This is a genomic window from Sphingomonas ginsenosidivorax (assembly GCF_007995065.1).
GTDB classification, from domain to species: Bacteria; Pseudomonadota; Alphaproteobacteria; order Sphingomonadales; family Sphingomonadaceae; genus Sphingomonas; species Sphingomonas ginsenosidivorax.
This window is the reverse complement of record NZ_VOQR01000001.1, coordinates 2176497-2286605: the sequence shown is the minus strand read 5'-3', so window position 1 is coordinate 2286605 and position 110109 is coordinate 2176497. Positions and strand designations below refer to the sequence as shown.

Below are 110109 nucleotides of genomic sequence, written 5' to 3'. Positions count from 1 at the left end.
GACGATGAATCGGCGCAATCTGCTCGCGGCTGGTGCCGCTACCCTTGCCTGTTCCTTGGGACAGAGCCTCGGCGCCGCGACCGGCCCCAACTCGCTGGCCCGGCTGGCGAGCGCGAAGGGAATCCGGTTCGGGAGTACGATCGGTCACACGAACTTCGCGGACCCCGCCTATCGCCGGCTGAACGCCGCGCAGTGCGGGCTGATCGTTCCCGAGACCGAGATGAAATGGATCGCGCTGCGCCCGGATGCGCGCCGGTTCGATTTTCGCGCGGCGGATGCGATCGTCGCATGGGCACGGCAGGAACGCCTCGGCATACGCGGCCATACGCTGCTGTGGCATTTTGAACGATGGATGCCGGAATGGACGCGGACACACGACTACGGCGTGAAGCCGGGTACCGAAGCCGCGCGGCTGCTCGACGAGCATGTCGATACCGTCGCACGACGCTACGCCGGCAGGGTCGACAGCTTCGACGTGGTCAACGAGGGCATTGATCCCGATACTGGCCTTCTTCGGGAGACGGTGCTTTCGAAGCCCGTCGGTGCTGAAAACCTGATCGACATGGCGTTCCGCAGCGCACGGCGCGCGGCGCCGCACGCGGAACTCGTGTATAATGACTTCATGAGCTGGCGGTCGGACGACGCACGCCACCGCGATGCAGTCCTCCGGCTGCTCGATCGCCTGAAGACGCGCGGGACCCCCGTCACGGCGCTTGGCATTCAGAGCCATCTCGGCAGTAAGTACAGCGAGGCGCCAACCGGGCTGGGTGCTCTCGACGAGAAGGCGTGGCGCCAATTCCTCGACGCGGTGACGGGGATGGGACTTGATCTGCTGGTCACCGAACTTGACGTTCACGACAACCCATTGCCCGGCGCGATCGGCCCGCGCGATCACGAGGTCGCCGCACATACCCGTGCCTATCTCGATCTGATGCTGTCCTATCCGCAATGCCGAACCGTGATGTGTTGGGGCTTGAGCGACCGCTACAGCTGGTTGCAACCGTTGCGGCCGCGCCCTGACGGCCTGCCCAAGCGCCCGTTGCCCTATGGCGACGCGTTCGCGCCGAAGCCGATGCGCGATGCGATCGCAGGGGCGTTTGCTGGCGCCGTTCCGCGATCGCGAACCCCAGTATAATCATTGGCAGTGTTGGTATCTGCCGTAGGCGGATCGTACGATCCGCATTTTCTTTTACCCTGATTGTCAGGACACGTCGATCGGTAAGGGGGCAGGCGATGGCCCCCGAACGGTCGAATTGTGACCTCGTAGCCAGGAGCGGCCCAGCGCTTCCAAACCATTCCGACGTTCAGCTTGACCCAGTGCTCCCCCCGAAACCGGCCACGTCAGACGAACGTCAAGGCTGAACAAAGGGCCGGTTTCGGGAACCGACTAGAACGCCCGCACTGACCATTTGTGAGTCAGAAGTTCGCCTGCGGACAGTTGCGGACAGCTGGCTCCGCTCAGCGCCATGAAGCGCGATCGCAAATGAAGATCATTCGATCGCGTCGCCACGGGCAGCACGAGGGCTGATCAGCTGTCCTTCTCGGCGCGCTTGCGGTCAGCCTTTTTCGCGCGACGAATGGCGGCAGCATGCTGACGCGCACGTTTCTCCGAGGGCTTTTCGTAGTGTTTCCGGCGCCTCAGTTCGCGATAGATCCCTTCGCGCTGCAGCTTCTTTTTGAGGACGCGGAGTGCCTGATCCACGTTGTTGTCGCGTACGATGATCTGCATGCTGTTTTTCTCGAGATGTCGCTCAGTGCCGAAGACGCAACTCGCTCTAGGGGCCAGGGCCCCTCAAGCCAAGACCCGATGCGCCGGATCGGTGCCATTGATTAAACTGTCTGCGACACGAACAAATGTCTGAAGTTGGGGATCGCAAAAGGACCGTTCGACGTCGCTTTTTGGGTCTTTCATGCTGGGAAGTTGCTGGTCCGCTAGCGCCCACGCCAGGACGTTCATGCTGGCGACATGGGCTTCGGATAATGGGCATTCGTTTAGCTCGATCTTTCCCGTTTCTCCGTCTCCGGTCGGCCATTTCGGGAAAGAGCAATTGGGAACAGATTTTGGGAAAGGAGGTGCCCTGGACAAATCTCGGCGCAAACCTCCGGGCTACTGTCCCGCTATGGGTTCGTTTGTGGGAAGCGGAATTTACCGTGCGGCATCTAGGCGGCTTCCGGATCGCGCTGTTGCCGATCCCGCAATCGTCTGTACCCTCAGTGGATCGCCGATCACCGTCGATACGCAATGCTTAGAGTTGCTTCGGAGCCTTACTCGTCCAAACAGCTATCAGATGTCCTACTGCGAAGGCTTGCTACAGTGCTGCGCTAAGCCACACCGCTAGCTTGAGCTTGTCTCACAGCGGCAGCTGAACTGACAAACGGCTTCGGACTGGAAATCGCCAGCTGGGTTAACGGGCCATCATACGCAGCGGACTGGCTATCAAAGTGTCGGGTGTCTGCAAGTAAACATGCCTTGATCTCCGCACCGCGGAGCGGCTTTCTGAATAGGTAGCCCTGCAATTGGGTCCACCCGTCATCGACCAGCGCAGTCATCTGCTGGGCGGTCTCCACACCTTCCGCGACCACCCCCATGCCGAGCGTCGCTTCTAGGCCGACAACCGATTGTATGATCGGTGCAGACGTTTGGGAGGTAAGCATCTGCCGGACGAAGCTCTGGTCGATCTTGACCCTATCGAACCGGAACCGCTCGAAGTAGCTGAGTAACGAATAGCAGACACCGAAATCGTCCATCAGGACCTGGATGCCGAGCGTGCGCAACTGCTCCCGCTTTTGAAACGTGTGGTCGACGTCCCGCAGAAATAGATCTTCCTCGAAGAGGTCGATCCCGACGCCTCGCCGATGAAGGCGCAAGGCGTCGGCGAGCTCGGTATCTGCGGCGTCGCAGCAGCGATCGCCAATGCGATCTACAATGAGACGGGCGTTGGGGTCCGTGAGTATCCGATGACCTTAGACAAACATCTTGAGAGGCTGCCACGCGTCGCCTGAGGCTCGGGAACGAAGTGGCATGACGCACGTGAATGGAAACGCCGATACGGGGCGGGAGCACGAGAAGTCGTGCCCCCCAATTTGAGCACAATTACGTAGTCTCTCTCGGCGTTTCACTTTACCGACTTAACAGCCTGAAGGAACTCAGCGGCTGTACCTCTTCGTCAGCTACATCCACGGGCAGCCTCAAAGGGAGCGAAGGACGCGATAGCGATCCGCTAGGGCGCGCCGAGTGACGGCTGCACTCTCATCCAGCCATTCGTAGGCATGTGGCGTCCCGGGATGGACGTGGAGCTCGAGCGGGACGTCGGCTGCCGCCAGCTTCTGGGCGTAGGCAAGGCTCTCGTTCCGCAATAGATCGAGATCGCCTACCTCGATGTAGGCGGCCGCCAGGCCACGGGCGTCGTTGAGCCGTGCAGGAGAGGTCGTCTCCGAGGCTGGACCATCGGCCCGAGCGTTCCAAGCGGTCTCGTTCATGCCAGCGGTCCATGCGAGGAAGGGAGCGAGGGCCGCGCTAGAGACCGTAACCCTGTCGTCGAGCATGGGGTACACCAGAATCTGCTGTGCGATCGGAATTCCACGGTCCCTCGCTAATACGGCGGCTGTCGCCGCAAGTCCTCCGCCCCCGCTGTCGCCCATCACCGCGATGCGGGTGGTGTCCACTCCAAGGCTGTCTGCCTCGTTGATTAGCCACATCACCCCGGCGAAGACGTCCTCGCTGAGTTGCTGTCCTTTGCCCTCGGGAGCCACGCGATAGCCGACCGACAAAATGGGGACAGACGTCTCCGCCACGTAGACGCGCATCCTTCGGTCGTAGTGATCGAGGGTGCCAGCCACCTGCCCGCCTCCGTGAGAGTAGACGACAGCGGAGCCGGGGCGGGCGTCGTCCTTGGTGTACCAACGGGCTTCGAGCGTGACACCGTCGCCAACGGGGAGGGAAACGTCTTCACGACTGACGCCGTCCGGGACGGGCGGTGATAGCCGCCCCATCTCGGTATACTGATAGTTAATTCGATCGCGTAGTGCCTGCACGTCATTCGCGGGAGGATTGGGCATGTTCAGAAAGTCTGGAGGAAGTCGGCCTAGGGCCTGCGCGAGCTCATCGTCTAGACGATAATTGGTCATTGGTGTTTTCCTCAAGACGTGGGTCGCAGACGGAGCGCGCCCGATATGTTAATGTCGAAGTAAAGTCCGAATCCTGCCCAAGTCAGCGACCCGTGCATTCGATTGGCAGTTCCAGAATGCGCCGAGCGCGAACGCATCGAATTTCCTTTTTTTCAGAAGAGAGTGGATTTCATGATCGTCGAGCGAGGTTTGCCCGCAGAACCTCTTCGAGCTTCAGCTCGACCTCGCGCGTGCCAGCGCCGGACGCGAGCGCTGCCTTGGCCAGTTCTCCGGAGGCGGGGGTGAAGGTTTCGCCGAGGTAGCGGTCCTCCGCACGCAGAGCGTCCTCAAGTGGGCCGTCGGCTGCGTCGATCGCATTGGTAGCTGCGATTCGAACGCCTGCGGGTAGGTTGGCAATGGTCCGTGCGACCCAGTCGACAAAAGCGTCCAGTTCTTCGGCAGGCAGAGCTCGATTGATCCATCCCCAGCGTTCCGCAGTCGCGGCGTCGATCAGGCCGCCTGTGAGCACGATTTCGAGGGCGCGAGCGCGGCCCACGAGGCGGGGCAGGTGGGCAGTTGCGCCAGCGCCGGGGACAATGCCCGTGAGGGTCTCGAACTGGCCGAATGCGGCGGTCTCCAGCGCTGCGAAGCGGAGGTCCAGGCTGGCCATCAGCTCTGGGCCACCCCCACGGGCAAGGCCGGCGACCTTCGCGATGGTGGTCTGGGGCAGACGCCGCCAGCGCTCGTGAAGCCGCATCATCGGGCCGGTTCCGACGAGCGTCTCCTCCGCGATCGGCAGGGCGGCATACGCCTCAGGGTTCTCGACGAAGGTCAGGTCACCGTGTGCTATGAAGAACTCCGGGTTGGAGCTCTGGATGACGATGACTTGCAGGTCTGGATCGTTCTCGGCCGATGCAGCGACTGCGTCCAGATCGAGGAGAAGCTGGGCCGTCATGAGGTTGACGGGCGGGACGTCGATCGAGACCCACAGCACGCCTTCTTGGCGCTTGAGGCGAAGGGTGGTCAGCGACTGTTCGGGCATCGTCATCGGGTTATCCTTCAGTTTTCTCGGGAGCGCATTGAGAGCGCTTTCAACGCTTCGATGTATCGGGGTCAGACAGCAGCGACGCCGCCATCAACGAAGAGCTCATGACCTGCGACGAAGCTGCTTTCGCTCGATGCCAGGAACAGCACGGCGTTCGCGACATCCTCAAGGTGGCCGAGGCGGCCGAGGGGGACCCCCTTGATGACCTCTGCTTCGGCCTCTGGTGCCGCGTCAAAATAGCCCCGCATCAGCTTGGTTTCGGTAGCGCCAGGCGAAACGACGTTTACGCGGATGCCGCGATCTTTCAGATCAATGGTCCAGCTCCGTGCAAAGGAGCGGACGGCGGCCTTGCTAGCATTGTACAGGGATTGGCCTGGATATGCCTTGGATCCGGCGATCGAACCGTTAAGGACGATCACGCCCCCTTCCGTCATCAGCGGCAGCGCCTTCTGCACCGTGAAAACCAGACCTTTGACGTTGAGGTCGAACGTCGCATCAAAGTGAGCTTCTTCAAGCGCTTCTAGCGAAATGGGTTGGTGCATGCCGGCATTTGCGAAAACGACATCTACTTTGCCGTGGTCACGCGCGACGTGATCGTAGAGCTTTGTCAGGTCATCTAAATTCGTGACATCACCCTGCACGCCGACTGCACCGTGACCGATTTGGCTGACAGCTTGATCAAGCAATGCCTGTCGCCGCGCGGTGATGTACACGAGGGCTCCCTCCTCCGCGAAGAGCTGCGCGGTTGCCAACCCGATGCCGTCGCTACCGCCGGTAATCACTACGACCTTGTCTTCGAACCGCTTCGTCATCATACCGTCTTTCGAGTAAGTGGAGGAATGCTCCATTTGAAATATGGAGGAATCCTCCACTTAGCAAGTCGAGGATGAAAGATTTGATCGAGGCAGGCCTACGCGCTGATGCGGAACGGAACCGCCAAAGCATTCTCGTCGCCGCGGAGGAGCTCTTCCTGGAACGGGGGGGCGGCATCCCGCTGGAGGAGGTGGCGAAGCGAGCGAAGGTCGGGATCGGCACGCTCTATCGTCGCTTCCCGACGCGAGAATCGCTTCTGGCGGCCACCAGCAACGAGCGGTTCTTGTCGGTCGCGGAGACGAGTTGCGCGCGCGGTAGAGATCAGGATCCCGCGGACGCGATGCGCCAGTTTCTCGAAGAGCTCGCGATCAATACGAGCGTCTATCAAAGCCTCGCCGCCTCGCTGGGGACGGTCATTCAGCACGGCACGCCCGGCTGTATGGCAATCACGTCGGAAGGGCAGCGACTGCTTGGGCGCACGCAGGAGGCAGGGATCATTCGGAGCGATGCGACCTTCGACGACATCATCTGTGTGGTGAGTGCAATAGCGATCGCGGTCGAAAAGGACACCGCACCCGCGTCGCGCGTTGCGCATCTGGTGGACCTGCTCCTCAACGGCATGCTCGTGCGGTGACGCATCCGGGGCCTGCACGGGCTGACGTCCCCGGGACCATGGGTGAGAGCCATCAAGGCGCCGCGAGATGCCGGGCGATGTTGGCCATGCAGACCGCCATGTAGCCCTTCCATTGCGCCTGCACGAACAGCCACAGCGGTACTCTGGCGATCCGGTTCTTCGCTGCGAAGGTGTAGGTCCACGTCACCGCGACTTCGCCGCCCTGCTGCTCGAACCAGAATTGTCCGACCGCCCCCGACATCAGATATTTGAGCGCGAAGCTCGGCTGCCAGATGCGATAGGCGAAATAGCGCGCGCGCTGGTAGTGAGTCACCCCTTCCCGGACGGTGCTGCCGTCCGCGAGGTGAACCGTCCGCGTCGAGCCCGGCTGGTCCCACGGGCCTGACACCTGCGAGGTGGAGACGATCCCGGGCAACAGGCCGTAGCCGGTGAGGATCTTGGGCAGGACATCCTCCGCCACGAGGAAGTCGAACACGTCTTCGATCCGTCCCGGAACGCGGATCTGCTGTGTCACGGTCGCGCTGAGCGCCGATGGTATCTGGGATGCAGAATCCGGCAGCGACGGGTTGAGGGTTGCCGTGGTCATCTTGAGACTCCTTCGTCTGTAGCGGCGTGGAGGTCGAGCGTGCCATCGGCGAGCATCTCGCGGGTGCGCTTCAGCGTGGAGAGCAGCGCAGCCTTGTACCCCGTGTCGCTGTCGAACTGCGCCTGTTCGGCCTGTTCCTCGGGTCCGCCGGGGGTTTTCCCGCGCAGGCCGAGATAGCAGTAGAATTTGAGCTGAAGCTGGCCTGCCGCGTCCTCGAACACTTCGTTGACAATGGCACCCTCACGCGGCCCGGTCGCCTGGAAGAAGGTGACCTTGGCGTGTCGCTCGAGCACGATGATCTCGCGCAGGTCCTGGCCGGCGATCGTCGCCTCGCGCACGAAATGGGCGGCGCTCTCCTCGGTCACGTCGCAGCGGGTGCACAGGCCCGGCGGCAGGAACAGGCGGGCGTCGCGGGCCTTGCGCTCCAGCCCCTGCCACACCTGTTCGCGGGTCAGCGGCGTCTCGCCTTCGGGGTTCACGGCGACGGTGGCGGTCGAATAGATCATGACGATGGTCCTTGTTCGGATAGAGGGGAAAGGGGTCAGCCGACGATCTGCGCGACGTGGTCGCGGTAGGTGCGCAAGGGGCGGCCGAGCAGCGCGGTCAGCCGGTCGACGTCGCCCGCCTCGGGGATCATGCCGTCGCTCTGGAAGCGCTCGGCCATCTGGCGCATGTCGTACGCCATCCAGCTGGGCATGAAGGCGCGCAGATTCTGTTCGAAGCCGGCGGTGTCGTTGCCCGGGAAGGCGATTTCGCGGCCGAGAACGTCGGACCATATCGCGGCGGCGTCGGCGCCGGTCAGCGTGTCGGGCCCGACCAGGTTGATGTAGGTCGTCGGCAATGGCTGCGGCGCCTGCTCGCGGCGGATCAGCTCGATCGCGGCGACCTCGCCGACATCGCGCGCGTCGATCATCGCCAGGCCCTTGTCGCCGATCGGCATCGGATAGATGCCGTAGCCGGTGACCACGTCCTTCACCGTGATCTCATTGTCCATGAAATAGGCGGGGCGCAGGATGGTGGCGTGCAGGCCCATCGCCTCGATCATCCGCTCGACGCCGAACTTGCCGGCGAAATGGGGAACGTTGACGTAGACGTCGCTGTGGATCACCGACAGGTACACGATCCGCTCGATCCCGACCTCGCGGGCGACGTTGAGCGCGATCACCGCCTGGGTGAACTCCTCCGCGACGACGCCGTTCAGCAGGAACAAGGTCGACACGCCCGACATCGCGGCGCGCAGGTTATGCCGTTCAACTGCCAAGCCGGTCTGCCCGAAACTGCCCCTTCGCTGTGATGAACGAATGGCGGTAGTTGGGATGCGCGAATAGCGGCCTGAGCGACCGGGATTGGGTCGAAGCGGAAATAAGCGGGGCTACACCGGCGTCAGTAGATTGCTGCTGCGCTGCAGCTGTTCGATGTCACGACGGGGCGGTGCGCCAAACAGGCGCGCATATTCGCGGTTGAACTGCGAAGGGCTTTCGTAGCCGACGGCAAAACCCGCGCCGCTCGCAGTGGTGCCTTCCGACAGCATCAGGCGCCGTGCCTCCTGCAGGCGCAACTGTTTCTGATACTCGAGCGGCGTCATTCTCGTCACAGCTTTGAAGTGTTCGTGCAGCGACGACGCGCTCATCCCCGCGGCGGTGGCGATGTCCCCGATGCGGAGCGGCCGGTCGAACCCTGTGCGGATCGTCGCGATCGCGCGGCTGACCTGGTTGAGGTGGCTGTCGGCGACCGCCATGTAGCGAAGCGCGGGCCCGTGGGGCCCCTTCAGCAAACGATACAGGATCTCCCGCTCGATCAGCGGCGCGAGCGCGGCGATGCTGTCGGGCTGGTCCAGCAAACGGACCAGCCGGCACGCCGCGTCGACCAGATCGTCGTCGCTGCGATAGACCGCAAGCGCCGGCAGATCGGCCTTGGGTGCCCGGGCGCCTTCGGCTAGGATGAGGTTCGCCAGCACCGCTTGGTCGATGTCGATCTTGCAGCAAAGGTACGGGGCGTCCCGCTCGGCCTGAATGACGTGTCCGACGAGTGGGAGATCGACCGAGACCAGCAGGTAATGCGCGGCATCGTAGAGAAGGCTTTGTCCGCCGAGCGAGACCCGCTTGGCTCCCTGGGCTATTATGCAAAGCGACGCATCGTAGACGGCGGGCAAGGGGACGGTTGGTTCGTCGGCCCGGAAAAGCGACAGCCGAGCGATTCCCGTGCTGACCATGCCGGTTCGGGTAATGTGGCGTGCAGCCAGTGCGGCCAGATCTGCGATCGTGCTCATCGAGGGGTTGTGTCCGCTGTTACGTACATCGGCAAGCGTGGCGCCCGTCGTTCCGGAGGATCGTGCAACGATCGCGGCGGATCGGTCTCGCGCCAACCGATGGTTCGGTTCCATCTGTGCCCAGCCTTCATGGCCACAGGAAAGGACTCATCATGAACGACGTCATCGACAAGACTGTGCTGATCAGCGGCGCGTCCAGCGGTATCGGCGAGGCCACAGTGCGGGAACTGGCGGGCAGGGGCGCGCGCCTCTTCATCGGCGCGCGCAGGACCGGGCGGCTCGAGGCGCTCGCGGCGGAGTTGGGTGCGAATGTCGCGTGGCACGTGCTGGACGTGACCGACGCGGCGAGCTTCGCCGCCTTCGTCGACGCGGCGGAAGCGCGGTTCGGCCGCGTGGACGTGCTGATCAACAATGCCGGCGTGATGCCGCTCTCGCCGCTCGCCGCGCTGAAGCAGGACGAGTGGACGCGGATGATCGACGTCAATGTTCACGGCGTGCTGAACGGGATCGCGGCCGTGCTGCCCCGGTTCATCGCCCGGAAGGCGGGTCACGTCGTGAACGTGGCATCGATCGCCGCGCATTTCGTGATGCCGAGTGCCGCCGTCTACTGCGCCACCAAATATGCGGTCTGGGCAATCACCGAAGGGTTGCGTCAGGAGCATGACGACATCCGCACGACGATAATATCCCCCGGAGTCGTCGCGACCGAACTGGGCAACGACATCACGGACCCGGCGATCGCCTCTGCACTGACGACGTGGCGCCAGAAGTCGCTGACCCCCGACGCGATCGCGCGGGCGATCCGCTACGCCCTGGAACAGCCCGATGGTGTGGACATCAACGAGGTCATCGTCCGCCCGACCGCAGCCGGCATGTAGCCGCGTCACGCTACCAGTCCGGGCGGACTTTCGGTCTGCCCGGACTCGTGTCGATGTGAACGGCTGTCTGCGATCGAGACGACCCGATCATCGCAACGACGTGCGTTCAGGCGGCGGGCGCGGCGTAGGAGCGCAGTTCATCGAGGATCGAATGTCGCGACGGACGCCAACCAAGCGTGTGTTCGGCGCGTTCGCCCGACACCAGCTGGTCGCACGCGATCGCATCCGCGAACCTCCCGAGCGCCCGCCGAGCCTCTTCCAGCGGCCATTCCGCCACTCGGCCCGCGGCGCCAGCACCCTCGCTGGCGGCGCGTGCGATGTCGATCAGCGGGATAGCGGCGCCGTGCGCGCCGTTGAAGATCGAGGCCGCCGGCGCCTTTTCGAGCGCCAGCAGATACAGATCGGCGAGATCGTCGACATGCACGCACGTCCAGCGGTTCCGCCCGTTGCCGACGTACCGCGCCGCGCCATGTTCCTGCGCCGAACCGTACATCATCATCGTGGTCCAGGCGTGGTTGCCGTAGACCCAGGCGGGACGGATGATGATGCCGTGAACGCCATCAGCCGCGGCGCCTAGGATCTCCGCTTCGAGCGCCTGGCGAAAGCGCACCATTTCCAGCGGATCGAGCGGGCTGTCCTCCGTTGCGGGGGTGTCGCCGGTGGCACCGTACAGGAAACAGCCGCTCGTATAGAGAAAGCGCTTCGACGTGCCGCGTAGCGCATCGATGATCGCGCGGGTCGCCGCTTCGTCATAAGTCGCGCTGTTCTGGTCGTTCGGCGACGCGGCATGGACGACCGCGTCTACGTCCTGAACGGCGTTTGCGATACTCGCTGCATCCTCCAGGTCGCCGTAGGCCGCGTGATAGCCCATGTCCGTCAGCTTGGCCGCGCTCGCTTCCGAACGCGCGAGTCCCACCACGCCATGCCCCGCCGCCGCGAGTCGACGCGCGACCGCGCCGCCGATCAATCCTGTAGCACCCGTTACCAATACACGCATGTCAGCACCTCATTGCCCCTGTGGCGCGAGGTAGAGCGGACCTGGGGCGCTGCGGGAAATCGCAAGAGGTGATACGCCGTTATCAGCGGGGCCGATGGCGTCAGGCCGACGCGGCGATCCCGGCGATGCAGTCGCGCAGCCAGACCGTAGCGGGATGATCGTCTACCCGCCGATGCCACATCATCGCCAGCGGCCAGTCCGGCAACGCGATCGGCGGCTCATACACGACGATACCCAGATTGGCCGCGGCGAACCGCCGGGCGACGCGCGCGGCAAGCGTCGCGATCAGATCGGTGTCGGCGACGACGAACGGCGCGACCAGGAACTGCGGCAGGCTCAGCACGACACGGCGTGCCAGCCCGAGGGCCGCAAGCTTGCGGTCGACCAGCCCCGCACGATCGCCCTCGGGCGATACCAGGAGATGCGGGGCCGCCGCGAACGCCGCGACGTCGGCCGCGTTCGCAAAGGCCGGATGCCCGGGCCGGGCGATGCAGGCGAAACCTTCCCGAAGCAGCGGACGTGTCAGGATGCGTGCCGAGGCGTCGACGGGAACGCTGAGCGCGAGGCTCGCCTCGCCGCTGTCGAGTAGATCGACGACTTCGTCCTTGCCGAAAATCCCGCGGACCCGCACCTCGAGACGAGGCGCTTCGGTGGCGAGGTTCGCCAGCAGCGCGGGCAGCAGGACGAAGGCCGCATAGTCGGTCATGGCGATCGTGACGACATGATCGGCGGTCGCCGGGTCGAAGCCATCGTCTTGCAGGACGGTCCGCATCAGGCGAAGCGCAGCGGCGATCGGGCCTGCCAGGTCATCGGCGCGCGGTGTCGGTTGCATCCCCGTCGACGACCGCACGAACAATTCGTCGTCGAGCACCTCGCGCAGCCGCGTGAGCGCCCCGCTCATCGCCGGCTGACTCAGACCGATGCGCTGGCCCGCACGGGTGACGTGGCGTTCCGCGTAGAGGGCATCGAACGCCTTCAAGAGGTTCAGGTCGAAGCCAGCTATATCCATCCAACGGGCATATAGGGATGCGGTCGGCTGGGGAAGTAGGGCAGGGGTTCGGTAAAAGGTTGCTCTTTCCAGAGGATCGCCGAAATTTGGGCGGCGACCCGCACTCAGTTGCGGTTGATACGGGCATGAACAAATGTCCAAATTGGGGAAGCGAAAACCGCGCGGGAACGTCCACAACTGGGTCGCAGTTGCCGCGTCGTCGCTATGGCAGTCGTCTATCTGCGACGGTTTGGCAGATCGGAAATCCTCGCGAGGGCAGCGGTTACAGGCGGTTGACGTACCCATTTTTCCCACGCGTCCGTGAAGGGTCGGAACAGCGAGTCGGCAACCGATTGTGGCAAGGCGCTGTCCGCCAAATTCGCGAAGAATGATTGTGAACGGTGTCGACTACTCCGCTTAAGTAACAAGGTGTTGAGGTTTTCAGCTTATCTCTGGGGGGCGAAACCAGCGCCAGGAAAAACATGCGATCGGCCCCCCATATTTTTAACGAAGACGCCCGATTGGCAGCGCTAGCGGAATACGATCTGCTTAGCGAAAGCGACGATGTCGACCTAAATGAGATGGTTCAACTGGCGGCACGGCTGTTCGATGTTCCGATAGCTCTGGTCTCGCTCGTAGAGCGCGACACCCAGACGTTCAAGGCGCGCATTGGCCTTGATGTCTGCGGAACTGCGCGTGACATTTCCTTTTGCGCGCATGCGATCACCCAGACCGACATGCTGGTCATTCCCGACGCGTTGCTTGACCCTCGTTTCGCGACCAATCCGCTGGTGACCGGTAGCCCCTATATCCGCTTCTACGCTGGCGTTCCGTTGCGCTCGCCAGACGGATTTGCGATTGGCTCGCTCTGCATCATCGATCACCGGCCGAGGAACGGCTTCTCCGACAAGGACAGGACGAACCTTCAGGCGCTTGCCAGGATCGTGACAGACAGGCTCGAAATACGGCGCTTGGCGATAGCAGGAGCGATCAGCCAGTCCCGGTTCGAGAATATTGCCGCCACATCGCCCGACGGCATCATCTGTGCCGACCAAGACGGCGATATCACTTTCTGGAATACTGCCTGCGAACGTCTGTTTGGCTTCACTGCCGACGAGGCGGTGGGAAAAAGTCTGGATATCATCGTTCCCGAACGTATGCGCGGCGGCCACGGTGGTGGACTGCAGCGCGTTGCGGCTGGCGGTAAGCCGAGGCTGGTCGGCACGACTGTCGAACTCGACGCTGCGCGTCAGGACGGATCGGAATTTTCGATCGAACTTTCCTTGTCGATGTGGTGCGAGGCGGACCAGACCAGCTTCGGTGCCATCATTCGGGATATTAGCGAACGTCGCGCCAATGAAACCCGGCTCTTCAATCTGGCCCACATCGACAGTTTGACCGGTCTCCCCAACCGTGCCGTCCTGCTCGGCCGGATCGGCGAGTGTGCGAAAGCTGAACCCGTTGCGGTTTTTATGGTCGATCTCGACGGCTTCAAGAACGTCAATGATACGCTGGGCCACACCGCTGGTGACGCGGTCTTATGCCAAGTGGCAGAGCGAATCCGTGAGTGCGTTCGATCGATCGATACCGTGGCGCGGCTAGGTGGCGATGAATTTGCCGTTCTGATGCCGGACAGCCCCGACCAGGCAGCCGTCGGGGCAACTGCCGATCGTATCATTGCCGCAATCGGCGCGCCATGCGTCACCGAGGAGCAAATGGTCCATATCGGTGCCAGCATCGGCATCGCTTTCGGCCCGAAGGACGGCGAATTCGCGGAGGATCTCCTTTCCGCGGCGGACCTTGCTATGTATCAGGCGAAGGGTGAAGGACGAAACTGCCGGCGGTATTTTGCCTCGCCGCTGCGTGACGCGGCGATCAATCGCCGGGCATTCGAAAGCGAGTTGCGCCGCGCGATCGACGGGAACGAGTTCGAGCTATTCTACCAGCCGCAGGTTCGGATAGCTGACCGCGCGCTGCTTGGTGTTGAGGCACTATTACGCTGGCGTCATCCAGTGCACGGCTTGCTGTCGCCGGATGATTTCCTCCCCACGGTCGAGAGCGGCCTTCTCGCGCCGGAAATCGGGCGGTGGGTCATGGAGACCGCATGCGCTGACGCTGTAGGGATGCGCCGCAAGGTCCCTGATCTCATAGTAGGCGTCAACGTGTTCGGCGCTCAGTTCAGTACAGGGCAGCTGGCGATCGACGTCGCCGCGGTACTCGACCGGACCGGCTTGCCGCCCGAGGCGCTGGAACTGGAGATCACCGAGAATATCGTCTTGCGGCACGACGACACGATGCTCGCACCGCTACGCGCGCTGCGAAAGACGGGCGTCGGGATCGCTTTTGATGATTTCGGGACCGGCTTTGCGTCTCTCAGTTTGCTCAAGCGCTATCCCCTTAGCCGGCTGAAGATCGACCGAAGCTTCATCCGCGAAATATGCACCGATCGTGTCGACGCCGCTGTCGTCAACGCAATGGTCTATCTTGCAACCAGCTTGGGGGTCGAAGTGATTGCGGAAGGCGTCGAGACCGAAGCTCAGCGCGACCTGCTACGCGCTTGCGGATGCTCGACGGCGCAGGGCTACCTCTTCGGCAGGCCTATGCCGATCACCGATCTGAACGCGTATTTATCCCAAGACGCTCGAGCAGTTGCCTAAGCATCGCTCGCGCATTTGCATCGCGCGCAATAGGCGTAGGTCGACTTCACGGTCCGTGAAGCAGCCGACCTAGGGTCAGGACTCATTGGTCATAGCCAGAAGATGACGGTCGCCGCGAGGGCGACGGCAGAGAAGAAGAGCGCCGCTTCGTCACGCCACCGCTCCGCCACCAGCAGCCGCCCAGCTGCTGCATCGAGCACGGCAGTGTCGTAAGACAGGTTGCCGTCGCGCTGTCGCGTGACGGTCGCGAGGGCCTCCACCTCCGCGACGAAACGCGGCAGGTCGGCGGGAGGCACGGAAATGGTGCCGGTGACGATCAGCATGGGAGGACGCCTTCCTGCTTGAGGCCGCGACGGTCAGGCGACATCCAGGACGATCTTCCCCTGGATGCCGCCCTTGGCGGTGCGCGCATGGGCGGCCGCCGCGTCCGCTAGCGGGAAGCTGCTGTCCACCACGACGCGGACCGTGCCGTCGTCGAGCAAGCGAGCCGCTTCTTCGAGCTGCGCCCCGTTAGAGCGGACCTGGGTGGAGGATACGGTGATGCCGCGTTCGTAAGCCTCGCCATATCCGGCAAAGCCGAGCGGATTGACCAGGAACAGCGCGCCGCCGGGCTTCAGGATACGGAGGAACCGCTCCATGTTGGCGCCGCCCACCGCATCGACGACGAGGTCCGCGTCGTCGATCACCTCCTCCGCAGCCTCCTTGGTATAGTCGACGAAGCGGTCGACGTGGAGATCGCGCATCAGCGCCGCGTTCTTGCCCGATGCAATGGCGATGACGTGCGCGCCCTGCCATTTGGCGAGTTGGACGAGCAGGTGGCCCACCCCGCCGCCGGCGCCGTTCACCACCACCGTCTTGTCGGCGAGCGGCACGGGTTCGTGGCGGAAGGACTGGAATGGGTTAGGGGCGTCGTGGCCGAGTTCAATCAGGAACTGCCATGCCGTCAGCAGGGACATGGGGGCAGCGCCTGCGTGGGCGTGATCGATGCCCGCAGGCTTGAGCGCCAGTTCCGTGGCGGCCACCCGGACGTACTGGGCGTAGGCATCGCTGCCCTTCATCAGGTCTTCCGGAAACCGCACCATCGCGAACACCTCGTCCCCAATGGCGAAGCCCGTTACGTCATCAGCCATGGCCTCGACCACGCCCGACACGTCGGTGCCGATGACGATCGGGAATGCAGGATGAGGCTGCCATTCCGGCGGCATCGTGCGGTAGCCGTCGCGCAGGTACAGGTCGGGCGGATTGATGCCGGCCGCGTGCACGCGGACCAGCACCTCGCCCGGTCCGATCGCTGGGCGCGGCGCTTCCTCGTAGCGCAGTACATCGGGTCCGCCGAATGCATGCAACCGTACGGCCATCATCATCTCACTCACCATCATCTCCATCTTCTGATCCATGCGGGACGAGATACGATCGGCTCAAGGGGTTGATAATGGCAGCGAGTGGCGCTTCAGTGATGCCATGAAGGAACAAATGGCGCTGGAGCGGCTGACAGGCCTTTTTGCGTTCGCGCGTGCGGGAACGCTGGGCAGCTACACCGCCGCGGCGCGGTCGCTGTCGATCTCGCCCTCGGCGGTCAGCAAGAGCGTCCAGCGGCTCGAGAAGCAACTCGGCGTGCCGCTGTTCACGCGCACCACCCGATCGCTGACGCTGACCGCGGAAGGCCGCGAGCTCCACGAGCGGGCGGTTCGGCTGCTGCGCGACGCGGAGGAGATCGGGCAGGTGGCGGCTGCTACGCGTTCGGAGCCGTCGGGCAGCTTGCGGATTGCGAGTTCGCTGCCGATCGGGGTGCACGTGATCGCGCCGGCGCTCCCTGCATTCCGTCGACAATACCCCAGGTTGTCAATCGATCTGCGGCTGAGCGACCGCTTCGTGAACATCGTCGACGAGGGCATAGACATCGCCGTTCGCATCGGCGACCTCGCAGACTCGAGACTTCTGTCGCGCAAGCTGGCACCGGTGCAGCTTTGCTGCTTCGCCTCTCCGGCCTACCTTGCCGAGCGCGGCGTTCCGACGCATCCGGACGACCTGGCCGATCATGATACGGTCACGCTTCGCTACCAGAGCACGGGACAGCCGCTGCGCTGGCCGTTTCGAATCGAGGGGAGGGTGATCGAGGTCGTCCCGCCCTCTACACTGACCGCCGACGTCAGCGAGGCGCTTGTTGCCATGCTCGCGGCTGGTGCCGGCATCGGCATGGGCGCCACGTTCGTCACGGCTCCCTATGTCAAGCGGGGAGAATTGGTCCCGGTGTTGGCCGACTTCGCGGTGGAGCGGAACAAGATCACCGCGCTCTGGCCGGAGAGCCGTCGGGTAAACCCGGCGGTGCGGGCAGCGCTTGGTATGCTGGAGGAGGCTTTTGCAGGCCGCGATTAGTCGCTGGTGGCAAGCTTTGAGTGCATCAGCTCTGCCTTCAACGAGAACACGCGCTACGACAGCTTCATACAGTTGATGAAGGTTCTCATGGCGACAGGCATGTGACGTCTGCTCGGATAGTAGAGATGGAAGCCCGGGAAAGGTTTGCACCAATCGGCCAGCACGCGCTCGAGCGATCCGTTTGCAAGGTGTCTCTCCACCAGACTCTCGACCAGCAGTGCGACGCCGCACCCCCGCAAGGCGCCGTCGAGCAGAAGGTCGGTGTCGTTGGCAGTCATCACGCTGTCGACGATCACGTCCACAGGACCCTCCGGGCCATCGAAGCGCCATGGATGCAGTGCTCCGGTTTCGTACCAGCGGTACGTCAGGCAGGCATGACCGTTGAGTTCAGCAGGCGTCTGCGGCGGCGGCCGCTCCGCGAAGTAGACTGGTGACGCGACGACCGCCATGCGCAGGTCCGTAGTGAGGGGCACCGAGATCATGTCCTGCTGGACGATCGTGCCCGAGCGGATTCCGAAATCGAAGCCCTTGGCGATCACATCGGTGATGCTGTCGTCGATCACGATTTCTAGCCGTATGTCGGGGTAGGCCGCGCGAAAAGCCGCCAGTTTCGGCATCACGATCAACTGCGCCGCAGTGCGTGGCATGTTGATCCGCACGAGCCCACGCGGCTGCTGCTGGAAGGCGCCGACATCGCGCACCGCATCGTCGACTTCTGCGATCGGCGGCCCTAGCCGCTTCAGCAAGGCTTGCCCTGCCTCGGTCGGCGCGACGCTGCGGGTCGTACGGTGGAGGAGGCGGGCGCCCAGACGCTGTTCGAGCGACCGCATGCTGTGGCTTAGCGCGGAGGGCGACATGCCCAGCCGCTTCGCGGCGCCGCGAAAGCTTCGTTCCTCGGCGATCGCCATGAACGCCATCAGTTCGGCAAACTCCGCGCCGCGCATATTGGTGCATCCTGTTCAACGGCCCGTGCCGGATCGAGGGCATTATACTCGTTTGGTGGATGACCGATATCGGCTCGAGACGCGAAGAGGATCGACGATGACGGACATGATGCGGCGCTGGGAGATGGATGGGATTGGGCGCGATCGCCTCACCTTGTGCGAGCGCCCGATCCCGGTCCCCGGGCGGCATGAGGTGCTGGTGAAGGTGGGCGCGGTTTCGCTCAATCACCGCGACAAGATGGTCGTCGAGAACGGGCGCGGTCTGGCGCTCGACTTTCCGTTCACGCCTGGCTCGGACCTCTCCGGCCGGATCGTGGCGACAGGGGACGACGTCGAACGCTTCGCGGTTGGCGATCGCGTGATCTCCTGCTTTACGCCCGAGTGGATTGATGGCGCACGCGAGGGCACCGCCCGTACGCCGGCCTACCGCACGCTCGGCGGCTTCTTCGCAGGCGTGTTGGCCGAGTATGTCGTCCTGCCCGAGGACTGGTTGGTCGCGGCGCCGGCGACGCTGGACGACGTTCAGGCGAGCACGCTGCCCTGCGCTGCGCTTACCGCCTGGTTCGCGCTCGTCGAGCGTGGCGGCGTGCGCGCCAGCGACACCGTGTTGATCCGGGGGACTGGCGGCGTGGCGCTGTTCGGGCTCCAGTTCGCGAAGCTGCACGGCGCGACGGTGCTCGTCTCCTGCAGTCCGGAGAAGATTGATCGCGTCCGAGCGCTGGGTGCCGACCACGCAATCGATCGCCATCGTCCGGACGGGCTGGAGGCGCTATACGCGCTGACTGACGACAGTGGTGCGGATCATATCCTGGAGACCGTCGGCGGGGCCTATCTCGGCGAGTCGGTCCAGGCGGCGGCAGTCGGCGCGCGCATCTCTCAGATCGGTGCGCTTGACGGGTTCGACATCTCTTCTCCCGCCATGCCGCTGATGATGAAGGACGTGACGATCCAGGGCATCGGCACCGGTCATCGTCGCGCGCTAGAGGATATGGTGCGCGCCATCTCGCGGACCGGCATGACGCCGGTGATTGACCGCCGCTTTCCACTCGCCGATCTGCCTGCAGCACTGGACCGTCTCGACGCGGGCCCGTTCGGCAAGATCGTGATCGATGTGGTCGACGAGGCCGCAGCAGGGGCATCGGAGTGATGGAACGCGCAGTCTGGCGCGACGCAAACATGGACGCCCCCATGCCGGTGCTGTCGGCGCGAGGGATCGCGCTGCCAGCGCCCGGCCGGGGCGAGGATCTGCAACTGCGAGTTTCCGGCCCGGTGACAGGCGACGGCCTGCCCGTCATCCTGTTTTCGCACGGCTATGGCTCTTCGATGGACGGCTATGCGCCGCTCGCCGATTACTGGGCCGCGCACGGCTTCGTCGTGATCCAGCCGACGCATCTCGACGCTAGGCGACTTGGCCTCGCACAGGACGATCCGCGCCGTCCGCTGATTTGGCGCACCCGCGTCGAGGACATGAAGCGTATCCTGGACAATTTGGCCACGATCACGCGGTCACTGCCCGGTCTCGAGGGCCGCGCGAACCATGGTCTCGTGGCAGCGGCCGGTCATTCGTTCGGCGGGCAGACGACGAGCATGCTGCTCGGCGCGCGGATGCTCGGGGCCAACGGCGACGGTGAAGACATGTCCGACGACCGGGTCAAAGCCGGGATACTGCTCGCATCGGGCGGCCGCGGTGGATCGGATCTCAGCGACTTGGGGCGTGCAATCACGCCCCATCTGAACTCCGGATTCGACCACATGACCACGCCGACGCTGGTGGTGGCCGGCGATGCGGACCATTCGCCGTTGACGATGCGCGGCCCGGACTGGTTTGCCGACCCTTATCGGCTCAGCGCCGGCAAAAAGGCGCTGCTCACGCTTTTCCGCGGCGAACACATGCTGGGCGGCGTTTCGGGCTATGACGTAACGGAGACCACCGACGAAGACCCGGCGCGGGTCGCCGTCATCCAGCGGATGACGCTCGCCTATATCTGCGGCGCGCTTCTTGGCGACCCCACAGCGTGGGCCCTGGAATGTGAGAATTTGGCGGAGGGACCCGCACCGTTGGGGCGGGTTGAAGGCGACGTATAGGTAAGACCCTTCTGGCTACGCCCGTGGTCGTAGCCAGAAGCGAGCGGCCGCAAAGCTCGCCTTATAACCGTTCACATTCGCATCCGCGGACTTATGAAATCGATCACATTAACGAATGTACGCTTGTCGGACGCGGGGATCACGCCGTTAATGACCGGGATTGGGTCAAAGCGTTGGTGCAGCGAAAAGCTGCCGTTCTGCAGACGCCGAGAAGCAGTCGTTTGACGAGCTATAATGGGGACAGTGGGGTTAAGCTGCCTTGTTTAACGCGACCAGTTTGCAGAAGGGGTGGTCGCCGCGCTCGCGGAGCGCCGTCTTGAACATCAGCGCCTGAAACCAGCTGTAGTTCATAGCGTTCAGCGGCCCCTCCTCGCCGCGCGAGAAGGCGGCGTAGTTGCGATTGAAGAACGCCTCTGCCGTGTCTCCGGCGGGCACGGGCGAGGGGACGTCGTCGAGAAAGCGGGTAATGTTCTCGATGCGGGCCTCGACTCTGCCTTCCGGTCCGGGCTGGAGCGACCAAAAGGCGATGCCGATCCGGTTCGCCTCAAGTTCAGCATCCCAGCCACTCATGCCCTTCCAGCGCTTGGCGACATCCTGGAGATAGTGGCCGAGCTCGTGCGGGGCGATGAAGCTGTCGAACATCTCGCGGTACATGCCTTCGGGCGACAGGCCGAGCGTCCCCTTCGCCGCCCAAGCGGTGATCGCGGCGCGGCTGTCGGCATCGAGGTTGGCCCACTCGGTGAAATGGACGGTCCGGTCGTCGTACGAATAATGCACGTCGATGGTCTTGGTGGGGTCGACGACGACCGCCGGAACGAACGGCAGGGGTCGCGCCGCAGTCGCGGGCGGTGCGGACGGAGCGGTCGCGGATCGACTCGCCGATCTGCTTAACCGTTGGCGTCAAAACAGGTGGGCTGGCTCCTACGCTGGCAAAGGACGCCGCCAAAGCAGCAAGCATCCTTGCGCCCGCGACACACGTGCTCTGCATGACCTTGCTCCCTGCCCACTAGACGTAGATGTTTCGCTCGTTCGTCGGCGGAAGGGAAGAGCGGACATTTCGTTAGCCCCCAGACCCGGTCGCAGACCACCAACTGAGCGATGAACGGATGGCCGCTTTCGGGAGCGCCAAAACCGCCGCTGAGCGGCCGGGATTGGGTCTTTCCGGTACATCTTCGTGCACTTACAGTCGGAAGCGCGTGAGTAGGACGGCGGGGCGGGATCTCTGGCGGCCTTTCAAAGCGTATTGGGATTGATTAAGATAGACGGAGAGCTCTGAGGGATCGTTAAGCTGCGTCGCCGCCCACCGATTGCCTGACGGTCTCGCCAAGCAGCCTAAAGTCGCTCGTACGCGGATGGCCGCTGCGCCAAACCAGCGCGATCATTCGCTCTGCGTGAAGGCCCTGCGCCGGCCGCGTCTCGACACGCGTGCCGCCGAGGATGCCGGCGTCGATCGCCATCTGCGGGAGCAACGTGTAGCCGAGACCGGCGTCGACCAGTTGGACGAGCGTGTGCAGCGTGGAAGCGACCAGCCGGCCTTCAGCCTCCGAAGCTGCGCGGTTGCAAGCCGCAAGAGCGTGCTCTTTGAGGCAGTGTCCGTCCTCTAGCAGAAGCAATCGGTCATCGTCGGCATTGCATAGCGGCGACGCCATCTCATCCTGTCCCTTAGCCGCGACGAGGATCAGGCGATCGACTGTTATATTGATGCTTTCGACGTCGCCGCACTCGACCGGCAGGGCGAGGAGCACACAATCGATCGCACCCCGCTCCATCGCTTCACAGGCGACGCTCGTCACCATCTCCCGCACATACAGCTGCAGTCGCGGCCAGTCGCGCGCGATCGCGGGCAGGATACTGGACAACAGGAACGGGGCAACTGTAGGGATCGCTGCCAATCGCAGGCTGCCCACAAGCGGCTCGTACGAGCGCTGCGCAGCGACATGAAGGTCTTCGGCAGCTCGCACGATTTGCCGAGCGCGGACCACGATCTCCTCGCCGATCGGGGTGAAGCGGACATGGCGCTTGGAGCGCTCGACCAAGCTTGTCTCAAGCACACGCTCGAGCTCAGCTATGCTCGCGGAGAAGGCGGATTGTGAGATGAACGAGGCGACAGCCGCCCGTCCGAAATGCCCATGCTCGTGGAGTGAGAGCAGATACGACAATTGCCTGAGCGACGGGAGGGGCTTCATCGACTGAAGCGATAGCAGAAAACTCTTTAATTCATTGGATAAATTTATTCCTCAAATTTAAACCGGGAAAATCGCATAAAGAGGAGTAGCGAAATGGCCGACGAAGATCCTAGCGCACGCTGCCCGATGGGCGGAAAAGGCGGCGGTGCGGGCACTGTCCGTTCGCTGCTCGGTCGGACCAACAAGGATTGGTGGCCCGACGTTCTTCCGGTCGAAATCCTTCATCAGCATGGCGTGTCGCCCAACCCTATGGGCGAGGACTACGACTATGCAGAGGCGTTCCGGACGCTCGACTATGCGGCGCTGAAAGCCGATCTCACCGCGCTGATGACCGACAGCAAGCCCTGGTGGCCGGCGGACTACGGTCACTACGGCCCCTTCATGATCCGCATGGCGTGGCATGCCGCGGGCACCTACCGGGTTACGGATGGGCGCGGCGGCTCTTCGTCAGGCCAGCAGCGCTTCGAACCGCTCAACAGCTGGCCGGACAACGGGAACCTCGACAAGGCACGGCGCCTGCTATGGCCGCTCAAGCAGAAGTACGGAAAGCACATCAGCTGGGCCGACCTGTTTATTCTGGCCGGCAACGTCGCCATTGAGAGCATGGGCGGCCCGACCTTCGGCTTCGCCGGCGGCCGCAAGGACGTCTATCAGTCCGAGGGCGACACCTATTGGGGCGCCGAAGAGCAGTGGATCGGGCACGCCGAGCATAAGTCGCGGATCCGCCCGGACGAGGAGCTCGAGCTCGAAGGGCCGCTGGCCGCCGACTCGATGGGCCTCATTTACGTGAATCCCGAAGGCCCCGGCGGCAATCCGGATCCTCTCGGTTCGGCGCGTGACATGCGCGCCACCTTCTCGCGCATGGCGATGAACTCGGAGGAGACGGTCGCGCTCACTGCGGGCGGCCACGCCTTTGGCAAGACGCACGGCGCGAAGCCCGCCGAGAATTTCGGTAAGGAACCTGCTTCGGAAGCCGTGCACATGCAGGGCCTCGGCTGGCTCACCGACAGCGAGGAGATCGGCAAGGGCCACATCACCACCTCGGGGATCGAGGGTGCGTGGTCGAACAACCCGACGAAGTGGACCGGCGATTATTTCCGCCTGCTGTTCAAGTACGAGTATGAGCTGACGGAAAGCCCCGCGGGTGCGAAGCAGTGGACGCCGATCAACCAGGAATGGGAGGACATGGCTCCCGACGCGCGCGACCCCAGCAAGCGCGTGCCGACGATCATGACGACGGCGGACATGGCGCTGAAAGTGGATCCGGAGTTCCGCGCGATTTCCGAGCGTTTCCGCGACGATCAGGCGGCGCTTGACGACGCCTTTGCGCGTGCCTGGTTCAAGCTGACTCACCGCGACATGGGCCCGAAGGTTCGTTACCTCGGGCCGGAAGTCCCGGAAGAGACGCTCATCTGGCAGGATCCGGTGCCGGAAGGTACGGCGCCCAGCGATGCCGAGGCTGGGTCGTTCGGGGAAAAGGTCCTGGCCTCTGGCCTCAGCATCGGTCAGCTCGTGAAGACCGCTTGGGCGTCCGCTTCGACCTACCGCAAGTCCGATCACCGGGGCGGTGCCAACGGCGCGCGTATCGCGCTGGAGCCTCAGAAAGATTGGGCGATCAACGAGCCCGCGGAGCTTGCGACGGTGCTTGCCAAGCTCAATGAGTTGCGCGGTGCGATATCGCTTGCCGACGCGATCGTTCTCGCGGGTTCGGTGGCAATCGAGAAGGCGGCGAAGGATGCCGGTTTCGAGATCAAGGTGCCGTTCACCGGTGGTCGCGGGGATGCGACACAGGACTGGACCGACGTCGAGAGCTTCGCTTGGATGGAGCCGCAAGCCGATGGCTTCCGCAACTATCTCAGGACGCGGCAGACCGTGAAGACCGAGGAGTTGCTTCTCGACAAGGCTTCGCTGCTCGGTCTGTCGGCTCCCGAAATGACGGTTCTGCTCGGTGGTCTGCGCGTGCTCGGCGCCAATCACGGCGATAAGCCCGAGGGCGTGTTGACCGATCGCAAGGGCCAGCTGACCAACGACTTCTTCGTTAATCTGCTGGACAACGAGACCTTCTGGCAGCTCGTCGACACGGCGAGTGACGAGGAGTTCATCGGACACGACCGCGGCGGGAAGGGCGAAAAATGGCGCGCCACCCGTACGGACCTGGTGTTCGGCTCGAACTCGCAGCTTCGCGCGACGGCCGAGGTTTATGCTGAGAATGGTAACGAGGAAAAATTCGTCAAGGACTTCATCAAGGCTTGGGTGAAGGTCATGGATGCCGACCGTTTCGAGGTGACCGCCAAGCCGGTGACTTCGAACATCGCGACCTGACCGCGGCTAGAACGGGAAAAAAGGCGGTCGCGAGAGCGACCGCCTTTCTTTTGTCTGACGACCGCTCAACCCTCTGGTGGCAGGCAATTTGCCCCCGAACTGTAAGGAGTGAGATTGGCTTTAGCTTTCAGCAAGGAGATCAGTCGGTCTGCCAACCTAGTCACGGCAGACGACATTTACCGAAGGGTACTCGCGCTAATTCACGTGTCTGCCCACGCCGCTACAAGTGCCCAAACCTGCGGAGCGTGGCCACCGTTGGCATGAACGAATAGCAAAGGTTGGGGCCTCAAAACACTCTGCGAATGACCGCAAGTGGGTCGTTCACACGCAATTCCCAAAGTCGATTTCAGAATACCCAGGCTTTCCCGTCCCGTTTCGAAGGTTCCCTTGATCAGTTTCGGGAAAGAGAAACTTGGCAGGACATTTGGGAAAATCGTCACTGGAATCCGCTTGCCGGACACTGGGTCCGCCGCTGAGCCGGCGTCGTGGCGGGGCCATCGACGTAAGTGAATGAGGCGCCTAAACGGCCGTCATAGACCATCCGGGGTGCAGGATTATAGTGACAGGGTCCGCCAGGATACGATTTGCGACCGTCGCGGCGCCGGGCGCAATGCCACCGGTGATCTGGTTAGGTATCACAATCATTCTCACGATCGTCGACGCCTTTGGCATCTCTACGGCGTTCGGATCTGTACTCGCGCTCGTTTTTTGGGGCGCACTGGTCGGCGTAAATATGCTCGGCTGGTTCGCTTGGCGACGATCACTGCCGGGGAAGCGTGACGGCGCAGGCCGCATGGCGCTGGGGGCCCTCGTCCTCAACTTGCTGCTCGCGATCGAGGTGCCGCTGCTCTACCGCCTGATGGGGCGGGTCGACGCTTCAGTCGAATGGAAACCGTTCGCCTATGGTCTGCTGGTGACGGGGTTCGTCATGATCCTGCTTCGCGCCACGCGGGCACGGCATACGCCGGCCGGACAGGGCGACGACGTGGCCGACACTGCTCGCTCGGCAGCGATGCCAACCGCGAGTTTTGGCATTCTCGCCCGCGCTGGCATTAACCCGGCAGACCTGCTGTCGGTTCGCGCCGAAGACCATTACTGCCGCCTCGCGGTGCGCGGTGGGGGGACGCTGTTGGTGCACTATCGTTTCCGTGATGCAGTCGGCGACCTCGCCAACGTGCAGGGTGCGCAGGTCCACCGCGGGGCCTGGGTCGCAAATTCCGCCGTCACGGGCAGTGAGCGCACCGGGCGGCGCTGGGCGCTTCACCTCGCCGACGGGTCGCGCGTGCCGGTTAGCGAAACGAGCGTCGCGCTGTGTCGAGCGCGTGGCTGGCTGGAGCGCGGCGAACTCGCGTAACGCCAAACCGGTTTGGCGAAATCTGAGGCTTTCCGGCGCAATTACACCTTACCGAACCGCGGTCTATCGACCATCACGTCTCTTGTAGCGGGGATCGGGAACGGACAATGGGTGGGATATCGGCAATGGGCGCGGCGCATTTCGCGATGGGAAGCGTAGCGCTTGTCAGCGGCGCCGTCGTGTTGATGTTGCCCAAGGGGACAGCGCGGCACAGGCGCGTTGGCAAAGTCTATGCGGCCGCGATCCTCGCAATCAACGGCACCGCTTTGTCGATGTACGACCTCACCGGGCGGCCCAACGTCTTTCACGTCATCGCGCTCGTCAATCTCGCGACGTTGGCGATGGGACTGCTGGCGCTACGCCGTTGGCGCTGGACGCGCGAGCCCAGTGATCTTGTCACTCACCAGCGACGGATGGCAATGAACTATGTCGGCCTGTGGATGGCCTTCATTACCGAACTGCTGGTCAATCCGATGCTGGGCGTCAGCCGGATCAGCGACCCGCGAAGCCACTGGCCCCTGATGATCGCATTGAACCTCGCGCTGTTCAGCGCCGGTGGCTGGCTGGTGCGGACGCGCCTAACCGCTACGACGGTGCGGGCATGACGCCGCAGTCGTCTACCGATCCGTGCGCGCCACTCGCAGACGTCGTTGCATTGGCGGCGCTGGCCTGGGTCGCGGCGGCCGCGTTGCATGAGGGGATGGGGCACGGCCTCGCCTGCACTGCAATGGGGGGCGATCCAACGAACTGGAGCACCTTCCACTTCGGCTGCAACCAAGAAGCCATGTCGCTGTGGGGCAGGCGGATCGTCGCAGGAGCTGGAACCGCGGTCAACGTCACCCTCGCCGCGCTCGGCTGGCTCGTCTGGCGAGGAAGCTGCTCGCTGAGGGGGCGGCTAGCCGGTTGGATCGTGTTCGCACTCAACGGATTGACCACCTTCGGCTATCTCGTCTTCTCCGCTTGCTTCGGCATCGGTGATTGGAACGGGCGCGGAGTGATGGCGGGGGTAACCGATCCTGTTCTCGCGCGTTTTGCGCTCGCGGGCGTCGGCGTCGCCGGTTACTATGCCGTCGTCCGCGTCGCTGCGGGAATGCTGTCGCGCGTGCTCAACGGTGCAGGTATGGCTGCGCAGGCACGACGGTGTGCAGTCATTGTGTGGATGACGACAGGGGTGATCTCGCTGGCTGCTGCGCTGGCGTCGGGTAGCGACTGGCGATCTACGATCGGCGCGTCCATCGGGGTCGCACTCGGCGGTAACGCCGGCCTGTTGAGCATCGGTCGGTTCGTTAAGCCAACGGCTGCCGCATCGGCGACCACACTTTCTCCAAGTTGGCTGCTGCGCGTGGTTGCTATCCTCGGGACGGTAGCGTTTGTTGCGATCCTAGGGCCGGGTATCGCATTGTAACGCAACGACGCGGAGGCACCGCTGATTGGTCAGAACTACCTCCGCCTTGGACATGAACGAGTGTCTGAAGTTGAGAAGCGGGGGAGGGCGCTTGAATGGCCGGTTATGGGTCGATCTCTGGTATGACCGTGCTTTAGTTTCCACAGCTTAGTCGTCGCCGCTCGTCACGTTGATGATTTGGCGAGCGGCCGGGCCAAACGGGGAAGCACTTGGTCCTCATCTCGAACTCGAAGGCGGTAGACACCATATCGGATGGTGACGATGAGGGCTTCAACATGACTAACTACCGCAAGACCGAGGACGCGGTCGCCGCGCTCACGCCGGAGCAGTTCCGCGTGACGCAGAAGAACGGGACCGAGCGTCCCGGCACCGGTCCGCTGCTGCGCAACAAGGACGCCGGCATCTATGTGGACATCGTGTCCGGCGAGCCGCTGTTCGCCAGCACCGACAAATACGAGTCAGGCTGCGGCTGGCCAAGCTTCACCAAGCCGATCGAGCCAGCGAACGTAAAGGCGAAGCGCGACTGGTCCATGCTGATCCCCCGCACCGAGGTGCGATCCGCACACGGCGATAGCCATCTGGGCCACGTGTTCAAGGACGGGCCGCGCGATCGCGGCGGCTTGCGCTACTGCATCAACTCGGCGTCCCTGCGCTTCGTCGCGCGTGCAGACATGGCCGATCAGGGATATGGCGCCTATCTCGAGAAAATCGAGGAAGTCGCCGTTCCCGCCCGCACCGAGCGGGCCGTGCTCGCCGGCGGCTGCTTCTGGGGAATGCAGGACCTGATCCGCAAGCTGCCGGGCGTCGTCTCCACGCGCGTCGGCTATTCCGGCGGGACCAACGCGAACGTCACCTATCGCAACCACGGCACCCATGCGGAGGCGATCGAGATCGTGTTCGATCCAGCGCGCACCGATTTCCGTACGCTGCTCGAATTCTTCTTCCAGATCCACGACCCGACGACGCGGAACCGGCAGGGTAACGATCGCGGGAAGAGCTACCGATCGGCGATCTTCTACACCGACGAGGCGCAGAAGGCCGTCGCGGAGGACACGATCGCCGAGGTCGAGACGTCGGGACTGTGGCCCGGCAAGGTCGTCACCGAACTCTCCCCGCTCGGCGACTTCTGGGAGGCGGAGCCGGAGCATCAGGACTATCTCGAGCGCAAGCCGAACGGGTACACCTGCCACTTCGTGCGGCCCAATTGGAGACTGCCGCATCGTGTGAAGGCAGCTTGATGGCGGAGGACTATGCGCATGGCCGGCGGGACGGCTTGCGGCTCGCGCTCGCGGTCCTAGCGGCGGAAGAGGCCAAGTGGGCGGCGCTGCTCGGCGAGAGCTCGTCGTGGCGAACCAACACGATCCGCGAAGTGCGGCACAAGACACTGCAAGTCGCGCAGACGCGGGTGCGGACTGTTCTGAACCGGCACACGCCCAAGGATGACGAGCCCGCGATGTCGGACGAATTCGCGAAGGCGCTCGACCAGATCGCCCTGTGACGCCTCGCGCGTCCGACTAAGCCCGGCCGACGAGTGCGATCAATGGGTCGCCCGTCCTGCCGTCTGCGAGCATCTCGACCGTGATGCTCCCGAAGCCTGCCCGCTCCAGATAGAGCGGACCAAGGCGGCATGTCCCGCGGTGTCGAGCGAGTGCCAGATTGCGACCGCCTTGGTCGGGAAGCAGCGATTGGAGAAGCTGACGACGAACGGAGCGCCGGCCGTCAGCGCGCGGCGCACCTCGGCGAATACACTCACAGGCTGCTGGAGATACTGCACTCCGACGCAGCACAGGGCTGCGTCAAACGAACCGTCCGCCAGCGGCAACGCGGTCTCGCTGTTGAGGTCCTGTACGAACCATCGGTCGAGCTGCGCATTGGTGGCCAGTTCTTCGGCGTTCATGCCCTGGCCCACGATTTCGTCATATGCGCGATCGGGCGGCAGATGGCTGGTCCAGCTGGACATCATGTCCAGCACGCGCGCGCCTTGCGGGATCACTTCCTGATAGCACGCCGTCAACGCCGCGACCGCGCGTTCGTCAATATGCGTGACGAGCCGCGGCGGTGCATAGAAGGCCAGATCGTCACCTGCATCCTGCTTCGCGAACGCGCCGACCGGGAGTTCGGGGAGCGCATCTCCGGTCATACGTCGTCTTCGATACCCGACGACCTCGTGGCCGCCGCGAGCAGTGTCTCCAACGCCGTCGGGCGGAAGCCGCGGGCGTCCACACCGACGTCGAACTGGCGCGGCATGGATTTGAGCCTGCCATGGCTGTGACCATGCAGGTTGATCGAGCGCCGGTGCTGGCCGTTCCAGCTTCTAAACGGATAGTGGCAGAGCACCAACAGGGTTCCGTCGACCGTCAACTCGGCATAGTCCTGAACGCTCGACCAGCCCGCCGCGTCGCCGGTCGCGGGCTCGTCGTTGTTGCCGCGCACCAGGTGCTTGATGCCGTTCAGGCTCGTGAGCAGGCTCGCCACGTCGGACGAGCGACGCGCGACGTCGCCGAGGTGCCAGACCTCGTCGGTCGGCGCCACCGTCGCGTTCCAGCTGGCAACGAGCATCTCGTCCATCTCGGCGACGCTCGCGAAAGGGCGGCGCTGAATGTTGATCGTGCGGTGGTCGCCGAAGTGCGTGTCTGCGGTAAAGAACAGCGTCATGGCGACCGTTCACAGCATCTCGAGCGGACGGCGACCGCGCGGACGCGGGAACGCGGCTTCGAGCGCCGCGAGGTCGGCGTCCGACAGGATCAGGTCGCTTGCGGCGCGGTTCTCTCGAACGTGCGCCACCGTGGTAGCCTTCGGGATCGCGAACATGCCATCGCAGCGCAGGGTCCAGGCGAGTGCCACTTGCGCCGGTGTGGCGCCGATTGTTTCCGCGACACGGCCGAGCGCTGGGTTGGCGATCAGCCGGCCCTGCTCAACCGGGCTATAGGCCATCACGGGCATGGCATGGTCCGCCAGCCATGGCAGAAGGTCGTGCTCCGGCCCGCGGCGGGTAAGGTTGTAGAGGATCTGGTCGGTGGCGCAGCCATTACCGCCGACGGCGATGAGTTCGGTCATGTCGGCTGTGTCCAGATTGCTCACGCCCCAATGGCGGATCTTGCCCGCCGACCTGAGCGCCTCCATCGCCTCGACCGTCTCCGCGAGCGGGACCGATCCGCGCCAGTGGAGCAGGTAAAGGTCAAGCCGGTCAGTGCGGAGCCGCCTCAGGCTCGCTTCGCAAGCATCCGCGAGCCGCCTGCGCGACGCGTTCTGCGGATACGCCTTGCTGACGAGGAACACCTCGTCGCGCACATCGCCCAGCGCGTCGCCGACCAGCGTCTCCGCCGCCCCGTCGCCATACATCTCGGCGGTGTCGATCAGCGTCATGCCGAGTTCCACGCCGAGACGCAGCGCTGCCATCTCGTCAACTCGCCGTCCGGGTTTCTCACCCATCATCCACGTGCCCTGACCCATGGCCGGCACGCTTTCCCCAGCCTTCAGCGTGACGGTCTTCATCGGATCTCCATGGCTGCAACTGCGATTGCGGAGACAACGCAGGAGCGAGCGTTTCGGGCGTGAAGGCGAACCTGCCTTCATGGCGGCTTCGCCTTTGCGACGCTTGCGCCGTTAGCCCGCGGGGACCAGCATCGTCGCGGGCATTGATAGGCGAGGGGAGGCGGCTGTGCAGGTGGCAGGGGCATCCGAAGCCGTCAGACCGGGAGGCGGCGTGCCGAACCTGACCCGCCGCCAGATCGCTGCCATCTGCGCGGGCAACGCGCTCGAGTTCTACGATTTCGTGGTCTACGCGATCTTCGCCGCGCAAATCTGGCGCGCGTTCTTCCCCTCAGAGCGCCCCGGGGCGAGCCTGCTCGCCTCGCTTGCGACATTCGGGGTCGGCTTCGCGACCCGCCCGCTCGGCGCCCTCGTCATCGGGCGGTTTGCAGACCGGGGCAGGCCGGCGGCCCGCGATGATAGTCTCGTTCTCGCTCGTCGGTCTATCGGTCGACGGTCTGGCGCTGACACCGGGATACGCCAGCATCGGGATGGCGGCGCCGGTGCTTGCGGTGCTGTTCCGCCTCCTGCCAGGGTTTGCGCTGGGTGGCGAGGTGGGCCCGCGCACCGCACTGCTGCTTGAGAGCGCGCCTATCCGACGGCGCGGCCTGATCGTGTCGCTTCAGGCGATGAGCGCCGACAGGGCCGTCATGATCGCGGGACTGGTCGGGGTAGCGCTCGCGCCGGTCGCGGTTGACACTTGGAGCTGGCGACTGGCGGTGGTTCTCGAGCTCACGATCCTGCCGTTCGCGCTCGCTGCGCGAAGAACGCTCGTCGAGACGCTGAAGCTCGAGGAGACGCTGCCGCGAGGCGCCGGGGTTTATACCACGCGCCGCGTCGTCGAGCTCGGCGTTTTGATGCTCGCGGTTGCAAGCGTGTCGAATAAAGTGCTTGTCTATCTCGGCTTCTGTGCGACCGCAACGCTCGGCGTCATCCAGCAGACCGGGTTCGCCTGCGTGATGCTGGTCGGGCTAGGCGGCGTGATCTGCGATCCGCTCAGTGGCTGACTCTCCGACCGTTCGGACGGCGGCCGGTGATGATCATCCCTGCGGCGGCGCTCGCGATCCTCGTGATGCCTGCCTTCTGGCTGGTCGCGCACCACCCGACGCCCACAACGCTCTACGCAGCGAGCATTCTGCTCGCCGGCATGTTCGACCTCTCGACGTGCACGATGCTGGTCGCGGTGGCTGAGGGGCTGCCGCACGCACGCCGAGCGGGCGGCTTCGCGCTGATCTACGCGGTCGCGATATCCGCGTTCGGCGGCTCGACCCAGTTTGCGGTGGCCGGGCTCATCAGGCTGACCGGAAATCGGCTGACGCCGGCGTGGTATATGCTCGCCGCGCTTGTCGTAGGGCTCGTTGCGATGTGGCGCTTCCCCGAGACCCGACCAGAGCTCCTGGCACTTGAAGGTGGCGGGAGTGTCTCAATGAGGTCGCCTAGCGCCCAAGGGCATGGGAAGCGGTCGGATCAGAGTGAGAACAGATGATCAGTATTGTTCGCCAACGGCTGTCTTTGATGGAGCCGCCTGACGGCCGGCCCTTGGAATGGCGCGGCATCCCGTGCGGAGTGTATGAACAAATGGCAGAAGTTGGAGAGGTAGAAACAGGCCGCGAATGACGGCATGTGGGTCCTCCTTACCACATGCGGCGAACGCCATCGCCCCTCCGGTTAAGTTGAAGGGACGATGGCAATAACTCACGCGGTCGCGCCACCATCAATGTTGAGCGTGGTGCCGGTGATGTAGCTCGCATCGGGGCCAGCGAGGAACGCGACCGCGCCGGCAATCTCCTCGACCTTGCCGTAGCGGCCGAGCGGGATCGCTTGCAGCACCTGCCCGGCGAATTCGCTGTCGGCAGGGTTCATATCGGTATCGATCGGCCCCGGCTGTACGGTGTTAACCAGTATGTTGCGCGACGCAAGGTCCTTGGCCCAGCCGCGCGCCAGTGCCGCCACTGCTGCCTTGGTCGCACTGTAGACGGTGGTCGCAGGGAAGGCCATTTCGCCTGAGATGCTGCCGATCAGGATGATCCGCCCGCCATCGCGAAGGTGTGGCAGGGCGGCGCGGGTGCCGACATGCAGGCCCTTCACGTTGACGCCGAACTGACGGTCGTACGTCTCGTCGGTGTCTTCGGTCACGGCGGAAAACTCGGCCACACCGGCATTGTGCACGAGTATGTCGATGCCACCCAGGGCGGCGGCGGCCTGTTCGACGCCCGCCCGCTGCGAGGCCGGGTCGGCGGCATCGGCCTGGAAGGCGAAGGCGGTGCCGCCCGCACTTTCGATCGCCGCCACGGTGGCGTCGGCCGCCGCCTTGTTGCCGGCATAAGTGATCGCCACGGTGGCGCCATCGGCCGCCAGCCGCTTGGCGATGGCCGAGCCGATACCGCGCGATCCGCCGGTGACGAGCGCGTTCTTGCCCTGAATCGACATATGTATTCTCCAAAAATGCTGGCCCGCGATCACGGCGTCGTGCGCTGTCGGCAGGCAGGAAATGGGGTGATGCTTCAACAGTTCAATAAACCCGAACTATTAAATCTGTCATCTAGCCCTATGTTCGTCGCATGCCTCGCTTCACCCATCCCCGGCTGGAGGACGTGCCGCTCGATCTCGCGCTCCACGCGCTGGCCGATTCCAATCGGCTGGGCATGGTGGCGCGGCTCGCCGAGACCGAGCGGCTGAGCTGCACCGACGCCGCGCCGTGCGAGTCCATCCCGAAAAGCACGCTGTCCAACCACCTGAAGCTGCTGCGGGCGGCGGGACTGATTGAGACCACGCAGGCTGGGCGCGAGATGATCAACACGCTGCGCCGCGCCGAATTTGACCAGCGTTTTCCCGGTCTGCTCGACGCCGTGCTCGCCAATCGGCCGGCCTGATTATCGGCCGATCGCGTCGAGTTCGGCCACCGCGTCCTCGGGTAGTGTCAGCGAGGCAGCGGCGAGGTTCTCGTTGAGGTGCGCGACCGACGAGGTGCCGGGGATAAGCAGGATGTTTGGCGAGCGCTGGAGCAGCCAAGCCAGCGCCACCTGCAGCGGTGTTGCGTCCAGCCGTTCCGCCACGGCGGAGAGCGCCGCCGACTGGAGCGGGCTGAACCCGCCGAGCGGGAAGAATGGGACATAGGCGATGCCCTCCGCTGCCAGCGTGTCGATGAAGGCATCGTCGTCGCGGTAGGCAAGGTTGTACTGGTTCTGGACGCCAACGATTTCGGCGATGTCGCGGGCTTCCTCGAACTGGGTCGGCGTCACGTTGCTGAGGCCGATATGGCGCACCAGCCCCTGGCGCTGGAGATTCGCCACCGCCTTGAGCGGCGCGGCGAGCGATCCCTCGGCCGGGCCGTGGACGTCGAACATCAGGCGCAGGTTGACGACGTCGAGCGTCTCTAGCCCGAGGTTCGTCAGATTGTCCTCGACCGCGCGGGTCAGTTCGTTCGGCTCGAACGCGGGCAGCCAGGATGCATCATCGCCACGCCGCGCACCGATCTTGGTCACGATCAGCAGGTCGTCGGGGTAGGGGGCCAGCGCTTCTCGGATCAGCCGATTAGTGACGTGTGGGCCGTAAAAGTCGCTGGTGTCGATGTGGTTGACCCCAGCCTCGACGGCAGCGCGAAGGACGGCAAGCGCCGCATCTTGGTCGCGTGGCGGGCCGAACACGCCGGGCCCGGCGAGCTGCATTGCGCCGTATCCGAGCCGCTTCACGTCGCGGCCTGCGAAGGAATAGGTGTCCGCTTGATCGATCGTCATCACTGTTCTCCTGTGCTGCCCCGAGATACGGGTTGCAGATCATCGTGATAAGCCGGAGTGATCTGCACGGGCTGTACGGAAAACCGAACGATGAAGGCTGACCTGGCCGATCTCAACGCCTTCCTGGCGGTCGCGCAAGCGCGCGGATTCCGCGATGCGGCGCGGGTCGCCGGTTCGAGCGCGTCGACGCTCAGCGAGGCGGTACGCCGACTGGAGGCGCGGCTGGGCGTCCGACTGCTCCATCGCACCACGCGCAGCGTCGTGCCGACCGAGGCCGGGACGCGGCTGCTCGAGCGACTGGCGCCGGCGCTGGGCGAGGTCGAGGCGGCGCTCGATGTCGTCAACTTGTTCCGCGACCGGCCGGCAGGTACGCTCAGGCTCAACGTGCCGGTCAGTGCGGCACGGTTGGTGATGCCGGCGATCCTGCCCGGCTTCCTCGCCGCCTTTCCCGACATCCAGGTCGAGATCGTCGCCGAGGACGGATTCGTCGACATGGTGGCATCGGGTTGCGACGCCGGCATCCGCTATGACGAACGGCTGGAGCAGGACATGATCGCGGTGCCGATCGGCCCACGTATCCAGCGTTTCGCGACGGCGGCGTCTCCGACCTATCTAGACGCACATGGGCGGCCCGGCCATCCGCGCGACCTGCTGCATCATGCCTGTTTGCGTGGCCGGTTCACAAGCGGGGCGCTGACCAGCCCATGGGAGTTCGAGCGCTCGGGCGAGATCGTGCGAATCGAACCACAGGGGCCGCTGATCGCCAGCGTGGCTGGTGCGGCGGATTTGCTGGTTGATATCGCCGTCGCGGGAGGTGGGATAGTCTCGCTATTCGAGGACTGGCTTCGGCCGGCGCTCGACCGCAGCGCACTTGAAGCGGTGCTGCCGGAATGGTGGCAGTCCTTCTCGGGCCCGTTCCTATACTATTCTGGCCGCGGCCTTGTGCCCCCGCCGCTGCGCGCGTTTCTTGATTTCATCCACAGCTAGGGCGCTTCAGCGGGCCCCGACAATGCGTCGGGTAGCGGCATACTCCGAAGAATGAAAAATCAAGCGCAAGGGGGGCCGGCAATTGGCCTGCCCTCCAGCTGAATGAACGGCGGAAGTCGGCGAGCAGGTATTAGTCGCGGAATGGCGGGTTTTGGGTCAGAAAGGTGCCACTAAATTGTCGTCGCTGTTTCGATCGATATACTTGTTGTACGGGTCGACCCCAACGAACGCCGGCCGCGCCGCGGTGACGATCCGCACCTGCTGCCCGCCGCTGCGGAGCGGGCGGCGCTCCATCGCCAGCACGTCCGCCCTTGAGAAGGCGGCGAGCCCCGGCCGCGACGCGAACGCGCCGACGTCGATTGTGTCGGCGAAGGGAACGGGCGTCTCGACCCCCTGGCCGTTGGCGGTGAACTTGGCGGCGTTCACGGTCAGCAGCGTCTCCCACCTTCCGTCGGGCAGGCGGCGGGTGGTCGCGTTCTTCGCCTCGAAGTCCCACAGCACAATCCGCTCGAACAGGTCGGCGACCAGCTGCCGTTCCTGCCCGTCGCGCGCCAGCGACGCGAAGCCGGCGACGAGGTTGGTCGAGCGCGCATAAGGCCGCCCCTTGAACCGGTAGCGGTCGAGCAGCCCGCGCAGCATCGCGTTGACCCGTGCCTCGCCCAGCCGGTCCTGGAGCAGGTACAGCGCCACCGATCCCTTGTTGTAGTGGATGTAGGGCTGGTTCTCGACGCGGGCGAGCGGCAGTTCCTCCACCGCCTCGCCGCGGCGGCCGCGCAGATAGTAGTCTAGCTCGTACTTCAGGAACCGCCTGATCTTGTCGGGGCCGTAGAGCCGCTTCATCACCATGAGCGCCGAATATTGCGCCATGGTCTCCACCCACACGGTGCCGCCCTGCATGTCGGCGCTGATCACCTGGTGCGCCCAATATTGGTGCCCCAGCTCGTGTGCGGTGATGTAGGTGACGTAGTCGATCCGGTCGGCCGAGCGCGCGTCGGCGATGAAGCCGATCCGCTCGGAATAGGGCACCGTCCCCGCGAACGCCTGCGCGAAGCTGGCATAGCCGGGGAACTCGACGATCCGGGCATAGGGGAACTGATAAGGCCCGAAATTTTCCCGGTAATAGCCGAGCGCGGCCTGCATAGCAGCCAGCATCCGGTCGACGTTGTAGGCATGGGCGGGGTGATAGAGGACCGACAGGCGGACCCCGTCGGCGACCCGCGCCTTTTCGGCATAACGTGCCGACTGGATCGAGAAGAAGGACAGGATCGGCGCGCCCGACACGAAGCGCGCGGTGCGGCGGCCGTTGGCGACCGCGTCCGCCACCTTGCGACCGGGCGCGATCGGTACCTGGTCAGCATCGGTCGACAAGGTGATATCCGACCGCACCCAGTCGGTGTGGACGTAGTTGCTCCACTGTGCGGAAATATCCTCCAGCTTGGCCGGGCGCAGTTCCGCCGGGAGGCCGTACTTGCGGCGCTTGGTCCGGTCCTGGAGCAGCCCGCTGCGGTCCATGCCGAGGGTCGGCGCGAACTCGCGGTTGTTGAGGAAGGTGCCGTTGGCGACCAGGCGCGTGTCGTCGTCGTTGGCCGCGAAGCCGCGGTCGACCCGCTCGGTACGGAAGCCGAGCGTGCCGGTCGCCCCCGGTGCGACCGGCCGCTCGAAGCGGTAGATACGGTACTGGTTGTCGTCGTCGTCGCTGACCAGCCACGCACCGGGGATCGTCACCGCGACCAGCCGGGTGCGGTCGTCCTGCAGGCGGACGTGCAGGTCGCGGAGCGGCGCGCCGGTGTCGTTGACCCAGGCGTAGCTGCCCTCCGCCTCCATCCGCCGCGCGGCGGGGTGGAGCGCGATGGTCAGCCGGATGTCGGTCAGCGTCGGCTGGCGCAGCCCCGCATAGCGGAGATACTTCTTCTCATAGGCCGCGGCCCGCGCGTCCTGATCGGGGGCGCTGCGATATATGTTGAGGACGTCCATCTGGCGCCAGGCATAGGCCCCGCTCGCCGCGACGGTGACCAGCGCGACCACCAGCACCACCCCCGGCGTCCCCCGGAGCCGCCGCGGCGCGAGGCGGAGCCGGTGGCCGAGCTTCACGTCGGTCCCGCGCCGCCAGAGAAGGTGCGCCGTCACCGCTAGCGCCAGCGCCCACCCGCCCCAGTAGAGCCGCAGCCACCATCCGCGTGCCGCGCCGATCTGGTCGCCGTTCATGTCTGACAGCCGCAGCGTCCCGGTCGAGCCGTAGAGGTAGAGCGGGTGGTCCCAGCCGATCGTCGTGAACACGCTGGTCGCGACGAGGTAGACCACCATCAGCGCCCAGCCGACGTACTTGTTTGGGCTGAGCGCCTGGATGAACACCGCGAGCACGGCGAGGATCACAAAGTCCGCCGCGAACGGCAGAACGTACCAGGCGAGATACTCGCCGAGCGCCGGCGTCACCGGGCCGCGGAAAAGCTGCACGACGATCCCCGCGACGACCGAGGCGAGCAGGGTCGTGACCAGCACGCCGGCCACCGCCAGCACCTTGGGGACGAGGTACGCCCAGTTCGGCAGCGCGGTGGCGTCGACGATTTCGTGCATGCCGCGCTCGCGGTCGCGCCACACCAGCTCGCCAGCGTAGTAGATGGCGATGATCAGCGGCATGATCGTAAATGCGCCCTGGAGGGTGCCGATGACGGTGAAGGTCATCGGGTAGAGCGGGGTGCCGTAGCGCTCGCCCGCGACTAGTAGCGAGGCGACCGTGTTGGCGAGGCCGACCGCCAGCATGATGACGAAGCCCGGGCTCCTGAAGATCAGCGCCATCTCGAACCGGATGCGCGCGAGGAGCTGGGTGGTGCCCGCATGCGCCGGGTCGGTCGCGGGCAGCGAGGCGGCGACGCGCGGCGGGGTGGCGGCGAGCTTCGCCGCGCGGCGCTGCTCGCGACGCAGGCGGCGCTTCGACGCGCCGCGCTCGGTGAAGGAGAAGCGCCACCACGCGACCACCAGCGCCAGCCCCCCCAGCATCACGGCGATGACCCGGTTGGCGGCGAGCACGCCCGCGAAGGCGGGCATGGCCGCGTTCGCCTCGGCCGGGGTCCAGTAGCGGGTCAGCCAGCCAAACGCCCCGATCCCGAACGGTTCGAGATAGGCGATCGTCTCCCGCCATTCCGGCTTTTCCGCGGTGATGCCGATCAGGGTAAGGTAGACCACCAGGAAGGCGATCACCGCGAGGTAGCTGTAGGTCATCGACCGGGTCATGGTCGCGACCGCGAAGAAGATGCCCGCGGTCAGGAACAGGTTGGGCAGGCCGAGGAGGAGATAGGCGTAGAGATAGTCGCCGGCCCGGTTCGGGCCCAGCGTCTCGGGATCGACCCACGGCATCAGCGTGCCGAGCCACATCGCCAGCGGCACCACGACGAAGGCGATTGCCGCCGCCCCGTAGGCGCCGAGGAAGCGGGCGAGGAGATAGGTCGCCTTGGTGACCCGGGTCGACCGGACCATCTGCCCGAAGCCGCTCTCGTCGTCGCGAACCACCACGTTCGCCACAAAGGCGGTGGTCACGAACATGAAGAACAGCGACATGATGAAGTGCGTCCGCGCGATCGCGGTGGAGGCGTTCTTGTGGACGCTGCCGCCGCTGCCGAGCGAGATCTGCTCCACCGTCACCGACCCGAAGGTCAGGAGGAGGAACAGGATCGCGACCGCCCAGAAGACGGGGTTGCGGAGCTGGTAGCGTAGCTCGAAGCGGGCGATGGCGCCGAACATCGCGGGTCAGGCCGCGACGGGGGCGGCGCGGCGCGAGCGGGCGAGGGTGGAGAAGTACACGTCCTCCAGGCCCCCTGCCGTAGGGGTGAAGCCGTCGCCGGGATCGTGGTCGGCGAGGACGTGGACCACCGTGCGCCCGGCGAACAGTCGAGAGGAGATGACCTCGTGCGCCTCCCGCACCGCGTCCAGCGCGCCCGGCGCGACCGTCTTCGCCCAAACTTGCCCGCGGGTCCGTGCCATCAGGTCGAGCGGCGCGCCCTCGAGTTGGATGCGCCCCGCCGCCAGCACCGCCATGCGCGGGCACAGGTCCGCCACGTCCTCGACGATGTGGGTCGACAGGATCACGACGACGTTCTCGCCGATCTCGGCCAGGAGGTTGAGGAAGCGGTTGCGCTCTTCGGGGTCGAGGCCGGCGGTGGGCTCGTCGACGATGATCAGGCGCGGGTTGCCGATCAGCGCCTGCGCGATCCCGAACCGCTGGCGCATGCCGCCGGAGAAGCCGGCGATCGCCTTCTTCCGGTGCGTCCAGAGGTTGGTCTGGGCGAGCAGCGTCTCGACGGTGGCGCGCCGGTCGGCGGCCGAGTGCACCCCCTTCAGCACCGCCATGTGGTCGAGCATGTCGTAGGCGGAGACTCGCGGGTAGACGCCGAAATCCTGGGGCAGGTAGCCGAGCGTCGCACGCAGGTCCTCAGGGCTGGCCACCACGTCGATGTCGCCGAAGCGGATAGTGCCCGCAGTCGGCGTCTGGAGCGTCGCTACCGTCCGCATCAGCGTCGACTTGCCGGCGCCGTTGGGTCCGAGCAGTCCGAACATACCCGCCGGGATCGACACGCTGACGTCGTCGAGCGCGCGGGTGCCATTGGCGTAGACGTGGGTGACCCCTGTCAGTTCAAGCATGTGTTTCGACTCCCCCTCTAACAAGCTTAGCAAGGTGTACCAGGGAAGCAATACAGCGGTCTAACGATAGCCGGCATAATCCCCTGCCGGCCAACTAATCCCGAGCGAAGCACGGCTCGTGAACAAGCGGCCGCTTTTGGGATCGCCCGGGTAGCTCTGGATGTCCGATTCTGGGTCTGAACCGCATCGGAAATGCGGGATGTTCCCGATGCAGCTATCGTTACCTGACTATGTACTTGGTCGCGCCGTCACGCATAGGATCCAAGCCGCGGCGACAGCCTCCTCCAAAGGGCGCTCATAGTTCTCGGCGCCCCAGGCGAGGGCGATGTGTAACAGCCCTCCTTCGACACCGCGTCGGAGCATCGTATTGGCTCTGACGGGGCCGCGATCATCGGGATCGAGGGCGGCAAAGAGCGGCTCGGACAGGTCATGCATTGAACGTCGAATTGCATCGTCGATCGACGGATCTACGCCGACGATTTCAACGAGAAACACGCGCGCCGTGGTGGGATTAGCGCGTAGCGTCGCGAAATATGCGCTTAGCATCCGTCTGGTACGATCTTCAGTCGGTAGGGTGGGATCGTCGGCCACAACGATCTGCGTCAACACTGCGGCGATCACCTGATCGAACGCAGCGAGTAGCAGCGCCTCCCCATGCGCAAAATTCTCGTAAAAATAACGTTCGGTAAGGCCTGCCTCGCGACAGATCGCGCGCACGCCCGTGCTGTGGAACCCCTGCGAGCCATACAGGCGAACGGCCGCCTGTATCAGCATCGTGCGCCGCTCAGCCCGTCGAGCGTCAAGCGTCTGCCCGGTCCACCGTTTTGTCGTCGCCGTCATTCGGGCAGAGTAGCAATATTGACAATGACAACAAGCATTGTCATTCAGTTCGGGAAAATGGTAGGAGTGGAACATGGCCGGTATGGAGCACCTGGACGTGCTGGTGGTAGGCGCCGGTCTGTCGGGGATCGACGCCGCGTTCTGGTTGAAGACTGGCAATGCCACGCGAAGCTGGGCGATCTTCGAGGGGCGCGATGCGATCGGCGGCACGTGGGATCTGTTCCGCTATCCGGGGATTCGCTCGGATTCGGACATGACGACGCTGGGCTTCCCATTCCGCCCGTGGCGAGGTGAGAAAGCGATCGCCGCGGGTGAGGATATCCGCGACTATATCCGCGACACCGCGGCAGCGTTCGAAATCGACGCCAAGGTGCGACTGCGTCACCGCGTCACGACTGCACACTGGTCCTCGGCAGACGCGCTGTGGATCGTGTCGTATACCGTCGATGGCATCGCGGCCCAGCTGACCTGCCGCTTCCTGTTCCTATGTTCTGGCTATTACGACTATGCCGCGGGGCATTCGCCGACCTGGCCGGGAATGGACGCGTTCGCGGGACAGGTCGTCCACCCGCAATTCTGGCCAGACGAGCTTTCGGTGGCGGGTAAGGACGTCGTGGTCGTGGGTTCGGGTGCGACCGCGGTGACGCTGGTTCCGGCAATGGTCGACCAGGGCGCCGCACATGTTACGATGCTCCAGCGATCGCCGACCTATATCGTCTCGCGGCCGTCACGCGACGATCGCGCCGAGACGTTGCGCCGCTGGCTGCATGACAAGGTAGCGGAGGCGGCGGTTCGGTGGAAGAATATCGGCTACGGCATTTTCGTCTACGGCGTGTCGCGGCGCAAACCACATGTGTTGAAGCAGAAGATCAGGCAACAGCAGCGAGCGATGCTGGGGCCGGACTTCGACATCGCCACTCACCTGACGCCGCGCTACGATCCGTGGGACCAGCGGCTGTGCCTCGTCCCTGACGGCGATCTGTTTAAGGTGCTGCGCAACGGGCGGGCGTCGATCGCAACCGACGAGATCGCGCAGTTCACGCGTGACGGTCTCCAGTTGAAGAGCGGCAAGGCCATCCCCGCCGACATCGTCGTGACCGCGACGGGGCTCAAGGTGCAGCTCATGGGCGGCGCACGACTGACCGTCGATGGCGCCCTCGTCGATCCGGGCAAGCGGCTGCTTTACAAGGGGGCGATGCTAGACGGTGTGCCCAATCTCGCTTTCGCGATCGGCTACACCAATGCGTCCTGGACGCTCAAATGCGACCTGACGTCGCAGTTCGTTCGCCGCCTGCTCGATCATATGGATCGGCGCAAGATGGACAGCGTCGTGCCGGTCTCACCGTCATCGACTGCGGGCAACGAACCGATCCTCGACCTGAGCTCCGGGTATGTGCAGCGGGCGGCAGACCTTCTCCCTCGACAAGGCGCGAGCGCCCCGTGGAAGGTGAAGCAGAACTACCTCCGCGACCTGTTGGCGTTCCGTACCGGTCGAATCGACGACGGTGTTCTGCGCTTTGGGCGGCGTGATTTGGCTGCAGAGAGAGCGGCATGAGCGCCCGGATGGAACTTGCCGGCAAGGTGGCGGTAGTGACTGGCGCAGCGGGCGGAATAGGCCGTGCAATCGCGCGATCGTTGGCCGTGCGTGGCTGTCACGTCGCGCTGGCCGACGTGAATGAGGACGGGCTGACTGAAACCGCCGCATTGATCGGCAACAGCGTCCGCGTCACCCGTCACAGCCTCGATGTTGCGAACCGCGATGCTGTCGCCGCCTTTCCGGCTGTGGTTCTGGCCGCGCACGGGCACGTCGACGTGGTCGTCAACAATGCTGGTGTCGCCCTGAGTGGTTCCTTCGCACAGCTCACCGAGGCGGAGTTCGACTGGCTCTTGGACATCAACCTGCACGGCGTCGTCCGCATGTCACGCGCGTTCCTGCCGCTGCTACAGCAGCGTGAGCAGGCACAGCTGGTCAACCTCTCCAGTCTGTTCGGAATTATCGCACCACCCGGACAGAGCGCTTATGCCGGGCGCGGCACTGGCGGTCCTCGACTTGACCGGCCCGGCTCTCGTCTCGCTCATGTTCGACGGCACCGAGGACGTCATCCTCACCCGCGCCCGACCCGGCGGGCGCAAGATCCGTCAGCCGTTCTTTGCGATCCCGCTCTTCTTGGTGAACGATTTGACCGGGCCGATCGGCGACGATCTGCATGAAGCGTTCGACATACTCTGGCAGACCGCCGGCTGGCCCGACGGCTCGCCGTCGTTCGGCACCGGCCAATGGCAAGCCGACCGCACCTGACCGGTTAGGGTTTGGTAGGGGGCGGGGCCGGGCAGGTGCTCGGGCGCAGCGCCACGATGAGGTAGTTGTTGCACATCTTCACCTGCGACCAGGCCATCATCTCGGCGCGGTAGGCGAGATAGCGCTTGGCGCAGTCCGGGCCGTTTTTGTCGGGCCGCATCGTCGCCTCTTCCTTGGCGCAGACGAGACGTCCCCCTGTTGCGCGGAACCTGCACCCGCGTTCGATCAGGGTAAAGCGAAATTGACGCCGGATCAGCGGCAAGTTGTGATGATTGCACCCGGCGTCCAGGCGCGCGCGAGCGGCTGAAATGGCGAGTTTGATAAATACAATGCACCCACCTTCAACTCGGTGTGCAGGAGTAACTTTATGACATGCAGTAGCCTCGTCCGCGAAGCGGCGATCAACCAGCGTCTTGCCCAGATCCAACAGCGGCTGGCCGACATTGCGGCCATGGAATGTGCCTCGGCACTTGCGGGTGGCAAGGGCCGTGCTGCCCAAGGCCATTTCGATCCCGAACGCACTCGGCTGATGGCCGAGAGCGACGATCTACTCGACGAAATGGAGGCGATTGGCGGATCTCTGATCTTTCGCCCGGCCAACCTGACGCCGACCCCCTGACGGCAACAGTGCCCATTAGCCCGGCCAGCCACGGCGTGAGCGCCGTGGCTGGTTCGGTCACCTGACGAACGCTGCCACCTGCCCGATCAGCTCGGCCTGATCGAGGTAGGCGGCATGGTCGAGCACGTCCTGAAGAAGGCCGGCGGCATAGCGCTGGATCGGGCTCGTGTGAAGATACTCGCCGAGCGTCGTGCGCTCCAGCCGTTCGAGCCGGTCCGCCGCGCGCGGATGGGTGTCCATGCGATCGCTGATCGTGAGGCGCCTATCGTTGCGATCGCGCAGGAGTTCGCCCGCCCGCTGAATGAAATCCATGAAGGTGAAGAGGAGGAACACCGATCCCAGCCGCCGTTGCAAGCCATGCAGCGATCCGGTCATGGCATCGACCACGACATCCGGCGCGGGGCGGGGGTCGCCCTGCAAGGTGGCTTTGGCTCGGTTGATCAGCTGCGACCGCATCAACCCAAGCGCAAACGCGTCCGCGGCGAATTCGAATTCGTGGCGGATCTCCGTGACGTCGTGCTGTTGCTTGATCTGCGCCTTGAGGCGACGCGGATGATCGAAGGCGACGTGCCCGAGTTCGTGCATCACGATGAAATCGAGTTGATCCATCGTTAGCTCGTGCCCAAGGAACCCGGTCTGCTCCTCGTACAAGAACACTGGCTCGCGCATCAGATCCGGCGCAGCGACGTCGGACCAGAAGTGCAGCACCATTGGCAGCAGTGCGTTCCATGCGCGCGCCATCCGCTTCGGGCCAGCCAACTCCTTGGTGCCGAAGAAGTGGAGCAGGATGGCGTTGAGCTGCTTGAGGATTGGCTCAAGGGCACAGTTCAGGCAGATCAGCGATCCGTCGGGCCCCGTGACCGTCATCGCATTGAACTTGTTCTTCTTGACCAGCGCGCACGCGACGCGATCGAGACCGAACCTTTTGACGTTGTCGAGCGGCAGATCGCCCATGACCCGAAGGAACGTGAGGCGCCCCCAATAGGGCATCAAGCCTTCGGGCTGGGCAAAGGTGCGACTGACTTCGGCGGCGCGTCTGGCCAGTACGGCGTTCAGGGCGGCGTGACTGCACGCGGCGAAGCGCGCATCGGGTGGACCCTTCGTCTCTGGCCAGATGAACTGGACCATCGACTTGAGGGCGAGGAACACCATCTCTTCGGGGCGCACCGGGTTACCGGCGTGCAGGTCCTTGATCTGCCGGCGCTGCCAGTCGGTCAGGCCCTCGAATGCGGCATAGTCGACGACCTGCATCTGTTCGAGGTCGATCACGACCTTGGGCTTGGGTCCGTCGCCTTCCATCTGCAGCGCATGGAACCGCACCTCCGCGGGAATGGCCTGCAACTCGTCTTTGGTGAGCAGCATCTTCGATCGCGCCAGATCCTCGTCGACCCAGGCCTGATACGGATTGTCAGGCTTCATCCTGGCCTCGCTTGAACTCTGCCTCGCATGCCAGAATCGCGTCGATCTGTTCGACGATCAGCGCCTGGAACTTCTCGAATGTGCGGTAGCAATGGTCGCGCTCGATCTCGAGCAGGTCGGCGACCTCGGCGATGCCGAGCGGCGGGCTGCCACCGAGCGCATATTGCAGCCGGCCGTCTTTCACCTCGCGGCGGACGGACTGGGTGAAGCCGATCACGAACCGCGACGAGAAGCCGTGATTATAGGCGTTGCGGAAATTGTCGGTTGCCGCCTTGAAGGGCCGATCCGGCCAGCGGTTCGAGCGTCCGCTTGAAGCGACGGAAGGCGCGCCACGGCTTACCGAACGGTTCGATGTCGTTGAGATAGAGGTTCTTGTCGGGAAATGCGTTCTTCCAGCCCTTCAGGTCCTTCGCCTTGTTCGCCTGGTGGCTGAGATGCCCGACCGCGAAGGTGAAGCGCGACTTGACGGCGTAGGGCTGACCGAGCGCAACCGTCCCGATCAGCATCTCCTCCAGCAGCCATGGGGCATGGCGCCAGAAGGCGAACCGGTGGAGCAGCCCGTTATGGTGCATGGCGGACCGGTAAAGGACGTGGTCAAGAAAGAGCGGGCAGACATAGGCTGCCTCTCCCAGTCCCCGCGGCTGTAACCGTCGACGCAGCATCGCATCAGGCTTTCTCGCGACCGGGCTCTTCATCGACGGCTTCGCGGGCGGAGGTGGCGCCAGCACGGGAATCGCGCAGGCGATCGGTCGCGACGTCGATATCGCGCTGAACCACACCCCGTCCGCGATCGCGATCCATAAGGCGAACCATCCCGGAACGACGCACTACTGCCAAGACTCCGTGCGGCATGACCGCTCGCGGTGACGCGCATGCAGCCGGTCGCCGGCATGTTGCGCGACTACGGCTTTCGCGTCGGATGCGGGATGATCGACGAATGGGGTAACATACAGTCTGTGACGTTAGTCGTGATGCGTGGACCACTGAGTCCGCAGACCATACTGGTGAAGTTCTGATAAATATGGTCGCGTCGGGAGGATCCACAGCAGCCTAGATCGCTGCTGTTACGCTTCCCAATCAGGCCCTTCCTCGTCCGGGTAGAACGCGTGCGGATCTAACAGGGTCCGCGGCGCGATGCGGGCGCCGACCGACCGCCGATATCGTCTTGATCTACCGCAACCGAACGGACCCGGGCTGCCCGGCGTCCGTTCGTGGACCAGAGGAGAGGCCGGATGGTTGAGATACCGCGTACCGAAGACTTCACCGCTCAGGCTGCCGAAGGCTGTGTCTTGCTCGATGGCCCCGGGATAGCCTGCTCTTTGCATCCAGACGCAGCACGAGGGGTTGCAGCGTTGCTGACCGCCGCTGCAGGCCAAGCGAGCGAACAGCGAACGATGATGAAGAATGTTGGCAGTACCAAGCCGACCTGATCACCCCTCCCGGCGAGGCAGTTGCGGCCCTTTTTCGTGGGCGTTATCACCGCCTTATGGGGATACGAGACAGCATGCGTCAGCTGGCCGCAGAGGCTCATGGGCGTGGTGAAAAATACATCGAGTGGGTGTTGCGACCAGAATACGTTGAGAAGCTGGCAGCAGAATCGCAAGGAGTTCTGGGGTACAGGGCGCCACTTCCTACCTCTTTCCTAGGGGCGCCGATCCGCCTCTGCGGACTAGACAAGCCGAACCATCTCGTGACGTCAGCGAACAAGGTGCTCCTACCGAAGTTGTGAAGGTTCGCGATCAGGCTTCGAACTCTGGGCCGTCATCGTTCGGATGGAACGCGTGCGGATTGAGTGCCGGGCCGCGCAACCTCGCGCGCCAGTCCAGCTGATTTTTTCCGACAATCTGAAACCGTCAGCAGAGCTGCCCGTTTCGGTCGACAGAGGAGAAACCGGATGGTTGAGATACCGCGTACCGAAGATTTCACCGCTGAAGCAGTTGGCGAGCAGGTCCTGCTGGATGGCCCTGCAATTCCCTGCTCACTCGAGCCCGATAGGGCAATGCATCTGGCGGACCTGCTGACCGACGCTGCGGTCCAGGCGGCCGGACAGCGAATGATGTCGAAGTCCAGCTAACCCGCAACGCAACCCGGGGAAGGACGGGCGGCCGAGGGCGGCCCGGCTATCGCTTAGTGTTAAGCGTTCCGGCGCTTGTCATTCGATAAGCATCGCGAGTCTGCTGGGCACCATCTGCCGTGATCCCATCGAACTGCCGCCACGCGGCAGCGGTGTTGCACACGCGCGTCGCCATGAACGAACCGGTCGCCGTCAGCGACCGGCAGGTCTTCTTCTCTTTCACGGGCTTGTCGGATGGCTTATTTGCATCCTCTGATGTTTGAGCGCTCACCGCTACAGGGCAGATCAATAACGCGGCTGCGAACAACAGTTTCATCAAGCGACTCCATGCTTTTGACCGGATCGTAACCCGGTATTTCTCAAGCGCAAGAGCGTCAAACCCACTGACGTTATTCCGTGGGTCGCTAGGCTCCGAACTCCGGGCCGTCATCATCCGGATAGAACGCGTACGGGTCATGGATCGGGCGCGGACCATACGGCGATCGCCTTGACGCCGTACGGGTTGGTCGGCTCCGGCCGCAGCTCGACCGGGTCACCGGGCGCGCGGAGCATGATCTGCATGCGCCGGTTGCTCTTGCTCTTGTCCTCGTTCGGGACGTCGATGCCGACTATGGACGCGGTAGGTTCGTTACGGTCCGCCGTGGCATTGTTATCGCCGGCTGCCGCTGTTCCGCGTTGCTGACATGCGTTCGGCATTCTGGGCGTTCGCGGCGTCTATGGCGGCCCATTCCTCTTTAGTATGACAGGTGCGTGCAGGGAAGAACGATCCTGTGACGTCTTCCTTGCGACAGAGGGGCTTCGGTGGCTTAGCCTTCACCGCTGGCTGCGTCGACGTCGCTGGCGGTGCTGCAACGGGTTCAATCGCCTGAGCTGCTGCAACACCTGGGGCTAGCAGCAACGCAACCGTAATCAATGTCCTCATCGTACGCCTCCGTAGGTTTGCTGGAAGCGTATACTGACGTGCCGCAAGCGCAAGAGGGTCACAGCAGCTGTCCTTAGTTCACTCGAAACGGACTACGGAGGCAATGAGTTCGTCCATGTGTTCGATCTTAAATGTTGCGGGTAAGGGAGGACAGCCTACCGTGGTTCGCTGTGAGCCATTCCATTACGAATCGCTGAGGCCAAGATGAATAACCCGCGAACATGGTTTGGGCCGAAGGTCATCGGGATCGGCTGGTCCCCGCGCACGTGGGAAGGCTGGGCAGTTATTGCGGTAGTTGTCGCCGTTGGTGCGATCATCGGCAGGCTCGACGCATGACCGAAGCCCCTGACCTCAACGACGCGCTCGCTCGGCTTAAGGCGTTCCGCGCCACCTGGAACCCCGGTGAGACAATCAACGACGAAAGCGGGCTGACCGCTGACGACATCGACGTCGTGACCAGCTTCGTCAACGACTACCCGTCGAGTGACTGAACTTGGCCCCATGACCGACCGAGAGGTCTGGATCGTCGCTGGCGATATTATGGCGGAGTATGGCGATCAGACCACGGACTACATCATTGACCGCGTGACCGACGCATTGGGCGATCGTGTCGCTGTTGATGACTGGCGCCGCATCGCCTCGGCAGTCGACGTGATCGCCGCCGGCGGACCACGGTGCTAGTCAGCGCGCCTATCAGCGTGCGCGAACGGTCGGCACTTCGTTGAGGTCAGTCGTCCACGACGGGGACCGCATTTCGGACCGCATCTTCCACTCGCGTTTGAATCCCTGAGACGCGGTCACCGCTGCGAACTTGCCGAACCGGCCGTTGATCTCGTCGATCGCGTTCATGAGGCGATCGCGCTTCTCGGTCCCCGCTTCGAATAGCGTGCGTGGCCGAAGATCTGCGGCGACCAGGTCGTCAAGCATCACACCGGCCTTCGTATAGGCATAGCCATCGCGCCACGCGCGTTCAGCGCCGCGCTTGGCGGCTGCGATGAGCTCAAGGCTGTCGCTCGTCATCGGATGGAGCGACACCGTTCGGGAGCCGGCATATTGAGGGCGGTCCGGCTTGTGCTGGTTCGTGTGAAAGAAGGCGGTCAGCCGGCCGGCGACCAAGCCGTGCGAGCGCAGCTTTTCGCCGGCACGCATGGCGTATTGCGATAGGGCGCCGAACAGCGTGGGGAAGTCGGTCACTGGCGTGCCGAAGGATCGGGTGACCGCCATGCCCTTCCGCCGAGGTTCAATCGTCTCGACGACGTCCGACGGCACGCCGCGCAACTCGGCGACGAGCCGCTCGAGCACGACCGTTCCGACGGCACGCGCCTGTTTCATCGGCATATCCCGCAGCGCGCCAGCATGCTCGATACCGAGCGCCTCGAGCTTGCGCGCGGTAGCCCTTCCAACGCCCCACACATCGCCGACGGGGAAGCGGTCCATCACCCATGTTCGGACGCCATCGTCGCGCAGGTCAGCGACGCCGTCGAACATCGGGTTCTTCTTGGCCGCGGCGTTGCCCAGCTTCGCCAGCGTCTTCGACGTTCCGATGCCAACGCAGGTCGGAATCGTCGTCCACTTCCGGACCCGAGCGCGCATGGCGTTGGCATGGGCAACTAGGTCCTGGCCTTCGAAGCCGGACAGGTCGAGGAAGGTCTCGTCGATCGAGTAGATCTCGAAATCACGCGCGAACGCGTCGCACGCGGCGATGACGCGGCGCTGCATGTCTCCGTAGAGGGCGTAATTCGACGACAGTACGCGGATGCCGTGCGCGCGGATCTTGTCACGCAGCAGATGAACCGGATCGCCCATCTTGATCCCAAGCGCTTTCGCCTCGGCCGACCGCGCGATCGCGCACCCGTCGTTGTTCGACAACACGATCACCGGCACGCCGACTAGGCTGCTGTCGAAAGCCCGCTCGCAGGAGACGTAGTAGTTGTTGCAGTCGATCAGCGCGATCGGCGCGGTCACCGGACTTGCCGCGCGACGCCGACCACGACGCCCCAGATCTCCACGTTCTCGTCGACGAGCGTATGCGGATACCCTTCGGCCTCCGGGATCAGCCAATATCGGTTGCCCATCTGACGCAGGCGCTTCAGCGTTCGATCGCCGTGAACCAACGCGACGACAATTGAGCCGGCCCGGGGCGACTTCGCCCGGTTCACGACAATCAGGTCGCCGTCGTTGATCCCCGCGCCGACCATCGATTCGCCGTCGACGCGCATGATGTAGCTCGCTGCCGGGTGCTCGACGAGCCAGGCGCCGAGGTCGATCGGCTCCTCCATGTCGTCCTGCGCCGGGGAAGGGAAACCTGCTGGCGTCCTGCACAGAACGAACGGCACCTCACGTGGGATAAGTTCGAAGGGCACGTCATAAAGCTGGATATTAGGCATACGCTGGTCCCGGCGGCTCTGAGAGCTTCAACTAGCGCCAAAGAGAACACAAAGGGAACACGTCTTTGGCAAAGAGGCGTCGATGGATCAAATTTCCTGTGGGGGAATCGGTTGGCCGGGCGGCGCGGACGGCGTCCTCGGGCGCGGCCCGAAACGTCGGTTATCGGCGCAACACCGCTGGCGCTGCGGTTGCCGTCTGATACGTCCTGTTATGGACGCAGCGGGACTTGTGCGGGCGCGCCGGGCTGACGGGAAAATCAGGATCACCGGCAGCCTACTTTCCGCCGATCGTCGTGACGGGCAATCCGCCCCGCGCCTGACGTCCATGGAACGTGATATTGAACGACAAGCTGTACGGCGATTTTCGCAGAGCTTACGCCGCAGACAGAAGGCGTGCGAAATCAGTTCTGATCGGCTGCGTGATACTCGCGCTCATCGCGGTTTCGGTGACGATTTAGCGGGAAGATCAATCTTCTGACCTTGCGGGTCGCGAATTGTCAGTACGTCGCGGAGGTAGACTTGCCCGACTCGCTCGCGTTCCGAATTTAGAATGTCGATGCGGTGATCTGTAATCAGTTCTGCAGTATCAATTACCGTCGCGGCAATCAGAGAGCGAAACTCCCGTCGCGCCCGCAGCTTAGCGTCTTCGATATCACGTGCTTCGATGCCGTCGTAATCGGTGGTAATCTCGCTGTTGAAGACATTGAAGAAGAACTTGGGCACGCGGCTCTCCTATTTGACTGCCACGCCACCGCGGCAGCCCGCTATCCGCCTCGCAATAGAGGGCGTCAAGCGAGACGACAGAGTTGTCACGTCGTGATAGCCGGCGATTCCAGCAGATCGACGGCCATAGAGACATACGCCGCCGCGAGCAGGTGTCCTTCGCCATCCAGAATGGCCAGGAGCGCTTTCATCGCTTCAATTAGGTCGGGTGTCGCCCCGGTATCGGATCCCATCACCATACGCTGCTCCCGTGGTTAGGAAGCGCCCCAGGGCTTCCTTCGTCGCGGGGCCGCGCGTCGTGCGACGATAGGAAACCAAGATAGATCGGTAGTCGATCAAGTTTCAAGGGATGCGTGCGCCAACCTTTGGCCGTGCGATCAAATGGCCTTCGCGCCAGCGGTTCCGCACTTTGCGAACTTGCTCTTGGTGTCCTTGCAGCGAACCGGTTTCGCGGGTGCCGCTGTGGCGCACTTAATGAACTTGCCCTTCGCATTGCGGCACGGTGCCGCCGCGGCAGGCGTGCTGGCAATCGCGAGCAGGGCGAGGGCGGCGAGGGCGGTCTTGAGCATATCCATCTCCATGCGAGTCGATTGCTTGCAGCTTATGCCGATCGTCACGGGGCGCAATGGCCCCAACTGCGAACGTACCACCGTCGTCAGGCGGATCAAAATCGACACCAAGGTCGCAGCCAAATGCATCAGGCTTACGTACCTATCGGATGGGCGATCGTATCCAGGAGATCGCACGACTGCGAACAGTCGAATTTCTCCTGGAAGAGTCGCTGCGGCGAGCGCACGGAAACGGTGTCATCTGCGCTCGATTGAAAGACGTACTCGACCTGATTCACGCGCGACTTCTTGCTCTCGGAAGTTGAATTGCGCCCGGTCGTATCGACAGACGCGCACTCCTACCGACCGCTCTCTCGCCGAGCGGGGCGATGAGGGAGTGCGGCTACCTGCGGAGCTACCGAACGAATGAGATCATGCCGGGTGGAAATACACCCATTTTCGTTCTCTTAATGAACCCAGGTTAGAAAGCACTGAGTTCGAGAGGAAGCCCATGAGCAGGAAGAAGTTCGCCGGATATTGCATTGGCGCTTGGGTCGTGACGTTGCCCGGTCTTTGCCTGATGTCGATCGCTGTTAACCGCTGGATTTGATCTCGCGGACTGGCGGTAGCGAACAGTTTGCAGTCGTGATTACGCCCACGAGCCGGCGTTCAACGCGGTTTGGAACGTCATCGCGTAGCCGTCGCATTCCTCGAGGAACACGTCGTCCGCGGTGACGCGGCGAAACTCCTTCGGGCTGTTCGCGCCCTTGATCTGGATCCAGCCGCCCTTGTAGCGTTTGGCCCTGATCTGGTTGTCGGCATGCCGCGGCTTGAACGTCGCGACAGACCGGACGATCGGCCACTGCAGCACCGGGTCGAGATCGTCGCGGCTGAACTTCTCCGCGTCGTCGATCGTCGGCTGGTAGATCAGCGTGCGCGCAGGGTCGAACTTGATGCGCCAGGCGACGAAGCACTGCAGGATCGTCGAGTAGCCGATGCGGCTGCTCTTCCTGACCGACAGCTGAGACGTCTCCGGATCGGTGAACGCGTCGGCGATGTCGGCCTGAAACGGGAATAGCCGGATGCGTGCGCCGTGGTCCGATCGCGCGTGCTCTGCCATGAACCTCGAAAGGGGGCGGCCGCTCGCGCGGCCGGCACGCTGCCAGCCAGCCAGCGGCAAGCGCTACACCGTGCGCGCCGGGCGCGCGGTACGGCTCAGGCGCCGGCTTCGTCTTCGGGCTCGCCCTCATCAAAGCCCCCGCCGCGCGCCTCTTCGATCCGGGCCATGCTCAAGTCGGTAAGGACGTTGTTGATCTCGGCGTCGACGCGCGACCGGAGCTTCGTGTCACCCTTGGCAACCCGGGCGCCGACCTGCTGCAGCTGGGCGACGATCATGACGATCACGCCCGCGCCGGCGGCAACCATGTCAGGGAGCGATGCGAGCTCCTTGCTGCGCTCGGCATTATCCATCGCCTTCGCATCGGCCTGCTCTTTGGCGAGGCGGGCCTGCTGCTGTTCCTTATCGAGCGAATCCGGATCAACGTCATCGACGCCGTATTTCGTCTGCGCCCAAGCTTCGATGTTCTCGAGCAGCGAGGATCCGTCGGCGGGCAGGTCGCCCTTCGACCGGAGCTCGCCGATCCACCGGCTGGAGCAGCCGAAGAGCGCGGCGAGCTGCGGCCGGGTCGGCTCGTCGAGGTCGATTTGCGCCACTTCCCTGCTCCATCTCGCGAAAGCCGCAGAAAACCGCCGAAAATGGCACCAGGGAGGAAGAACTATAGGGCATCTCGTGCCTAGCGATCCTCTGCGCCTTTGCCCCCCGTATTACCTGGGATGCCGGGAAGGACCCAAGCGCCCCATGCCACGATGTGGGATGGTGAGGGCAGGGCCAGTCGGCGGGACATGAAAATTGCCTCAGGTGAGAGGGTTAGGCTCCACAGTTTGGATACTCGCTACCGACTGCGGACAGCAGCCCGGAGATCCCGCGCAGCCTGCTCGACGTCCTCGATGAGGCGATCGCTGCGACCATGGTGGCGAGAGCCTGCGTTCATGTCTTCGGCGATCCGCAACAGCCGCATGCCGATAGCCTCGACCACGCCAGCGGAAGTGGGCTTGGACGTAGTGGCCATCTTAATCCTCGTCACTGCGTTTGCGCTTGATGTGCTATCACGGCAGGGTCATTGACCTATTATGAGTTTTCTTCCCCACCCCTCAGTGCTTCAACGACTGATGGACGATCAGAATGTCTTGGCCAATCGCTCGGTGTCGAAGCCGGTCGCTGACATGCATCGGGCAATCGCCGGACTGTATCGGGAGCAGCTAATAGAGACCATGAACCGGGGCTAGTTTTGCCGTCAAGCGGACGCAGTAGGCAGGAGAAGGTAGTTGGCTCAATCCTAACGCGCCGATGCTAAGCAATGCTTAGAACCGGGCAATGAGATAGATACTTACCCGGTATTCGATCGCAGTCTTCTTAACCGTATCCTTTAACGCTCCTTAAACCCATTAAGCTGAGTTTGATTTGGCGGAGGGCATGATGGAAAACCAAAGCGACGATTTCAACGCACTGAGCGAACACGCCGAGGATTGGCACCTCGAGTTCTCGTATCACACTGCACGCGCGGCTCAGGAACAGGCACTAGCCGCTCGATCAACGGTGCCTGAGGCTCAGAAAGCGCACTCGAGTTTGGCACAGTGCCACCGGGCACGTGCAACCTTGGCCCGGGCTGTCACCGAAATGCCGGACGCCGGACCCGTGCGGGTAATCAATCCAAACCCAGACGAAGAATAATTTTGGGCACCCCTTCGGACGTCGCTCGGAGCGGCAGCTCCTGCGTGAGGGGATGAGGGTGGCAATGCCACAGCGCCCACCGCGGTCCGCTTAAGCGGCGATAGGCGTATCCTGTACTGCATTTGTTCCGAGTAGCCAAGCCTCGATTTTCAGGTTGATGCCAGCGAACGCGACCAGCACGAACTTGCCATCGCCGCCCTGGACGACCTCACCGAACAAGCCTGCTGCAGCGCCCTCCGTAACCCGAACACGCTCACCAACGACGAACGCCTGACGCTTCCCCATCTTTGCAGCGCGCTTGCCCCGCTCCTCAATCCGGCGGGCGCCTTCCACCTCGGCATCGCTGATGAGCGGGATGTCCCCAAGGTAGCGGAAGACCGAGAAACCAGGGTGGTCGGTAAACGGCTGCGCCGCCAGCCTCACCAGGTCGTCTCGGTGCCGAGCGAGCAAACACGAACGTCGGCATGTTCGGTGCGGCATACTCGATCCGCTCGCGGGAGCGGCCTTTGCGCCGGGTCAGGGTTTGCACGGGGCTCCATACGTCGAAGCCAGCCGCCTCAAGGGAGGCCGCCAGCGGCAGTGTCCGCGACGCGCCCGTTCGAAGAGTGCACCAATCGTTTCCGCGCCCCATGGTCTCAACCTTCGCTTGGTTCAAATATGTGGCAGGCAATGTTGCCCGAGCGACGCAATTCCGGCGGCCGCGCGTTGACCGCGTTCGAACCATGGAGATCATCATGACCGACGACACTACGCCCAAGCCCGTCGACAACGTCGCCCTGAAATCTGGCGATGCGGACAGGACCGCAGACGGCTTCGGTAAGGGCTCGGGCTACTCTGGCGATGAGTATGACAGCGTCGATCATGCGGCAGAGCGCCACCTGCAGAACCGGGACGGTGCGCACGACGCTGGAGCGGACGAGCCCGCCGACGGCCGCGACATCCCTCGGGAAGCGGGCAAGCGAGCGTACATCGACAATAAAACCGGTGAAGTTTACGGAAGCGGATCGAGCGCTGGCGGCGGCAATCCAGGCGAAGACATCGACCTCGACACCTCGGGGAGCGGACCCGAAGAGTGACGGCGACAGGGAGCATGCCGCCGTCATGCGTGCTCCTCATGCTTCCGTGAGCCGGCTGGCACTCTGGGAATTACGATCCGATGGTACCGCTCAGTCGCCTGCAATGATCGTGATTTTAGGCGGCCGTTTAGCGTCGGGAAAGAACCGGTCGCGGTATCGGTGCACCGAGCGCGACCGGAGGTGTCCCGGCAGGGATGACGCCGGGCCGCGAGGGATCGCAAACCCAGCAGGCATCTAATACCATCCAGTCCTTGGTGTGTCACTGTACTAATACAGTGGATCCATTGCGGGGTGCGGGGCCGCATGTTGGCGTACCACCGGCTCGATCGTTCGGGCAGCGCGTTAGGGACAGGCAACGATTGGAGCATGCCATGCCTACCGACCCGAACACCGACCTCGAGCGCGAGACGACCGGGGAGCCGTACGTCGATGGAAACATCGAAACCGAAGAAGGCGTGTCCCCGGGTGGCAGCAGCGTCGAGGATACCGACGCGGTTAGCAACGACACGCCGGACTCGATCGCGACGGACGCCGACGACGTTGACGACGGAGCCGACAGCCTCTCGATCCGCGGCGACGACTAGCGACCTGACAGCGCACCGTAAGCCGCTGCTGCCAGCGTGACCGTTGGCGAGCGCGGTCACGCTGGCACCGGCATCGGATGGACGTCGGCTGGCGGTCCAGGGATGGCCATCCGCCGGTATCGTTCGGCAGTCGCACGGCTGGCCGCGAACGCCTCGTCCTCGGATCTAACCTTCGTTCGCAATCGAGCCTCGATCCACGACACGGGTTCAGCTCGTCCGGCAGCGCTTAACAACGCTGCGTTCGTCGCCTCCTCACCATGAGCCTTGGACCATTGGCGATCAGGGCCCGTGCCGACTTGATCGATAGCCCCGCTTCGCCCAGCAGCGCCACGCCAGCGTCGAACAAAGCCTTCCTCGGATCGACCGGCGGCGCTGCGGCGCCCGTTACGTCAGTAACGGAACTATCTCCTCCCTCCTTCCTCTGGCGGGACTTTTCCCCACCAGTGGGCAACCGCTTCCCCACCGGTTCCCCACTCGGCTTAGTTGAAGGGGGGCCCGCTTCCCCACCGAGCACCTTTGGAGCGGGTGTCAGTTCCCCACCCGAGGTGTCTGGAGTGGTACCCAGTTCCCCACCGTCGCGTGTTGAACGCGCCTCAATGTTCACCCAGTTCCGAACCGCTTCCGTCTGCGGATAGGTCGAGTTGGGTTTCTTCGGGCGCTGGTACTGGCAAAAGTTACGGACTGCCCCATACCGCTTGCCACCGACCTCGTAGGTCATCACGCAGTTTGCCTCAACCAACTCATCCAGCAACGCGACCGCGTCGACGCTGTCCGCGAGTAGCGTTCATGAATCAGGTCGGCACTAACTGGTCGGACCTGGCAATCTCGAACACGGCCGACCCGAAGTTCGTCGAGGGACTACGCATGTCGGACCTGTACGCGCGCATGGCCTGGGGTGCGATCGAGGACCTTGCGCGGATCGGCGGCGTGAACCTCGCGGAACAGGGCGCATGACCTGCTCAAGTTGCACGCACTTCACGGCGAGGTCGGCGTGCGACGCGACAGTCCAGCCGGTTGCCGAGCCGCTCGGTGCGGTCGGCATCTGCCGGCGCTGGCCGCCTCGCATGACCCGCAGCAACAGCGGCCACATCGCTTCGTGCTTTCCCAACGTCCACCGCGCGCACGCGTGCGGCGAGTATCAGGGGCTCATTCCATGCTGATGGCTCACCCCGAACAGAACTGCTCCACCTGCATTTGGTGGAAACGCATGCCCGCGCGGGTCGCAGCATGACCTTCGGTCAGACCCTCCGCGCCGTCTGGGAAGAGATCGCGCCGGACTTTTCGTATGGGTACGATCGCAGCGGCCTCGAGCGATGGGATGGGAAGGGCGAAGGGCCTTGCCGCCATATCGGTTTCGAAGGCTTCGGGCTGTCGTTCTCGCTGTTCTTTGGCCGCATGCCGCCGAAACAGGTCGACTTGGCCGCTCCGGCCGGCACTCGTGAGACGGGGGCGGCAGTCTGATGGGCATCGAACCCACGCAAGCTGAAGTCATCGCCGACCGCCTTGGTAAGCTCTTCCACCGGGCGATGACCCTGCGAGACGCGAAGACGGACACCCCGCTTCGTGTTGTTCATGCAAGTGAGCTTCTACAAAGGCCGATGCGCAGCCGGCTCGAGCGCGTCGACGATGCGGCGTCCGGCATCGACTACGCCGCCTGGCTCATCGGGGAGACAGTTGCGGTCATCGGCGGCGACCCTGCGCTACATGGCGTTTTCGCCGCCTTCGAGCGCGCGCACGGAACGAGGGCTTCGTCTTGGCTGGATCATCGCTGGAATGGAATTTCTGCATCTGACGGAAGTTGGGTGTCGTGATGAGCGCCCCTGTTCAGGCTCCAACTAGCCTCGATCGCTACTTGTCAAAGTCCGTCCCTCTCACAAAAATTTCCGTAGCGCGGGGCCGTGGGATGCCGCGCCTGAACGCAACCGCTTCCCGAAGCGCTTCGTCGGCAGATGCCTGCGACTTAGTTCCAGCTATTTGCCTGAACCGTCGCGCGGCAGCAGGTGAAAGGGACCCGCGTACGAGGATGACAGACGGAACAAAGACGCCCGGAGCAGTGTGGTCGGGAAACTCGATCTCAAAAGTGCCGTCATCGTTAACCGTTGATATCATGTCCTACCTTAGCCAGAGCGTGCCTCGCTTACAGATCGGTAGGGACTGCACCGTGCTGTCGTATGATCAGCGAACGGGGTTTGGCAACGAACAATCTATCCGCTGCGCCGCCAAACCCAATCGGCCGTCAGTCTGTCTCGCTAGTCCCGCTGCCGTCGTCGGTCGACTTCCATTTGCCCTCGGCAACTTGGTCGTCATCAGTATCCATCCCGTCGCGACCGGCCTTCGCCAGGTCTTCGACCTTATGGTCACTGTCGGTTTCACCGGTCTGATCGCCTGTCGTAGTGCCGCCCGGGTTCTGCTTCTTGATGTCGTCGGCGGGGCTCGCGCCCTCGCCGGAGTTCGGTGTGTCGTCGCTCATGGCAGGCTCCTCTTCTCGTGCCTCAACGCACCCTGTCCGGGTTCGGAGCCATCGTGCCGGCAGCATCGTGATGAAATGGGAGAATGCACATGACGAATATCATCGACCTGTCGCGGCTCTCCAGGGGTACTAGGCTAGAAGGGATAGGTCGGGTCGACCGACAGCGCGCGGATGCTCTTCGCGTCGATTGGTTGGCCGAGCGCGTCGCAATGAATTGTCGCGTCACGAGGCGCCCCCATGGCGCCGAACGCTTTAACGCAGTCGGCCAACGATGCCTTGGATACGACAAGCGCGCTTCGGAGACGGCGACCCAATTCGCCCGGCATGTGCAGCTGAGCATCTCGATGCCATGGTATTTTCGTCAAGAGAAACGCCTAATCGTTATGCCGGCCATAGCGATGCGCGTTAAGGAAGCGATGCGCAACTGGCACCGGCATGGGCGAACGCTTCGTGGGTAGCGCATTCATGATCGAGAGGATGCCCGACTGGCCCGCCGCTATGACGGGAGAGATGGCGCTAGCATACACCGGTGTTGCCGAAGCCCAGCTGCGCGAGTGGGAGTGTCGTGGTACCGTTCGCTTCTGTATGCGTGGTCCTCGAGGGGCTGCGATTGCTGCCCGCTCATCGCTGTTCGCGATCCATATGTTCGCGGTATTCATCGCCTAGTTCATCGCCGAGGTAGCGCTCGGCAAACTGTCCGACTTGAATGGTCGGGGACTGGTCAGTTTTTAAGTAACTCGTCAAAGAGTTGAATAGGTCGAACCGCTTTTCGTGGTCGACGGGCGCCGAGTTGATAAAATCCCGTGTCTTTTCCCAGAATTGTCTGACGCGATGGGCATTGCTTTCCGGAATGTCGAGGCCAAGAAAAACACTATGAAAGTATGCGGCGGCCTCGTCGCGTTGGCTCGCGGTAAGTTGACTATCGTAAACTGTCGCAGTCCACCCATCTGGCAGCGGAGGAGTGACGGCATCGTTGGCCACGAAAAGCCCAATTTTGTAAAGCTTAGTCTTAGGGGTAAGGAAGAGGCTGCCCGAGTTCGCGCAATTGCCAGACGGTTAGCGTATCGAGCGCCGCGCCCTTGCCGCGCGCTCGGCGCACGAACGTCGCCGCTTCCTTGCGCTCATCTTCGGCACCGACGCAGGTCCGCAGGTTAGTCCCGGTCATCGACAGATGTTCGGCGAGTTGCAGGACCGAGCGGTTGGAGGTCGCCGCGATTGCTGCCAACGGTACCGGGAAGGACGTGTAGGTGGATGCGACGACATCGTCCTTGTCCTGGAGGTCGCGGACCAGGTCCAGGATCGGCTGCACGTCGCCGTCCTTCATTGTCATCTCGAACATCGAGCGCGCGGCCGGGAAACGCGCTGCGTGCATCGCCATGATATCGTGCAACAGCCAGACATATTTGTGCTTGAGTGCGCGCACGCGGTAACGCCGCAGTCCCCCGATCTCGGCCGGCATCTCGATAATGTCACCGACTGACTTGCCGACAAGGGTTGCTGCTAAGGGATGGTCCGGCGCGAAAAGCTGGTCGACCTCCGGAATGTCCTCATCGTCGATAATGCCGGTCACATCACGGGCGCCGTCCAGCCCCTCGAGATCGAACCAGAAGCCGCTCTGTGCAGGGCCGGCCCGGCCGATCGGAGAGGGCAGCGCCTCGTCCATGAAGATGAGCGAGGGATAGGAGGAGACGACGCTCTCCTCCCGGCGATGCGCCGCCGCCACCCTGTATCCCAGTTTCAGCGCGCGCTCGGTCTCGCTCGCGCGGCGGTGCATATGCGCAAGGCGCATGAGATCGTCCGGCGATCCATCGACGGCGTCGTCGTTGACGCCCGAGATCAGATCGCGCGCGTTCGTCTCGCAGTTGCCTCGCATAAGGGTGCTCGACAGTAGCAGAATGGCGCGTAGATCGGTCGGATCGGCCGAAATAGCAGACCGCAGGTAGCGCTCGGCGGCCTTGAGGTCGCCGCGATTATGTTCGGCAGCGCCCGCCAACCGCGCATAGCGCGGAAGCGCGATCACCTCGGGGGCAAGCGACCGGTAGAAGGGTGACGTCCGTGCCTGCGACGGCGCGTTCGCAAAGGCATGAGCAAGCCAAGCTAATGGTTCGGACGGCCGATCCACGCCGACGAACCCGTCGACCGCCGCAATGATATCGTCCCAGGCCTCGCGGAAGAGCGAGAGCTGGGCAAACATTACTCGGTCGGAATAGCTCGTCTCCGAGGTTATCAGCGACTTGATCTTGGCGGCCATCGCCGCGATGCCTTCGGGTTTTGCGCCCCGGTAGATGTCCGCGACCGCGATATGAGCGCTGACACCAAGCGGCCAGCGCTCGAGGAGCTGTTCGACATCCTCGTCGAGGTTGGCGCTGGTCCTTCCGGCGTGACGCGCGCGGAACACCAGCACGTCGAGCAATTGGCGTGCGGCAACCGGCAATCTCTCGCGACGTTCGTTCGTCGCCTCCTCGATCACCGCAGACCATTTGTGAAGGTTGGAGAGCGCGACCAGCAGTGGCAGGACCGCAGTGTCCGTGATCGGGGCGCTGCGGAGAAAAGCTTCGGCTTCGGCGAACTCATCGCGATCGATCGCGACCCACGCCGCGCTTAGCGCCGCGTCGGGGTCTTTGGTTCCCGTCGCCAGCACCTGCTCCGCGATGTGTTTCGCCTGATCCAGGTCGCCGAGCGCCCTATAGGCCGTGACCAGATTATAGCCGACCATCGTCCAATTCGGTTCGGTCGCATGCTCATAAAAGCGGACTTCGTCCCAGTGACGTTGGAGCAGTGCCGCACCCTCGCGGAGTTTGCTTCGCCGGTCCTCGGAAACCGGACCAAGTCGTTCGACGATGTCTCCGGAGAGCGCTTCGTCGACGAGGGCGTCGCCCGCCATCCGGACCGAATTGCCGTCGGCTGGGAAGCGCACGAGCGTCTCGGCTGCAAGCACCCACCAACCCTCGGTAGAACCCTTAGCGCGAAGATAGCTGACCCGGTGGATGCGAACGCCGTGGTCGTCGAGAAGATCAGCCGGGACGATTCCCATGGGATCCCGCTCAACCGTGTCCATCGACGCCACTTGAAAGGCGAGGCCGGCCGCGCCGGAATTGGTGGGATCCTCGCGCAGGATATCCTCCGCAAACGCCCAGGCTCCAGCGAGATCCCCTCTGATAGCGAGCGCCAGGATCCTGTTCGCCCGCGTTTTCGGATCAGTCGGGTTGAGCGCGTACGCCTCGTCGAGCAGCGGCGCTGCGCTCGCTTCCTCGCCGAGCTTCATTCGCGTAATCGCGATGTTGACCTTGACCCGCGCCCGGATCGCGACCGAGCTCTTCACATCAAGCGTTTTGTCGAGCGCCTCGAGCAGATCCAGCGCGGTGCGCGGCTTACCGGCGTTCAGCATGTCTCGATAGGAATCGACCTGCGCGTCGAGATGTTGATCGAAGGCGCTTCGTGCTGTGTCGATGGGGCCGGCCGTGATCGTCGCTCGGATCACCTCCAGATGCTGAAGTGCCTGCTCGTTCTGGGCTCGGATCTCGGCCTGTCCGGAAAGCGTCTCGTCGCCGAGTTCGAGCAAGCGGTTGGTCGACGCGCTATAATCGGGGTCGAAGGCGGCCAGTGCCTTCGGGGTGCTGCGGATCTTCTCCTGAAGGGTGTCCCAGCCCCAGACCTGGATGTCGATCGTCCGCCCGAGCTTCGCCTGATCCTGCGCCAGATCGATCGCGAGGAAATCGTGGGCCGGCTCGTCAGTCGCAGTCGTAACGATATAGAATTCGGTGAGCGCCGGCTTGATGGCCATAGCCTGGCTGACCTCGTGGCGGATGGTCGACTCGGTGAGTTTCGCGCCACGGGTGATGAGCTTGCATTGGATGCCGACCGGCTGGCCTGGATTGCGATCCCGCCTGCCGATCAGATCGAGACCGAACTGCTTCTTACCCCGCGTACCGAGGAGCTTGACGTTGGGGTCGTTGATCAGTCCTGCGAACAGCGGAATGCAATTGCTCTCGAATACCTTGTCGTCGGTCGGAATGTTGATGATCGTCGAAGAGCCCACACACCGTTTTCCGTGTTCATGCTTATGACGAGCGAACGTCGTCGCCGATACCTTCCAGTACCGGTGTTCGCCTATCGTTCTATCTGCCGCAAGCTGTCCAATTTCGCAATCGCCGCCTTCAATGAGAGACGCGGGCTGACAGATTCTGCGGACTTAGATTCGTGGGTGGCCGCAAGAATTGGGCCGGCAGTCCCAGCGGATACCGTAGCTGAACGAGCGTCGGGTTTCGGGAAGCGGCTAGGCACGGCTGAACGTCCGGGATTGGGTCGTCTCGCGCTCATGAGATTGGAACACCGCCGGTTACAGCGATGACGTTGCCGGACATGTAACTGCCTTCAGTCGACGCGAGCAGCACGTAGGCGGACGCGAGCTCGGCCGGCTGGCCGGCACGGCCCAGCGGCGTATCCTGACCAAGTGTTTCGAGTTCCGGCGGCGACTTGGCAATCGGCTGGATAGGTGTCCAGATCGGGCCGGGCGCGACCGCGTTCACGCGGATGCCGTCACTTGCGAGAAGATTCGATAGTCCAACCGTCAGGCTCGAGATTGCTCCCTTGGTCGCCGCGTAGACGATCATGCTCTTGTCGGCGACCTTGGCCTGCTCGCTGGTCGTGTTCACGATGGCCGATCCCGGCTTCATGTGCGGCGCGGCCACCTTGGCAAGGCGGATCATGGCGAAGACGTTGGCGGCGAACGCGTCCTGCATCTCTTCGTCGTCGATCGTCCCCAGACCCTCGTTCATCGTCTGTGCGGCGGCGTTGTTGACGAGGACATCGAGGCCGCCGAATTCTGCGACCGTGCGCTCGATCAGCGTCGTACAGTGAGCACGGCTACGGATGTCGCCAGGTAGTAGCAGGCAGCGCTGACCGGCCTTCTCGACCCAGGCGCGCGTCTCCTCGGCATCGGGCTGCTCCTCCGCAAGGTAGGAGATGGCGACGTTCGCGCCCTCGCGAGCATAGGCGATCGCTACCGCGCGACCGATGCCGGAGTCTCCGCCGGTGATGAGGGCTACCTTGCCCTCCAGCAGCCCCTTCCCGACGTAGCTCTCCTCGCCGTGATCGGGCTTGGTCCTCATGTTCGCCGTCAGGCCGGGTGGCGGCTGCTGCGGTTCGTTCGGGAAGCTCGTCGGCTGGCTGGTGCGCGGATCGTCGGTCATGTCGGTTCCTGTCGATGGATCGGGGCTGGAACGGCTCGCGACGCATAACGTGCCGCGGATACGTGACGCGACGATCCGAGAGACAGGACTCAATCGAGCGTCTCGGCATGGCGATCGGCCCACGCCTCGCCCTCGTCGCCGCCCCATAGAAGCCATGCGATGTAGCCGGCGGACGGGTCGCTGTCGGAACCCCACGCGTGCGCCTTGGCCCCCTTGTCGACCGTGTGACGCGCGAAGTAGCTGTGCATCGACTTGACGTCCTCTGCCGACAGGTCCTTTCGGGCTGCGAGTTGCTTGGCGCGGTGCACGCCCACATCGGTGCCGCCGCGACCGAATTCCTCTCGGAGCTTGAGGCCTTTTTCGGCATTGGCGCCCATTTTCGCGGTCGGCTTGAACGTGTCAGGCATCATGCTCTCCTGTATGAACCGCAATAACGCGTCGGCCGGGCGACTTATCCGCTCCCGCGCGTTGGACGGTGCGAGGAGCTTTACATGACCCGACGCATCCTGATCACCGGCGCGAGCGTCGCCGGCAATACCGTCGCCTGGTGGCTGGGGCGTGCGGGCTTCGACGTCACGGTGGTCGAGCGCGTGCCCGCGTTCCGCGACGGAGGCCAAAACATCGACGTGCGCGGGCCGGGCCGCGAGGTGCTGCGACGGATGGGGCTCGAACAGACGGCGCTGGACCGGGGTACCGGCGAGGAGGGCACCGCCTGGGTTGAGCAGGACGGTACCGTGGCCGCGCAATTTCTGACTGCCGAACTCGGCACCGATGGACCGACCGCCGAGATGGAGATTCTGCGCGGCGATCTGGCCCGGCTTCTCTACGAGCCTGCGCGCGAGTACGTCACCTTCCGGTTCGACGACAGCATCGTCGGCGTCGAACAGGATCCGGCCGCCGCCATCGTCACCTTCGCCAGCGGCGTCACGGAACAATACGACACGGTCATCGTCGCCGAGGGCGTAGGGTCGGGGACGCGGGACCTAGTTTTTGCCGGCGAGAACGAACCGCGCTGGATGGACCTGACGACCGCCTATTTCACCATCGCGCGCGCACCGGACGATGACCGGTTGTGGCGCTGGTACAATGCGCCGGAAGGCCGCAGCGTGTCGCTTCGGCCCGACCGGCACGGCACTGCCCGCGCCATGCTCTCGGTCCAGCAGCCTCCCGGGGGAGAGCAGGACTGGGACACGGGTCGCCAAAAGGCATGGCTGCGCGAGCGTTTTGCCGGTGCCGGCTGGCAGACCGAGCGCGTGCTGGACGGGATGGACGCGACCGGCGACTTCTACTTCGATGTCCTGCGACAGGTGCGCATGCCGCACTGGTCGAAGGGGAGACTGGTCCTCACCGGCGACGCCGCGTGGTGCGCGACTCCGATCGCCGGCTATGGGACGACGCTGGCGATCACCGGCGCGTATGTGCTGGCGCAGGAGCTGATACGCTCCACGGACGTCGAGGCGGCGTTTGCGACCTATGAGCAGACGATGCGCCCGATGGTGGAGGATGCACAGGGGGTGCCCAAGCTCGCGCCGCGCCTGGCGAACCCGCATAGCCGGCTCGGCATTCGCCTGCTGCACGGCGCACTGAAGGTCGCGAGCCGCCCCACCGTTCGCGGCGTCGCGGGCAAGCTGTTCGGCGGCCGCTCCAAGGACGTCGACCTGTCGCGGTACGACGAGCGCTCGCCGAGCGCATCACCGGTCGAGTCGCCTGCCGCGTCGACAAAGGGCTTGTCGCCGATACTGGCGCTGGGTGCGGTTGGCGCTTTGCTCGGTGCGAGTGCGCTGATCGGGCGGCGCAACGCACCCGATCCGTCGCATCCCGGCATACGCCGCTGGTACCGCCGGCTGGACAAGCCCGGCTTCACGCCGCCTGACGCCGCGTTCGGCGCGGTCTGGCCGGTGCTGGGGACCGGACTGGCGGTCGGGGGATATCGCCTGCTGCGGCGTCCGGCGGGTGACGCGCGGAACGCGGCGGTTGGCCTCTGGCTGTTGAACACCGCGATGGTGGGCGGATGGACGCAGCTGTTCTTTCGCGAGAAGCGGCTCGGTGCGAGCGTGGCAGCATCGGGTGCGATGGTCGTCGCCGGTGCCGCCTATGTCGCCGCCGCCGCCAGGGTGGACCGGCCGGCGGCGGCCACGGCGGTGCCGTTCGTCGCCTGGCTTGGCTTCGCGACTATTCTTGCCGAGCGCATCTGGCGCGACAACCCGGCTGAGGATCGATGAGCGCCGTCATTTCAAGGGCGCTCGAGATTAGCGCTTCGACGGTGCAACGTCAGCCAAGCAGTAACGATATTCTTGGTCATCTGAAAATGAATGAATGGCTGATGTTCGGTGATCGCAATTGGCCAGCGAATGTCGGATGATGGGTCTTCTCGACATTCATAACGGACGATCATGCGCCAATACCAGTCAGCGCGGGGATGAACGAACGTCGGAAGTTGGGGAGCGGGGAAGGGCGCGCGAAGGTCCGGGTATGGGTCGGCTCAGACCTCAGTGCGTTCGGCCAGTTCCAAAGCGTCCTCCACATCAACGCCCAGGTAGCGGACCGTGCTGTCGATCTTGGCATGGCCGAGAAGGATCTGAACGGCGCGGAGATTGCCAGTCGCCTTGTAGATGATCGATGCTTTCGTGCGCCGAAGCGAGTGCGTCCCGTAATCCTGAGCCGGAAGGCCGATGCCGACAACCCACTCGTGCACGAGGCGGGCATATTGCCTCGTGCTCATGTGAGCCATGTAGTCGTTTCGGCTCGGGAAGACGAAGTCGTTCACTGTCCCGCCGCGTCGTTCCAACCACGCCCGCATCGTCTTTCGTGCAGTGTCCATCAGCTCGAACTGGACCGGTCGTTTGATCTTCTGCTGAACCACGACGGCGCGGTCGCGGACGCGCCCGCCGGAAACTACATCGCCTATCCGCACCCGGACCACATCACAGCCGCGCAGCTTGCTGTCGATGGCGAAGTCGAACAACGCTCGGTCGCGCAGTCGTCTATGCTGGTCGAGCCAGAAGCGAATGGCCCAGACCTGTTGCTGTTTCAGCGCCCGCTTCGCACCGATAAGCCGACCCTCGTTCCAGGGGCGAAGTTCGTGAAAGGCGAGGTCCAGCGGCGAGTGCCCCATCGATCATCTCCATCGGTACGGCTCGGCGAATCGAGCGTACGCAGGCGCGGTAAACCGACGATTTGGAAATGTGGTTGATCGCCCGTCGGTGATGCTGACCAAGCGGCCAGTTCCGGGCGGTGCCTCGTAGTCTCTGGAGCGGCCGGATAGGGGCCCAGCTGCTTTCAGTGCGTACTGATAGCTCGTCGGTGACGCTCATGCTGCACGATATGTCGCGCAAAGGCGTCGGGCCGCAACCACTATAAGCCGTTCTATCTCTAAAATTATGACAAAAGCGTTAGATTGATAGTGACTCGCAAAAGCGATTACCCTAGGTGGCTCGCGTCAACGGGGGTAATGATGAGTTTATCGAGCATAATGCTGGCGGGCGCAGCGCTGGTCGGAGCGTCGGTCGCGGCACCGGCGGAAGAGCCGAAAACCGCTGAGTCCGGTGTGTTGGACGACGTGCAGAAGGCCGACGAAATCACGGTTATCGGCAAAAGCTATGGTCGCGCGGTCGGCAAGACCGTGACACCGCTCAAGGACACCCCAAACACTATCACGGTCATCGATCGCGACCAGATCGAGGCGCAGAACTTGTTCACGCTCGAGGACGCGCTGACCGCGACCAACGGTATCACCGTCAACGGCGTCGGCAGCGAGGACCCGTCGTTCTTTTCGCGCGGCTTCGCGATCACGAACTACCTGATCGACGGCGTCCCAAGCTTCTCGTTCAACTTCCCGTCCGCCGTGCCGGATCTGTTCTTCTACGATCGGCTGGAAGTGCTGCGTGGCCCGGCAGGTCTGTTCAGCGGCTCAGGCAATCCGGCCGGCAGCATCAACATGGTGCGCAAGCGACCGCTCGACACGTTCAAGATGCAGGCGAGCGCGGGCACCGGCAGCTATGACAATGTACGGTTGGAACTCGACGTCTCGACGCCGATCGGGACCAAGGCGGGCTTGCGCATCGGCGCGATGGCGCAGGACCAAGATCAGTTCTTTGCCACCGCGCACCGCAACCGTATCGGCGGGTTCGTGGTCGGTTCGCTGGAGATCGGGACGCGCACCACGCTGACGGTCGGCGGATATTACGATCGCTTCCGCCCCGCGGTGCAGTCGGGCCTGCCTGGCATCATCGGCGGCGCCGACGGAAGCGACGGGCAGTTGCTCGACGTCAAGCGATCGACCTATCTTGGGGCGGACTGGAACCGCTTTAACGCCGAGACCTGGACCGGGTTCGGAGAGCTCGCGCACAGGGTCAGCGACCGGTGGACGCTGCGCGCGACGGGATTGTTTACCGACGTCGATCGCGTCGACATCTACAGCTATATTGGTAATCAGCCGGTCACGGCCACCAACGGTGCGACGAGTCACATCGCCTATCGCGGCGACAGCAAGCAGCAGACGCGGTCGTTCGACTTCAACGGCATAGGTAGTTTCCCGCTGTTCGGGCGCGACCAGACGCTGATCCTCGGCGCCGATTACCAGGCGAGTTCGGGTACGTCGTACAACACGCGGCTGTCCAACTATGCGCGGATAGACGTGTATAATCCTGTGTCGCCGTTCGAACCACCGCTGAATCCGTACGGCGCCTCACCCTATTATCCGGTGCAGGGCAGCGGCGCGACATGTCCCAATTCCAGCACCGCGATCGTGCCGGCACCCGCCAATTGCGTCCTGCAGGTCTATGGCGCCACAGGGACCGATATCGAGCAATTTGGTATCTACGGACAGATGCGGCTTAGCCTTTTCGCAGGCCTGACGTTCATCGGCGGCGGCCGCGTGACGTGGTGGGATACGACGACGACCAGTTTGCTGACGCCAAGCGGCGTCCTGCCGCCATCGGCGCGGTACGGGGTCGACAACCGCTTCACCCCCTATGCCGGAATCGTCTGGGACGTGACGTCGCAGCTGAATCTATACGCGAGCTATGCCGACAGCTTCACGCCGCAGGCGGCTCCGGTTGGGCGGGCGCGGCCCGACGGACAGCAGATCGAGCCGCTGGTCGGCGCGCAATACGAGGTTGGGACCAAGCTTTCGCTGATGAACGACCGGCTGTTGCTGTCAGCGGCGGCATATCAGATCACGCAGACCAACCGGCTGTTCAACGATCCCGACATCGCCACGGTCGTGCTCCAGACCGGCAAGGTCCGCGCGCGGGGCGTCGAGGCCGAGGCGACCGGCGAAATCTTACCGGGCTGGCGGATCAACGGCGGCTACACCTATACCAAGACCAGGTATCTCGAGGATCAGACCGCCGCCTTCGAAGGGCTGCCGCTGGTGCCGATCGTGCCCGAGCACATGATCAAGGCGTTCACCAACTATGCGCCGGTCGACGGGCCGTTGGCGGGCGCGAGCGTCGGCGGCAGCGTGACATGGTTCAGTTCGACCTTCGGCGGCAATGCAGCGGTGTTCAACGCCGACGGCACGCTGCGCACCCGTTCCACCATCGTTCGCCAACCGGGCTATGCGGTGCTCGACCTGCGCGCAGGGTATAAGCTCAGCGAACGGCTGGGGGTCTCGGTCAATGTCGCAAACGTGCTCGACAAGACCTACTATGCCCGCATCGCCGCGACCGGCCGCGGCAATTACTACGGCAGTCCGCGGACCGCGTTCGCGACGCTTCGGTACAGCTTCGAGTGACGGCGGGCGATGCGCATATGCGCGCGCGCTGGGCGCGTCGCGGCGACATCGCCCTCCGCGTCGTCGCGGCGGTGCCGCTTGCTTACGCAACGGCGAGCCTATGGGCGATGGCGATCGCGCGGTTGCTGCCCGGTGATCGTGCGGAGGCGAGCGTCACCGCCGCCATGATCGCGCTCGCCGTGTGCGCGGTGGCGGCGATGTGGGCGTTCGCGGCGTGTAGCGGCTGGCGGGCGATCTGGACGCTCGCCGCAGCCGCGGCGATCGCGGCGGCAATCGCGTGGATCTCGATCGATGCGACGGGGCGATTATGAGCAAGGGCTTTCGACAGTCGCAGGCGTTCCTGCACACCTGGTCCGGGCTGCTGCTCGGCTGGATCCTGTTCCTCGTCTTCGTCACAGGCACAGTCGCGTTCTGGCGCGAAGGCCTCAACCGCTGGATGCGACCCGAATTGGCGCGTGTTGAACAGCCGATGCGCGTGTTGGCAGGATCGCAAGCGTTCCTCACCGGCAAGGCACCGGACGCAAAGAGCTGGTTTATCCCGGTGGCAACCGAGCGATCGCCCGGTGCGCACCTCTTCTGGATACCGCAGCCCAAGCCGGGTGAAGAGCGTGGCCGGGGGCGGCGCAGGGTGCGCGGACGGGGAGACACGCAAGCACTGATCGGAGCCGACGGACAGGTCGCGCACGCGCGCGAAACGCGGGGTGGGGAGTTCTTCTACCGGTTCCATTTCGACCTCCACTATGTGCCGGTGATCTGGGCACGGTGGTTGGTCGGGTTCGCGACCATGATGATGCTGGTCGCGATCCTCAGCGGGATCGTGACGCACAAGAAGATCTTCAAGGACTTTTTCACGTTGCGGCGCGCCAAGGGGCAGCGGTCGTGGCTCGACGGGCATAACGCGACCGCGGTGCTAGCACTGCCGTTCCACCTGATGATCACCTATACCGGGCTGGTCACGCTGATGGCGCTGCTGATGCCGTGGGCGGTCGTCGCCAATTATACCGACGAGAAGGTCGTTTTCGCGGCTCTTTTCCCGACCGCCGCGGCGGTCGAGCGGACCGGCCGGCCCGCGCCGCTGATCGACCTGCGGAGGATCGCGATTGATGCGGAGCGCCGGCTCGGCGCACCCGTCAGCATCATCGAGGTCAGCGATCCCGGCGATGCTGCCGCCCGGATCACGATCAGCCAGAGCGCCAGTTCGATGCTGTCGGCGCGGACGCCGCGACTGACCTATGACGGCGTGACGGGACGCCTCGTATGGCAATCGCCGCCACCCGGCGCCGCCGCCGAGACCGCAGGCGCGATGGTCGGCCTACATGCCGGACGGTTTGCCGGGAACGGCGGACGCTGGCTGTATTTCCTGTGCGGGGTCGCCGGTACGCTGATGGTGGCGAGTGGCCTCGTCCTGTGGACGGTCAAGCGTCGCGAACGCCTGCCCGATCCGACTCGGCCACACGTCGGGTTTCGCGTCGTCGAGCGGCTCAACGTCGCGGTGATCGGCGGCTTCCCGTTCGGGATCTCATGCTTCTTCTGGGCCAACCGGCTGCTGCCCGTAGCGCTGCGCGCGCGGGCGGAGTGGGAGATGCACGCGCTGTTCATCACCTGGGCGATCGCTGCGGTGGTGGCTTTCGTTGTCAGGCCGGCACGCGTCTGGCCGTTGCTGTTTGCGACGACAGGCGTGCTGCTTGTCGTCTTGCCGATGTACGACATCTTCGCGACAGAACGCGGGCTGTTTGCGTCGCTGGCGATCGGCGACCTTATGATCGCGGGTATCGATGCGAGCATGTTTGTTTTCGGGATCGGGTTCCTTCTGCTCGCGCGCCGCGTCGCAGGCCACCGCCCTGCCGCAAAGCGTATTCGCAAGACGCCGACCGTAATAACTTCGACGGTTCTGGAGCCCGCCGAATGAGAATTCTCACCCTCCTGCTTGCATGTGTCGCGTTCGTCCTGCTCGGCGTTGCCACCGACGTGCATCATCGTCGCCGGTTCGGATGGTGTCCGCCAAAGCACCGGAGCCGCATGCTGCGGACCAGCGGCTGGCTCGTGCTGTTCGCAAGCGTGATATCTGCGCTTCTCGCCCGAGGCTGGGTCTTCGGACCGATACTTTGGACCGGGGCGATCATGGCCGGTGCCGGGATCGCTTTCCTCATTCTCAACTTCATCCCCGCCCGCGTCGACCCGCGGCACTCGCAATCCTCCGTTGAAGGACTCTAGCCTATGCGTACCCTGTTCGCAGCGCTCATCTTCTGCCTTCCTGCAACCGCGCAGGCTCACGAAATCTGGATTGAACGCGACGGCACAGGCCCCGCGCGCGTCTATCTGGGCGAGCCGGGCGAACCGATGCCGTCGGGCGGCGATACCGAGTTCGCCAAGCTGAAGACGCCGCGGATACTCAGCCAGCCAAACGCGATCCTGACGCGGCGTACCGGGTTCCTGGAGACGAACTTGCCGGCCGGCGACGTCCGCGCGTGGGACGATACCGTGTTCGCGCCATGGGGACCGGACGGGGGGAAGGAAGGCGTGGTCTATTACGCGCGCGCAGGTCGCGCCGAGCCGCTCGCCAAGTTGCTGTTGGAACTAGCCCCCGTAACCGCGAACGGATCGCGCTTTGTGTTGACGCGCGCCGGCAAGCCGATGCCCGGCACCGCCGTCGCACTCTACGCGCCGGACCGTTCGAAGATCGAGCTAACGACCGATGCTGCGGGTATGATCGAAACAGGTATCGGCAAGCCGGGACGCCATCTTCTCGTTGCTACCGCGAAAGAGAATGGCCCGATTGCGTTTCCAGATGGCGTTGCTCAAACGGTGTACCGCATCACAACGACCTCGTACGTCGTGCAATAAAGTGGCGACATTGCCGCGCAACGATCTCGCTCTAGGTTCTAGCTCAAAATCTTCACGTCGCTGCCAGGCCCTCTACCGAAGTGTTTTCATCGGTGAACGCTTCAAACATTATGTAACGGATTGGCGGCGGGTGCTGCCCATCGATCCGATGAATGAATGGCCGATGTTTGGTAGCAGATAGCAGCCTGCGAATGTCGGCTTGTGGGTCTCCTTACCACATGCGGCAAACGCCATCGCCCCTCCGGTTAAGTTGAAGGGACGATGGCCATAACTCACGCGGTCGCGCCACCATCAATGTTGAGCGTGGTGCCGGTGATGTAGCTCGCATCGGGGCCAGCAAGGAACGCCACCGCGCCCGCGATCTCCTCGACCTTGCCGTAGCGGCCGAGCGGGATCGCTTGCAGCACCTGCCCCGCGAATTCGCTGTCGGCAGGGTTCATATCGGTGTCGATCGGTCCCGGCTGCACGGTGTTGACCAGTATGTTGCGCGACGCGAGATTCTTGGCCCAGCCGCGCGCCAGCGCCGCCACTGCTGCCTTGGTCGCGCTGTAGACGGTGGTCGCGGGGAAGGCCATCTCACCCGAGATGCTGCCGATCAGGATGATCCGCCCGCCATCGCGAAGATGCGGCAGGGCAGCACGGGTGCCGACGTGCAGGCCCTTCACGTTGACGCTGAACTGACGGTCGTAAGTGTCGTCGGTGTCTTCGGTGACGGCGGAAAACTCGGCCACACCGGCATTGTGCACGAGGATATCGATTCCCCAAATGCGGCGGCGGCCTGTTCGACGCCCGCCTGCTGCGAGGCCGGATCGGCGGCATCGGCCTGGAAGGCGAAGGCGCCGCCGCCCGCGCCCTCGATCGCTGCCACGGTGGCGTCGGCCGCGGCCTTGTTGCCGGCATAGGTGATCGCCACGGTGGCGCCATCGGCCGCAAGCCGCTTGGCGATGGCCGAGCCGATGCCGCGCGATCCGCCGCCCGCGCCGAGGGCGTAGATGACGAGGTGTTGCCACTCAGGATTGGTCACGACCGGCACGATGTGAGCTCAACCCTGCCGAGGCTTGTTTGATCCGGCGTCGGCTCCCGGCACAACCTACGTGAGCGATGATTTGCGCTTGGGTGCTTTCTCGCCCTCGGTGCTGCGCGCCCCCTTATTCAGCGTGTCGCTCGGTCGACGGGCATCGCCTTCATTCTGGTGCTCGGTCGACAGGTTCGGCTTGTCGGTTTCCGTCGTGGGCTTGATCGGATCAGTCATCGTCACTCTCTTTGGGTGGTGAACTGCCGATTGACCGCGCCGTTCCAACGGTCCCGAGCCCATCTGTTCGCCAATTTCGGTGCTACATCCCGTTTCAGGACGCTGCAATGTGCTACTCGCAGGCTACGCCATCGCGATCGCGATCGAGGCGCCGCGAGTAGCCATTCTGCCCTTCTCGTATCGGCGCAGCTCCAGCGGCGCGCGGTCGCAGGAAGCCCGCTTGCACGGAAGGGAGACCAGATCAATTTCGGAGTTCCATCGACCGCGGACTTGGCAAACCGGGCACATGGCATCGAGGCTGCCGTTGCGCGGCTTTTCGGCACGATGTCGAAGGCGTGGGGGCTGTCAGGTCCAACGCTGTAAATGATATTGCTGGCGTGCGGCTTGCGATACTCTCTTGTGGGGCATCTTGAACGCGTATGCCGCCGGCTGGGTCCGGTAATGCCTTTGCCTGTTCATCTTGATGTCCAGCAAAGAGTCGCGTGTCTTTCCAAAGCGCGCGGTTCACGATCGGATTGCCACGAAGCAGAAGTATTGAGCAAACCCAATGACGCGCATCGAATATTGCGCCGCGCGCCTAAGGGCCAAACGTCTCTTTATTCGGCTGCAACGTTCCCAGTCTTGCGTTTGCGCGAAGCGGCAGACGGCTTACCGTCAGCCTTTGCAGCGTACGTCTGTCCTGGCTTGCGACCCAATCCGATCTTCTTGGCCATTGCGCGACGGGCCTCCGAGTATGTCGCCGCCACCATCGGGTAATCAGCCTTCAGGCCATACCGCTCGCGATATTGGGCAGGCGTCATACCGTTGGTCGACAGGTGGCGGCGCAACGTCTTGTAAGGTTTACCGTCGATCATGCTGATGATGACGTCAGGGTTGCCAAGCGACTTACGAGCGGTGACGGCGGGGGTATACTCTTTGGCCTCCACCGCGGGCGCAGCGGCTTCCTGGTTTCCACCTACAAGGGACGAAACAGTTTCGTACATTTTGCCGAGGAAGGCTGGTACGTCACCAGCTGAGGTACGAGTACTGGGGTTTGCTAACCAGGCAATCGTTAAATCTGTTGCGAGCTCGATTGGATTTGGTTCGTATGCATCGTCGGCCATCTGAATGCTCCATTCCGAAGTGCCCAGTTATATAATACGGAAGACTCTTACAAGCTAGCTGCATCGCCCCGCGGCCTTCGGTGAAGTTACGCTCTGGCGTTCTCAACTGAAGGCCCAAGTGTAACAACTCACTATTGCGCGGGGTGTCCGAATATCCCGAAAGGGGGCGTGCCGTCGGGCTGTCCGCATGCTCGAACAGGGGCATCTGAGGGGCGCCGGCAGGCGCAAAAGTGTGCCATGGCGGATGTGTCGTCCGCCATGGCTACTATTGGTCAAGGCCGGCAGATTGGCGATCAAGGATGTCTAGCACTTCCGACAGTTTCGCCGCAGCAGCCTTATTGCCGTATGCGTCAGAGAGATACTGAGCCCAAGCTACGGCAGCACGTAGCAAAATTAATGCTTGGTCGGGAATTTGCTGCATTACACGACTCACACTGAACGAGTAATCGTTCAATAATCTAGGTTTGACCGGACAGCGTGGCGATTGCCGCAACGCGAGACCGATGCGGTTTCCGATGCGCCGAGGCGATTTGCCTGCCTCTTAGGGCCCAGACCGGTCGATCTGTTCAAGAATATCTGAAAGCTGTGCAGCAATCAACGTTTCGCCAATATCGTCAGCTAAGCTCAATGCCAAGCTCAATGCAGCTCGCAAAGAACTTATTTTAGAATCATTGCCTTTGGACATCTCCCCGTAAGCGCATAAAATCCGAGAACGTCCAGTGTATTTACTACAATTTATGTTGGCAACGATCGCGCTATCGTAGATTAAGTGAAAGGGTCATGAAGGCAATGATCAGAGATCAAGAGCGCAGTGATGCTGCAAAATACCTCCTGAATATGCGGGCACAGCGGAAGGACCATTTCCCGAGCGAGCTATTCGACGAACACGCTTGGCAAATATTGTTGATTCTGTTTGTCAGCCTAGCTGGTAACGAGGTTGTCTCGGAACGAAATTTGCTCGAAGCGACGGGGCTGCCGGTTGCATCCGGACGGCGTTGGCTCGATCATCTCGTACAAGATGGCCAGGTTGAGACAAGGAACGATGGAGATGACGTAATCTTGTCGGCCAACGCGGTATCGTCAATGCGGAAGTTCCTAGACCAGCAAGCGTCGCGCTGAAGGCGGCAGTAGGGCGAAATGAGCACTGGTTTGGCGGCATGACTGATCGGCGCGGCGGATGCGTTCTCCGTCGCGCCGATGTCCGTCCTTGGTGTATAGCGGGCAGGCTGCTTTTCGGGCGACTATACCCTCAATCCGACTTTTGTCCGTAGCGCTCAGAACCGGCGAGCAATCGCACGTGATGGTCGCAGCATAACATGCGCCCGACACAACACTTGCGGTGAAATTTCGAGTCGCAAGAGCGTTTGCAAGAACCAAAAAGAACTGAGAAATGTCGTAGTCCAGGACGGTGCGTTCATCAACCTATCCTGCTCCGACGTACACATACAGGTAAAGCGGCACCGCGGCGAAAGGACGATTATGTTCGAACTCGCAGAACCAGCATCACCTGCACAGGTTCGCTGTGCAATCTACACGCGAAAAAGCAGCGATGTTGGTCTTGAGCGTGACGTCAACTCGTTGGACGCGCAGCGTGAGATATGCGCAGCCTACGTCAAATGCAACGAGCACAAAGGCTGGCGCGAGTTGCCGACCCGTTACGACGATGGCGGCTATTCGGGCGGAACGCTTGATAGGCCGGCGCTGCATCGACTTTTCGCTGACGTTGAATCAGGAGAAATCGACGCGATAGTCTTTTATAAGATTGACCGACTAACCCGCTCCCTAGCCGATTTTGTACGGCTCATGGAAAGCATGGAGCGTTTCGGCATCTCCTTCGTCAGCGTAACCCAGTCTTTTGATACGTCAGACAGTATGGGCCGAATGGTTTTGAACGTACTTATCACGTTTGCGCAGTTCGAACGCGAAATGCTGAGCGACCGGATCAAAGACAAGCTTGCAGTGATGCGCCGCAACGGTCTTTTTGTGAGCGGCAAGCCGCCATTAGGCTACGACAAGATAAGTGGTCGTCTCGTTGTCAACGAAACCGAGGCTCAAATCGTTCGCGGGATTTTTAGCCGCGTCGGGGATTATCCGACGGTTTTCCAGCTGATGAAGCAGTTGGAGTCAGAGGGTGTTCGCACGAAGGCTTTTACCAGCAAGAGCGGCCGAACGATCGGCGGAACTCCGATGCACGCGGGGTCAATCTACCGGTTGCTCAGAAACCCCCTTTATATCGGCTTTATAAAAGAGGGTGATGAGTGGCATCGCGGTCAGCATAAACCGATTGTCGATCGCGAAATATGGGATCGCGCGCAGGCACTTCGGGCGATACGCTCGCGGCCTCGAATTGCTTGGGATGTATCACGCAATTTGCTTCACGGATTGATTTGGGATGAATTCGGTCGACCGTTGCACACCAACACCGGGGGAACCGGGAAACAACGATACAGATATTACGACTCAGAACCCAAGGATCCCCGAAGGCAAAAGCAGCTATCAAAGGTACGAGTCCGCGCCGACGTCGTCGAGGAATTAACCTTTGCATCTCTGTCGGCATTTTTCGCGGATGTTACTGAGATTAGAAGAGCAATGTTAAAACTAAGCCGGTTTGAGACTGTAGATGAGCAACTCGCCGTGCAGGCTAGTACCGTCGCAGAGCGGCTAGCGCAATCTAGCCGAGATCAGATCAGGCACCTGTACGAGATGATTTTCGTTCGCGTTGAAGTAGCAAAAGCCGAGCTAAGGCTTATCATTAAATGTAATAGACTTGCTCTACTGCTAGCTACGGGAAAATTCAATATCGATCGTGTTGTGATGGAAGAAAACTCCCCACCTCAAGCGCACTTAATTTCCATAAACGCGAATCTAATTTGTGCACATCGCGACTTCAGCCTACCGATCAAGCCTACTCAACAATATGGGATACCTGACAAAAAGCTTGTTAACCTTCTCGGTCGTGCGTTCGAAGCTCGTGCGTTCGTGATGGCGAACAGAGATAAACCGATTGCCGACCTTGCAAAAACATTTAAACTTGGTCCTAGCAAGTTTTCACGACTGATCCGCCTAACCTACCTCGCCCCCGACCTCCAGGCCGCGATCATTGATGGAAATTGTCCCAACGATCTCACCCCGCACAAATTGATCTACAGTGCTTTGCCACTCGATTGGCAACAGCAGCGGTTAATGTTAGGGTTTGACATGTTGGGATGAGGTATCTCGCGATCCCGGTCCGGTTTATGACTGCGATAACTGGCAGCGAGGGCTGCTATTGGGCGATTGTGTTGAAAAAGTCGGGGTGAGCCGCGGACCAGCCTGTAGTTTAGAGCGGATCTAGACGCGCGCTGCGCCTCAGGCGGGTGCCATCTGCGTCGGCATCGGGATCAACTTGGCCATCTTGCGGAGGTTCTGGGCGGTAGCGGCGAGGAGGAACTCGTCTTTTGCGCCGTTGGGACCTCGCAGGCGCAATCGATCCAGCTTCAGGATGCGTTTGAGATGCGCAAACAGCATCTCGACCTTCTTCCGCTGGCGGCGGGAGGTCACATAGGCGTCGGTGGTGGCAATATCGCGGGCCAGGTCACGAGCGCCTTCGTGGATGGAGCGCGTGACCTTGCGGGCCGGCATGTTGGGCGTGCAGCGTTGCCGCAGGTCGCAGCCGGCGCAGTCCTGCTGCCGGGCGCGATAGCGGATGAAGCCGTCCTGGCCGACATCGCCGCGGGCCTGCGTGAAGTTGCGGTTGCGGGGGCGCAGGCGGTTGCCGGCAGGACAGACATAGCTGTCGTCGCCCAGGTCATAGCGGAAGTCTGCCCGAGCGAAGGTGCCGTCGCGGCGGGCCGACTTGTCGAACACGGGGATGTGCGGGTGGATGTCGCGCTCGTGGACGAGCCACGCCAGCATCTCGGCCGAGCCATATCCCGTGTCCGCTGCCAGCCGTTCGGGCCAGACGCCGAAGCGGTCCTGCACGCGCTCGATCATCCGTTTGCAGGCGGTCACCTCGGCCTGCCGGATCGCGGTACTCGGCTCCACGTCCATGATGACGGCATGGTCGAGATCGATCAGGTAGTTGGTCGAGTAGGCGTAATAGGCCTGCCCGCCATGCGCGCAGGTCCAGCGCGACGCCGGATCCGCCGGCGCCAGAAACTTCGGCACGACCGGCGTGGCCGCCCCGAATGCGGCATCGTCGAGGACGGCAAGATACTCGCGAACGGCACGCCTGTCGGCGTCGGGCGGCAGGCCCTCGCTACCCGGGCCGCCGGTCTGACGATTGGCATCGGCCCGGATCAGGCTGGCATCGACAGCGAAGCCTTCGCCACCGACCAGCCCCTCGGCCATGCAGCGCTCGACCGTCGTTTCGAACAGCCGGCGCAGCAGGTCGCTGTCGCGGAAGCGGCCATGGCGGTTCTTTGAGAAGGTCGAGTGGTCGGGAACGTCGCCTTCCAGCCCGAGCCGGCAGAACCAGCGATAGGCCAGGTTCAGATGCACCTCGTCGCACAACCGGCGCTCGGAACGAATCCCCATGCAGTAGCCGATGATGAGCATGCGGATCATCAGCTCGGGGTCGATCGATGGCCGTCCCATCTCGCTGTAGAACGGCTTCAGATGTTTGCGGATGCCCGACAGGTCCACGAACCGGTCGATCGAGCGCAGCATGTGGTCCGCCGGCACATGCCGCTCCAGACTGAAGCTGTAGAACAGCGCTTCCTGCGCTACCGTCCGCTCGCCCATCATCGGCCCGTCTCCGCTCACCTCGCGAAGATTGAATCAGACCACCGACGCCACTGCAAGGCCGACTTTTTCAACACAATCGGGCGTTAGCGGTCGGACGATCGAAGCCACGGCGTGGGGCGTCTGCCGGGGTATCGGTCTGGGCCGAACTTCGCAAAATTGGCGGAAAATCGTACAGGGATGCGGTTGCGCGGCGGAAAGTATATCCGCCCTTTAGAGCTTAACCAGTCCGGCTCAATGGCATGGTTGCTGGCGAGGCGGCTGCGTAGATCGTGATCGTGAACAGTGCCAAACGGTTGGCATCAGTGACTGTCATTATCCAATCTTCACCGTCCCAAAATTCGCTCTCCTGCTCACATATTAGCGCAGCGGCGTATTTAAGGGCGAAACAGCGAGCAGCGTGAAGCGTCGGAAGCTTCTCCCCCACACAAGCAATGGCCGGTTTGCTGTCGTTGATTTCGAAAAAGTAGATGGACATAGCGCATCCCGATTGAAGCGGGAGCGCGGTGTCTCTCAGCCGCCGAGGACCAGCGGTAGGGGTACAGCGATTACGTGAGCTCTAAAGTTCCAATGCGTGGCGCCGACGGTCGCATAGACGTTGCGAGCCGTAAGCGACCGCGGCGGACGAGATATCTGCCTCTAGCTGCCGCTTTCACGCTCTAGGATCAGAAGGGCCTGACCTAGTTCGTCTCGATTGCGCTGCAGTCGATCGAGGTATTCTGCAGTGACATCCTGGCCATCGTTCCACGCTTTCATCGAGCCGCTTTCCCATAGGGCGATCGATCGATCGAGACTTTTGATCTGCCGCTGCAAATCTGCAGCCGTCTGCCGATGATCCATCACTGATTTCCTCAAGCTCCACGAGGGTCATATGCTGACCAACGCCGCGGTGAAACCCGTGCGGCCGCGCGCGGCCGCCTACAAGATTTTCGACGAGCGGGGCCTGAACCTTTACGTCGCGCCGAACGGCCGCAAGTCGGTGCGCATGAAGTTCCACTTCGAGGGGCGCGGGAAGCTTTCGACGATCGGCACCTGGCCAGAGGTGTCGCTGGTCGACGCCCAGGCGCGGTGCGAGCAGGCGCACGAGCTGCTCGGCCGCGGCGTGGACCCCTCGAGCAAGTCGGCCGCGGCAGCGGCCGTGCAGGGGAAGCCTTCGCAGCGCCAGCTACAGCCCCCCGGCCTACTCCTATGGCTACGTCAATCCCTGGCTGCTGCGCGAAGCGCTGAGACCGAAAGACGAGCGCTCCCCACTCAACGCTGCATTGATACCTAAACCAATCGGCTCGCCGGAGAAGTGTCCGATCTGGCGCGTGACTCGATCAGCTTAAAGTGCAGTCAGCGATAGCCGGATGGCGGCTCGCGGCGGATTTGTCCTCTGACGCGGCAATATTCCGTGTGGTTAAAACGACGTTGCCGCCTCTGACAAGCGTGTCATCCGTACGAAAGTGTAATAGGCAAGCGCCGCAGCCAGTCCAGAACCGAAGGAACCTACTTCGTGATTACCTTCATTGCGGCGCTCCTAGTGCCCGTTGCCGCCCCTTGTGATGGTTCGACAACACCGGAGGTTGAGCGTTGCCTCGACGCTAATCTTGGTCGCGCTGAAGTTGAGTTGAACCGCTACTATAATACTGCCGTTGAGCAGCTCTCGAAACAGCAGCAAAATGCTGCGATCGCTCAGCTTGGTGCGTCCCAGCGGGCTTGGCAGACTTATCGTGATGCCGAATGCAATGCGATATTCGAACGGTGGAAGGACGCATCGGTGCGCGGTGCTATGGCGGTTGGGTGTCAGATTAGGGTCACCAAGGCCCGAACCATGATCATCTGGCGCAACTGGCTCACTACTGCGGATAAATCGCCGCCGCTGCTTACCCGACCAGAGGACGGCAGTTAATCGGCATTAGCTGCGATTATTGAAAGCCGATGCGGACATCAGCGACGGGGGTTAGCGGATACCCGGGCGTAGGCGGCTTTAATGCCGCGCGGCCGATGCGTCCTCCGCCGCGCCGATGTCCGCCTTTGGTGGAAGGCGGACATGGTGCAATCAAGCGGATAGATCGTCCCACCTACCCGCTTCGAAGACGGTGACGGCAAGCTGCGATCGGTCGTTATCATAAAACCCGGTAAGAGTGAGGCCGAGATTGGGCATGATGAGGAAGCCGAGGTTCTCGCGAGTATCAACATCCATCGCAGCGATTTCGCGCCACAAGGCGGGATGATCGAACAAGGACTGACGTTTGAAGAATATGGGAGCCGGAGGGGCGAAGCCGACCTCCACCGCGTACCCGTCCCTGAACGCCGCCCGAGCGTTGACGCTGACGTAGCTGACTCCCTTTTCGCCAGCTAAGGCGCCTCTCCTTGTAGGTCGCCCTTCACCCAAGACTGCGTTAATCTCTGCGCGAGACTTGCCGATAAAGTCTCGGCGGAACGCGTCACTGGCAATGTCAAAGCGTTTGGAGATCATGGCTGCCTCTCTATTGGTCATCGTAGTGTACCATCGAGGCGAGCGGCGGCAATTGGGCGTCAGCAATCGTTCGCGCTATGCCATGGACCGGACCGCGGCCGATGCGTCCTCCGGTGTGGTGCTGGCCGACTTTAGCAGCGGCTTGGTAGTTTCGCCGAGCCGCACATGAAGACGAACTCGTTATTTACCGGCGTCGTCTGGTATACTGTCGATCGCAGAGGCCAGCCATGCCCCGACGACTGGAAGATCTAGACGGTCGGCAAGGTTTAGGAGTTCCTTCATCCGCGCCTTTAGATACGCGACGGTCTCGGTTTCGTCCCTGTCCATGAGCGGGAATAGCGCCGCTCAAACGTGACCGTCGATAGCTTTAAGATACTACGCGGGGTGTTATTTGCACTACATCCGAGGGGCGTTCGCTGGTGGCGTGAGGCGTCTCCACCGTGGTGAGAATTCTAGTCAGCGCATTGGTATAATTTTGTCTCGAGACTCCAGCAACTGCCCAGCAGCCGATGTCTCACCGTCCAGGTAGATTTGCTACTAATTAGTCCATCCGCATCCGTGCCCGATTGTTGTTGCCCCCTAAAGGCCTGACAGAGCCTCGCTGGTTTGCGGGATGAACTCGCGTGGGGATCGATAGCGCAAAGCGCGGTGGGGATGCACCTCGTTATAATGGTCGAACCAGCCGGGCAGTTGGTCGATAACGCTCTGCGCATACGGCCTGAGGTTCACACGGACATAATCGCGCTTGCGAGTGCGAACGAACGCCTCAGCCATGCCATTCGATTGGGGACTGCTGACTGGGGTCGTGCGTGGGATCAGCCCAATGCCTCAGGCGAACGCACGTGTGTTGCGAGCGGTGTAACAGCTGCCGTTATCGGTCAGCCACTCGATCGGCTCGGGCACGCGTTTCACCCGTCCGTAGCGATGCTCGACCGTGGCAACCATCAAGTCCTGGACGTCCTCTGCGGTGATGCCGCCCGTCGTCGCCACATGTCCCATCGCCTCACGGTCGCTGGAGTCGAGCGCGAATGCGACGCGTACCTTCTCGCCATTGTCACAGGTGATCTCCAACCTGTCGGAGCACCAGCGGGTGTTGCGCAGATCGACGGCGACCCGGCCATCGTGACGCCGTTCCTCGCGGCGTTCGCCGTCCCGCTGTAGCAGCAGCCCGTGCACCTTCATGACGCGGTAGACGCGTTTCGGATTGGGCGCTTCACGCCCGGTCTTGTCGGCTTCCCGGCGCAGCAGAGCATGAACGCGGCGATAGCCATGGGTTGGCAGATCGGCGACGAGCGCGCGGATGTCGACGACCAGCTCGGCATCCGGCAGCGGCGGTCGTCCGCGTGGGCGTGGCGCCGGGCGATGGCGCATCGCGGACAGGTGTGGGCGAGCAATTTCGACCGCCTCTGCGACCGCGCTCACCGTCCATCCCGCGGCAACGAGGTCGAGCGCAACAGCAGTTTTTTTTGGGCCTGCGGCCCGGGGCACGGCCTCGCGGAGCAGCTCGTTCTCCATGGCTTTCTTGCCGAGCAGCCGGTGTAGTTCGCGCACCTGCGCCTCGCGCGCGCGGTACTCGGACGCCGGCACCACTTCCTCGCCTGCTGTCGCGGCGGTCAGCGCACCCTGCGCCATCAGGCGCCGCCAGGTGAAGATCTGATTGCCACCGATGCCGTGCCGGCGGGCGACGAGTGACACGGTCATCCCCGGTTGATACGTCTTCTCAACGATCCGGACCTTTTCCTCCGGTGTCCACCGCCTCCGCCGCTGAACACCGGAGAGAACCCCGCCATCGTTGTAACGCCTGATCGTACCGTCAGTCATATGCCTCACTCTTAGCTAAGAGCGGCGCCCTGTCAGGTCATTTAGGGGGCCACCTCACCGATACACTCCATGGCCGTTAGCGTCAGAACACTCGGGATCTATCGACTCGGCGCGCGGCGGCATAAGCACGCTCCGGGTCCGTGAGCTACCAGACCAGCTGATCAAACTCGGCGCGATCTCGAACTCACCTGGCACGCAGCGTCACCTGCGTGTGAACGACCTGACGGCCTGCCGGCATCACCTCCGCCGCGCCTATGTCCGCGGTCTCTCGTCCTTGGGCAGCAGATCGACGGTGATGCATTTGCAGCGGTCGACGATGCTGAGAGCGATTGGCTGGTGCTATGAATGCCGAAGCGTAAAAGGCAGCTTTTGTCTCGGTGCCAGAGAACAGGCAAGCTTCACAAACGGCATCGCCCTTGCGCATCGCATCCGATCAGCGTTCTCAAAAACCGTGCGAGTAGGCCGTGTCAGCTCCTTCGTGAAGCGATAAACAATCACAAATTAAATCGAAATTAAAGATAATTATCCCAAGAACGGTTGAATGAGTTATCTAAGGGGGATCCGATGAGGATCGGGTTCGGACGACTAGCTGCATTCAAGTCCGATGTTCGCGGCAACACGCTTATTTTGTTTGCGTTCTCTCTTCTGCCGTTGATGGGTATGATCGGCGGTGCGCTCGACATGAGTCGCGCCTATCTGGTCAAGTCGCGGTTGCAGAATGCGTGCGACGCGGCGGTGCTCGGCGGACGGCGCGCGATGAGCGCCTCGACCTTCGACACGCCGGCGCGCGACGCGGCGAACCGGTTCTTCAACCTCAACTTCGCGACCGGCCAGTACGGCACCACCGCGCTGACCATGGCGTACGACGTCGGCAACGATATGATCGTCCACGGCAAGGCGGGAGTCGTCGTCACCACGACGATCATGAAGATCTTCGGCTTTGCGAGCATCCCGCTTGAGGCGACCTGCGACGCGCAGCTCCAGCTGCCCAACAGCGACATCATGTTCGTGCTCGATACGACACTGTCGATGTCGGAGACCAATACGGGCGACTCGCAGAGCAAGATCGCTGCGCTTCGCCAAGCTGTAACCGACTTTTATACGACGCTTAACAATGCACAGTCGCCCGCCTCGCAGGTCCGCTACGGCTTCGTCCCTTATTCCTCTACGGTGAACGTTGGCCTGCTGCTCAAGCGCGACTGGATGGTCGATAACGCCGAGTACCAGTCGCGCGAACAGGACGGCCCGCCGGTCCCCAAGGATGGCGGCAAGGAAGGTGACACAATTCCGAAGGAAACAGATACCTCGGCATGGTCCCCGCCGCCAGTGGTCACCGAAACCACAGGACCATCGGAAAGCTGCGTCGCCCCGGCCAATGACGACAAGACTAACACGAGTTATTCGGCATGGTCGCCGTCCAACACAGCCGTGCCCCGGTCCCGCTCCGGCACCCGTACGCGCAACGGCAGTACCTACTCGGCATCGCGCAACAGTGCGGGCGTTTGCATCATCAAGAAGACCACATACACCAACTCGGTACAGACCTTCACGGACAACGTCATCGCGAACCCGAATGCCGGGCAAGATAAGGCTGACGGCTACACTTATTACTGGAACTACAAGAAGATTGCCTTTCCCGTCGGGATCGTGAAGGGATCGAATTCGTCGGGGCTCATGGCCGGCGGCAGCGCGACGCTAATGATTGGCAACAACTTTACCGCCAAGACAATCAACTGGGGCAATAGCAGCCAGGGCGCCTGCATTGAGGAGCGCCAGACGCTACGTCCTTACGAGACCGGCACAGCCTATGATCTTGACATCGACATGGTGCCCATACCCAGCGATGCGCGAACCCAGTGGCGCCCGTTCCTGCCTGACCTAGTCTGGGCGCGCTCAGTAACCAACTATACTCCCGCCGGCGCTGGCGTGATCACCGGCTGGCAGTTCGACCCGGTCACGCACAGTTCGAACAACTATGTCGCACTGTCATCGTACAAAACTGACTTCGCCGCCTGTCCGGCAGCCGCGCGCAAGCTCGCGGCGATCCGTACGACCACGGAAAAATCGGATTTCACCAACTATCTGAAAGCGCTTGTCCCGCGCGGTCGCACCTATCACGACATCGGCATGCTCTGGGGCCTGCGACTGATGTCCGCCGAAGGGCTGTTCGCGTCCGAGAACGCCGCGTCCGCGAGCGGCGGCAACATCGCGCGCAATCTCATCTTCATGACCGACGGCGATACCGAGACCAATATCGCCGACTATGACGCCTACGGCCTCGCCGCGCTCGATCGCCGCCGCACCCCCCTCAACAGGCTGCCGACCAAGTCGGAGCAGGACGGCATCGTCGAGGACCGGCTGTCACGGCTGTGCACGGTGGCGAAGGAAAAGAAGAACATCACCGTCTGGGTGATCGCGTTCGGCACCAGTCTGACGTCGCTGCTGTCCGACTGCGCCTCGCCCAACCGCGCCTATCAGGCGGACAACGCGGCCGAACTCAACACGACCTTCGCGGACATCGCCGCGCGGATCTCGCAGCTGCGGGTGACGCACTGATGCGCCCGTTCCTGCGCGACACGCGCGGCGCCGCGCTGATGGAGTTCGCGATCGTTGCGCCGGTCCTGCTGACGATGATCGTCGGCGGGCTCGGCGCCGGCCACACGCTCTACGTCCAGTCCGTCCTCGACGGCGAGATGCAGAAGGCGGCGCGCGACATGAGCCTCGAGGATGCGAGCGCAGAGGCCCGCCAGGCGGCGATCGAAGACCGCGTGCGCGACCAGGTCCACAAACTGGTCAAGGGCGCCGATGTCGACTTCGAGCTGACCGCCTATCACGACTATCGCGACGCCGATGCCAAGGTCGAGGAATATGTCGACGGCAATCACGACGGGACCTGCAACAAGGGCGAATCCTACGTCGACGCCAACAACAACAACAGCTGGGATCGCGAGGGGGGCACGACCGGCATCGGCGGGTCGAAGGACGTTGTCCTGCTCAAGGCCATCGTTTCCTATGCGAGCTTCCTGCCGTTCGGGCAGACCAGGGGCCAGATGAACCTCACCTCGACGACGCTGCTCCGCAACCAGCCGTCCAGCGACCAGGCCGCCGCGCCGCTCAGGACATGCGCATGAGGCATCGCCCCCTGCGCGCGCTCGTCGCGGACCGGCACGGCCTCGCGCTGATCGAGTTCGCGCTCGTCCTCCCGGTGCTGCTGACCCTGGTCTTCTACGGCATCGAGATCGCCAATTTCACGCTCGCCCGCCAGCGCGTCAGCCAGCTCGCGCTGCAGGTCGCCGACAACGCCTCGCGGATCGGCGTGCAGGAGGTGCTGCGCAACCGTCCGATCACCGAACGCCAGATCAACGACCTGTTCACCGGCGGTGCGCTGCAAGGCGGCTCGCTCGACATGCGCAACAAGGGCCGCATCATCCTCTCCGGCCTAACCGTCAACAGCTCGGGCGGGCAGTGGATCCAGTGGCAGCGCTGCTTCGGCGGCATGGCGTTCGCCTCCAACTACGGTACCGAGGGTACAGGCGCGAATGGCTCCGCGTTCAAGGGCATGGGCCCCTCGACCGCGAAGGTCACCGCGTCCGCGACCGGTCCCGTCGTCTTCGCCGAACTCGCGGTGGCCTACACGCCGATCATCTCCACCACCTGGGCACCCGCCACGACGATTAGCGAGATCGCCTCGTTCGCGGTCCGCGACGATCGCGACACCTCGGGCAGCGGAATCCGCAACGACGAGAACGCCCCGGTCTCGCGCTGCAAGTAACCGGCGAATGACGTTCGGTATCGAGCCACGCGCATCGCGTGCCCCGGTGCTCTGGAAACGTGGCGATGACATCTGGATGGCTCCGTCAAACCAAATGCACCGGCTGGTAAGGAGGGCAGGGTAGGAGAGTAGCCATGCCTCGCGCCCGCAAGCCAGCCTCGCCGTTCCGCTACTTCAACTCGTCGCCGGAGGTGATCCGGCTGGTGGTGCTGATGTATGTCCGCTTTCCCCTGTTGCTGCGGAACGTGGAAGATCTGCTGTTCGAGCGGGGCATCGACATTTGCCACGAGACGGTGCGCCTGTGGTGGAACAGGTTTGGTCCGCTGTTCGCAGGCGACATCCGCCGCCAGCGCGTAAGCCGCATGCGAGGCTTCCGTCACTGGCGCTGGCGTCTGGACGAGATGTACGTGAAGCTGAATGGTGGGATGGTCTACCTGTGGCGGGCGGTGGATCACGAGGGCGAGGTACTGGAGAGCTACGTTACAAGAAGCCGCGACAAGGCCGCGGCGCTTGCCTTCATGAGAAAGGCGCTGAAACGGCACGGCTTACCCGAAGCGATCACTACTGACGGCCTTCGCTCCTACGGAGCGGCAATGAACGAGTTGGGCAACCGCGAGAAGCAGGAGGTCGGACGCTGGGCCAATAACCGGGTGGAGAACAGTCACCTGCCGTTCCGAAGACGAGAGCGAGCGATGCTACGGTTCCGGCAGATGAAGACACTGCAGAAGTTCGCCTCCGTGCACGCCAACATCCACAACCACTTCAGTCTCGAACGCCACCTCATCGACCGACAAACCTACAAGGAACGACGCTCCGCAGCTCTGGCGGAGTGGCAGATCCTGGCAAGCTAGGCTGCCGCGCTCAAACCCGAAGTGCATCGTGTGGAGAGTGGTTCGCGTTAGACTGACAGCACCCTATCGTTCCAACGACATTACCGCGCTCGTGGAGGCTGCAAGACAGGGCATCGGTATCGTCGCGTTCGGTGAGTGGTCCATGGCACGGGATTTCGCTGAGGGCACGCTGACGCCGCTATTGCCCGAATGGAGTTTCGAGACCGATGGTGGCATCCATCTCCTTCGTCCGTCCGTTCGTCTCATGCCGGCGCGAACCGAGGCGTTCGTCCGGTGGATAGTTCAGCTGTTCGAGGAAGCCCCTCCTTGGCACCGCGCGCCGGTAACGCGAGCACTGGCGGATTGAGCTGCATCACGATCGGCGTCGCCATCGCCTACTTTTGCCTTCGACGAACCAGTATCCAACCTAGATCGCGCCCGGCGGCAACGGGCGCTGCGCGATGACGACGTTCTTCCACTCCAGGCTACGAACGCCATTCGCAATCCTCGTCCAGTCGATGCAGGAGAAGTCGATGCGGTGAAGATCGCGGTGAATGGTGCGGATCCGTGGTTCCGATCCGTAGCGGCCGCCCGTGCTCACGGGCGCGTGGCCGCAGATCTGATCCAGGGTCCGATCGCTCAGACCCGCATCGTTCCCCATCGCCTTGAAGGCGTGCCGCAGCGAGTGGAAGACGAGGCGCTGGTCGCTGGATACATGGCGATCGATGATCCGGTTGATCTTCTGGCTCGCCTCCTTCGTGCGCTTGCCGACGCTGTTCGCCTTCAGGTCGGGGAAGAGCTCGGTCTGGCCGAGCCTCCCCAGCGCGTCGCAGTAGTCGAGGAAGCCCAGTTCGAGGAGCTTCCCGTGCACGGGCACGAGGCGGATCGAATCGTCGGTCTTCACGCTCTTGGCCGCCGCGTCGTCCTCGCCGGCGTATTCGTCGATGTCGAGATAGACGACATCCCCATCGCGGCGGACGTCCGCGAGCGCGACCTGTCCGATCTCCTCCAGGCGGGCACCCGTCGTGATCGACAGCAGGAAGATCCAGAAGACGCTCGCGTCCCGGATCCGGGAGGTGGCGCTCCAGGTCGAGGGGTCGGTGAACAGCGGGCACGAGCACAGTGTCGCGAGCTCGTGGTCCTCGAAGCTCCGCCGCGTCCTCCTGCTCTTCGTGTAGCCGACGATCCGGATGCCGCTGCCCGTGTTGAGCGGCGTCCACCGCTGCTGGAACGCGTAGGTCAGCAGCGCCTGGAGCGCGCCGACCCGCTTCTTCAGCGTCGGCGGCGCGCACTTCGGTAGCTTGTCCGCGTGCTTCCTCACACGGTCCGTGAAGGGCAGGGACCTGTCCGCCCGCGGCATCGTGGCGGGCAGCTTGGCGGCCTCGTCCCGGTAGTCGTAGAGCAGGTCCGCGTCGATCGTGGACACGGGCACGTCGCCAGCGAAGTCGATGAAGTCGTCGACCGCCGCCTCGTACTCGCCGGCGGTCTGCGGCCGCGGTTCGTTGCCCGCCTTCCACTCGCGGTACAGCTCCTTCAGCCGCAGGTTCGGCCGCAGTCTCGAACTCGTCGCGCGGGGACGGGTGTGAGCCAGCCGCGCCCGGTTGGCCTCCTCGTCCCCGGAGCGCCTCTCGTCGACCACGGCCAGCAGGGCCCTGGCGATCTCGTCGTCCGAGAACCGTTCGGCACCCGTGTCGAACGCGCGCAGCCGTTCGACCGGGCCGACGAGGCACGGCCGCCAGGCCGCCTCGGGCTCGCGCCACCGCAGGCGAATCCAGTTGGTCCCCGTCTGCTCGATGCTGCCGCCATAGGCATCGGTGACCAGGGCCTCGAAGCGGCCTGCGTCGCGGACCACCGCGTCCCAGTCCGTGTTAGAGGCGGGCCCGAGGATGGCCGGCGGATAGAACTCGTCCTTGAGCGTGCTCGAACCCCGCCCGCCCGCCGCGGCGTCGAGCTCCATGAAGGTCATCACGAGTCGCTGGGTTCCGGACAGTCCCTTCCCTGACGCCGGCCCCTCGCACCAACGACGCACGAGCGCGGCTGGCGTGGGTATGAGCGTACCCTCCGCCATCCGGCGGCGCGCATCCGCAAGCGTCGCCTCGAAGGCGGCGTTCTCGCGCGCGAAGCCGACCTTGGCGAGCGCTGCGTCCTTGGTGCGGAGCGAGACCTTCACGACGGCCCTGCCGTCGAACGCGGCGCGCAAGGCCTCGGGAACCGCCCGCCTGAAGTAGAGCTGGCCGGTCCTGGGATCGGCGAAGGGGGACGCCATGCTGGTCTTCTTCACGTCGTTCTGTACCCATGTTCTGTACACATGGACGGTAAAGATGACGTGAATCCGGCTATTTCCGCGCTTTAGCGGGAAATGGTGACCCCTACGAGAATCGAACTCGTGCTTACGCCGTGAGAGGGCGTCGTCCTAACCGCTAGACGAAGGGGCCGCATAGCAGAGGTGCGCGTCTACGGAACCGCGCCGGGGGCGTCAAGCGGGTTGCGCGCCCCCGGTGGTTTTTGTCAGGCCGCGACCTTCTTGCGCTCGGCCATCTCGGCATTCAGCATCTCGGCGAGCAGGAAGGCGAGCTCCAGGCTCTGGCCGGCGTTGAGGCGCGGGTCGCAATGCGTATGGTAGCGGTCGGCGAGGCTCTGCTCGGTGACGTCGACCGCGCCGCCGGTGCATTCGGTGACGTTCTGCCCGGTCATCTCGGCATGGATGCCGCCCGCGTGCGTGCCCTCGGCGCGGTGCACCGCGAAGAACCCGCGGACCTCGGCGAGGATGCGGTCGAAGGGCCGCGTCTTGTAGCCGTTGGCGGCTTTCACGACGTTGCCGTGCATCGGGTCGCAGCTCCACACCACCGGATGTCCCGCGCGCGTCACCGCTCGCACGAGCTTGGGCAGATGCGCCTCGATCTTGTCGAAGCCGTAGCGCGTGATCAGCGTCATGCGGCCCGGCACGCGGCCGGGGTTGAGCGTATCGAGCATCCGCAGCAGCGCGTCCGGCTCGAGGCTCGGCCCGCACTTGACGCCGATCGGGTTGCCGATGCCGCGCAGATACTCGACATGGGCGCTGCCCTCGAACCGCGTGCGGTCGCCGATCCACAGGAAATGCGCCGAGGTGTCGTACCAGTCGCCGGTCAGCGAATCCTGCCGCGTCAGCGCCTGTTCGTAGCGCAGCAGCAGCGCCTCGTGGCTGGTGTAGAAGTTCGTCTGCGCCAGTTGCGGCACGGTCTCGGGATCGATCCCGCACGCCGCCATGAACTCGAGCGCCTCGCCGATCCGGTCCGCGGTCTCGGCATATTTCTTCGACCACGGGCTGCGGCCCATGAAGTCGTGCGTCCAGCGATGCACCTGGTGCAGGTTCGCATAGCCGCCGCTCGCGAACGCGCGCAGCAAATTGAGCGTCGCCGCCGACTGCGAATAGGCGCGGATCATCCGCTGCGGATCGGGCGCGCGTGCCTCTGCGGTGAAGGCGATGTCGTTGACGTTGTCGCCGCGGTACGAGGGCAGCTCGACGCCGTCGATCGTCTCGGTATCGGCACTGCGCGGCTTGGCGAACTGGCCCGCCATGCGCCCGAGCTTCACCACCGGCAGCTTCGACGCGAAGGTCAGGACGACTGCCATCTGCAGGATCACGCGGAACGTGTCGCGGATGTTGTTCGCGCTGTGCTCGGCAAAGCTCTCGGCGCAGTCGCCGCCCTGCAGCAGGAAGCCACGACCCGCGGCGACCTCAGCGAGACTCGCGGTCAGGTTGCGCGCCTCGCCCGCGAATACGAGCGGGGGGAAGCTCGCCAGCGTGTCGGTGGCGGCGTCGAGTGCTGCCGCATCGGGATAGTTCGGGAGCTGACGCGCTTCGGCGTGGGTCCAGCTGTCGGGGGCCCAGTTCGCGGCCATGATGATCGTTCCGTCGCTTTTTTCAGGTGGGAAGCGGCATGCGCCCGTAGCCCCGTCTTGGCAACGTAGGAAAGCTTGGGGTGGGCGCTGCGCGTATGGTGCGGGAGCTTTGCTGCACCCCTGCGCTTTCGTCACCCCAGCGAAGGCTGGGGTCTCTTGCGGCTCCTGTCCCGTCCTGTCGCCAAAGACCCCAGTCTTCGCTGGGGTGACGGTTTAGTATCCGGCTGCGGGGTCGGTGACGTTCTTCATCGCTTGCCCGGCGAGAAACGCGGTCAGGTTCTCGAGGAACAAGGCGGCGCCGCGCGTGAACATCGTCGTCTGGCTGCGCCCCGACAGATGCATCGTGACGATCGCGTTGGGCGCGGACCAGAGCGGGTGATCGGCGGGCAGCGGCTCGGGGTTGGTCGGATCGAGAAACGCACCGGCGATATCGCCTGCCTTGAGCGCGGCGACCAGCGCATCGTCGTCGATCATGTCGCCGCGCGCGATGTTGACCAGCCAGGCGGTCGGCTTCATCGCGGCCAGCTCGGCGGCCCCGATCACCGCCTTGGTCGACCCCGTCGACGGCGCGGCGAGGATCACCCAGTCGAACTCGCCGAGTCGCGAAGCCCAGGCGTCGGGCGTCAGCGTGCCGTCGCGGCCGCTGCGCGTCACCGCGGTGACGTCGACGCCGAACGCGGCCAGCCGGTCGCCGATCATCCGCCCGATCGTGCCATAGCCGACAATCAGCGCGCGGCTGCCCGACAGCACCGTCTTGCCCGGCGCGTCCTTCAGCCATTCGCGGCGGTCCTGCGCGCGGACGATCTGGTCGAGGCGCTTGGCGGCAACCAGCACGCCCATCACTGCATATTCGGCGACGGTCTCGGCGTTGAGCCCCGACCCGTTGGTCAGGATCGCACCCTTTTCGCGGACGATGTCGAGCGGGAACGCGTCGAGCCCGGCATAGATGGTCGACACCCATTTGAGCTGCGTACCGGCTGCGCGCACCGCATCGCGGATCAGGCCCTGCGGATGGAAATCGACCCAGGCGATGTCGGCGTCCGCGATCATCGCCTTCGCTTCGTCCGGCGTGGTGAACCACGCGACGTCTAGGTCGGACGGCAGTTTGGTGTCGAGCAGCGGGCGGGCGAGCGCGGGGAGCACGGCTTTCATGACAGTTTCCAATCCCAGGCGAGCGCGTCGCCGTCCATGACCTCGACCCCGGCGGCGACCAGCGTGTCGCGGATCGAGTCGGAGCGCGCGAAATCCTTCGCGGCGCGGGCGTCGCGGCGTTCGGCGAGATGCGCTTCGATCGTCGCTTCGTCGATCGTCGCGTCGACGGGGCGGACGCGCAGGTCCTCGCGGCGGAGCGTCAGCAGGTCGAGACCGAGGACCGCGTCGAAATCGGCGAGCGCCGCCAGCCGGTCGGCCGGGGACACGCGCTTGTCGCCCAGCAGCTCGTCGAGGATCGGCAGCGCCCGCGGCGTGCCGAGGTCGTCCGACACCGCCTCGTCGAGCCGGTCGCGATACGCCGCCGCGCTGCCCGACGGGCCGCCAGCGGGGCGCGCATGCAGCGCGTCGACCGTGATCGCGAGCCGCTTGAGCCGCGTCGTCGCCGCCGCCAAATTCTCCCACGAGAATTCCAGCTCGCTGCGATACTGCGCCTGCAGGCACATCAGCCGATAGGCGAGCGGGTGGAAGCCGCGGTCGACCAGCGTCTGCAGCGTCGTGAAGTCGCCGCCGGATTTGCTCATCTTCCCCGAGCGTTCGACCAGGAAGTTGTTATGCATCCACAGGTTGGCGCCGGTATCCGCGCAGGCGCAATCTGCCTGGTTCTGCGCGATCTCGTTGGGGTGGTGGATCTCGCGGTGGTCGATCCCGCCGGTGTGGATGTCGAACTGCGCGCCCAGATATTTCTTGCTCATCACCGAGCATTCGAGATGCCAGCCGGGTGCACCGCGGCCCCAGGGCGAGTCCCATTCCATCTGCCGGTTCTCGCCGGGCTGCGAGGTGCGCCAGATCGCGAAGTCCTGCGGGTGGCGCTTGCCGGCGACGGGGTCGATGCGGCCTTCGCCGACATCGTCCTGCGAGCGCGCCAGCTTGCCGTAGTCCGGAACGGTCGTCGTATCGAAATACAGGCCGTCGGGCAGCTGGTAGCAATGCGCGTCGGCGATGCGCTCGGCGAAGGCGATCATCTCGGGCACGTGATCGGTCGCGAGCGGGAAGCGCGACGGTTCGCGGATGTTGAGGTCGCTCAGGTTGCGCTTGAACGCGTCGGTGTAATGCCGTGCGATCGCCCAGATATCCTGGTTCGCGGCGCGCGCGGCGGCCTCCATCTTGTCGTCGCCGGCGTCGGCGTCGGAGGTCAGGTGGCCGACGTCGGTGATGTTGACGATGTGGGTGAGGTCGTACCCCTTCCACGTCAGCACGCGCGACAGCGTGTCGGTGAAGACGTACGCGCGCAGGTTGCCGATATGCGCGTAGTTGTAGACCGTCGGCCCGCACGAATAGATGCCGACCTTGCCCGGATGGATCGGCGCGAACGCCTCGAGTTGGCGGGTAAGGCTGTTGTAGAGCGTGAGGTTGGTGCCGGTCATGCCGCGAGCCTTAGCGGGGTGCGGGGCAGGGGGCAAAGGGCTGCAGTGTCCGTCGTCACCCGACGAGACATGACCGTGCCAAGGATGGATCAAAACGGTGGGGGAATAGCCTTGATAAAGCGGATGGTCGTGATCCTGTCGCCATCGAGCACGATCCCCGCAAGCCACTCACCGCCCGCGAAAATGGTCACCGCTTCAAGCGCCCTTCCCGTCGCATCGTGCAAATCGGCCACCGTCAGCAGGTTTTCGTCCCAGGCCTTCGCGTAGGGCCTGATCATGGTGATGCTCGAGATCGGAAACTTCTGCAGCGCGACCCGCCCGTTCACGATCGGCGTGATCGCCTCCTTGGGCAGGCCGCGTGCTTCGGATGGAAGCTTGTTGACGTAATCGCGCATCGACCGCGCGGCTTGGTCGTCAATCGTAACCTGTGGTCGCCGATCTGCACCCCGGCGCGAACGGTCGAGCAGGCGGATCACGGCAAAGCTGCGATCCGCCAGGGTGGGGTCCAGCTGAAAGAATTCATGGTGTCCGGCTTCGCATTTGATCGCGCGGTTCGTACGCTCTGCCCATCGATACAACGCGGTCGAAGATGCGGTTTCGGCTGGTGCCGGCGGCAGTTGGCCTCCTTGGGGCAAAACCGGTCGCAAGGTGACGGTCACCTTGTTCTTCCGACAAAACCCCGATCCGGCCATCAATTGCGCGGCGGTATAGAGCCTGATCTCGCTCGCCACGGGCGTGCCGGGGAAGGGAAGCGGGCCCATCCCCTCCGGACCGACGCTGGCTTCCACGATGGCGGGATGGCCAGGTGCGAGCACCGTATCGCCGAGTTGCGCGGCGCTCATTTGCCGCGCGCGTTCCAGCGAGAGGGGAGGGCCGTCGCGGCGCACCTCTATCGGCGCCGTCACCATCAGCAAGACCGTCAGCATAGCCTCTCCCGGGATGTCCACGGATCGACGCGCCGGAGGCGCTGTCGCGATGACGATAGGGCTGGCCCCCGGCGAACCCCAAACGAAAAAGGGCGGCCCGTTGCCGGACCGCCCTCTTCGTACGCGATACTGTAAAAGCGGTTTAGCGCTTCGAGAACTGGAAGCTGCGACGGGCCTTCGCCTTGCCGTACTTCTTGCGCTCGACGGTACGGCTGTCGCGGGTCAGGAAGCCTGCCGCCTTGACCGGTGCGCGCAGGATCGGCTCGAACTTGGTCAGCGCCTGGCTGATGCCATGCTTGACCGCGCCGGCCTGGCCCGAAAGGCCACCGCCCTTGACCGTGCAGACGACGTCATAAGCGCCATCGCGCTCGGCGATCGTGAACGGCTGGTTGATCACCAGACGCAGAGTCGGACGGGCGAAATAGGTTTCCTGATCGCGGCCGTTGACCGTGATCTTGCCCGAACCCGGCTTGATCCAGACGCGTGCGACGGCGTCCTTGCGGCGACCGGTCGCATAGGCGCGGCCCTGCTTGTCGAGGATCTGCTCGCGCAGCGGCATCGGCTCGCGGACCGGCTCGTTCGAGACGGGTGCCTGGATGTCACCCTCGGCGGCCGGAACCGTCTGCGCGGTCGGTGCTGCCGGGGCGGGCTGGTTGGTCAGGCTCGCGAGATCGGCGAGCGACTGGCGGTTGTCGGACATCAGTTGCCCACCTTGTTCTTGCGGTTCATCGAGCCGATGTCGAGGACTTCGGGGTTCTGGGCTTCGTGCGGATGCTCGGTGCCCTTGAAGATGCGCAGGTTGCGCATCTGCTCGCGGCCGAGCGGACCACGGGGAATCATGCGCTCGACGGCCTTTTCGAGAACGCGCTCCGGAAAGCGGCCTTCGAGGACCTTGGCGGCGGTGATGCCCTTGATGCCGCCGGCGTAGCCGGTATGGCGGTAATAAACCTTCTTCGCGGCCTTGTTGCCCGTGAAGCGGACCTTGTCGGCGTTGATTATGATCACGTTGTCACCGCAGTCGACATGCGGGGTGAAGCTGGTCTTGTGCTTGCCGCGCAGGATGTTGGCGACGATCGACGCCATGCGGCCGACGACCAGACCTTCGGCATCGATGATATGCCATTTCTTCTCCACCTCGAACGGCTTGGCCGACTTGGTGGTCTTCATGAGCGCCTTCATGGGCGTTGGACCTTCCAGATAGAATGCAAACGCGCCGGTCCGAAGACCAGCGCGGTTGCGGGCCTAATGTTCAAAGGGCGCCGATAAGTCAAGCTTTCCGCCGCTTTGCTGACGGGTATCATGTTACCCGTGGGCTGGGCGGCCGATCGCGTGCGCGGCGAAGACCGCCGAAACCAGCAGGAGCGCCGCGTTCGCCTGGTGTGAGACCGCGACATGGATCTGCACGCCGGTCATCAGCGTGGCGATCCCGAGCATGACCTGCAGCGTGACGAGGCCGACGACCCAGAAGCCCGCCTGGCTGCCCGCCTTGGTCGCGGCGACTGCGAGCCAGAGCAGCCCGGCGGCGGCGGCGAATGCGAACCAGCGGTGGATGAACTGCACGACCACCGGATTGTCGACCGCGTTGGTCCAGCCGGGCGACAGCATCGGCGCGCCCGCGGGGAACAGCGCGTCGCCCATCAGCGGCCAGCTCGCAAACGCATAGCCCGCATCGAGCCCTGCGGTGAACGCGCCGTAGACGAGCTGGACGAACAGCAGCGCGAGCGCGACGATCGCCGGAGTCGCGAGCCGCGCGGGGGCCGCGAGCGGCGAGCGGTGCAGCGCGATCAGGTCGAGCGCGGTCCACACGATCCCGGCGAGCGTCACCAGCGCGGTCATCAGGTGGACGGCGAGGCGGATGTGGCTGACGTCGGTACGCACCGCGAGACCCGACGACACCATCCACCAGCCGATCGCACCCTGCAGCGCGCCGAGCGACAGCAGGGCGGTCAGCCGCCAGCCATAGCCGGCCGGAATGCGCTTGCGGATCGCGAACCAGATCAGCGGCACCGCGAAGGCGAGCCCGATCGTCCGCGCCAGCGCGCGATGGAGATATTCCCAGAAGAAGATCGCCTTGAACCCGTCGAGCGTCATGCCGCTGTTGAGCTGGGTATATTCGGGAATGCGCTGGTAGTTGGCGAACTCGGCCTGCCACTGCGCCGCGGTCAGCGGGGGAACGATGCCGGTGATCGGCTTCCATTCGGTGATCGACAGGCCCGAATTGGTCAGCCGGGTGATCCCGCCGACGACGACGATGCCGACGATCATCGCCGCGACCGCGAACAGCCAGATCGCGACGGCACGGGGACGGACCTTGATGAAGGCGGCGCTGGGCTGGAGCATGCCGCGTACATAGGCGAGGCGCCGGCTTGTTGCCAGCGGCGCGCGGCCTTAAGTTCGCGGCATGGCAACAGTGCACAAACACCGCGAACCGCAGGGCGACGACCTGACCACCGCCGCGCGGACCGCGCTCGAGAAATCGGGCGAGCAATGGACCGCGATGCGTGCGAGCGTGTTCGGCGCGCTCGCCGGGTTCGACAAGCCGGCCAGCGCCTATGACATCGCCGAGGCGGTCTCGAAGGTGGAAGGGCGCCGCGTCGCCGCGAACAGCGTCTACCGGATCCTCGACCTGCTGGTGGCGGCAAACGTCGCGCGGCGGGTCGAAAGCGCCAACGCCTATGTCGCCAACGCACACCCCGATTGCATCCACGATTGCATCTTCCTCGTCTGCGACAAATGCGGCCAAACCACGCATATCGACGACGACCCCGTCACGCAGGGCGTCCGCCGCGCGGCCGAAGCGGCAGGATTCGCGCCGGTCCGCCCGGTGATCGAGGTCCGCGGCGTCTGCGCAGCGTGCGCGGGGTGAGGGGCTCCGGCTCCTCTATCCTCCCCCGCCAGGGGGAGGTGGCAGGCGAAGCCTGACGGACGGGGCGGAAAGGGCGACATCGGTTCCGTGTCCGCCCCCTCCGTCGCCTTCGGCGCCACCTCCCCCTGGCGGGGGAGGATCGAGGGTCTGTCTAGCCCAGCCTCTTCCCCATCCGCACCATCGGCACCGGCACATCCCCGGGCGTCGCGATCCGCTCGATTGGTTCATAGCCGCACGCGCGGTACAACGGCTCGCCCGTCAGCGTCGCCATCATTTCCGCCCGGGCATACCCAGCGTCGCGCGCCGCCGTCTCGCACAGCGACAAAATCAATCGTCCGATCCCGCGCCGCGCCCGGTCCGGGTCGGTGTACATCGCCCGGATCCGCGCCGCGTCGGTCGCCGGATCGAGCAAGGCTGCGTCGCGCAGCGACACGCTATGATCGCCGCCGTACAGAGTCGCTCGCCGGCTCCACCCGCCGCAGCCGACCAGCGCGCCATCCGAATCATGCACGACGAAATACGTCCGGTCGGCGATCAGCTGGGTATCGAGTCCCATCACCGCGCGGCTCGCGACGACCTGCGCCGGCGTCAGGAACGCGTCCTGCAACCGGTCGATCGCGCGCGCCATCAGCGCAGCGATCGCGGGAATGTCCGCCTCGGTGGCGGGGCGGTACGTGAGCGCGTCCATCGGGCGATCGTACCGCGATAGTCGGTAACAATCGACACGTTCCATCACCTGGTTTATGCCGGGCCGATGTCCGATTTCCCCGCAACGCCGCTGCTCGACACGGTCACGTCACCCGCCGACCTCCGCGACCTGAAGCCAGACCAGCTCCGCCAACTGGCCGACGAGCTGCGCGCCGAGACGATTTCCGCGGTGGGCACCACCGGCGGTCACCTCGGTTCGGGGCTGGGCGTGGTCGAGCTGACCACCGCGATTCACTACGTCTTCGACACGCCGCGCGACACGTTGGTGTGGGACGTCGGCCATCAATGCTATCCGCACAAGATCCTGACCGGGCGCCGTGACCGCATCCGCACGCTGCGCCAGGGCGGCGGGCTGTCGGGCTTCACCAAGCGGTCGGAAAGCGAATACGATCCGTTCGGCGCGGCGCATTCGTCGACGTCGATCTCGGCGGCCCTGGGTTTTGCAACCGCGAACAAGATCGCGGGCAAGCCCGGCAAGGCGATCGCCGTGATCGGCGACGGATCGATGTCCGCGGGCATGGCCTATGAGGCGATGAACAACGCGCAGGCGGCGGGCAACCGGCTCGTCGTCATCCTCAACGACAACGACATGTCGATCGCACCGCCGGTCGGCGGGCTGTCGGCCTATCTCAGCCGAATCGTGTCGAGTCGCGGCTTTCTGGGCCTGCGCGAGCAGCTGAAGCGGCTCGCACGCAAGCTCCCGCGGCCGTTCGCCGAGGCGGCGCGCAAGACCGACGAGTTCGCGCGCGGCATGACGATGGGCGGCACGCTGTTCGAGGAACTGGGCTTCTATTATGTCGGCCCGATCGACGGCCACAATCTCGAGCATCTGATCCCGGTGCTGGAAAATGTCCGCGATGCCGAGGAAGGCCCGATCCTGGTCCATGTCGTGACCAAGAAGGGCAAGGGCTATGCCCCCGCCGAGGCCGCCGCGGACAAGTATCACGGCGTGCAGAAGTTCGACGTGATCTCCGGCATCCAGACCAAGGCGCCCCCGGGCCCGCCGCAGTACCAGAACGTGTTCGGCGCGCAGCTCGTCAAGGAAGCCGCAACCGACCCGCGGATCTGCGCGATCACCGCGGCGATGCCGTCGGGCACCGGGCTCGATCCGTTCGCGAAAGCCTATCCCGACCGCTTCTTCGACGTCGGCATCGCGGAACAGCACGGCGTGACCTTTGCCGCAGGTCTCGCCGCGCAGGGGATGCGCCCGTTCTGCGCGATCTATTCGACCTTCCTGCAGCGGGCCTATGACCAGGTCGTCCACGACGTCGCGATCCAGAACCTGCCGGTCCGCTTCGCGATCGACCGCGCCGGGCTGGTCGGCGCCGACGGCGCGACGCACGCCGGGTCGTTCGACATCACTTATCTGGCGACGCTCCCCAATTTCGTCGTGATGGCGGCGGCGGACGAGGCCGAACTGGTGCACATGACGCACACCGCGGCGCAGCACGACAGCGGCCCGATCGCGGTCCGCTATCCGCGCGGCAACGGCACCGGCGTCGCGCTGCCCGAGACCCCGATGCTGCTTGAGATCGGCAAGGGCCGGATGGTTCGCGAGGGCAAGACGGTCGCGATCCTCAGCCTTGGCACGCGGCTCGAGGAAGCGCTCAAGGCCGCCGACGTGCTCGAGGCCAAGGGCCTGAGCACCAGCGTCGCCGACCTCCGCTTCGCCAAGCCGCTCGACGAGGCGCTGATCCGCCGCCTGCTCGTGACGCACGAGGTCGCCGTGACGATCGAGGAGGGCGCCGTCGGCGGTCTCGGCGCGCATGTCCTGACGCTGGCGTCGGACGAGGGGCTGACCGACGGCGGGCTCAAGATCCGCACGCTGCGCCTGCCCGACACGTTCCAGGACCAGGACAAGCCCGAGGTCCAGTACGCCCAGGCGGGACTCGATTCGGATGCGATCGTCGACACCGTGCTCAAGGCATTGCGGCACAACCGCGCGCCGCTCTCGGACATCGCCAGCGCCTGAGAATTCGGTGACGACGCAATGACGTCACTGTCACGAATCTGTTGCATCCTGCTGCCATGTCGCGGGAATGATGGCGCATTCGCGTGATTGCGTTTGCGCGTCTATCCGATTCGGCCGCGGGGCCGACGAGTGCAGACAGGGGTTCTAGTGGCATGGCAAATTTGGGTGATATCGCGATCGTCGGCTTCGGCGCGGATACGGGCGTCAAATCCTTCTCGTTCGTGATTCTCGCGGATCTCTCGGGGCAGACGATCAACTTCACCGACAATGGCTGGCTGGCCGCGGGCGGGTTGCGCACGAACGAAGGCACCATGTCCTACACCGTCCCGGCGGGTACCGCGATCGGCACCGTCGTCACGATCTCCGGGCTGACGGGGGCGTTCAACCCGTCGACGGCGGGCGATCAGATCATCGCCTACACCGGCGACGCGACCGCCCCTAATGTGCTGTTCGCAGTCGATTTCGCCGATGGCAACACGACCTATGCGGCCGACGCGACCAACACCAACACCTCGGCGGTCCCGACCGGACTGACCTTTGGCGAGACCGCGCTCGCCTTCGCCGCCGACAACGCCGCCTATACCGGCCCGCTGACCGGCACGCGCGAGGAGATCCTCGCCAACATCGCCAACGAATCACTCTGGACGCAGAACGATACCGCGGGCGTCCCTTATCCGGCGAACTTCACCGTCGGCGGAACCGCCGCAGTCGGTAGCGTCTCGATCGCCGACGCCAGCATCACCGAGGGCAATGCCGGCACCAGCACGATCGAGTTCATCGTGACCCGCGCCGGGGGCAGCGCGGGCGCAGTGACGCTCGACTATGCGGTCACCGCGGGTACCGCCGATGCCGCCGACCTGACCGGCGCGGTCACCGGCCAGGTGTCGTTCGCCGACGGCCAGACCGAGGCACGGATTTCTGTATCGGTGGTGGGCGACACGCAGTTCGAACCGAACGAGACCTTCTCGGTCACGCTGTCGAACGCATCGGCAGGTACGATCACCGACGGCGTCGCGACCGGCACGATCGTAAACGACGACACCGACCCGACGGGTGTCACGCTGTCGATCGCCGATGCGTCGGTCGTCGAGGGCAATGCCGGCACCACCGCGCTGACGTTTACGGTCACGCGCGACGGCGTGACGACCGGCGCCGCCTCGGCAAGCTACGCGATCGTGCTGAACGGCACCGCAGGCGCCGATGATCTCGCGTCGCAGCCGCTGACCGGCACGGTCAGCTTTGCCGCTGGTGCGACTACCGCCACCGTCATCGTCCAGGTCGCAGGCGACGTCCGCCCCGAGGGCAACGAGACGTTCAGCGTGACGCTGAGCGACCCGGTCGGCGCGACGTTGGCCGATCCGACCGCGACCGGCACGATCCGCAACGACGACGTCGCCAACGTCTTCATCAACGAGATCCATTACGACGACGCCGGCACCGATGCCGGCGAAGGCGTCGAGATCGCCGGCGTCGCAGGCACCGATCTGACCGGCTATTCGCTCGTCTTCTACAACGGCAATGGCGGCGGCGTGTACGCGACGCAGGCGCTCAGCGGCGTGATCGTCGACCAGGACGACGGCTATGGCACGCTCGCCTTCGCGGGCCCCGCGGGCGGTATCCAGAACGGCTCGCCGGACGGCATCGCGCTGGTCGGCCCCGGCGGGTCCGTGGTGCAGTTCCTGTCCTACGAAGGGCCGATGACCGCGACCGCGGGCGCGGCCGCCGGCATGACCAGCATCGATATCGGCGTGTCCGAGGAGGGCGTCGCGGAGGGCTTCTCGCTGCAGCTGACCGGCGACGGGTCGAACTATTCGGACTTCAGCTGGGCACAGGCGCAGCAGAACACGTTCGGCGCGCTCAACACCGGCCAGAACTTCCTGTCGGCGACCTCGCCGGGCTTCGTCCGGATTGCGGACGCGAGCGTGCAGGAGGGCAATAGCGGCATCACGCAGATGGTCTTCACCGTCACGCGCGCAGGCGGCGGCGCGACCGCCGCATCGGTCGACTACACGCTCCATCTGAACGGGAATGCCGACGCATCCGACCTCGTATCGGGTACGCCGATGTCGGGAACGGTCACGTTCGCGGCGGGCGTCTCGTCGCAGCAGATCGTCATCGGCGTCGTCGGCGACACCGTCGGCGAGCTCAACGAGACGTTCGGAATCGACCTCGGCAACGCGGTCGGCAACATCACGATCTCGGACGGCACCGCGGTCGGCACGATCGTCAACGACGACCCGCTGACGCTCGGCATCTACGACATCCAGGGGGCAGGGCATCGCTCGGCCTATGTCGGGCAGCTCGTCACAACGACCGGCATCGTCACTGCGGTCGACAATAACGGCTATTACATCCAGTCGCAGGTCGGCGACGGCAACCGCGCGACGTCGGATGCGGTGCTCGTCTTCACCTCGACCGCCCCGACCGTTCGCGTCGGCGATCTGGTCAACGTCAGCGCCACGGTGTCCGAATTCGTCGGCGGCGTCGGATCGCTGAGCGTCACGCAGCTCTCCAACCCGACCAACGTGACGGTGGTGTCGCAAGGCAACGCGCTGCCCGACGCGATCGTGATCGGTGCTGGCGGCTTGTTGCCGCCGAGCGAGGTGATCGACGACGACGGCTTCACCTCGTTCGATCCCGCGACCGACGGCATCGACTTCTACGAGAGCATGGAGGGCATGCGCGTCACGATCGAGACGCCGCAGGTGGTCGCCGCGACCAACGCGTTCGGCGAGACCTATGTCGTCGCGTCGGCAGGTGTCGGTGCGACCGGGCTCAACGCTCGTGGCGGCATCACCCTGTCGGCAGGCGACGACAATCCCGAACGGCTGCAGATCGATGCCGACAGCGACCTGTTCGCCGGCTACGCGCCGTCGCACACGCAGGGCGACGTGCTGAGCAACGTCACCGGCATCATGAACTACGCCTTCTCCAACTATGAAGTGCTGGTGACCGAAGCCGTGACCGTGTTGCAGGACGTGGCACCGCCGACGCGCGAGACCACGACGCTGGTGGGCGATGCCGATCACCTGACGATCGCGAGCTTCAACGTCGAGAATCTCGATCCGGGCGATGGCGCGGTGAAGTTCAACCTGCTCGCCAACGAGATCCGCTACGCGCTCGGCGCGCCCGACATCATCGGGATGCAGGAAATCCAGGACGCCGACGGCGCCGGCAACGGATCGAACCTGTCGGGCCAGGTCACGGCGCAGGCGCTGATCGACGCGATCGTCGCCGCCGGCGGTCCGACCTACACCTATGTGGAGGTCGCGCCGACCACGGCCAACTCGACCGGTGGCGAGCCGGGCGGCAACATCCGCAACGGCTATCTCTACAACGACGCCCGCGTCGATTACATCGCGGGCAGCGCGGTGACGGTCGGCGGTTCGGCCTATGTCGGCACGCGCTCGCCGCTCGCCGCCGACTTCCTGTTCAACGGGCAGAAGGTCACTGCGATCAACGTCCACTTCACCTCGCGCGGCGGATCGGACGCGGCGTTCGGCGATACGCAGCCTGCGGACCAGGCTGGCGACGGCGCGCGCACCGCGCAGAACATGCAGCTGCGGACCTATGTCGACGGGCTGCTCGCCGCCGACCCGGCGCTCAACGTCGCGATCATGGGCGACTTCAACGGCTATTATTACGAGACCGGCCAGCAGGCGCTGACGGCAGGCGGCGTGCTGACGAACCTCTACACGCTGCTGACCGAGGAGGAACGCTACTCCTATCTGTTCGAGGGCAACGTCCAGGCATTTGACAACATCATCGTGACCGGCGGGCTGCTGAACGGCGCGCAGTTCGACGTGGTGCACTACAACGCCGAGCAGCCCGATTCGGCGGGTCGCGCCACCGACCATGACCAGGTCGTCGGCCGCTTCGCGCTGCCTAGCATCATCAACGGCACCGCGGGCGACGACACGCTCAACGGCACCGCGGGCAACGACACGCTCAACGGTCTGACCGGGAACGACACGCTGTACGGGCAGGGCGGCAACGACACGCTCTATGGCAACCAGGGTAACGATACGCTCTACGGCGGTGTCGGCAACGACACGCTCTATGGTGGCCAGAACAACGACACGCTGTTCGGCGATGCCGGCGACGACGTGCTGTACGGCAATCTCGGCAACGACGTCCTCAACGGTGGCACCGGCAACGATACGCTGGTCGGCGGCGACGGCGACGACATCCTGTACGGCAACCAGGACAACGACACGCTCGATGGCGGCGCGGGCGACGACCAGCTCTATGGCGGGCAGGGCGACGACTCGCTCAGCGGCGGTGCGGGCAACGACGTGCTCGAAGGTGGCAAGGGGATCAACGTCATCGCCGGTGGCGACGGGGTCGATGTCGCCGGCTACGCCAACGCCGCAGCCGGTGTCACCGTCTCGCTGTTGCTGCAGGGGCAGGCTCAGGCCACCGGCGGTGCCGGCACCGACACGCTGTCGGGGATCGAATATCTCCTCGGCTCGAGCTTCGGCGATACGCTCACGGGCGATGCGGGCGCCAACATCCTGTTCGGTGCGAACGGCAACGACACGCTGAACGGCGGGTTCGGGATGGATACGCTGGTCGGCGGCGAGGGCGACGACATGCTGTTCGGCAACCAGGACGGCGACGCGCTGCTCGGCGGGTTCGGCAACGACACGCTGTACGGCGGGCAGGGCAACGACACGCTGCTCGGCGAGCTGGGCAACGACGTACTGGTCGGCGGCCTGGGCTCCGACACGCTGTTCGGTGGTGCGGGCGCGGACATCTTCCGCTACATGCAGGCGGCGGACTCGACGGTCGCGGGCCGCGACCTGATCGTCGACTTCGAGACCGGGGTGGACCGGATCGACCTGCTCGCGGTGCGCACGGGGGCGGCGGATTCGTTCACCATCACCCACAGCGGCGGGCTCAGCTATGTCGACGTCGATCTCGGCGGCGACGGCACGCTGGACCTGCATATCGGCTTCGTCGGCGAGCAGGTCGTTGCCCCGACGGACATCCTCTGGGCGTAAGAGCAAGCCTGCGATAGGGACGACGGCGTACAAGGAGAGCGCCGTTGTCCCACATCCTCGCGATCGATCAGGGCACGACGTCGACGCGCGCGATCGTGTTCGACGATCGGGCGCGGGCGGTGGCAACCGCGCAGACCGAACTTGCGCAGCGTTACCCCGAACTCGGCTGGGTCGAGCATGATCCCGAGGATATCTGGCGCGACACGCTGGGGACAGCCCGACAGGCGATTGCCGAGGCGGGCGTGCCGATCACCGCGATCGGGATCACCAACCAGCGCGAGACGGTGGTGGTCTGGGACCGCGCCGACGGCGTCGCGATCCACCCTGCGATCGTGTGGCAGGACCGCCGGACCGCCGATCTGTGCCGCGATCTGAAGGCCGACGGTGCGGAGGCGGAGGTCCGGGCGCGCACGGGGCTGCTGATCGATCCCTATTTCTCCGCGACCAAGCTTGCCTGGATCCTCGATGCAGTACCCGGCGCCCGCGCGCGGGCCGAGCGGGGCGAACTCGTCTTCGGGACGATCGACAGCTTCCTGCTGTGGCGGCTGACCGGCGGCGCGGTCCATGCGACCGATGTCACCAACGCCGCGCGCACGCTGCTATACGATATCCGCGAGCAATGCTGGGACGCCGAGCTGTGCCGGCTGTTCCGCGTGCCGATGGCAATGCTGCCCGACGTCCACGACAACGCGCATGTGTTCGGGACCACGACCTGCTTCGGCGCGCCGATCCCGATCGCGGGGATGGCGGGGGACCAGCAGGCGGCGCTGTTCGGCCAGGCGTGCTTCGCGGCCGGCATGGCCAAGTCGACCTATGGCACCGGCTGTTTCATGCTGCTCAACACCGGCGAGCAGGCGGTCGCGTCGGACCACCGGTTGCTGACGACGCCTGCCTATCGGTTGGACGGGCGGATGACCTATGCGCTCGAAGGTTCGATCTTCGTTGCAGGGGCGGCGGTCAAATGGCTGCGCGACGGAATCGGCGTCATCACCAGCGCACACGAGACGCACGACATGGCGACGCGGGTCCCCGACAATCACGGCGTCTACATGGTACCGGCGTTCGTCGGACTGGGCGCGCCGCACTGGGATCCGGACGCGCGCGGCGCGATCTTCGGGCTGACGCTGGGCGCGACGCAGGCGCATCTCGCGCGCGCGGCGCTGGAAGCCGTGGGGTACCAGACGCTCGATCTGGCCGAGGCGATGGTCGCGGACGGCGGCGCGGTGCCGGCGGCGATGCGCGTGGACGGCGGGATGGCCGCGAACGACTGGCTGTGCCAGTTCCTGGCGGACATGCTGCAGGTGCCGGTCGAGCGGCCGGTGCATCTGGAGACGACGGCGCTGGGCGCGGCGTTCCATGCCGGGCTCGCGACGGGGATGTGGTCGGGGCTGGACGCGCTCGCGCGGACGTGGCGGCAGGGGGCGGTGTTCACGCCGATGATGGGCGGAGCGGCGCGTACCGCGCTGACCGCAGGGTGGCGCAGCGCGGTACAAAGGACGCTGTCCGCCTGATCCTCCCCCGCCAGGGGGATGTGGCGCCAACGGCGACGGAGGGGGAGGACACGGAGCCGCCGTGGCGTTCCCGCCTCTTCCGTCACGCTACGCGTGCCGCCTCCCCCTTGCGGGGGAGGATCGACACGTGGAGCCTTACAGCCCGACCACACCCCCGTCCGCCTTGGTGATCACCACCGTCGCCGAGCGCGGGCGCTGTCCGGCGGCGGCGACCGACTGGTTGGCTGGCCAGTTGCTGGTCGGCGCGTTGGGGTTGGTCGCGTTCTCGCCGGGATGCTGGATGTTGAGGAACAGCGAGCGGCCATCCGGAGTCGAATGGATGCCGGTGATCTCGCACTCCTTGGGCCCGACGAGGAAGCGGCGCAGCGAGGCACCCGGCGCCTTGCCGATCCGCGTCGTGACCGTGCTCGTCGCCCCGCCCAGCGTGTTGGTGACCGACCGGGTGGCCCCGTCGTTCACCGTGCCCGGGATCGCCGCCAGCATCATGCAGTTGGTGACGTCAGTGTAGGCGCCGTCATCGGTCTGCAGCCACAGGACCGGCGTGATCAACCCCGATGCGTTGCTGGGCAGCCCGAACCACATGCCGTCGGGCGACGAGAAGTCGTTGGTCGCGTCAAGGCCCGACAGGTTGATGTTGGCCGCGTCGAGATCGCTGCCCGCACCGAACGCATAGATGTCCCAGGCGAACGTCGTGGCTTCCGAGCTGTCGCCGCTTTCGCGCAGGCGGATGACGTGGCCGTTGACGTTGCCGGTGCCGGCGGCGCGTCCGTCGGTCTTCGGGTCGGTGTACGCACGCGGGTTGGACGCATCGACGCCCGCCGCGGTGCGCGACGCGTTGTTGGTCAGCGTGCAGTACATCTCGCCGGTCGCGGGATTAACCGCGGTCCATTCCGGGCGATCCATCTTGGTCGCCCCCAACACGTCGGCGGCAAGCCGGACGTTGGTCAGCACGTCGGCCTGGCTCGAGAACGCATAGGTCGCGTTGGCCGAGGTCAGGACCCCGGTATTGTAGACCAGGGGCAGCCACTGGCCCGATCCGTCGGCATTGAACTTGGCGACGTAGAGCGTGCCCGCGTCGAGATATTTGTCGCCCATCGCGAGGCGGTTGGCGTTGGTCGCGTCGGCGGCCGACCACGCTGCGTTCGACACGAACTTGTAGATATATTCGTTCTGCGCGTCGTCGCCCATGTAGAAGGCGGGCTTCACGCCGGCGATGGTGCGGCCGATCTGGCAACCCTCGTGGTTCATGCGGCCGAGCGCGGTGCGCTTGCGCGGCGTCGAGGCCGGATCGAACGGATCGATCTCGACCACCCAGCCATATTGGAAGATCTCGTTGCGGAAGTCGCCGGTGCCGTCGGCGGGCGCGCCGGCCTGCGCGGTGATGTTCCAGCGCGCATACAGCGTGCTGGTCGTGTCGGCGGGGGTGACGGTCGCCCAGCCGTAATTGCCGCCGGTGTTGCTCTCGGGCTTGCCGTAGCGGGTCAGCGAGGTGTTGGCCTTGACCCCGACCGCGCCGGTCGCGGCGCGACGTGCGGCGTCACCGACCTCGCGGCGGAAATAGCCGACCCAATTCTCTTCGTTGGTCAGGTAGGTGTTCCACGGCATCGTGCCGTTGGCACAGTTGTTGATCGTACCGCGGCCTG

General features: G+C 64.1%; 111 protein-coding genes, 1 tRNA gene and 3 pseudogenes (2 of these 115 running past the window's edge). 50 read left to right on the top strand and 65 right to left on the bottom strand.

The features are described 5' to 3' along the window. A protein-coding gene (locus FSB78_RS10325) for an endo-1,4-beta-xylanase (RefSeq protein ID WP_242008185.1) crosses the window boundary here: on the top strand, positions 1-1135 show its 3' portion. 2 nt of this gene lie to the left of the window's left edge; only the last 1135 of its 1137 coding nucleotides appear in the window; only part of the start codon is in view: it crosses the left edge, with 1 base visible at position 1; its stop codon occupies positions 1133-1135. A 393-nt stretch (positions 1136-1528) separates the two neighbouring features. On the opposite strand, the gene rpsU is transcribed toward FSB78_RS10325, so the two are convergent. Beyond that, entirely contained in the window at positions 1529-1729 is a 201-nt protein-coding gene (gene rpsU, locus FSB78_RS10320; protein WP_147082433.1) for a 30S ribosomal protein S21, read from the bottom strand. A 593-nt stretch (positions 1730-2322) separates the two neighbouring features. Further along, positions 2323-2868, bottom strand: a complete 546-nt coding sequence (locus tag FSB78_RS10315; RefSeq protein ID WP_242008184.1) for an EAL domain-containing protein — start codon at positions 2866-2868, stop codon at positions 2323-2325. On the opposite strand from FSB78_RS10315, the pseudogene FSB78_RS19505 reads away from it, so the two are divergent. Then, positions 2821-3003 (top strand): annotated as a pseudogene (locus FSB78_RS19505) (hypothetical protein); the annotation flags it as partial. The gene FSB78_RS10315 and the pseudogene FSB78_RS19505 sit on opposite strands and share 48 nt — an antisense overlap. A gap of 186 nt (positions 3004-3189) precedes the next feature. On the opposite strand, the gene FSB78_RS10310 reads toward FSB78_RS19505, so the two are convergent. The 3 genes from FSB78_RS10310 to FSB78_RS10300 all read right to left on the bottom strand — a co-directional run bounded on the left by FSB78_RS10310 (position 3190) and on the right by FSB78_RS10300 (position 5964). Further along, positions 3190-4128 (bottom strand): alpha/beta hydrolase fold domain-containing protein, encoded by a 939-nt coding sequence (locus FSB78_RS10310; RefSeq protein WP_147082429.1) that lies wholly within the window; start codon positions 4126-4128, stop codon positions 3190-3192. A 169-nt stretch (positions 4129-4297) separates the two neighbouring features. Next, positions 4298-5155: an enoyl-CoA hydratase/isomerase family protein gene (locus tag FSB78_RS10305; protein WP_199743162.1), complete on the bottom strand. Its 858-nt coding sequence runs from the start codon at positions 5153-5155 to the stop codon at positions 4298-4300. 65 nt (positions 5156-5220) lie between these two features. Then, on the bottom strand, positions 5221-5964 hold the full coding sequence (locus FSB78_RS10300) for an SDR family NAD(P)-dependent oxidoreductase (RefSeq protein ID WP_147082426.1): 744 nt from the start codon (positions 5962-5964) through the stop codon (positions 5221-5223). A gap of 74 nt (positions 5965-6038) precedes the next feature. Between FSB78_RS10300 and FSB78_RS10295 the strand changes: the two genes are divergently transcribed. After that, positions 6039-6599 (top strand): TetR/AcrR family transcriptional regulator, encoded by a 561-nt coding sequence (locus FSB78_RS10295; protein WP_242008182.1) that lies wholly within the window; start codon positions 6039-6041, stop codon positions 6597-6599. 52 nt (positions 6600-6651) lie between these two features. Here the strand turns inward: FSB78_RS10295 and FSB78_RS10290 are convergent, their stop codons facing one another. From FSB78_RS10290 to FSB78_RS10275, 4 genes are all read right to left on the bottom strand, one after another. Further along, on the bottom strand, positions 6652-7185 hold the full coding sequence (locus tag FSB78_RS10290; RefSeq protein ID WP_147082424.1) for an SRPBCC family protein: 534 nt from the start codon (positions 7183-7185) through the stop codon (positions 6652-6654). Next, a complete protein-coding gene (locus FSB78_RS10285; protein ID WP_147082422.1) occupies positions 7182-7691 on the bottom strand; it encodes an AtaL-like protein in 510 nt (169 codons plus the stop codon). Before FSB78_RS10285 ends, FSB78_RS10290 begins: the two co-directional genes overlap by 4 nt. A gap of 35 nt (positions 7692-7726) precedes the next feature. Continuing rightward, on the bottom strand, positions 7727-8446 hold the full coding sequence (locus tag FSB78_RS10280) for an NmrA family NAD(P)-binding protein (protein WP_242008180.1): 720 nt from the start codon (positions 8444-8446) through the stop codon (positions 7727-7729). A gap of 111 nt (positions 8447-8557) precedes the next feature. After that, positions 8558-9454: an AraC family transcriptional regulator gene (locus FSB78_RS10275; RefSeq protein ID WP_147082420.1), complete on the bottom strand. Its 897-nt coding sequence runs from the start codon at positions 9452-9454 to the stop codon at positions 8558-8560. A gap of 152 nt (positions 9455-9606) precedes the next feature. On the opposite strand from FSB78_RS10275, the gene FSB78_RS10270 reads away from it, so the two are divergent. After that, positions 9607-10332, top strand: coding sequence for an SDR family oxidoreductase (locus tag FSB78_RS10270; RefSeq protein ID WP_147082419.1), 726 nt, complete (start codon positions 9607-9609; stop codon positions 10330-10332). 106 nt (positions 10333-10438) lie between these two features. Here the strand turns inward: FSB78_RS10270 and FSB78_RS10265 are convergent, their stop codons facing one another. Together FSB78_RS10265 and FSB78_RS10260 are read right to left on the bottom strand one after the other, a co-directional pair. After that, positions 10439-11329: an NAD-dependent epimerase/dehydratase family protein gene (locus tag FSB78_RS10265; RefSeq protein WP_147082418.1), complete on the bottom strand. Its 891-nt coding sequence runs from the start codon at positions 11327-11329 to the stop codon at positions 10439-10441. A gap of 100 nt (positions 11330-11429) precedes the next feature. Next, complete coding sequence (locus FSB78_RS10260; RefSeq protein ID WP_147082417.1) at positions 11430-12338, bottom strand: LysR family transcriptional regulator; 909 nt, start codon at positions 12336-12338, stop codon at positions 11430-11432. A 461-nt stretch (positions 12339-12799) separates the two neighbouring features. On the opposite strand from FSB78_RS10260, the gene FSB78_RS10255 reads away from it, so the two are divergent. After that, positions 12800-14974 carry a putative bifunctional diguanylate cyclase/phosphodiesterase gene (locus tag FSB78_RS10255; RefSeq protein ID WP_147082416.1) on the top strand — a complete coding sequence of 725 codons (2175 nt, stop codon included), beginning with the start codon at positions 12800-12802 and terminating at the stop codon, positions 14972-14974. 89 nt (positions 14975-15063) lie between these two features. On the opposite strand, the gene FSB78_RS10250 is transcribed toward FSB78_RS10255, so the two are convergent. Both FSB78_RS10250 and FSB78_RS10245 read right to left on the bottom strand, forming a co-directional pair. Next, a complete protein-coding gene (locus tag FSB78_RS10250; RefSeq protein ID WP_147082415.1) occupies positions 15064-15297 on the bottom strand; it encodes a putative quinol monooxygenase in 234 nt (77 codons plus the stop codon). Positions 15298-15330: 33 nt separating this feature from the next. Then, entirely contained in the window at positions 15331-16371 is a 1041-nt protein-coding gene (locus tag FSB78_RS10245; RefSeq protein ID WP_242008179.1) for an NADP-dependent oxidoreductase, read from the bottom strand. Here FSB78_RS10245 and FSB78_RS10240 point away from each other — a divergent pair. Next, complete coding sequence (locus FSB78_RS10240; protein WP_242008177.1) at positions 16370-17350, top strand: LysR family transcriptional regulator; 981 nt, start codon at positions 16370-16372, stop codon at positions 17348-17350. The two genes, FSB78_RS10245 and FSB78_RS10240, sit on opposite strands and share 2 nt — an antisense overlap. Positions 17351-17403: 53 nt before the next feature. On the opposite strand, the gene FSB78_RS10235 is transcribed toward FSB78_RS10240, so the two are convergent. Further along, positions 17404-18294, bottom strand: a complete 891-nt coding sequence (locus FSB78_RS10235; RefSeq protein WP_147082414.1) for a LysR family transcriptional regulator — start codon at positions 18292-18294, stop codon at positions 17404-17406. 97 nt (positions 18295-18391) lie between these two features. Between FSB78_RS10235 and FSB78_RS10230 the strand changes: the two genes are divergently transcribed. Both FSB78_RS10230 and FSB78_RS10225 read left to right on the top strand, forming a co-directional pair. Then, a complete protein-coding gene (locus FSB78_RS10230) occupies positions 18392-19441 on the top strand; it encodes a zinc-dependent alcohol dehydrogenase family protein (RefSeq protein ID WP_147082413.1) in 1050 nt (349 codons plus the stop codon). A gap of 41 nt (positions 19442-19482) precedes the next feature. Beyond that, complete coding sequence (locus FSB78_RS10225) at positions 19483-20379, top strand: alpha/beta hydrolase family protein (RefSeq protein WP_199743161.1); 897 nt, start codon at positions 19483-19485, stop codon at positions 20377-20379. A 249-nt stretch (positions 20380-20628) separates the two neighbouring features. Here FSB78_RS10225 and FSB78_RS10220 read toward each other — a convergent pair whose 3' ends face one another. Together FSB78_RS10220 and FSB78_RS10215 are read right to left on the bottom strand one after the other, a co-directional pair. Continuing rightward, positions 20629-21156: a hypothetical protein gene (locus FSB78_RS10220; protein ID WP_147082411.1), complete on the bottom strand. Its 528-nt coding sequence runs from the start codon at positions 21154-21156 to the stop codon at positions 20629-20631. Between the two features lie 506 nt (positions 21157-21662). Further along, positions 21663-22565, bottom strand: a complete 903-nt coding sequence (locus FSB78_RS10215) for a hydrogen peroxide-inducible genes activator (RefSeq protein ID WP_147082409.1) — start codon at positions 22563-22565, stop codon at positions 21663-21665. A 93-nt stretch (positions 22566-22658) separates the two neighbouring features. On the opposite strand from FSB78_RS10215, the gene katG reads away from it, so the two are divergent. The 6 genes from katG (at position 22659) to FSB78_RS10185 (ending at position 29144) form a co-directional block, all read left to right on the top strand. Then, a complete protein-coding gene (katG, locus tag FSB78_RS10210; protein WP_147082407.1) occupies positions 22659-24887 on the top strand; it encodes a catalase/peroxidase HPI in 2229 nt (742 codons plus the stop codon). Positions 24888-25497: 610 nt separating this feature from the next. Continuing rightward, entirely contained in the window at positions 25498-26241 is a 744-nt protein-coding gene (locus tag FSB78_RS10205) for a LytTR family transcriptional regulator DNA-binding domain-containing protein (protein WP_147082405.1), read from the top strand. A 125-nt stretch (positions 26242-26366) separates the two neighbouring features. Beyond that, positions 26367-26846 (top strand): DUF2306 domain-containing protein, encoded by a 480-nt coding sequence (locus tag FSB78_RS10200; protein ID WP_158638000.1) that lies wholly within the window; start codon positions 26367-26369, stop codon positions 26844-26846. Then, positions 26843-27646 (top strand): hypothetical protein, encoded by an 804-nt coding sequence (locus tag FSB78_RS10195; RefSeq protein ID WP_147082401.1) that lies wholly within the window; start codon positions 26843-26845, stop codon positions 27644-27646. Before FSB78_RS10200 ends, FSB78_RS10195 begins: the two co-directional genes overlap by 4 nt. Positions 27647-27921: 275 nt before the next feature. Continuing rightward, complete coding sequence (locus tag FSB78_RS10190; RefSeq protein WP_147082399.1) at positions 27922-28884, top strand: bifunctional methionine sulfoxide reductase B/A protein; 963 nt, start codon at positions 27922-27924, stop codon at positions 28882-28884. Further along, on the top strand, positions 28884-29144 hold the full coding sequence (locus FSB78_RS10185; protein ID WP_147082397.1) for a hypothetical protein: 261 nt from the start codon (positions 28884-28886) through the stop codon (positions 29142-29144). The genes FSB78_RS10190 and FSB78_RS10185 overlap by 1 nt, the downstream gene beginning before the upstream one ends. Before the next feature lie 39 nt (positions 29145-29183). On the opposite strand, the gene FSB78_RS10180 is transcribed toward FSB78_RS10185, so the two are convergent. Genes FSB78_RS10180 through FSB78_RS10170 form a run of 3 tightly spaced genes read right to left on the bottom strand, consistent with a single transcriptional unit; the run spans position 29184 to position 31141 of the window. Continuing rightward, positions 29184-29786, bottom strand: coding sequence for a class I SAM-dependent methyltransferase (locus FSB78_RS10180; RefSeq protein ID WP_199743160.1), 603 nt, complete (start codon positions 29784-29786; stop codon positions 29184-29186). Continuing rightward, a complete protein-coding gene (locus FSB78_RS10175; RefSeq protein WP_147082395.1) occupies positions 29783-30301 on the bottom strand; it encodes a metallophosphoesterase family protein in 519 nt (172 codons plus the stop codon). The genes FSB78_RS10180 and FSB78_RS10175 overlap by 4 nt, the downstream gene beginning before the upstream one ends. A gap of 9 nt (positions 30302-30310) precedes the next feature. After that, positions 30311-31141 (bottom strand): aldo/keto reductase, encoded by an 831-nt coding sequence (locus FSB78_RS10170; RefSeq protein ID WP_147082393.1) that lies wholly within the window; start codon positions 31139-31141, stop codon positions 30311-30313. Positions 31142-31503: 362 nt separating this feature from the next. Between FSB78_RS10170 and FSB78_RS10165 the strand changes: the two genes are divergently transcribed. Together FSB78_RS10165 and FSB78_RS10160 are read left to right on the top strand one after the other, a co-directional pair. Further along, positions 31504-32184 (top strand): MFS transporter, encoded by a 681-nt coding sequence (locus FSB78_RS10165; RefSeq protein ID WP_338419967.1) that lies wholly within the window; start codon positions 31504-31506, stop codon positions 32182-32184. A 29-nt stretch (positions 32185-32213) separates the two neighbouring features. After that, on the top strand, positions 32214-32663 hold the full coding sequence (locus tag FSB78_RS10160; protein ID WP_147082388.1) for an MFS transporter: 450 nt from the start codon (positions 32214-32216) through the stop codon (positions 32661-32663). A gap of 209 nt (positions 32664-32872) precedes the next feature. Here FSB78_RS10160 and FSB78_RS10155 read toward each other — a convergent pair whose 3' ends face one another. Then, complete coding sequence (locus tag FSB78_RS10155; RefSeq protein ID WP_199743269.1) at positions 32873-33607, bottom strand: SDR family oxidoreductase; 735 nt, start codon at positions 33605-33607, stop codon at positions 32873-32875. A gap of 131 nt (positions 33608-33738) precedes the next feature. Between FSB78_RS10155 and FSB78_RS10150 the strand changes: the two genes are divergently transcribed. Then, positions 33739-34050 carry an ArsR/SmtB family transcription factor gene (locus tag FSB78_RS10150; protein WP_147082384.1) on the top strand — a complete coding sequence of 104 codons (312 nt, stop codon included), beginning with the start codon at positions 33739-33741 and terminating at the stop codon, positions 34048-34050. On the opposite strand, the gene FSB78_RS10145 is transcribed toward FSB78_RS10150, so the two are convergent. Beyond that, positions 34051-34914, bottom strand: coding sequence for an aldo/keto reductase family oxidoreductase (locus FSB78_RS10145; RefSeq protein WP_147082382.1), 864 nt, complete (start codon positions 34912-34914; stop codon positions 34051-34053). A gap of 90 nt (positions 34915-35004) precedes the next feature. On the opposite strand from FSB78_RS10145, the gene FSB78_RS10140 reads away from it, so the two are divergent. Further along, positions 35005-35901 (top strand): LysR family transcriptional regulator, encoded by an 897-nt coding sequence (locus tag FSB78_RS10140; RefSeq protein WP_147082380.1) that lies wholly within the window; start codon positions 35005-35007, stop codon positions 35899-35901. Positions 35902-36057: 156 nt separating this feature from the next. On the opposite strand, the gene FSB78_RS10135 is transcribed toward FSB78_RS10140, so the two are convergent. The 3 genes from FSB78_RS10135 to FSB78_RS10125 form a co-directional block, all read right to left on the bottom strand. Continuing rightward, the gene (locus FSB78_RS10135; protein WP_147082378.1) at positions 36058-39639 is read right to left on the bottom strand and encodes an ABC transporter permease/M1 family aminopeptidase; all 3582 of its coding nucleotides are present in this window, start codon (positions 39637-39639) and stop codon (positions 36058-36060) included. A 6-nt stretch (positions 39640-39645) separates the two neighbouring features. Beyond that, a complete protein-coding gene (locus tag FSB78_RS10130) occupies positions 39646-40536 on the bottom strand; it encodes an ABC transporter ATP-binding protein (RefSeq protein WP_147082376.1) in 891 nt (296 codons plus the stop codon). A 228-nt stretch (positions 40537-40764) separates the two neighbouring features. Then, positions 40765-41451 carry a TetR/AcrR family transcriptional regulator gene (locus FSB78_RS10125; protein WP_147082374.1) on the bottom strand — a complete coding sequence of 229 codons (687 nt, stop codon included), beginning with the start codon at positions 41449-41451 and terminating at the stop codon, positions 40765-40767. Between FSB78_RS10125 and FSB78_RS10120 the strand changes: the two genes are divergently transcribed. The 3 genes from FSB78_RS10120 to FSB78_RS19645 are packed head-to-tail and all read left to right on the top strand — an operon-like array spanning position 41450 to position 43675. Beyond that, complete coding sequence (locus FSB78_RS10120; RefSeq protein WP_147082372.1) at positions 41450-42931, top strand: flavin-containing monooxygenase; 1482 nt, start codon at positions 41450-41452, stop codon at positions 42929-42931. The two genes, FSB78_RS10125 and FSB78_RS10120, sit on opposite strands and share 2 nt — an antisense overlap. After that, positions 42928-43587, top strand: a complete 660-nt coding sequence (locus FSB78_RS10115; protein ID WP_199743159.1) for an SDR family oxidoreductase — start codon at positions 42928-42930, stop codon at positions 43585-43587. The genes FSB78_RS10120 and FSB78_RS10115 overlap by 4 nt, the downstream gene beginning before the upstream one ends. Beyond that, the gene (locus FSB78_RS19645; RefSeq protein WP_277872708.1) at positions 43547-43675 is read left to right on the top strand and encodes a hypothetical protein; all 129 of its coding nucleotides are present in this window, start codon (positions 43547-43549) and stop codon (positions 43673-43675) included. Before FSB78_RS10115 ends, FSB78_RS19645 begins: the two co-directional genes overlap by 41 nt. 4 nt (positions 43676-43679) lie before the next feature. Here the strand turns inward: FSB78_RS19645 and FSB78_RS19130 are convergent, their stop codons facing one another. Then, the gene (locus tag FSB78_RS19130) at positions 43680-43835 is read right to left on the bottom strand and encodes a hypothetical protein (RefSeq protein ID WP_158637999.1); all 156 of its coding nucleotides are present in this window, start codon (positions 43833-43835) and stop codon (positions 43680-43682) included. A 207-nt stretch (positions 43836-44042) separates the two neighbouring features. Between FSB78_RS19130 and FSB78_RS10110 the strand changes: the two genes are divergently transcribed. Beyond that, positions 44043-44294 (top strand): hypothetical protein, encoded by a 252-nt coding sequence (locus FSB78_RS10110; protein ID WP_147082370.1) that lies wholly within the window; start codon positions 44043-44045, stop codon positions 44292-44294. A gap of 57 nt (positions 44295-44351) precedes the next feature. Here the strand turns inward: FSB78_RS10110 and FSB78_RS10105 are convergent, their stop codons facing one another. The 4 genes from FSB78_RS10105 to FSB78_RS19640 all read right to left on the bottom strand — a co-directional run bounded on the left by FSB78_RS10105 (position 44352) and on the right by FSB78_RS19640 (position 46514). Further along, positions 44352-45713 (bottom strand): M48 family metalloprotease, encoded by a 1362-nt coding sequence (locus FSB78_RS10105; protein ID WP_147082368.1) that lies wholly within the window; start codon positions 45711-45713, stop codon positions 44352-44354. After that, positions 45703-45930 (bottom strand): hypothetical protein, encoded by a 228-nt coding sequence (locus FSB78_RS10100; RefSeq protein ID WP_147082366.1) that lies wholly within the window; start codon positions 45928-45930, stop codon positions 45703-45705. The genes FSB78_RS10105 and FSB78_RS10100 overlap by 11 nt, the downstream gene beginning before the upstream one ends. Positions 45931-45952: 22 nt before the next feature. Next, entirely contained in the window at positions 45953-46285 is a 333-nt protein-coding gene (locus FSB78_RS10095; RefSeq protein WP_147082364.1) for a hypothetical protein, read from the bottom strand. A gap of 94 nt (positions 46286-46379) precedes the next feature. Further along, complete coding sequence (locus tag FSB78_RS19640; RefSeq protein WP_277872707.1) at positions 46380-46514, bottom strand: hypothetical protein; 135 nt, start codon at positions 46512-46514, stop codon at positions 46380-46382. Between the two features lie 1093 nt (positions 46515-47607). Between FSB78_RS19640 and FSB78_RS10085 the strand changes: the two genes are divergently transcribed. After that, a complete protein-coding gene (locus FSB78_RS10085; protein ID WP_147082362.1) occupies positions 47608-47787 on the top strand; it encodes a hypothetical protein in 180 nt (59 codons plus the stop codon). 46 nt (positions 47788-47833) lie between these two features. On the opposite strand, the gene FSB78_RS10080 is transcribed toward FSB78_RS10085, so the two are convergent. Continuing rightward, positions 47834-48103 (bottom strand): hypothetical protein, encoded by a 270-nt coding sequence (locus tag FSB78_RS10080; protein ID WP_242008176.1) that lies wholly within the window; start codon positions 48101-48103, stop codon positions 47834-47836. A gap of 938 nt (positions 48104-49041) precedes the next feature. Here FSB78_RS10080 and FSB78_RS19125 point away from each other — a divergent pair. Both FSB78_RS19125 and FSB78_RS10070 read left to right on the top strand, forming a co-directional pair. Then, positions 49042-49200, top strand: coding sequence for a hypothetical protein (locus FSB78_RS19125; protein ID WP_158637998.1), 159 nt, complete (start codon positions 49042-49044; stop codon positions 49198-49200). Positions 49201-49210: 10 nt separating this feature from the next. Further along, complete coding sequence (locus FSB78_RS10070; RefSeq protein ID WP_147082358.1) at positions 49211-49390, top strand: hypothetical protein; 180 nt, start codon at positions 49211-49213, stop codon at positions 49388-49390. 12 nt (positions 49391-49402) lie between these two features. On the opposite strand, the gene FSB78_RS10065 is transcribed toward FSB78_RS10070, so the two are convergent. The 8 genes from FSB78_RS10065 to FSB78_RS10035 all read right to left on the bottom strand — a co-directional run bounded on the left by FSB78_RS10065 (position 49403) and on the right by FSB78_RS10035 (position 55581). After that, complete coding sequence (locus tag FSB78_RS10065) at positions 49403-50674, bottom strand: Y-family DNA polymerase (RefSeq protein ID WP_147082356.1); 1272 nt, start codon at positions 50672-50674, stop codon at positions 49403-49405. Continuing rightward, positions 50671-51096: a LexA family protein gene (locus FSB78_RS10060; protein ID WP_147082354.1), complete on the bottom strand. Its 426-nt coding sequence runs from the start codon at positions 51094-51096 to the stop codon at positions 50671-50673. Before FSB78_RS10060 ends, FSB78_RS10065 begins: the two co-directional genes overlap by 4 nt. A 432-nt stretch (positions 51097-51528) precedes the next feature. Then, the gene (locus FSB78_RS10055) at positions 51529-51819 is read right to left on the bottom strand and encodes a DUF6894 family protein (RefSeq protein WP_147082352.1); all 291 of its coding nucleotides are present in this window, start codon (positions 51817-51819) and stop codon (positions 51529-51531) included. Positions 51820-51905: 86 nt separating this feature from the next. Continuing rightward, a complete protein-coding gene (locus FSB78_RS19120) occupies positions 51906-52058 on the bottom strand; it encodes a hypothetical protein (RefSeq protein ID WP_158637997.1) in 153 nt (50 codons plus the stop codon). Between the two features lie 138 nt (positions 52059-52196). Further along, complete coding sequence (locus FSB78_RS19500) at positions 52197-52517, bottom strand: hypothetical protein (protein WP_242008175.1); 321 nt, start codon at positions 52515-52517, stop codon at positions 52197-52199. Positions 52518-53016: 499 nt separating this feature from the next. Beyond that, positions 53017-53487: a phage terminase large subunit family protein gene (locus FSB78_RS10045; protein WP_242008174.1), complete on the bottom strand. Its 471-nt coding sequence runs from the start codon at positions 53485-53487 to the stop codon at positions 53017-53019. A 95-nt stretch (positions 53488-53582) separates the two neighbouring features. Next, on the bottom strand, positions 53583-54080 hold the full coding sequence (locus tag FSB78_RS10040; protein WP_147082350.1) for a terminase: 498 nt from the start codon (positions 54078-54080) through the stop codon (positions 53583-53585). Positions 54081-55248: 1168 nt separating this feature from the next. Next, positions 55249-55581: a transcription termination/antitermination protein NusG gene (locus FSB78_RS10035; RefSeq protein WP_147082348.1), complete on the bottom strand. Its 333-nt coding sequence runs from the start codon at positions 55579-55581 to the stop codon at positions 55249-55251. Between the two features lie 311 nt (positions 55582-55892). Here FSB78_RS10035 and FSB78_RS10030 point away from each other — a divergent pair, with 311 nt between their 5' ends. The 5 genes from FSB78_RS10030 to FSB78_RS10015 all read left to right on the top strand — a co-directional run bounded on the left by FSB78_RS10030 (position 55893) and on the right by FSB78_RS10015 (position 58629). Continuing rightward, complete coding sequence (locus tag FSB78_RS10030; protein ID WP_147082346.1) at positions 55893-56234, top strand: hypothetical protein; 342 nt, start codon at positions 55893-55895, stop codon at positions 56232-56234. A gap of 371 nt (positions 56235-56605) precedes the next feature. Continuing rightward, positions 56606-56818, top strand: coding sequence for a hypothetical protein (locus FSB78_RS10025; RefSeq protein WP_147082344.1), 213 nt, complete (start codon positions 56606-56608; stop codon positions 56816-56818). 786 nt (positions 56819-57604) lie between these two features. Beyond that, on the top strand, positions 57605-57772 hold the full coding sequence (locus tag FSB78_RS19115; protein ID WP_158637996.1) for a hypothetical protein: 168 nt from the start codon (positions 57605-57607) through the stop codon (positions 57770-57772). A 273-nt stretch (positions 57773-58045) separates the two neighbouring features. Continuing rightward, positions 58046-58279 carry a hypothetical protein gene (locus FSB78_RS10020; protein WP_147082342.1) on the top strand — a complete coding sequence of 78 codons (234 nt, stop codon included), beginning with the start codon at positions 58046-58048 and terminating at the stop codon, positions 58277-58279. Beyond that, positions 58279-58629 carry a hypothetical protein gene (locus FSB78_RS10015; RefSeq protein ID WP_147082340.1) on the top strand — a complete coding sequence of 117 codons (351 nt, stop codon included), beginning with the start codon at positions 58279-58281 and terminating at the stop codon, positions 58627-58629. Before FSB78_RS10020 ends, FSB78_RS10015 begins: the two co-directional genes overlap by 1 nt. 425 nt (positions 58630-59054) lie before the next feature. Here the strand turns inward: FSB78_RS10015 and FSB78_RS10010 are convergent, their stop codons facing one another. The 6 genes from FSB78_RS10010 to FSB78_RS09985 all read right to left on the bottom strand — a co-directional run bounded on the left by FSB78_RS10010 (position 59055) and on the right by FSB78_RS09985 (position 64887). Continuing rightward, positions 59055-59288 carry a hypothetical protein gene (locus FSB78_RS10010; protein ID WP_147082338.1) on the bottom strand — a complete coding sequence of 78 codons (234 nt, stop codon included), beginning with the start codon at positions 59286-59288 and terminating at the stop codon, positions 59055-59057. A gap of 134 nt (positions 59289-59422) precedes the next feature. Beyond that, positions 59423-59557 carry a hypothetical protein gene (locus FSB78_RS19635; RefSeq protein WP_277872706.1) on the bottom strand — a complete coding sequence of 45 codons (135 nt, stop codon included), beginning with the start codon at positions 59555-59557 and terminating at the stop codon, positions 59423-59425. A 352-nt stretch (positions 59558-59909) separates the two neighbouring features. After that, entirely contained in the window at positions 59910-60269 is a 360-nt protein-coding gene (locus FSB78_RS10000) for a hypothetical protein (protein WP_147082336.1), read from the bottom strand. A 28-nt stretch (positions 60270-60297) separates the two neighbouring features. Continuing rightward, on the bottom strand, positions 60298-63327 hold the full coding sequence (locus FSB78_RS09995; RefSeq protein WP_199743158.1) for a tetratricopeptide repeat protein: 3030 nt from the start codon (positions 63325-63327) through the stop codon (positions 60298-60300). Positions 63328-63604: 277 nt separating this feature from the next. Then, positions 63605-64480 carry an SDR family oxidoreductase gene (locus tag FSB78_RS09990; protein ID WP_147082334.1) on the bottom strand — a complete coding sequence of 292 codons (876 nt, stop codon included), beginning with the start codon at positions 64478-64480 and terminating at the stop codon, positions 63605-63607. A gap of 89 nt (positions 64481-64569) precedes the next feature. Continuing rightward, the gene (locus FSB78_RS09985) at positions 64570-64887 is read right to left on the bottom strand and encodes a hypothetical protein (RefSeq protein ID WP_147082332.1); all 318 of its coding nucleotides are present in this window, start codon (positions 64885-64887) and stop codon (positions 64570-64572) included. A gap of 84 nt (positions 64888-64971) precedes the next feature. Between FSB78_RS09985 and FSB78_RS09980 the strand changes: the two genes are divergently transcribed. Continuing rightward, positions 64972-66702, top strand: coding sequence for a tryptophan-rich sensory protein (locus FSB78_RS09980; RefSeq protein ID WP_147082330.1), 1731 nt, complete (start codon positions 64972-64974; stop codon positions 66700-66702). Next, positions 66699-66842 (top strand): hypothetical protein, encoded by a 144-nt coding sequence (locus FSB78_RS19110; RefSeq protein ID WP_158637995.1) that lies wholly within the window; start codon positions 66699-66701, stop codon positions 66840-66842. The genes FSB78_RS09980 and FSB78_RS19110 overlap by 4 nt, the downstream gene beginning before the upstream one ends. A gap of 120 nt (positions 66843-66962) precedes the next feature. On the opposite strand, the gene FSB78_RS09975 is transcribed toward FSB78_RS19110, so the two are convergent. Next, the gene (locus FSB78_RS09975; protein ID WP_147082328.1) at positions 66963-67595 is read right to left on the bottom strand and encodes a tyrosine-type recombinase/integrase; all 633 of its coding nucleotides are present in this window, start codon (positions 67593-67595) and stop codon (positions 66963-66965) included. Between the two features lie 339 nt (positions 67596-67934). Here FSB78_RS09975 and FSB78_RS09970 point away from each other — a divergent pair, with 339 nt between their 5' ends. The 5 genes from FSB78_RS09970 to FSB78_RS09950 are packed head-to-tail and all read left to right on the top strand — an operon-like array spanning position 67935 to position 73061. Continuing rightward, a complete protein-coding gene (locus tag FSB78_RS09970; protein WP_242008173.1) occupies positions 67935-70217 on the top strand; it encodes a TonB-dependent siderophore receptor in 2283 nt (760 codons plus the stop codon). Further along, on the top strand, positions 70214-70528 hold the full coding sequence (locus FSB78_RS09965; protein ID WP_242008172.1) for a hypothetical protein: 315 nt from the start codon (positions 70214-70216) through the stop codon (positions 70526-70528). Before FSB78_RS09970 ends, FSB78_RS09965 begins: the two co-directional genes overlap by 4 nt. Further along, the gene (locus FSB78_RS09960) at positions 70525-72126 is read left to right on the top strand and encodes a PepSY-associated TM helix domain-containing protein (RefSeq protein WP_147082326.1); all 1602 of its coding nucleotides are present in this window, start codon (positions 70525-70527) and stop codon (positions 72124-72126) included. The genes FSB78_RS09965 and FSB78_RS09960 overlap by 4 nt, the downstream gene beginning before the upstream one ends. Beyond that, complete coding sequence (locus tag FSB78_RS09955; protein ID WP_147082324.1) at positions 72123-72431, top strand: DUF3325 domain-containing protein; 309 nt, start codon at positions 72123-72125, stop codon at positions 72429-72431. Before FSB78_RS09960 ends, FSB78_RS09955 begins: the two co-directional genes overlap by 4 nt. Positions 72432-72434: 3 nt before the next feature. Further along, a complete protein-coding gene (locus FSB78_RS09950) occupies positions 72435-73061 on the top strand; it encodes a DUF4198 domain-containing protein (protein WP_147082321.1) in 627 nt (208 codons plus the stop codon). Positions 73062-73333: 272 nt separating this feature from the next. On the opposite strand, the pseudogene FSB78_RS09945 reads toward FSB78_RS09950, so the two are convergent. From FSB78_RS09945 to FSB78_RS09935, 4 genes and pseudogenes are all read right to left on the bottom strand, one after another. After that, positions 73334-74055 (bottom strand): annotated as a pseudogene (locus tag FSB78_RS09945) (SDR family oxidoreductase). Positions 74056-74151: 96 nt separating this feature from the next. Beyond that, positions 74152-74313, bottom strand: coding sequence for a hypothetical protein (locus tag FSB78_RS19270; RefSeq protein WP_199743157.1), 162 nt, complete (start codon positions 74311-74313; stop codon positions 74152-74154). Between the two features lie 112 nt (positions 74314-74425). Further along, a complete protein-coding gene (locus FSB78_RS09940; protein WP_147082320.1) occupies positions 74426-74539 on the bottom strand; it encodes an excalibur calcium-binding domain-containing protein in 114 nt (37 codons plus the stop codon). A 370-nt stretch (positions 74540-74909) separates the two neighbouring features. Next, the gene (locus tag FSB78_RS09935; RefSeq protein WP_147082318.1) at positions 74910-75416 is read right to left on the bottom strand and encodes a Ros/MucR family transcriptional regulator; all 507 of its coding nucleotides are present in this window, start codon (positions 75414-75416) and stop codon (positions 74910-74912) included. 780 nt (positions 75417-76196) lie between these two features. Between FSB78_RS09935 and FSB78_RS09930 the strand changes: the two genes are divergently transcribed. Together FSB78_RS09930 and FSB78_RS09925 are read left to right on the top strand one after the other, a co-directional pair. Continuing rightward, positions 76197-76535: a hypothetical protein gene (locus FSB78_RS09930; protein WP_147082316.1), complete on the top strand. Its 339-nt coding sequence runs from the start codon at positions 76197-76199 to the stop codon at positions 76533-76535. A 360-nt stretch (positions 76536-76895) separates the two neighbouring features. After that, a complete protein-coding gene (locus tag FSB78_RS09925; protein WP_147082314.1) occupies positions 76896-78626 on the top strand; it encodes a recombinase family protein in 1731 nt (576 codons plus the stop codon). Positions 78627-78764: 138 nt separating this feature from the next. Here the strand turns inward: FSB78_RS09925 and FSB78_RS09920 are convergent, their stop codons facing one another. The 3 genes from FSB78_RS09920 to FSB78_RS09910 form a co-directional block, all read right to left on the bottom strand. After that, on the bottom strand, positions 78765-80141 hold the full coding sequence (locus FSB78_RS09920; RefSeq protein ID WP_147084121.1) for a transposase: 1377 nt from the start codon (positions 80139-80141) through the stop codon (positions 78765-78767). Positions 80142-80358: 217 nt separating this feature from the next. Continuing rightward, on the bottom strand, positions 80359-80616 hold the full coding sequence (locus tag FSB78_RS09915; RefSeq protein ID WP_147082312.1) for a DUF6894 family protein: 258 nt from the start codon (positions 80614-80616) through the stop codon (positions 80359-80361). A gap of 161 nt (positions 80617-80777) precedes the next feature. After that, positions 80778-80978 (bottom strand): hypothetical protein, encoded by a 201-nt coding sequence (locus tag FSB78_RS09910; protein WP_147082310.1) that lies wholly within the window; start codon positions 80976-80978, stop codon positions 80778-80780. A gap of 31 nt (positions 80979-81009) precedes the next feature. On the opposite strand from FSB78_RS09910, the gene FSB78_RS09905 reads away from it, so the two are divergent. Further along, complete coding sequence (locus FSB78_RS09905) at positions 81010-81411, top strand: Arm DNA-binding domain-containing protein (protein WP_147082308.1); 402 nt, start codon at positions 81010-81012, stop codon at positions 81409-81411. 222 nt (positions 81412-81633) lie between these two features. Then, on the top strand, positions 81634-82029 hold the full coding sequence (locus tag FSB78_RS09900; RefSeq protein ID WP_158637994.1) for a lysozyme inhibitor LprI family protein: 396 nt from the start codon (positions 81634-81636) through the stop codon (positions 82027-82029). A gap of 150 nt (positions 82030-82179) precedes the next feature. On the opposite strand, the gene FSB78_RS09895 is transcribed toward FSB78_RS09900, so the two are convergent. Then, complete coding sequence (locus tag FSB78_RS09895) at positions 82180-82620, bottom strand: hypothetical protein (RefSeq protein ID WP_158637993.1); 441 nt, start codon at positions 82618-82620, stop codon at positions 82180-82182. Positions 82621-83178: 558 nt separating this feature from the next. Next, a pseudogene (locus FSB78_RS09890) lies at positions 83179-84420 on the bottom strand (IS3 family transposase). Between the two features lie 564 nt (positions 84421-84984). Here FSB78_RS09890 and FSB78_RS09885 point away from each other — a divergent pair. The 5 genes from FSB78_RS09885 (at position 84985) to FSB78_RS09865 (ending at position 89389) form a co-directional block, all read left to right on the top strand. After that, positions 84985-86976, top strand: a complete 1992-nt coding sequence (locus FSB78_RS09885; protein ID WP_147082302.1) for a pilus assembly protein — start codon at positions 84985-84987, stop codon at positions 86974-86976. After that, positions 86976-87551, top strand: coding sequence for a TadE/TadG family type IV pilus assembly protein (locus FSB78_RS09880; RefSeq protein ID WP_147082300.1), 576 nt, complete (start codon positions 86976-86978; stop codon positions 87549-87551). Before FSB78_RS09885 ends, FSB78_RS09880 begins: the two co-directional genes overlap by 1 nt. Then, positions 87548-88192: a TadE/TadG family type IV pilus assembly protein gene (locus tag FSB78_RS09875; protein ID WP_158637992.1), complete on the top strand. Its 645-nt coding sequence runs from the start codon at positions 87548-87550 to the stop codon at positions 88190-88192. The genes FSB78_RS09880 and FSB78_RS09875 overlap by 4 nt, the downstream gene beginning before the upstream one ends. Positions 88193-88326: 134 nt before the next feature. Beyond that, positions 88327-89043: an IS6 family transposase gene (locus tag FSB78_RS09870; protein WP_147082296.1), complete on the top strand. Its 717-nt coding sequence runs from the start codon at positions 88327-88329 to the stop codon at positions 89041-89043. Positions 89044-89071: 28 nt separating this feature from the next. Continuing rightward, on the top strand, positions 89072-89389 hold the full coding sequence (locus FSB78_RS09865) for a LysR substrate-binding domain-containing protein (protein WP_338419966.1): 318 nt from the start codon (positions 89072-89074) through the stop codon (positions 89387-89389). A gap of 60 nt (positions 89390-89449) precedes the next feature. Here FSB78_RS09865 and FSB78_RS09860 read toward each other — a convergent pair whose 3' ends face one another. The 9 genes from FSB78_RS09860 to FSB78_RS09820 form a co-directional block, all read right to left on the bottom strand. After that, positions 89450-91303: a site-specific integrase gene (locus tag FSB78_RS09860; protein WP_147082294.1), complete on the bottom strand. Its 1854-nt coding sequence runs from the start codon at positions 91301-91303 to the stop codon at positions 89450-89452. Between the two features lie 79 nt (positions 91304-91382). Beyond that, positions 91383-91457: transfer RNA gene (locus FSB78_RS09855), tRNA-Glu, on the bottom strand. A 73-nt stretch (positions 91458-91530) separates the two neighbouring features. Beyond that, the gene (locus FSB78_RS09850; protein WP_147082292.1) at positions 91531-92904 is read right to left on the bottom strand and encodes a class II 3-deoxy-7-phosphoheptulonate synthase; all 1374 of its coding nucleotides are present in this window, start codon (positions 92902-92904) and stop codon (positions 91531-91533) included. 213 nt (positions 92905-93117) lie between these two features. Continuing rightward, a complete protein-coding gene (locus FSB78_RS09845; protein ID WP_147082290.1) occupies positions 93118-94056 on the bottom strand; it encodes a D-2-hydroxyacid dehydrogenase in 939 nt (312 codons plus the stop codon). Continuing rightward, positions 94053-95480, bottom strand: coding sequence for a cysteine--tRNA ligase (gene cysS, locus FSB78_RS09840; protein ID WP_147082288.1), 1428 nt, complete (start codon positions 95478-95480; stop codon positions 94053-94055). Before cysS ends, FSB78_RS09845 begins: the two co-directional genes overlap by 4 nt. Positions 95481-95569: 89 nt before the next feature. Next, entirely contained in the window at positions 95570-96406 is an 837-nt protein-coding gene (locus FSB78_RS09835; RefSeq protein WP_147082286.1) for a hypothetical protein, read from the bottom strand. Between the two features lie 142 nt (positions 96407-96548). Continuing rightward, positions 96549-97106, bottom strand: a complete 558-nt coding sequence (rpsI, locus tag FSB78_RS09830) for a 30S ribosomal protein S9 (RefSeq protein WP_147082284.1) — start codon at positions 97104-97106, stop codon at positions 96549-96551. Then, entirely contained in the window at positions 97106-97585 is a 480-nt protein-coding gene (gene rplM, locus FSB78_RS09825) for a 50S ribosomal protein L13 (RefSeq protein ID WP_147082282.1), read from the bottom strand. Before rplM ends, rpsI begins: the two co-directional genes overlap by 1 nt. 123 nt (positions 97586-97708) lie before the next feature. Further along, positions 97709-98746, bottom strand: coding sequence for a COX15/CtaA family protein (locus tag FSB78_RS09820; RefSeq protein WP_147082280.1), 1038 nt, complete (start codon positions 98744-98746; stop codon positions 97709-97711). 61 nt (positions 98747-98807) lie between these two features. Here FSB78_RS09820 and FSB78_RS09815 point away from each other — a divergent pair, with 61 nt between their 5' ends. After that, positions 98808-99272, top strand: a complete 465-nt coding sequence (locus FSB78_RS09815) for a Fur family transcriptional regulator (RefSeq protein WP_147082278.1) — start codon at positions 98808-98810, stop codon at positions 99270-99272. A 151-nt stretch (positions 99273-99423) separates the two neighbouring features. Here the strand turns inward: FSB78_RS09815 and FSB78_RS09810 are convergent, their stop codons facing one another. Beyond that, complete coding sequence (locus FSB78_RS09810; RefSeq protein ID WP_147082276.1) at positions 99424-99960, bottom strand: GNAT family N-acetyltransferase; 537 nt, start codon at positions 99958-99960, stop codon at positions 99424-99426. Positions 99961-100026: 66 nt separating this feature from the next. Here FSB78_RS09810 and dxs point away from each other — a divergent pair, with 66 nt between their 5' ends. From dxs to glpK, 3 genes are all read left to right on the top strand, one after another. Continuing rightward, positions 100027-101952 (top strand): 1-deoxy-D-xylulose-5-phosphate synthase, encoded by a 1926-nt coding sequence (dxs, locus tag FSB78_RS09805; protein WP_147082274.1) that lies wholly within the window; start codon positions 100027-100029, stop codon positions 101950-101952. A gap of 152 nt (positions 101953-102104) precedes the next feature. Further along, positions 102105-106955, top strand: a complete 4851-nt coding sequence (locus FSB78_RS09800) for a Calx-beta domain-containing protein (RefSeq protein ID WP_147082272.1) — start codon at positions 102105-102107, stop codon at positions 106953-106955. Between the two features lie 44 nt (positions 106956-106999). After that, a complete protein-coding gene (gene glpK / locus FSB78_RS09795; protein ID WP_147082270.1) occupies positions 107000-108466 on the top strand; it encodes a glycerol kinase GlpK in 1467 nt (488 codons plus the stop codon). Between the two features lie 135 nt (positions 108467-108601). Here the strand turns inward: glpK and FSB78_RS09790 are convergent, their stop codons facing one another. Further along, positions 108602-110109, bottom strand: partial view of a PhoX family protein gene (locus tag FSB78_RS09790; RefSeq protein ID WP_147082268.1) — the 3' portion only. It continues 958 nt past the right edge of the window; only the last 1508 of its 2466 coding nucleotides appear in the window; its start codon lies off the right edge, out of view; it ends in the stop codon at positions 108602-108604.

What these genes read in the sequence shown, in the direction of transcription:
- rpsU (WP_147082433.1), bottom strand. Translation starts at nt 1,729, where the DNA reads ATGCAGATCATCGTACGCGACAACAACGTGGATCAGGCACTCCGCGTC.
- FSB78_RS10310 (WP_147082429.1), bottom strand. Translation starts at nt 4,128, where the DNA reads ATGACCAATTATCGTCTAGACGATGAGCTCGCGCAGGCCCTAGGCCGA.
- FSB78_RS10305 (WP_199743162.1), bottom strand. Translation starts at nt 5,155, where the DNA reads ATGACGATGCCCGAACAGTCGCTGACCACCCTTCGCCTCAAGCGCCAA.
- FSB78_RS10300 (WP_147082426.1), bottom strand. Translation starts at nt 5,964, where the DNA reads ATGACGAAGCGGTTCGAAGACAAGGTCGTAGTGATTACCGGCGGTAGC.
- FSB78_RS10295 (WP_242008182.1), top strand. Translation starts at nt 6,039, where the DNA reads ATGAAAGATTTGATCGAGGCAGGCCTACGCGCTGATGCGGAACGGAAC.
- FSB78_RS10290 (WP_147082424.1), bottom strand. Translation starts at nt 7,185, where the DNA reads ATGACCACGGCAACCCTCAACCCGTCGCTGCCGGATTCTGCATCCCAG.
- FSB78_RS10285 (WP_147082422.1), bottom strand. Translation starts at nt 7,691, where the DNA reads ATGATCTATTCGACCGCCACCGTCGCCGTGAACCCCGAAGGCGAGACG.
- FSB78_RS10275 (WP_147082420.1), bottom strand. Translation starts at nt 9,454, where the DNA reads ATGAGCACGATCGCAGATCTGGCCGCACTGGCTGCACGCCACATTACC.
- FSB78_RS10270 (WP_147082419.1), top strand. Translation starts at nt 9,607, where the DNA reads ATGAACGACGTCATCGACAAGACTGTGCTGATCAGCGGCGCGTCCAGC.
- FSB78_RS10265 (WP_147082418.1), bottom strand. Translation starts at nt 11,329, where the DNA reads ATGCGTGTATTGGTAACGGGTGCTACAGGATTGATCGGCGGCGCGGTC.
- FSB78_RS10260 (WP_147082417.1), bottom strand. Translation starts at nt 12,338, where the DNA reads ATGGATATAGCTGGCTTCGACCTGAACCTCTTGAAGGCGTTCGATGCC.
- FSB78_RS10255 (WP_147082416.1), top strand. Translation starts at nt 12,800, where the DNA reads ATGCGATCGGCCCCCCATATTTTTAACGAAGACGCCCGATTGGCAGCG.
- FSB78_RS10250 (WP_147082415.1), bottom strand. Translation starts at nt 15,297, where the DNA reads ATGCTGATCGTCACCGGCACCATTTCCGTGCCTCCCGCCGACCTGCCG.
- FSB78_RS10240 (WP_242008177.1), top strand. Translation starts at nt 16,370, where the DNA reads ATGCGGGACGAGATACGATCGGCTCAAGGGGTTGATAATGGCAGCGAG.
- FSB78_RS10245 (WP_242008179.1), bottom strand. Translation starts at nt 16,371, where the DNA reads ATGGATCAGAAGATGGAGATGATGGTGAGTGAGATGATGATGGCCGTA.
- FSB78_RS10235 (WP_147082414.1), bottom strand. Translation starts at nt 18,294, where the DNA reads ATGCGCGGCGCGGAGTTTGCCGAACTGATGGCGTTCATGGCGATCGCC.
- FSB78_RS10230 (WP_147082413.1), top strand. Translation starts at nt 18,392, where the DNA reads ATGACGGACATGATGCGGCGCTGGGAGATGGATGGGATTGGGCGCGAT.
- FSB78_RS10225 (WP_199743161.1), top strand. Translation starts at nt 19,483, where the DNA reads ATGCCGGTGCTGTCGGCGCGAGGGATCGCGCTGCCAGCGCCCGGCCGG.
- FSB78_RS10215 (WP_147082409.1), bottom strand. Translation starts at nt 22,565, where the DNA reads ATGAAGCCCCTCCCGTCGCTCAGGCAATTGTCGTATCTGCTCTCACTC.
- katG (WP_147082407.1), top strand. Translation starts at nt 22,659, where the DNA reads ATGGCCGACGAAGATCCTAGCGCACGCTGCCCGATGGGCGGAAAAGGC.
- FSB78_RS10205 (WP_147082405.1), top strand. Translation starts at nt 25,498, where the DNA reads ATGCCACCGGTGATCTGGTTAGGTATCACAATCATTCTCACGATCGTC.
- FSB78_RS10200 (WP_158638000.1), top strand. Translation starts at nt 26,367, where the DNA reads ATGGGCGCGGCGCATTTCGCGATGGGAAGCGTAGCGCTTGTCAGCGGC.
- FSB78_RS10195 (WP_147082401.1), top strand. Translation starts at nt 26,843, where the DNA reads ATGACGCCGCAGTCGTCTACCGATCCGTGCGCGCCACTCGCAGACGTC.
- FSB78_RS10190 (WP_147082399.1), top strand. Translation starts at nt 27,922, where the DNA reads ATGACTAACTACCGCAAGACCGAGGACGCGGTCGCCGCGCTCACGCCG.
- FSB78_RS10185 (WP_147082397.1), top strand. Translation starts at nt 28,884, where the DNA reads ATGGCGGAGGACTATGCGCATGGCCGGCGGGACGGCTTGCGGCTCGCG.
- FSB78_RS10180 (WP_199743160.1), bottom strand. Translation starts at nt 29,786, where the DNA reads ATGACCGGAGATGCGCTCCCCGAACTCCCGGTCGGCGCGTTCGCGAAG.
- FSB78_RS10175 (WP_147082395.1), bottom strand. Translation starts at nt 30,301, where the DNA reads ATGACGCTGTTCTTTACCGCAGACACGCACTTCGGCGACCACCGCACG.
- FSB78_RS10170 (WP_147082393.1), bottom strand. Translation starts at nt 31,141, where the DNA reads ATGAAGACCGTCACGCTGAAGGCTGGGGAAAGCGTGCCGGCCATGGGT.
- FSB78_RS10160 (WP_147082388.1), top strand. Translation starts at nt 32,214, where the DNA reads ATGATCATCCCTGCGGCGGCGCTCGCGATCCTCGTGATGCCTGCCTTC.
- FSB78_RS10155 (WP_199743269.1), bottom strand. Translation starts at nt 33,607, where the DNA reads ATGTCGATTCAGGGCAAGAACGCGCTCGTCACCGGCGGATCGCGCGGT.
- FSB78_RS10150 (WP_147082384.1), top strand. Translation starts at nt 33,739, where the DNA reads ATGCCTCGCTTCACCCATCCCCGGCTGGAGGACGTGCCGCTCGATCTC.
- FSB78_RS10145 (WP_147082382.1), bottom strand. Translation starts at nt 34,914, where the DNA reads ATGACGATCGATCAAGCGGACACCTATTCCTTCGCAGGCCGCGACGTG.
- FSB78_RS10140 (WP_147082380.1), top strand. Translation starts at nt 35,005, where the DNA reads ATGAAGGCTGACCTGGCCGATCTCAACGCCTTCCTGGCGGTCGCGCAA.
- FSB78_RS10135 (WP_147082378.1), bottom strand. Translation starts at nt 39,639, where the DNA reads ATGTTCGGCGCCATCGCCCGCTTCGAGCTACGCTACCAGCTCCGCAAC.
- FSB78_RS10130 (WP_147082376.1), bottom strand. Translation starts at nt 40,536, where the DNA reads ATGCTTGAACTGACAGGGGTCACCCACGTCTACGCCAATGGCACCCGC.
- FSB78_RS10120 (WP_147082372.1), top strand. Translation starts at nt 41,450, where the DNA reads ATGGCCGGTATGGAGCACCTGGACGTGCTGGTGGTAGGCGCCGGTCTG.
- FSB78_RS10125 (WP_147082374.1), bottom strand. Translation starts at nt 41,451, where the DNA reads ATGTTCCACTCCTACCATTTTCCCGAACTGAATGACAATGCTTGTTGT.
- FSB78_RS10115 (WP_199743159.1), top strand. Translation starts at nt 42,928, where the DNA reads ATGAGCGCCCGGATGGAACTTGCCGGCAAGGTGGCGGTAGTGACTGGC.
- FSB78_RS19130 (WP_158637999.1), bottom strand. Translation starts at nt 43,835, where the DNA reads ATGCGGCCCGACAAAAACGGCCCGGACTGCGCCAAGCGCTATCTCGCC.
- FSB78_RS10110 (WP_147082370.1), top strand. Translation starts at nt 44,043, where the DNA reads ATGACATGCAGTAGCCTCGTCCGCGAAGCGGCGATCAACCAGCGTCTT.
- FSB78_RS10105 (WP_147082368.1), bottom strand. Translation starts at nt 45,713, where the DNA reads ATGAAGCCTGACAATCCGTATCAGGCCTGGGTCGACGAGGATCTGGCG.
- FSB78_RS10095 (WP_147082364.1), bottom strand. Translation starts at nt 46,285, where the DNA reads ATGCACCATAACGGGCTGCTCCACCGGTTCGCCTTCTGGCGCCATGCC.
- FSB78_RS19640 (WP_277872707.1), bottom strand. Translation starts at nt 46,514, where the DNA reads ATGGATCGCGATCGCGGACGGGGTGTGGTTCAGCGCGATATCGACGTC.
- FSB78_RS10085 (WP_147082362.1), top strand. Translation starts at nt 47,608, where the DNA reads ATGGTTGAGATACCGCGTACCGAAGATTTCACCGCTGAAGCAGTTGGC.
- FSB78_RS10080 (WP_242008176.1), bottom strand. Translation starts at nt 48,103, where the DNA reads ATGAAACTGTTGTTCGCAGCCGCGTTATTGATCTGCCCTGTAGCGGTG.
- FSB78_RS19125 (WP_158637998.1), top strand. Translation starts at nt 49,042, where the DNA reads ATGACCGAAGCCCCTGACCTCAACGACGCGCTCGCTCGGCTTAAGGCG.
- FSB78_RS10070 (WP_147082358.1), top strand. Translation starts at nt 49,211, where the DNA reads ATGACCGACCGAGAGGTCTGGATCGTCGCTGGCGATATTATGGCGGAG.
- FSB78_RS10060 (WP_147082354.1), bottom strand. Translation starts at nt 51,096, where the DNA reads ATGCCTAATATCCAGCTTTATGACGTGCCCTTCGAACTTATCCCACGT.
- FSB78_RS19120 (WP_158637997.1), bottom strand. Translation starts at nt 52,058, where the DNA reads ATGGTGATGGGATCCGATACCGGGGCGACACCCGACCTAATTGAAGCG.
- FSB78_RS19500 (WP_242008175.1), bottom strand. Translation starts at nt 52,517, where the DNA reads ATGCATTTGGCTGCGACCTTGGTGTCGATTTTGATCCGCCTGACGACG.
- FSB78_RS10045 (WP_242008174.1), bottom strand. Translation starts at nt 53,487, where the DNA reads ATGGCAGAGCACGCGCGATCGGACCACGGCGCACGCATCCGGCTATTC.
- FSB78_RS10030 (WP_147082346.1), top strand. Translation starts at nt 55,893, where the DNA reads ATGACCGACGACACTACGCCCAAGCCCGTCGACAACGTCGCCCTGAAA.
- FSB78_RS10025 (WP_147082344.1), top strand. Translation starts at nt 56,606, where the DNA reads ATGCCTACCGACCCGAACACCGACCTCGAGCGCGAGACGACCGGGGAG.
- FSB78_RS19115 (WP_158637996.1), top strand. Translation starts at nt 57,605, where the DNA reads ATGAATCAGGTCGGCACTAACTGGTCGGACCTGGCAATCTCGAACACG.
- FSB78_RS10020 (WP_147082342.1), top strand. Translation starts at nt 58,046, where the DNA reads ATGACCTTCGGTCAGACCCTCCGCGCCGTCTGGGAAGAGATCGCGCCG.
- FSB78_RS10015 (WP_147082340.1), top strand. Translation starts at nt 58,279, where the DNA reads ATGGGCATCGAACCCACGCAAGCTGAAGTCATCGCCGACCGCCTTGGT.
- FSB78_RS10010 (WP_147082338.1), bottom strand. Translation starts at nt 59,288, where the DNA reads ATGAGCGACGACACACCGAACTCCGGCGAGGGCGCGAGCCCCGCCGAC.
- FSB78_RS09990 (WP_147082334.1), bottom strand. Translation starts at nt 64,480, where the DNA reads ATGACCGACGATCCGCGCACCAGCCAGCCGACGAGCTTCCCGAACGAA.
- FSB78_RS09985 (WP_147082332.1), bottom strand. Translation starts at nt 64,887, where the DNA reads ATGCCTGACACGTTCAAGCCGACCGCGAAAATGGGCGCCAATGCCGAA.
- FSB78_RS09980 (WP_147082330.1), top strand. Translation starts at nt 64,972, where the DNA reads ATGACCCGACGCATCCTGATCACCGGCGCGAGCGTCGCCGGCAATACC.
- FSB78_RS19110 (WP_158637995.1), top strand. Translation starts at nt 66,699, where the DNA reads ATGAGCGCCGTCATTTCAAGGGCGCTCGAGATTAGCGCTTCGACGGTG.
- FSB78_RS09975 (WP_147082328.1), bottom strand. Translation starts at nt 67,595, where the DNA reads ATGGGGCACTCGCCGCTGGACCTCGCCTTTCACGAACTTCGCCCCTGG.
- FSB78_RS09970 (WP_242008173.1), top strand. Translation starts at nt 67,935, where the DNA reads ATGAGTTTATCGAGCATAATGCTGGCGGGCGCAGCGCTGGTCGGAGCG.
- FSB78_RS09960 (WP_147082326.1), top strand. Translation starts at nt 70,525, where the DNA reads ATGAGCAAGGGCTTTCGACAGTCGCAGGCGTTCCTGCACACCTGGTCC.
- FSB78_RS09955 (WP_147082324.1), top strand. Translation starts at nt 72,123, where the DNA reads ATGAGAATTCTCACCCTCCTGCTTGCATGTGTCGCGTTCGTCCTGCTC.
- FSB78_RS09950 (WP_147082321.1), top strand. Translation starts at nt 72,435, where the DNA reads ATGCGTACCCTGTTCGCAGCGCTCATCTTCTGCCTTCCTGCAACCGCG.
- FSB78_RS19270 (WP_199743157.1), bottom strand. Translation starts at nt 74,313, where the DNA reads ATGACTGATCCGATCAAGCCCACGACGGAAACCGACAAGCCGAACCTG.
- FSB78_RS09935 (WP_147082318.1), bottom strand. Translation starts at nt 75,416, where the DNA reads ATGGCCGACGATGCATACGAACCAAATCCAATCGAGCTCGCAACAGAT.
- FSB78_RS09930 (WP_147082316.1), top strand. Translation starts at nt 76,197, where the DNA reads ATGAAGGCAATGATCAGAGATCAAGAGCGCAGTGATGCTGCAAAATAC.
- FSB78_RS09925 (WP_147082314.1), top strand. Translation starts at nt 76,896, where the DNA reads ATGTTCGAACTCGCAGAACCAGCATCACCTGCACAGGTTCGCTGTGCA.
- FSB78_RS09920 (WP_147084121.1), bottom strand. Translation starts at nt 80,141, where the DNA reads ATGATGGGCGAGCGGACGGTAGCGCAGGAAGCGCTGTTCTACAGCTTC.
- FSB78_RS09915 (WP_147082312.1), bottom strand. Translation starts at nt 80,616, where the DNA reads ATGTCCATCTACTTTTTCGAAATCAACGACAGCAAACCGGCCATTGCT.
- FSB78_RS09910 (WP_147082310.1), bottom strand. Translation starts at nt 80,978, where the DNA reads ATGGATCATCGGCAGACGGCTGCAGATTTGCAGCGGCAGATCAAAAGT.
- FSB78_RS09905 (WP_147082308.1), top strand. Translation starts at nt 81,010, where the DNA reads ATGCTGACCAACGCCGCGGTGAAACCCGTGCGGCCGCGCGCGGCCGCC.
- FSB78_RS09895 (WP_158637993.1), bottom strand. Translation starts at nt 82,620, where the DNA reads ATGACCAATAGAGAGGCAGCCATGATCTCCAAACGCTTTGACATTGCC.
- FSB78_RS09885 (WP_147082302.1), top strand. Translation starts at nt 84,985, where the DNA reads ATGAGGATCGGGTTCGGACGACTAGCTGCATTCAAGTCCGATGTTCGC.
- FSB78_RS09880 (WP_147082300.1), top strand. Translation starts at nt 86,976, where the DNA reads ATGCGCCCGTTCCTGCGCGACACGCGCGGCGCCGCGCTGATGGAGTTC.
- FSB78_RS09875 (WP_158637992.1), top strand. Translation starts at nt 87,548, where the DNA reads ATGAGGCATCGCCCCCTGCGCGCGCTCGTCGCGGACCGGCACGGCCTC.
- FSB78_RS09870 (WP_147082296.1), top strand. Translation starts at nt 88,327, where the DNA reads ATGCCTCGCGCCCGCAAGCCAGCCTCGCCGTTCCGCTACTTCAACTCG.
- FSB78_RS09850 (WP_147082292.1), bottom strand. Translation starts at nt 92,904, where the DNA reads ATGGCCGCGAACTGGGCCCCCGACAGCTGGACCCACGCCGAAGCGCGT.
- FSB78_RS09845 (WP_147082290.1), bottom strand. Translation starts at nt 94,056, where the DNA reads ATGAAAGCCGTGCTCCCCGCGCTCGCCCGCCCGCTGCTCGACACCAAA.
- cysS (WP_147082288.1), bottom strand. Translation starts at nt 95,480, where the DNA reads ATGACCGGCACCAACCTCACGCTCTACAACAGCCTTACCCGCCAACTC.
- FSB78_RS09835 (WP_147082286.1), bottom strand. Translation starts at nt 96,406, where the DNA reads ATGCTGACGGTCTTGCTGATGGTGACGGCGCCGATAGAGGTGCGCCGC.
- rpsI (WP_147082284.1), bottom strand. Translation starts at nt 97,106, where the DNA reads ATGTCCGACAACCGCCAGTCGCTCGCCGATCTCGCGAGCCTGACCAAC.
- rplM (WP_147082282.1), bottom strand. Translation starts at nt 97,585, where the DNA reads ATGAAGGCGCTCATGAAGACCACCAAGTCGGCCAAGCCGTTCGAGGTG.
- FSB78_RS09820 (WP_147082280.1), bottom strand. Translation starts at nt 98,746, where the DNA reads ATGCTCCAGCCCAGCGCCGCCTTCATCAAGGTCCGTCCCCGTGCCGTC.
- FSB78_RS09815 (WP_147082278.1), top strand. Translation starts at nt 98,808, where the DNA reads ATGGCAACAGTGCACAAACACCGCGAACCGCAGGGCGACGACCTGACC.
- FSB78_RS09810 (WP_147082276.1), bottom strand. Translation starts at nt 99,960, where the DNA reads ATGGACGCGCTCACGTACCGCCCCGCCACCGAGGCGGACATTCCCGCG.
- dxs (WP_147082274.1), top strand. Translation starts at nt 100,027, where the DNA reads ATGTCCGATTTCCCCGCAACGCCGCTGCTCGACACGGTCACGTCACCC.
- FSB78_RS09800 (WP_147082272.1), top strand. Translation starts at nt 102,105, where the DNA reads ATGGCAAATTTGGGTGATATCGCGATCGTCGGCTTCGGCGCGGATACG.